Origin of the sequence: Marinobacter panjinensis, from assembly GCF_005298175.1 — a bacterium.
GTDB classification, from domain to species: domain Bacteria; phylum Pseudomonadota; class Gammaproteobacteria; order Pseudomonadales; family Oleiphilaceae; genus Marinobacter; species Marinobacter panjinensis.
The window spans coordinates 2,301,678-2,417,020 of the sequence record NZ_SZYH01000001.1; the positions used below are offsets into that span (position 1 = coordinate 2,301,678).

General features: G+C 58.8%; 107 protein-coding genes (2 of these 107 cut by a window edge). 54 read left to right on the forward strand and 53 right to left on the reverse strand.

Annotated elements, in window-relative coordinates; translation table 11 throughout:
- Positions 1-1,984, reverse strand: partial view of an LPS-assembly protein LptD gene (locus FDP08_RS10610; RefSeq protein ID WP_228263279.1) — the 5' portion only. Its footprint begins 356 nt before the window's first position; 1,984 of the gene's 2,340 nt are visible here — the first part of the coding sequence; the start codon lies at positions 1,982-1,984; the stop codon falls past the left edge of the window.
- Positions 1,985-2,266: 282 nt separating this feature from the next.
- On the opposite strand from FDP08_RS10610, the gene FDP08_RS10615 reads away from it, so the two are divergent.
- The 4 genes from FDP08_RS10615 to FDP08_RS10630 all read left to right on the forward strand — a co-directional run bounded on the left by FDP08_RS10615 (position 2,267) and on the right by FDP08_RS10630 (position 5,141).
- Positions 2,267-3,304, forward strand: coding sequence for an aminoglycoside phosphotransferase family protein (locus tag FDP08_RS10615; protein ID WP_137436135.1), 1,038 nt, complete (start codon positions 2,267-2,269; stop codon positions 3,302-3,304).
- Positions 3,301-3,981 carry an N-acetylmuramate alpha-1-phosphate uridylyltransferase MurU gene (gene murU / locus FDP08_RS10620; protein ID WP_137436136.1) on the forward strand — a complete coding sequence of 227 codons (681 nt, stop codon included), beginning with the start codon at positions 3,301-3,303 and terminating at the stop codon, positions 3,979-3,981. Before FDP08_RS10615 ends, murU begins: the two co-directional genes overlap by 4 nt.
- 3 nt (positions 3,982-3,984) lie before the next feature.
- Entirely contained in the window at positions 3,985-4,740 is a 756-nt protein-coding gene (locus FDP08_RS10625) for a DnaJ domain-containing protein (RefSeq protein WP_137436137.1), read from the forward strand.
- Positions 4,741-4,853: 113 nt separating this feature from the next.
- A complete protein-coding gene (locus tag FDP08_RS10630) occupies positions 4,854-5,141 on the forward strand; it encodes a type VI secretion system PAAR protein (RefSeq protein ID WP_137436138.1) in 288 nt (95 codons plus the stop codon).
- A 6-nt stretch (positions 5,142-5,147) separates the two neighbouring features.
- On the opposite strand, the gene FDP08_RS10635 is transcribed toward FDP08_RS10630, so the two are convergent.
- Positions 5,148-6,110 carry a DUF3530 family protein gene (locus FDP08_RS10635; RefSeq protein ID WP_137436139.1) on the reverse strand — a complete coding sequence of 321 codons (963 nt, stop codon included), beginning with the start codon at positions 6,108-6,110 and terminating at the stop codon, positions 5,148-5,150.
- Positions 6,111-6,230: 120 nt separating this feature from the next.
- On the opposite strand from FDP08_RS10635, the gene rpe reads away from it, so the two are divergent.
- The 6 genes from rpe (at position 6,231) to trpC (ending at position 11,732) form a co-directional block, all read left to right on the forward strand.
- Positions 6,231-6,917, forward strand: coding sequence for a ribulose-phosphate 3-epimerase (rpe, locus tag FDP08_RS10640; protein ID WP_137436140.1), 687 nt, complete (start codon positions 6,231-6,233; stop codon positions 6,915-6,917).
- On the forward strand, positions 6,914-7,603 hold the full coding sequence (locus FDP08_RS10645; RefSeq protein WP_137436141.1) for a phosphoglycolate phosphatase: 690 nt from the start codon (positions 6,914-6,916) through the stop codon (positions 7,601-7,603). Before rpe ends, FDP08_RS10645 begins: the two co-directional genes overlap by 4 nt.
- A 178-nt stretch (positions 7,604-7,781) precedes the next feature.
- Positions 7,782-9,269, forward strand: a complete 1,488-nt coding sequence (gene trpE / locus FDP08_RS10650) for an anthranilate synthase component I (protein WP_137436142.1) — start codon at positions 7,782-7,784, stop codon at positions 9,267-9,269.
- A gap of 16 nt (positions 9,270-9,285) precedes the next feature.
- A complete protein-coding gene (locus FDP08_RS10655) occupies positions 9,286-9,867 on the forward strand; it encodes an aminodeoxychorismate/anthranilate synthase component II (protein ID WP_137436143.1) in 582 nt (193 codons plus the stop codon).
- A gap of 11 nt (positions 9,868-9,878) precedes the next feature.
- Positions 9,879-10,907 (forward strand): anthranilate phosphoribosyltransferase, encoded by a 1,029-nt coding sequence (gene trpD, locus FDP08_RS10660; protein ID WP_137436144.1) that lies wholly within the window; start codon positions 9,879-9,881, stop codon positions 10,905-10,907.
- A 12-nt stretch (positions 10,908-10,919) separates the two neighbouring features.
- Positions 10,920-11,732 (forward strand): indole-3-glycerol phosphate synthase TrpC, encoded by an 813-nt coding sequence (gene trpC / locus FDP08_RS10665; RefSeq protein WP_137436145.1) that lies wholly within the window; start codon positions 10,920-10,922, stop codon positions 11,730-11,732.
- A gap of 59 nt (positions 11,733-11,791) precedes the next feature.
- On the opposite strand, the gene FDP08_RS10670 is transcribed toward trpC, so the two are convergent.
- Positions 11,792-12,406, reverse strand: a complete 615-nt coding sequence (locus tag FDP08_RS10670; RefSeq protein ID WP_137436146.1) for a DUF4202 domain-containing protein — start codon at positions 12,404-12,406, stop codon at positions 11,792-11,794.
- Positions 12,407-12,622: 216 nt separating this feature from the next.
- Between FDP08_RS10670 and FDP08_RS10675 the strand changes: the two genes are divergently transcribed.
- The gene (locus FDP08_RS10675) at positions 12,623-13,756 is read left to right on the forward strand and encodes a GGDEF domain-containing protein (RefSeq protein WP_137436147.1); all 1,134 of its coding nucleotides are present in this window, start codon (positions 12,623-12,625) and stop codon (positions 13,754-13,756) included.
- On the opposite strand, the gene FDP08_RS10680 is transcribed toward FDP08_RS10675, so the two are convergent.
- The 3 genes from FDP08_RS10680 to FDP08_RS10690 form a co-directional block, all read right to left on the reverse strand.
- Positions 13,753-14,370 (reverse strand): glutathione S-transferase family protein, encoded by a 618-nt coding sequence (locus FDP08_RS10680; protein WP_137436148.1) that lies wholly within the window; start codon positions 14,368-14,370, stop codon positions 13,753-13,755. The two genes, FDP08_RS10675 and FDP08_RS10680, sit on opposite strands and share 4 nt — an antisense overlap.
- A gap of 90 nt (positions 14,371-14,460) precedes the next feature.
- On the reverse strand, positions 14,461-15,195 hold the full coding sequence (locus FDP08_RS10685) for an alpha/beta fold hydrolase (RefSeq protein WP_137436149.1): 735 nt from the start codon (positions 15,193-15,195) through the stop codon (positions 14,461-14,463).
- 2 nt (positions 15,196-15,197) lie between these two features.
- On the reverse strand, positions 15,198-16,298 hold the full coding sequence (locus tag FDP08_RS10690; RefSeq protein ID WP_137436150.1) for a M14 family zinc carboxypeptidase: 1,101 nt from the start codon (positions 16,296-16,298) through the stop codon (positions 15,198-15,200).
- Between the two features lie 297 nt (positions 16,299-16,595).
- Here FDP08_RS10690 and FDP08_RS10695 point away from each other — a divergent pair, with 297 nt between their 5' ends.
- From FDP08_RS10695 to FDP08_RS10710, 4 genes are all read left to right on the forward strand, one after another.
- On the forward strand, positions 16,596-17,564 hold the full coding sequence (locus FDP08_RS10695; protein ID WP_137436151.1) for an ABC transporter substrate-binding protein: 969 nt from the start codon (positions 16,596-16,598) through the stop codon (positions 17,562-17,564).
- A 107-nt stretch (positions 17,565-17,671) separates the two neighbouring features.
- On the forward strand, positions 17,672-18,706 hold the full coding sequence (locus FDP08_RS10700; RefSeq protein WP_137436152.1) for an ABC transporter permease: 1,035 nt from the start codon (positions 17,672-17,674) through the stop codon (positions 18,704-18,706).
- 11 nt (positions 18,707-18,717) lie between these two features.
- A complete protein-coding gene (locus tag FDP08_RS10705; protein ID WP_137436153.1) occupies positions 18,718-19,776 on the forward strand; it encodes a betaine/proline/choline family ABC transporter ATP-binding protein in 1,059 nt (352 codons plus the stop codon).
- A 96-nt stretch (positions 19,777-19,872) separates the two neighbouring features.
- Complete coding sequence (locus FDP08_RS10710) at positions 19,873-20,742, forward strand: substrate-binding periplasmic protein (RefSeq protein ID WP_137436154.1); 870 nt, start codon at positions 19,873-19,875, stop codon at positions 20,740-20,742.
- Here FDP08_RS10710 and FDP08_RS10715 read toward each other — a convergent pair.
- Positions 20,717-21,466 (reverse strand): META domain-containing protein, encoded by a 750-nt coding sequence (locus FDP08_RS10715; protein WP_137436155.1) that lies wholly within the window; start codon positions 21,464-21,466, stop codon positions 20,717-20,719. The genes FDP08_RS10710 and FDP08_RS10715 overlap by 26 nt on opposite strands.
- Before the next feature lie 153 nt (positions 21,467-21,619).
- On the opposite strand from FDP08_RS10715, the gene FDP08_RS10720 reads away from it, so the two are divergent.
- Positions 21,620-22,357, forward strand: coding sequence for a glutathione S-transferase family protein (locus FDP08_RS10720; protein WP_137436156.1), 738 nt, complete (start codon positions 21,620-21,622; stop codon positions 22,355-22,357).
- Here FDP08_RS10720 and FDP08_RS10725 read toward each other — a convergent pair.
- Positions 22,347-23,360 (reverse strand): helix-turn-helix transcriptional regulator, encoded by a 1,014-nt coding sequence (locus tag FDP08_RS10725; protein WP_137436157.1) that lies wholly within the window; start codon positions 23,358-23,360, stop codon positions 22,347-22,349. The two genes, FDP08_RS10720 and FDP08_RS10725, sit on opposite strands and share 11 nt — an antisense overlap.
- 135 nt (positions 23,361-23,495) lie before the next feature.
- Between FDP08_RS10725 and FDP08_RS10730 the strand changes: the two genes are divergently transcribed.
- The 5 genes from FDP08_RS10730 (at position 23,496) to modC (ending at position 28,041) form a co-directional block, all read left to right on the forward strand.
- Positions 23,496-24,422 (forward strand): sterol desaturase family protein, encoded by a 927-nt coding sequence (locus tag FDP08_RS10730; protein ID WP_137436158.1) that lies wholly within the window; start codon positions 23,496-23,498, stop codon positions 24,420-24,422.
- A gap of 98 nt (positions 24,423-24,520) precedes the next feature.
- Positions 24,521-25,438, forward strand: a complete 918-nt coding sequence (locus FDP08_RS10735) for an alpha/beta fold hydrolase (RefSeq protein ID WP_137436159.1) — start codon at positions 24,521-24,523, stop codon at positions 25,436-25,438.
- A 70-nt stretch (positions 25,439-25,508) separates the two neighbouring features.
- Positions 25,509-26,270, forward strand: a complete 762-nt coding sequence (gene modA / locus FDP08_RS10740; protein WP_137436160.1) for a molybdate ABC transporter substrate-binding protein — start codon at positions 25,509-25,511, stop codon at positions 26,268-26,270.
- Positions 26,271-26,284: 14 nt separating this feature from the next.
- Positions 26,285-26,965 carry a molybdate ABC transporter permease subunit gene (gene modB / locus FDP08_RS10745; protein ID WP_137436161.1) on the forward strand — a complete coding sequence of 227 codons (681 nt, stop codon included), beginning with the start codon at positions 26,285-26,287 and terminating at the stop codon, positions 26,963-26,965.
- Positions 26,962-28,041: a molybdenum ABC transporter ATP-binding protein gene (gene modC / locus FDP08_RS10750; protein ID WP_137436162.1), complete on the forward strand. Its 1,080-nt coding sequence runs from the start codon at positions 26,962-26,964 to the stop codon at positions 28,039-28,041. The genes modB and modC overlap by 4 nt, the downstream gene beginning before the upstream one ends.
- A 12-nt stretch (positions 28,042-28,053) precedes the next feature.
- On the opposite strand, the gene crp is transcribed toward modC, so the two are convergent.
- Positions 28,054-28,695: a cAMP-activated global transcriptional regulator CRP gene (gene crp / locus FDP08_RS10755; RefSeq protein ID WP_007153756.1), complete on the reverse strand. Its 642-nt coding sequence runs from the start codon at positions 28,693-28,695 to the stop codon at positions 28,054-28,056.
- A 236-nt stretch (positions 28,696-28,931) separates the two neighbouring features.
- Here crp and FDP08_RS10760 point away from each other — a divergent pair, with 236 nt between their 5' ends.
- The 3 genes from FDP08_RS10760 (at position 28,932) to FDP08_RS10770 (ending at position 31,337) form a co-directional block, all read left to right on the forward strand.
- Positions 28,932-29,354, forward strand: a complete 423-nt coding sequence (locus FDP08_RS10760) for an OsmC family protein (protein ID WP_137436163.1) — start codon at positions 28,932-28,934, stop codon at positions 29,352-29,354.
- A gap of 196 nt (positions 29,355-29,550) precedes the next feature.
- Positions 29,551-30,342, forward strand: a complete 792-nt coding sequence (speD, locus tag FDP08_RS10765; RefSeq protein ID WP_137436164.1) for an adenosylmethionine decarboxylase — start codon at positions 29,551-29,553, stop codon at positions 30,340-30,342.
- 137 nt (positions 30,343-30,479) lie between these two features.
- Positions 30,480-31,337, forward strand: a complete 858-nt coding sequence (locus FDP08_RS10770) for a pirin family protein (protein WP_137436165.1) — start codon at positions 30,480-30,482, stop codon at positions 31,335-31,337.
- Here FDP08_RS10770 and FDP08_RS10775 read toward each other — a convergent pair whose 3' ends face one another.
- Complete coding sequence (locus FDP08_RS10775) at positions 31,338-32,204, reverse strand: phosphoribulokinase (RefSeq protein WP_137436166.1); 867 nt, start codon at positions 32,202-32,204, stop codon at positions 31,338-31,340.
- A gap of 18 nt (positions 32,205-32,222) precedes the next feature.
- The gene (locus FDP08_RS10780; RefSeq protein WP_137436167.1) at positions 32,223-35,981 is read right to left on the reverse strand and encodes a DUF1631 family protein; all 3,759 of its coding nucleotides are present in this window, start codon (positions 35,979-35,981) and stop codon (positions 32,223-32,225) included.
- A 198-nt stretch (positions 35,982-36,179) separates the two neighbouring features.
- Here FDP08_RS10780 and FDP08_RS10785 point away from each other — a divergent pair, with 198 nt between their 5' ends.
- Positions 36,180-37,220, forward strand: coding sequence for an aminopeptidase (locus FDP08_RS10785; protein WP_228263280.1), 1,041 nt, complete (start codon positions 36,180-36,182; stop codon positions 37,218-37,220).
- On the opposite strand, the gene argA is transcribed toward FDP08_RS10785, so the two are convergent.
- The 7 genes from argA to coaBC form a co-directional block, all read right to left on the reverse strand.
- On the reverse strand, positions 37,191-38,501 hold the full coding sequence (gene argA / locus FDP08_RS10790; RefSeq protein ID WP_137436169.1) for an amino-acid N-acetyltransferase: 1,311 nt from the start codon (positions 38,499-38,501) through the stop codon (positions 37,191-37,193). The two genes, FDP08_RS10785 and argA, sit on opposite strands and share 30 nt — an antisense overlap.
- A gap of 44 nt (positions 38,502-38,545) precedes the next feature.
- Positions 38,546-39,706 (reverse strand): acetylornithine deacetylase, encoded by a 1,161-nt coding sequence (argE, locus tag FDP08_RS10795; RefSeq protein ID WP_137436170.1) that lies wholly within the window; start codon positions 39,704-39,706, stop codon positions 38,546-38,548.
- A 26-nt stretch (positions 39,707-39,732) separates the two neighbouring features.
- The gene (locus tag FDP08_RS10800) at positions 39,733-40,986 is read right to left on the reverse strand and encodes an LSm family protein (RefSeq protein ID WP_137436171.1); all 1,254 of its coding nucleotides are present in this window, start codon (positions 40,984-40,986) and stop codon (positions 39,733-39,735) included.
- A 22-nt stretch (positions 40,987-41,008) separates the two neighbouring features.
- Positions 41,009-41,905, reverse strand: a complete 897-nt coding sequence (argB, locus tag FDP08_RS10805; protein WP_137436172.1) for an acetylglutamate kinase — start codon at positions 41,903-41,905, stop codon at positions 41,009-41,011.
- 58 nt (positions 41,906-41,963) lie between these two features.
- The gene (locus FDP08_RS20605; protein ID WP_137436173.1) at positions 41,964-44,594 is read right to left on the reverse strand and encodes a phosphomannomutase/phosphoglucomutase; all 2,631 of its coding nucleotides are present in this window, start codon (positions 44,592-44,594) and stop codon (positions 41,964-41,966) included.
- An 86-nt stretch (positions 44,595-44,680) separates the two neighbouring features.
- Complete coding sequence (gene dut / locus FDP08_RS10815) at positions 44,681-45,142, reverse strand: dUTP diphosphatase (RefSeq protein WP_137436174.1); 462 nt, start codon at positions 45,140-45,142, stop codon at positions 44,681-44,683.
- Between the two features lie 12 nt (positions 45,143-45,154).
- A complete protein-coding gene (coaBC, locus tag FDP08_RS10820) occupies positions 45,155-46,369 on the reverse strand; it encodes a bifunctional phosphopantothenoylcysteine decarboxylase/phosphopantothenate--cysteine ligase CoaBC (protein WP_137436175.1) in 1,215 nt (404 codons plus the stop codon).
- Positions 46,370-46,509: 140 nt separating this feature from the next.
- Here coaBC and radC point away from each other — a divergent pair, with 140 nt between their 5' ends.
- The 3 genes from radC (at position 46,510) to rpmG (ending at position 47,789) form a co-directional block, all read left to right on the forward strand.
- Complete coding sequence (gene radC / locus FDP08_RS10825) at positions 46,510-47,184, forward strand: RadC family protein (protein WP_137437298.1); 675 nt, start codon at positions 46,510-46,512, stop codon at positions 47,182-47,184.
- Between the two features lie 201 nt (positions 47,185-47,385).
- Positions 47,386-47,622 (forward strand): 50S ribosomal protein L28, encoded by a 237-nt coding sequence (rpmB, locus tag FDP08_RS10830; protein ID WP_027829915.1) that lies wholly within the window; start codon positions 47,386-47,388, stop codon positions 47,620-47,622.
- A gap of 11 nt (positions 47,623-47,633) precedes the next feature.
- Positions 47,634-47,789: a 50S ribosomal protein L33 gene (rpmG, locus tag FDP08_RS10835; protein WP_007153739.1), complete on the forward strand. Its 156-nt coding sequence runs from the start codon at positions 47,634-47,636 to the stop codon at positions 47,787-47,789.
- Between the two features lie 69 nt (positions 47,790-47,858).
- Here the strand turns inward: rpmG and FDP08_RS10840 are convergent, their stop codons facing one another.
- The 3 genes from FDP08_RS10840 to FDP08_RS10850 all read right to left on the reverse strand — a co-directional run bounded on the left by FDP08_RS10840 (position 47,859) and on the right by FDP08_RS10850 (position 50,164).
- Positions 47,859-48,719: an endonuclease/exonuclease/phosphatase family protein gene (locus tag FDP08_RS10840; protein WP_137436176.1), complete on the reverse strand. Its 861-nt coding sequence runs from the start codon at positions 48,717-48,719 to the stop codon at positions 47,859-47,861.
- A 56-nt stretch (positions 48,720-48,775) separates the two neighbouring features.
- On the reverse strand, positions 48,776-49,414 hold the full coding sequence (locus tag FDP08_RS10845; RefSeq protein WP_137436177.1) for a thiol:disulfide interchange protein DsbA/DsbL: 639 nt from the start codon (positions 49,412-49,414) through the stop codon (positions 48,776-48,778).
- A 141-nt stretch (positions 49,415-49,555) separates the two neighbouring features.
- Positions 49,556-50,164, reverse strand: a complete 609-nt coding sequence (locus tag FDP08_RS10850; RefSeq protein ID WP_137436178.1) for a c-type cytochrome — start codon at positions 50,162-50,164, stop codon at positions 49,556-49,558.
- A 174-nt stretch (positions 50,165-50,338) separates the two neighbouring features.
- On the opposite strand from FDP08_RS10850, the gene yihA reads away from it, so the two are divergent.
- Complete coding sequence (yihA, locus tag FDP08_RS10855) at positions 50,339-50,965, forward strand: ribosome biogenesis GTP-binding protein YihA/YsxC (protein WP_137436179.1); 627 nt, start codon at positions 50,339-50,341, stop codon at positions 50,963-50,965.
- A gap of 3 nt (positions 50,966-50,968) precedes the next feature.
- Here the strand turns inward: yihA and FDP08_RS10860 are convergent, their stop codons facing one another.
- The 6 genes from FDP08_RS10860 to FDP08_RS10885 all read right to left on the reverse strand — a co-directional run bounded on the left by FDP08_RS10860 (position 50,969) and on the right by FDP08_RS10885 (position 56,466).
- Positions 50,969-51,967 carry a substrate-binding domain-containing protein gene (locus FDP08_RS10860; RefSeq protein WP_137436180.1) on the reverse strand — a complete coding sequence of 333 codons (999 nt, stop codon included), beginning with the start codon at positions 51,965-51,967 and terminating at the stop codon, positions 50,969-50,971.
- Positions 51,968-51,984: 17 nt separating this feature from the next.
- Positions 51,985-52,530: a gluconokinase gene (locus FDP08_RS10865; protein ID WP_228263281.1), complete on the reverse strand. Its 546-nt coding sequence runs from the start codon at positions 52,528-52,530 to the stop codon at positions 51,985-51,987.
- 1 nt (position 52,531) lies between these two features.
- On the reverse strand, positions 52,532-53,848 hold the full coding sequence (locus FDP08_RS10870; RefSeq protein WP_137436181.1) for a TRAP transporter large permease: 1,317 nt from the start codon (positions 53,846-53,848) through the stop codon (positions 52,532-52,534).
- Positions 53,848-54,432 (reverse strand): TRAP transporter small permease subunit, encoded by a 585-nt coding sequence (locus FDP08_RS10875; protein WP_228263282.1) that lies wholly within the window; start codon positions 54,430-54,432, stop codon positions 53,848-53,850. The genes FDP08_RS10870 and FDP08_RS10875 overlap by 1 nt, the downstream gene beginning before the upstream one ends.
- A gap of 67 nt (positions 54,433-54,499) precedes the next feature.
- On the reverse strand, positions 54,500-55,510 hold the full coding sequence (locus tag FDP08_RS10880) for a TRAP transporter substrate-binding protein (protein ID WP_137436182.1): 1,011 nt from the start codon (positions 55,508-55,510) through the stop codon (positions 54,500-54,502).
- A 293-nt stretch (positions 55,511-55,803) separates the two neighbouring features.
- Complete coding sequence (locus tag FDP08_RS10885; RefSeq protein WP_137436183.1) at positions 55,804-56,466, reverse strand: TetR/AcrR family transcriptional regulator; 663 nt, start codon at positions 56,464-56,466, stop codon at positions 55,804-55,806.
- A gap of 204 nt (positions 56,467-56,670) precedes the next feature.
- Here FDP08_RS10885 and FDP08_RS10890 point away from each other — a divergent pair, with 204 nt between their 5' ends.
- From FDP08_RS10890 to coaD, 4 genes are all read left to right on the forward strand, one after another.
- Complete coding sequence (locus FDP08_RS10890) at positions 56,671-58,116, forward strand: coniferyl aldehyde dehydrogenase (protein WP_137436184.1); 1,446 nt, start codon at positions 56,671-56,673, stop codon at positions 58,114-58,116.
- A gap of 100 nt (positions 58,117-58,216) precedes the next feature.
- Complete coding sequence (locus FDP08_RS10895) at positions 58,217-58,858, forward strand: hypothetical protein (protein WP_137436185.1); 642 nt, start codon at positions 58,217-58,219, stop codon at positions 58,856-58,858.
- 29 nt (positions 58,859-58,887) lie between these two features.
- Positions 58,888-60,483 carry a GMC family oxidoreductase gene (locus FDP08_RS10900; protein ID WP_137436186.1) on the forward strand — a complete coding sequence of 532 codons (1,596 nt, stop codon included), beginning with the start codon at positions 58,888-58,890 and terminating at the stop codon, positions 60,481-60,483.
- Between the two features lie 47 nt (positions 60,484-60,530).
- Entirely contained in the window at positions 60,531-61,013 is a 483-nt protein-coding gene (gene coaD / locus FDP08_RS10905) for a pantetheine-phosphate adenylyltransferase (protein ID WP_137436187.1), read from the forward strand.
- Between the two features lie 49 nt (positions 61,014-61,062).
- Here the strand turns inward: coaD and FDP08_RS10910 are convergent, their stop codons facing one another.
- The 5 genes from FDP08_RS10910 to FDP08_RS10930 all read right to left on the reverse strand — a co-directional run bounded on the left by FDP08_RS10910 (position 61,063) and on the right by FDP08_RS10930 (position 67,151).
- A complete protein-coding gene (locus FDP08_RS10910) occupies positions 61,063-62,355 on the reverse strand; it encodes a DUF945 family protein (RefSeq protein WP_228263283.1) in 1,293 nt (430 codons plus the stop codon).
- Between the two features lie 64 nt (positions 62,356-62,419).
- Positions 62,420-64,558 (reverse strand): polyphosphate kinase 1, encoded by a 2,139-nt coding sequence (gene ppk1, locus FDP08_RS10915; protein ID WP_137436188.1) that lies wholly within the window; start codon positions 64,556-64,558, stop codon positions 62,420-62,422.
- A 59-nt stretch (positions 64,559-64,617) separates the two neighbouring features.
- Complete coding sequence (gene hemB, locus FDP08_RS10920) at positions 64,618-65,634, reverse strand: porphobilinogen synthase (protein ID WP_137436189.1); 1,017 nt, start codon at positions 65,632-65,634, stop codon at positions 64,618-64,620.
- Positions 65,635-65,755: 121 nt separating this feature from the next.
- Positions 65,756-66,784: a lipase secretion chaperone gene (locus FDP08_RS10925; RefSeq protein ID WP_228263284.1), complete on the reverse strand. Its 1,029-nt coding sequence runs from the start codon at positions 66,782-66,784 to the stop codon at positions 65,756-65,758.
- Positions 66,785-66,929: 145 nt separating this feature from the next.
- Complete coding sequence (locus FDP08_RS10930; protein ID WP_137436190.1) at positions 66,930-67,151, reverse strand: hypothetical protein; 222 nt, start codon at positions 67,149-67,151, stop codon at positions 66,930-66,932.
- A 269-nt stretch (positions 67,152-67,420) separates the two neighbouring features.
- On the opposite strand from FDP08_RS10930, the gene FDP08_RS10935 reads away from it, so the two are divergent.
- From FDP08_RS10935 to panP, 4 genes are all read left to right on the forward strand, one after another.
- Entirely contained in the window at positions 67,421-68,053 is a 633-nt protein-coding gene (locus FDP08_RS10935) for a TetR/AcrR family transcriptional regulator (RefSeq protein WP_137436191.1), read from the forward strand.
- Positions 68,054-68,055: 2 nt separating this feature from the next.
- Positions 68,056-69,759 carry an isovaleryl-CoA dehydrogenase gene (locus FDP08_RS10940; RefSeq protein WP_137436192.1) on the forward strand — a complete coding sequence of 568 codons (1,704 nt, stop codon included), beginning with the start codon at positions 68,056-68,058 and terminating at the stop codon, positions 69,757-69,759.
- 197 nt (positions 69,760-69,956) lie between these two features.
- Positions 69,957-70,298, forward strand: a complete 342-nt coding sequence (locus FDP08_RS10945) for a DUF503 domain-containing protein (RefSeq protein WP_137436193.1) — start codon at positions 69,957-69,959, stop codon at positions 70,296-70,298.
- Positions 70,299-70,424: 126 nt separating this feature from the next.
- Entirely contained in the window at positions 70,425-72,101 is a 1,677-nt protein-coding gene (gene panP / locus FDP08_RS10950) for a pyridoxal-dependent aspartate 1-decarboxylase PanP (RefSeq protein ID WP_137436194.1), read from the forward strand.
- Between the two features lie 156 nt (positions 72,102-72,257).
- On the opposite strand, the gene FDP08_RS10955 is transcribed toward panP, so the two are convergent.
- Both FDP08_RS10955 and FDP08_RS10960 read right to left on the reverse strand, forming a co-directional pair.
- On the reverse strand, positions 72,258-72,524 hold the full coding sequence (locus FDP08_RS10955; RefSeq protein WP_137436195.1) for a hypothetical protein: 267 nt from the start codon (positions 72,522-72,524) through the stop codon (positions 72,258-72,260).
- 104 nt (positions 72,525-72,628) lie between these two features.
- The gene (locus tag FDP08_RS10960; RefSeq protein WP_137436196.1) at positions 72,629-74,188 is read right to left on the reverse strand and encodes an inorganic phosphate transporter; all 1,560 of its coding nucleotides are present in this window, start codon (positions 74,186-74,188) and stop codon (positions 72,629-72,631) included.
- A 208-nt stretch (positions 74,189-74,396) separates the two neighbouring features.
- On the opposite strand from FDP08_RS10960, the gene FDP08_RS10965 reads away from it, so the two are divergent.
- From FDP08_RS10965 to FDP08_RS10975, 3 genes are all read left to right on the forward strand, one after another.
- Entirely contained in the window at positions 74,397-75,503 is a 1,107-nt protein-coding gene (locus FDP08_RS10965; protein ID WP_137436197.1) for a GGDEF domain-containing protein, read from the forward strand.
- A 55-nt stretch (positions 75,504-75,558) separates the two neighbouring features.
- Complete coding sequence (locus tag FDP08_RS10970) at positions 75,559-76,026, forward strand: flavodoxin (protein WP_137436198.1); 468 nt, start codon at positions 75,559-75,561, stop codon at positions 76,024-76,026.
- An 80-nt stretch (positions 76,027-76,106) separates the two neighbouring features.
- Positions 76,107-78,680, forward strand: coding sequence for an EAL domain-containing protein (locus FDP08_RS10975; RefSeq protein ID WP_137436199.1), 2,574 nt, complete (start codon positions 76,107-76,109; stop codon positions 78,678-78,680).
- On the opposite strand, the gene tesB is transcribed toward FDP08_RS10975, so the two are convergent.
- The 3 genes from tesB to FDP08_RS10990 all read right to left on the reverse strand — a co-directional run bounded on the left by tesB (position 78,677) and on the right by FDP08_RS10990 (position 80,974).
- Entirely contained in the window at positions 78,677-79,534 is an 858-nt protein-coding gene (gene tesB / locus FDP08_RS10980) for an acyl-CoA thioesterase II (protein ID WP_137436200.1), read from the reverse strand. The two genes, FDP08_RS10975 and tesB, sit on opposite strands and share 4 nt — an antisense overlap.
- Before the next feature lie 80 nt (positions 79,535-79,614).
- Positions 79,615-80,769 (reverse strand): NAD(P)/FAD-dependent oxidoreductase, encoded by a 1,155-nt coding sequence (locus FDP08_RS10985; RefSeq protein WP_137436201.1) that lies wholly within the window; start codon positions 80,767-80,769, stop codon positions 79,615-79,617.
- Between the two features lie 37 nt (positions 80,770-80,806).
- Complete coding sequence (locus FDP08_RS10990; RefSeq protein ID WP_135803992.1) at positions 80,807-80,974, reverse strand: rubredoxin; 168 nt, start codon at positions 80,972-80,974, stop codon at positions 80,807-80,809.
- A gap of 264 nt (positions 80,975-81,238) precedes the next feature.
- Between FDP08_RS10990 and FDP08_RS10995 the strand changes: the two genes are divergently transcribed.
- The 5 genes from FDP08_RS10995 (at position 81,239) to phoR (ending at position 85,476) form a co-directional block, all read left to right on the forward strand.
- On the forward strand, positions 81,239-81,796 hold the full coding sequence (locus FDP08_RS10995) for a hypoxanthine-guanine phosphoribosyltransferase (RefSeq protein ID WP_137436202.1): 558 nt from the start codon (positions 81,239-81,241) through the stop codon (positions 81,794-81,796).
- Positions 81,777-82,337: a chorismate--pyruvate lyase family protein gene (locus FDP08_RS11000; protein WP_137436203.1), complete on the forward strand. Its 561-nt coding sequence runs from the start codon at positions 81,777-81,779 to the stop codon at positions 82,335-82,337. The genes FDP08_RS10995 and FDP08_RS11000 overlap by 20 nt, the downstream gene beginning before the upstream one ends.
- Positions 82,338-82,421: 84 nt before the next feature.
- Positions 82,422-83,309 carry a 4-hydroxybenzoate octaprenyltransferase gene (ubiA, locus tag FDP08_RS11005; protein ID WP_137436204.1) on the forward strand — a complete coding sequence of 296 codons (888 nt, stop codon included), beginning with the start codon at positions 82,422-82,424 and terminating at the stop codon, positions 83,307-83,309.
- A 101-nt stretch (positions 83,310-83,410) separates the two neighbouring features.
- Complete coding sequence (gene phoB, locus FDP08_RS11010; protein WP_137436205.1) at positions 83,411-84,103, forward strand: phosphate regulon transcriptional regulator PhoB; 693 nt, start codon at positions 83,411-83,413, stop codon at positions 84,101-84,103.
- Positions 84,104-84,159: 56 nt separating this feature from the next.
- Positions 84,160-85,476, forward strand: coding sequence for a phosphate regulon sensor histidine kinase PhoR (phoR, locus tag FDP08_RS11015; protein WP_137436206.1), 1,317 nt, complete (start codon positions 84,160-84,162; stop codon positions 85,474-85,476).
- Positions 85,477-85,481: 5 nt separating this feature from the next.
- Here the strand turns inward: phoR and FDP08_RS11020 are convergent, their stop codons facing one another.
- Positions 85,482-86,333: a response regulator gene (locus FDP08_RS11020; protein WP_137436207.1), complete on the reverse strand. Its 852-nt coding sequence runs from the start codon at positions 86,331-86,333 to the stop codon at positions 85,482-85,484.
- A 304-nt stretch (positions 86,334-86,637) separates the two neighbouring features.
- On the opposite strand from FDP08_RS11020, the gene FDP08_RS11025 reads away from it, so the two are divergent.
- The 3 genes from FDP08_RS11025 to FDP08_RS11035 are packed head-to-tail and all read left to right on the forward strand — an operon-like array spanning position 86,638 to position 89,532.
- Positions 86,638-87,789, forward strand: coding sequence for a lytic murein transglycosylase (locus tag FDP08_RS11025; protein WP_282562571.1), 1,152 nt, complete (start codon positions 86,638-86,640; stop codon positions 87,787-87,789).
- A 16-nt stretch (positions 87,790-87,805) separates the two neighbouring features.
- Positions 87,806-88,837 (forward strand): metal-dependent hydrolase, encoded by a 1,032-nt coding sequence (locus tag FDP08_RS11030; protein WP_137436208.1) that lies wholly within the window; start codon positions 87,806-87,808, stop codon positions 88,835-88,837.
- A 2-nt stretch (positions 88,838-88,839) separates the two neighbouring features.
- Positions 88,840-89,532: a pseudouridine synthase gene (locus tag FDP08_RS11035; protein ID WP_137436209.1), complete on the forward strand. Its 693-nt coding sequence runs from the start codon at positions 88,840-88,842 to the stop codon at positions 89,530-89,532.
- Here the strand turns inward: FDP08_RS11035 and FDP08_RS11040 are convergent, their stop codons facing one another.
- Both FDP08_RS11040 and pbpG read right to left on the reverse strand, forming a co-directional pair.
- Complete coding sequence (locus FDP08_RS11040) at positions 89,533-90,012, reverse strand: asparaginase domain-containing protein (RefSeq protein WP_137436210.1); 480 nt, start codon at positions 90,010-90,012, stop codon at positions 89,533-89,535.
- A 27-nt stretch (positions 90,013-90,039) separates the two neighbouring features.
- Positions 90,040-90,957 (reverse strand): D-alanyl-D-alanine endopeptidase, encoded by a 918-nt coding sequence (pbpG, locus tag FDP08_RS11045; RefSeq protein ID WP_228263285.1) that lies wholly within the window; start codon positions 90,955-90,957, stop codon positions 90,040-90,042.
- A 300-nt stretch (positions 90,958-91,257) separates the two neighbouring features.
- Between pbpG and FDP08_RS11050 the strand changes: the two genes are divergently transcribed.
- Positions 91,258-92,886, forward strand: a complete 1,629-nt coding sequence (locus FDP08_RS11050) for a putative bifunctional diguanylate cyclase/phosphodiesterase (protein ID WP_228263286.1) — start codon at positions 91,258-91,260, stop codon at positions 92,884-92,886.
- 5 nt (positions 92,887-92,891) lie between these two features.
- Here FDP08_RS11050 and ilvD read toward each other — a convergent pair whose 3' ends face one another.
- Positions 92,892-94,568, reverse strand: a complete 1,677-nt coding sequence (ilvD, locus tag FDP08_RS11055; RefSeq protein WP_137436212.1) for a dihydroxy-acid dehydratase — start codon at positions 94,566-94,568, stop codon at positions 92,892-92,894.
- A 211-nt stretch (positions 94,569-94,779) separates the two neighbouring features.
- Between ilvD and FDP08_RS11060 the strand changes: the two genes are divergently transcribed.
- A complete protein-coding gene (locus FDP08_RS11060; protein ID WP_137436213.1) occupies positions 94,780-95,175 on the forward strand; it encodes a glutaredoxin family protein in 396 nt (131 codons plus the stop codon).
- A 126-nt stretch (positions 95,176-95,301) separates the two neighbouring features.
- Positions 95,302-97,710 carry a phosphoketolase family protein gene (locus FDP08_RS11065; RefSeq protein ID WP_137436214.1) on the forward strand — a complete coding sequence of 803 codons (2,409 nt, stop codon included), beginning with the start codon at positions 95,302-95,304 and terminating at the stop codon, positions 97,708-97,710.
- On the opposite strand, the gene FDP08_RS11070 is transcribed toward FDP08_RS11065, so the two are convergent.
- The 7 genes from FDP08_RS11070 to ald form a co-directional block, all read right to left on the reverse strand.
- Complete coding sequence (locus FDP08_RS11070; protein ID WP_137436215.1) at positions 97,691-100,447, reverse strand: cation-translocating P-type ATPase; 2,757 nt, start codon at positions 100,445-100,447, stop codon at positions 97,691-97,693. The genes FDP08_RS11065 and FDP08_RS11070 overlap by 20 nt on opposite strands.
- 136 nt (positions 100,448-100,583) lie before the next feature.
- A complete protein-coding gene (locus FDP08_RS11075) occupies positions 100,584-101,195 on the reverse strand; it encodes a Yip1 family protein (RefSeq protein WP_137436216.1) in 612 nt (203 codons plus the stop codon).
- 67 nt (positions 101,196-101,262) lie between these two features.
- Positions 101,263-101,541 (reverse strand): carbohydrate kinase family protein, encoded by a 279-nt coding sequence (locus FDP08_RS11080; RefSeq protein WP_170979014.1) that lies wholly within the window; start codon positions 101,539-101,541, stop codon positions 101,263-101,265.
- A gap of 70 nt (positions 101,542-101,611) precedes the next feature.
- Positions 101,612-101,896, reverse strand: a complete 285-nt coding sequence (locus FDP08_RS11085) for a substrate-binding domain-containing protein (RefSeq protein ID WP_137436218.1) — start codon at positions 101,894-101,896, stop codon at positions 101,612-101,614.
- Between the two features lie 109 nt (positions 101,897-102,005).
- Positions 102,006-103,622 (reverse strand): alpha-amylase family glycosyl hydrolase, encoded by a 1,617-nt coding sequence (locus FDP08_RS11090; RefSeq protein ID WP_137436219.1) that lies wholly within the window; start codon positions 103,620-103,622, stop codon positions 102,006-102,008.
- 208 nt (positions 103,623-103,830) lie between these two features.
- Positions 103,831-104,403 carry a glutathione S-transferase family protein gene (locus tag FDP08_RS11095; protein WP_137436220.1) on the reverse strand — a complete coding sequence of 191 codons (573 nt, stop codon included), beginning with the start codon at positions 104,401-104,403 and terminating at the stop codon, positions 103,831-103,833.
- A gap of 28 nt (positions 104,404-104,431) precedes the next feature.
- Positions 104,432-105,550, reverse strand: coding sequence for an alanine dehydrogenase (ald, locus tag FDP08_RS11100; protein WP_137436221.1), 1,119 nt, complete (start codon positions 105,548-105,550; stop codon positions 104,432-104,434).
- A 264-nt stretch (positions 105,551-105,814) separates the two neighbouring features.
- Between ald and FDP08_RS11105 the strand changes: the two genes are divergently transcribed.
- A complete protein-coding gene (locus FDP08_RS11105) occupies positions 105,815-106,543 on the forward strand; it encodes a dienelactone hydrolase family protein (RefSeq protein WP_228263359.1) in 729 nt (242 codons plus the stop codon).
- A 175-nt stretch (positions 106,544-106,718) separates the two neighbouring features.
- On the opposite strand, the gene FDP08_RS11110 is transcribed toward FDP08_RS11105, so the two are convergent.
- The 3 genes from FDP08_RS11110 to FDP08_RS11120 all read right to left on the reverse strand — a co-directional run bounded on the left by FDP08_RS11110 (position 106,719) and on the right by FDP08_RS11120 (position 108,638).
- A complete protein-coding gene (locus FDP08_RS11110) occupies positions 106,719-106,925 on the reverse strand; it encodes a cold-shock protein (RefSeq protein WP_007154967.1) in 207 nt (68 codons plus the stop codon).
- Positions 106,926-107,165: 240 nt separating this feature from the next.
- Complete coding sequence (gene crcB / locus FDP08_RS11115; protein WP_137436223.1) at positions 107,166-107,546, reverse strand: fluoride efflux transporter CrcB; 381 nt, start codon at positions 107,544-107,546, stop codon at positions 107,166-107,168.
- Between the two features lie 177 nt (positions 107,547-107,723).
- Positions 107,724-108,638, reverse strand: coding sequence for a LysR family transcriptional regulator (locus FDP08_RS11120; RefSeq protein WP_137436224.1), 915 nt, complete (start codon positions 108,636-108,638; stop codon positions 107,724-107,726).
- Between the two features lie 188 nt (positions 108,639-108,826).
- Between FDP08_RS11120 and FDP08_RS11125 the strand changes: the two genes are divergently transcribed.
- Together FDP08_RS11125 and FDP08_RS11130 are read left to right on the forward strand one after the other, a co-directional pair.
- Positions 108,827-110,338 (forward strand): CoA-acylating methylmalonate-semialdehyde dehydrogenase, encoded by a 1,512-nt coding sequence (locus FDP08_RS11125; protein ID WP_137436225.1) that lies wholly within the window; start codon positions 108,827-108,829, stop codon positions 110,336-110,338.
- Between the two features lie 28 nt (positions 110,339-110,366).
- Entirely contained in the window at positions 110,367-112,037 is a 1,671-nt protein-coding gene (locus tag FDP08_RS11130; protein ID WP_137436226.1) for a GMC family oxidoreductase, read from the forward strand.
- Positions 112,038-112,056: 19 nt separating this feature from the next.
- Here FDP08_RS11130 and FDP08_RS11135 read toward each other — a convergent pair whose 3' ends face one another.
- Positions 112,057-114,510, reverse strand: a complete 2,454-nt coding sequence (locus FDP08_RS11135) for an acyl-CoA dehydrogenase (protein ID WP_228263360.1) — start codon at positions 114,508-114,510, stop codon at positions 112,057-112,059.
- Positions 114,511-114,613: 103 nt separating this feature from the next.
- Positions 114,614-115,343: the end of an RNA polymerase-associated protein RapA gene (rapA, locus tag FDP08_RS11140; RefSeq protein ID WP_137436228.1), read on the reverse strand. Its footprint extends 2,135 nt past the window's final position; 730 of the gene's 2,865 nt are visible here — the last part of the coding sequence; its start codon lies off the right edge, out of view; it ends in the stop codon at positions 114,614-114,616.

Sequence of the window (115,343 nt, forward strand, 5' to 3'; positions counted from 1 at the left end):
CAGGTGAGTGAAATATCAGCTGGCTGCGGCCTTCCTCGGTTTTTTGGGTATCCGGCTCCCACAACCCGGCGGTCCGGATTTCCAGCCCATCAACCGGCCGCAGAATCATCTCACCGGCCAGTGGTGAATCGCTGGCGTCGGAACCACCCTGTCCGGCCAGGGTCACTTCCCGGTCATCATAATAGTGCACCTGCCCGATGCTGAACCGCACCCGCTCGGCGCCTGTCAACAGATCATTGAAGCGGCTGGTCAGTGCCACGGTAAGCTGGTTGGTGTCGCCAACACGGTCACCACCGCTGAAACGGTTGCGCTGGAACAGTTGGTCAAAGCTGAATGAACGGATGGTGGTATCAAAATCCGGGATAAACGTCTGGTCTGCGTCTGCATCCGCCCAGGCGTAATAGAGGCGGGGCTCCAGGGTCTGGTTATAGGGGATATCAAACAGGCTGGACTGTCGGTCAAAGTATAGACCGGAGTCCCATTCCGCCACCGGTACGGTGCGGTCAAACCCCGGCTCCCTCAGGTTGTAATCCTCCAGTTCGTAACGGGTATAGTCCACGCTGATTGATGGCCGCGCGTAGCCCCAGAGCGCCCGCACCGGAAGCGCCACCTCCGGGATGGCCCTGACGCGCTGGCCGTTGGCACGATCCAGACCGGTCAGGTCGGCATTGTCACGGTAAAAGTAGGTGTACTGGCTTTCCAGTGACAGTTCTGCAGGGCCGGCATCGAAGGCGGCACCGTATATAACTTCCGGCAATTGCGAATAGGGAATGTTTTCATCAGCAATGAAATCACTGATGGTCTGGTAACCGCTGAGATAGGTCTCGAAATACTGTGAAGAATCCCGGTAGCGCACACCACCACGCCGGAGCAGGTGGGTCGCGCGGTTGATCTGAAGAGTGCGGTTCAGGTCACTCAGATAGTCGTCATCACTGACCACGGAATAGTCACCGTAGCCATTCCAGCCGCCCCCAAAGGCGGCCCGGGTGCTGAAATCCAGGCCCCAGCGTTCGCCATCTTCACCGGGGAATTCACGCTCAAACTCGGAATCGTTACCGGCATAGCCCACCTGCAGCACAGACTCCCCCAGGCTGCTCAGATAACGCCCTTCGGCCTCGGTAAACAGACCGCGCCCATGGATATACTGGGGTGTCAGGGTCGCATCGTAATGGGGCGCCAGGTTCAGATAGTAAGGCACGGAGAGAAAGGCGCCGCTGCCAGTATTGGACGTACCGAAAGAGGGATAAAGGAAGCCGGTCTTGCGGCGGTCATCGATAGGAAAACTGGCGTAAGGCCAGTAAAACACCGGAATATCGCTGATTTCCAGGCGCACATGCTTCGCTGTACCTACCCCCTCGCCCTGGTCCAGTTGAATGTCAGAGGCCACAATGGCCCAGTCGTTGCTGTCAGGGGCGCACGTGGTCAGCGAGCCCTGGCGTATTTGCACCTGGTCTTCCGCTGTACGGGACAGCTGACCGGCAGAGCCTCGCATTTCCGGGCCATGCAAAAGGAAGGTGGCCGTGTTGATATCCACCCTGCCGCTGTTTACATCGTAGTTCGCGCGTTCACCGGTCAGCAGAAACCCTTCACCACGACTGGTCAGCGGCCCCTCAATAGCGACAGAGCCCGCAGCCTGGTTGTAACGTGCCTCTGACCCGGTGACCCTGAAGCCCGCCTGTTGCAGACGAACATCCCCACGAAGATAGAGCTCGTTGTCAATCTCGTACCTGGCATTGAGGCCACTGGCCCGCAGAGGGGCCTGCCTGCTGTCAGCCACTGCCTCTGCGTTCGCACCCGTCGGCGCGATCGACGGCACAACCGAAGGCAGGTAGCCTCCTTCACAGAAATCCGGCAGGGAGCGGCGAACCTCCTCAGGCAACTCCGATTTGGGCCGCCAGTCGATCTCTGCCGCAGACGGCGACGACTGAGCCACTACCGCTGGTGAAAGCGCCAACGCCAAACAGCCCGCCACAAAAACAGTCACACACCCTGACCAGTGCCGCATTCGGTGCGTCTGTGTTCGCAGCTTCCTTGGTAGGGCTGGCACGATGAGAAGGTTCCTGTCGTGAATGGGTTTGCAGATGTCAGAGACAATTCAACAGCGGCCTAGTTTACACGCCACCCTTTGCCTTGTTAACGGAAACCGGCCGAAACCAGCCATTGCTGCAAAACCGTTTTACCGCCTCTATACTGATCTGCTAACTTTCCGCAATGAACCGGAAGGTTCATACGTCACTCATTTCTGAGCCAGGAAACCAGCTAACCCATGGATACCCGCCTGACAATGCTCACCCAGTGGGTCAGAAGCCTTCCCGGTTTTGACCAGGCAACACCCCAGCCGGTATCCGGGGATGCGAGCTTCCGGCGTTATTTCAGGGTCAGCGGCGACCCCCATGGCACCGGATCGCAACATTACATTGTGATGGACGCGCCCCCTGAACATGAAGACTGCAAACCCTTTGTCGCCATTGCCCATCACTGGCGCAGCCTGGACATTGCGGTGCCGGACGTGGTTTATGAGGATCTGACCCGCGGCTTCCTGCTGCTGGAGGATTTCGGTGACCAACTGATGCTCAGCGCGCTGAATACCGGCAATGCCGACCGGCTTTACGGGGCTGCGATGGAGGAGCTGGTTCGCATCCAGGGCGCCGGCGACACACCGGATTATCCGTTGCCAGCCTACGACACCGCTCTGCTGGAGCGCGAGATGAACCTGTTCCCGGACTGGCTGCTGACCCGACAGCTGGGGCTGACACTTGGCAATGGAGAGCGGGCCCTGTTAGAGACCACCTTCGCTTTCCTGCGTGAAAGCGCCCTGGCCCAGCCAGAAGTGGCCGTGCACAGGGACTATCATTCCCGCAACCTGCTGGTCCGCACGGGTACCGACAGACCCGGCGTGATCGACTTCCAGGATGCTGTGCGCGGCCCGGTCACCTATGACCTGGTATCACTGCTGAAAGACTGCTACATCCGCTGGCCGGAGGAGCGCATCCGCCAATGGACAGAACAGTTTCGACTGCTCAGTAAGGATGCCGCCCTGCACAAGGCCGATCAGGCGACCTTCCGCCAATGGCTGGAGCTCATGGGAATGCAACGCCATCTCAAAGCCGCCGGCATCTTCGCCAGGCTGGCAATCCGTGATGGCAAGACCGGATTCCTGAAGGACGTTCCCCGTACCGTAGGCTACCTGGTGGAGGCCAGCAGCAGGCAGGCCGCCCTGCGCCACTTCCATGAGTGGCTGACCGACACCGTGGTGCCCGCCATCGAACAACAGATCGGCCCAGTGGAGACATCCGGCCAGTGAAAGCCATGATCCTCGCGGCCGGCAAGGGCGAGCGCATGCGGCCGCTGACTCTGACAACACCCAAACCGCTCCTTCCCGCCGGTGACAAGCCGCTGATCGTGCATCACCTGGAACGACTGAAAACGGCTGGCTTCCGGCAACTGGTGATCAACCACGCCTGGCTGGGCATGCAGATTGAGGACGAACTGGGCAATGGCGACGCGCTGGGAGTGTCCATCGAGTATTCAAGGGAACGCGAACCGCTGGAAACCGCCGGCGGCATCATCCAGGCCCTGCCCTTGCTGACCAGCGCCGGGGATGAATGGTTCGCGGTGATCAATGGCGACATCTGGTGCGACTTCGACCTCGCGCAGCTCACTCCGCCCGAAAATGCCGAGGTCCTGCTGGTGATGACCAACAACCCGGTTCACAACCCGGCCGGGGATTTCTGCCTGCACCAGGACGGCACAGTTACCGAAACCGGGCCAGAGATGCTGACCTTTACCGGCATCAGCCTGCTTAATCGCCGGCTGTTCGAAGGGCTTCTGCCCGGCGCCCGGAAGCTTGCTCCCCTATTGAGAAACGCTATGGCGCGAAAACAGGTCAGGGGCCTGCACCACACCGGACAGTGGATGGATATCGGCACGCCGGAACGGCTCCGCGAGCTGGACCGCAAACTCAAAGGAAGCGAGAGCTGAGCCATGACCTCCGACTCCAGGGATAGCAGCCTTCCGGCACGCATGGAAGCCGAGTTCAGCGAACTGCTCGGGGAGCTGGCAGCCTGCGGCCATCAGGCCAACGAGCTGCTGATCAGAACGCAATTACCGCGCTGGTGTCGCCGCAGCCTGTTCTTTTTCCTCGGCTACATCGCCAAGTCGCAAGGACGGGTGACAGAGAAAGACGTCGGCTTTGCCGAAGGGCTGATGAAAGCCCTGAAACTGTCCCCACGCCAGCGCCGAAAGGCGATTGGCCATTTTCGCAAAGGTAAGACAGCCGAACGCATCCCCACCCTGAAAGCCCTTGGCCTCAAGCTGACCCACCGGATCTGGCCGTCTCCCGCGTTGCGTGTCGCCATCTGCCTGTGCCATGCGGCACAACTGCAGGGGCGGCCGGAGAAATCCAGGCGCTATCGCTGCGAGGACGCCATCGACCAGATCGGATTGCCCATCCGGGTCAGTGACGACATCCTGGAGAGCTACGCCTGCAAGGTCTGGATCACCGAACCGGAAGCCCAGCCACGCCCTTCCACCTTTGAGCAGGCGTGCCAGCTTCTGGGGGTTACCCGCCGGGATTCGCGGGAGATCATCAAACGGGCCTACCGAAAAAAAGTATCGGAGTGCCATCCGGACAAGCTGGCGCAGCAGGATCTCAGCCCTGCGGAACTCGCCAAAGCCAAGGACCGGTTGTTGAGATACCAGCAGGCGTGGGAGCTGATCAGTAAGCGTCTGTCGGTTTGAACTCTGGGTTTTGAATTCAAAGCCAGGCTTGCTAGACTTCCGCCGTTGAACGTATATCTGGAACGGGCCCACGGAACAGCGGCCTGAGTGACCCATCGAAAAGGAGCATTCCCATGGGCAAGAAACTCGTCCTCCTCGGAGACATCGGAACCGACCACAACGGCTTCCCTCCCACCCCGGTCATTACCGGCAGCGCCACTGTCCTGATTGACGGCAAGCCCGTCGCGCGTCTTGGTGACCAGCTCGCCATGCACTCCAAGCCCAAACACCCGCCGCACCCGCGTGCGATTGCGGCCGGCAGCCCGACGGTGATGATTGAAGGCAAACCTGCGGCTTTGACCGGTGATGCCATCAGTTGTGGCGGGGTGGTTATCGGGTCGTCCAGTGCCGTCGGTGGCTGACCACCTTTATCGGTCTGACGCCAGCCAGGCGGATACCCGGTTGGCCAGCGCGGGTGCATCCCGGGGCTCCGGGCGCTCTGCCATCGCAACCGGTTGCCGGGTATAGGTAGTAATTCCTTCCCGCCGGAATGCTGCCTCACGCTGCTTCGGCGACCTGAACCCCGCGCCCGCCATTGTCTTCGGTGCACGGGAACTGTGAAGCTCCAGCACCCTGATTTGCCCGCCACCCGAAAGCCATTCCGTCAGGGCAGCCGAATCGTTGTGGTCAAACACCGGCGCAATCCAGATCAGCTCGGACACATCACCACCCTCGGTGCCTGTCATCCGCGCAACATGGCCCGCTGCCAGGCCAATGCCGGCGACAGCCACCCGCTCATACCCGCGGTCCTCAAGGTGTCCTACCGACATTGCCAGGGCTTTCTGGATCCGGGTTCGGTACTGATCTTCCAGAGCTTCCACGTCGACACTGTCCATCACGTCAATCATGACCGACCCGACGTCCTCGCCTTCCTGCGATTGCTCAGGGGCGGCTGCCGCTTGCTGCCTGTGGGCCTGCTGAAGCGCAAAAGGCGGTGGCTCCAGCCCCAGCGTCATTACCGCCCAGCCAGCTCGCGCCATGGGCTGGCGCAGGGCCCCCGCCAGCCCGGAGGCTGCAGACTGACCCTCATCGGCAAGAATCACCAGGGCGCCCTGCGCGGGGGTGTCTGCTTCCGGCGCAAACAGTGCCAGCACCCGCTCTTCTTCCGGTAGCCCCAGCCAGACGGCAGCGTCCGGCCACTTTGCCGCGATTGTGTCTGAGTCCAGCCCCGATGAGATCATCGCCCTTTCGCGGTTGGCAGCAGAGGCTTCCGCCTCTACGCCCTGCGGTTCCCCATCGTCCTGAGCCACCACTGCCGGTGCACCAGCGACAAAAACGCTGGCAAGGATTATCAAAGGAGGAATAACCAGTCTTTCAAACCATTTGCTCACAGGCTGTCACTCATTCCGTGCGAAAAATCACCATCGAACTGATAGACTAGCACGCTCTGAAGCAGGGACCGCTGCACACGCCATCGTCGATATTTTTATCAATAGTTCGAGAGAGCCGTCATGAACCCTTACCAGATTGCCCCGTCCATCCTGTCAGCCGATTTTGCCCGACTGGGCGAGGAAGTCGATAACGTACTGGCCGCCGGTGCCGATATTGTCCATTTCGATGTCATGGACAACCACTATGTGCCCAACCTGACCATCGGCCCCATGGTCTGTGAAGCCCTGCGCAAGCATGGCGTGACCGCACCCATCGATGTTCACCTGATGGTGTCCCCGGTGGACGATCTGATCCGCATGTTTATCGATGCGGGCGCCAGCTACATCACCTTCCATCCGGAAGCATCGAACCACATTGACCGCTCGCTGCAGCTGATTCGCGAGGGCGGCTGCAAGGCAGGCCTGGTGTTCAACCCGGCCACGCCGCTGCACTACATTGACCACGTCATGGACAAGCTGGACATGATCCTGCTGATGTCCGTGAACCCCGGCTTTGGTGGCCAGAAATTCATTCCCGGCACCCTCGACAAGCTGCGGGAAGCCCGCAAGCGCATTGATGCCAGTGGCCGCAATATCCGCCTGGAAATCGACGGTGGCGTGAAAACCGACAACATCCGCGAGATCGCCGAGGCTGGTGCCGATACTTTTGTCGCCGGCTCTGCCATCTTCAATACCGACGACTACAAAGCCACCATCGACAGAATGCGGGCGGAACTGGAACTGGCCAAACAGGGCTCGAACCAATGAGCCTCGCAGGACTGTTCAGCCAGCGCTGGCCAGGGGTTGCACTGTTCGACCTGGACGGCACGCTGGTGGACAGCGCCCCCGACCTGGCGGCGGCCATTGATTCCATGCTGGAACAGCTAGGTCGCCGCAAAGCCGGCATCGACAATGTTCGCCAGTGGGTCGGCAATGGCGCCGGTGTTCTGGTACGCCGCTCCCTTGCCGGACGGGCGGACTGGGAACCGGCCACTGAAAAGGACGATGCGCTGTTCAACGATGCCCTGGCCATGTTCTACCACGCCTACGGAAACCTGAACGGCCAGCATTCCGTGCTCTACGAAGGTGTGGAAGAATGCCTGACCAGGCTGGCTGACTACGGTTGCCGCATGGGCATTGTTACCAACAAGCCGGAACAGTTCGTGGCGCCGTTGCTTGAGCAGATGGGCATTGAGCACTGGTTCGACATCAGCGTTGGCGGTGACACCCTGCCGGTGCGCAAGCCGGACCCACAGCCACTGATCCACGCCATGACCGAACTCGGCGGCACCCGGGGCACCACGGTTATGGTAGGGGACTCGGTCACCGACATCAGCGCCGCCCTGGCGGCGGGCATACCCTCTGTAGCGGTACGTTATGGTTACAATTACGGGGCACCGGTGGATTCACTGGGGGCGGACGCAGTTGTTGATTCCCTGGCGCAGCTTTTGTAATCTCACAGGATATTGATTTTGAAACCTTCAATTCGGGAGATTCCTGCCGTGCAGGGACTGAGTCTGATGACAGCGCGAGGCATACTGACAACCCGCGCAACACGATGGTGGCGATGGCGTACCGGCTGAATGCCGCCCGAAAAACCACCATACCGATCAGATTTCAGGAATCGTTACCATGACACCCGAGCATTTTGCCGAGCTCGCCGAGGCCGGCTTTAACCGTATCCCTGTATACCGCGAAGTCCTCGCCGACCTGGATACGCCCCTTAGCACCTATTTCAAACTGGCCAGCGGCCCTTATTCCTACCTGTTCGAGTCCGTGCAGGGTGGCGAGAAGTGGGGCCGCTACTCCATCATCGGCTTGCCCAGTCGCGAAATCCTCAAGGTTTACGACCACGACATCACCATTACCCGCGACGGCAAGGTAGTGGAGGAGACGACGGCGGACGATCCACTCGCCTTTGTGGAAGACTACCAGGCCCGCTTCAACGCGCCGGACCTGGACGAGTTGCCGCGCTTCAATGGCGGTCTGGTGGGCTACTTCGGCTACGACACCGTGCGCTATATTGAAAAGCGACTGCGCAAGCGTTGCCCTCCGGACAAGATCGGTACGCCCGATATCCTGCTGATGGTATCCGACGAGGTGGTGGTGTTCGACAACCTGCGCGGCAAGCTGCATCTGATCGTCCATGCCGACCCCAGCCAGGAAGGCGCCTATGAACAGGCTATGCAACGCATTGATGAGTTGGAGTCGCGACTGCACCGCCAGACTGCCAACGCACCCCGTACCCCGGAGCACCTGCGCGGCAAGACGGTGGACGAGAGCGACTTCATCTCCGGCTTTAACCAGGAAAAGTTCGAAGCGGCTGTCGGCAAGATCAAGGAATACGTGCTGGACGGCGATGTGATGCAGACCGTCATCTCCCAGCGCATGTCGATTCCGTTCGAAGCGCCTCCGCTGAACCTTTATCGCTCACTGCGGGTGCTGAACCCTTCCCCCTACATGTATTTCCTGGACCTGGAGGACTTCCACATCGTCGGCTCCTCGCCGGAAATCCTGGCCCGGGTGGAAGACGAGGAAGTCACCGTGCGCCCCATCGCGGGCACCCGCAAACGCGGCGCCACCGATGCCGAGGACAAGGCCCTGGAAGCCGAGTTGCTGGCCGACCCCAAGGAAATTGCCGAGCACCTGATGCTGATCGACCTGGGCCGCAACGACGCCGGCCGGGTATCGGAAACCGGCACGGTGAAACTGACCGACAAGATGATCGTGGAACGTTACTCCCACGTGATGCACATCGTCTCCAACGTCACCGGCCGCCTGAAAGAGAACACCAGCTGCCTGGATGTCCTGCGTGCCACCCTGCCCGCCGGCACCCTGAGCGGCGCCCCGAAAATCCGCGCCATGGAAATCATTGATGAACTGGAGCCGGTGAAACGGGGTGTTTACGGCGGCGCCGTGGGCTACCTGTCGTTCAACGGCAACATGGATACCGCCATTGCCATCCGCACCGCCGTGATCAAGGACAACACCCTGCATATCCAGGCCGGCGCCGGCGTGGTGGCCGATTCGGTGCCCCGCCTCGAGTGGAAGGAAACCATGAACAAGGGCCGCGCGATCTTCCGTGCGGTGGCCATGACCTACAACGATTTCGACCACTGAGGCGGAGGGACAGATTATGTTGCTGATGATCGATAACTACGATTCCTTCACCTACAACGTGGTGCAGTACCTCGCGGAGCTGGGTGCAGATGTTCATGTGTACCGCAATGACGAAATTACGGTAGAGGAAATCGAGGCCCTGAAGCCGGAGCGCCTGGTGATCTCCCCGGGGCCCTGCACGCCCAACGAGGCGGGCATTTCCATGGCCGCCATCCGCCACTTTGCCGGCAAGCTGCCGATCCTGGGCGTGTGCCTGGGCCACCAGGCCATCGGGCAGGTGTATGGCGGCAAGGTGATCCGCGCCGGGCGGGTGATGCACGGCAAGGTGTCACCGGTGTATCACAACGACCAGGGCGTGTTCCGTGGCCTGAGCAATCCATTGCAGGCAACTCGCTATCACAGCCTGGTGATCGACAAGGAAAGCTTGCCGGATTGCCTGGAAGTGACTGCCTGGACTCGCAATGAGGATGGCTCCGTGGAAGAAATCATGGGCGTTCGACACAAGACTTTGCCCATTGAGGGGGTTCAATTCCACCCTGAGTCTATTATGACTGAGCAAGGGCACGAGCTACTGCGCAACTTTCTGAAGACAAAATAAGAGGCCAACACATGGACATGAAAGAAGCACTCAACCGCATTGCCTCGAATCTGGACCTGTCCACCGAGGAAATGAAGGACGTTATGCGCATCGTCATGAAAGGCGAAGCCACCGATGCGCAGATCGGGGCTTTTCTGATGGGCCTGCGCCTGAAAAGTGAAACCATCGACGAAATTACCGGTGCCACCGAAGTCATGCGTGAGTTGGCAACCAGAGTGACCGTCAACGCCGAGCCGCTGGTGGATATCGTGGGCACCGGTGGTGACGGAGCTAACCTGTTCAACGTTTCCACTGCCGCTTCTTTTGTGGTGGCTGCCGCTGGCGGGTTTGTGGCCAAGCATGGTAATCGTGCGGTCTCTTCCAAGAGCGGCAGCGCGGATCTGCTGGAAAATCTCGGGATCAACCTGCAGATGAAACCCGAAGAAGTCGCACGCTGTGTGGAAGAGATTGGCGTCGGCTTCATGTTCGCCCCGGCTCACCACGGCGCCATGAAACACGCCATTGGCCCGCGCAAGGAGCTGGGTTGCCGTACCATTTTCAATATCCTCGGCCCCATGACCAACCCGGCCAGCGTCAAGCGCCAGTTGATCGGTGTGTTCACGAAAGAGCTGTGCCGCCCCATGGCAGAGGTTCTGCAACGATTGGGCGCCGAACACATCATGGTTGTGCACTCGAAAGACGGGCTGGACGAAATCAGCCTGGCCAGTTCCACGTACGTTGCGGAGCTTAAAAACGGCGAGGTCACGGAGTACGAAATCACCCCGGAAGATCTTGGCATCAAGAGCCAGGCTCTTGTCGGACTGACCGTGGATACGGCCGAGGATTCACTGAAACTGATCCGGGCCGCCTTCGGCCGTGGTCACGATGAAACGGCCGAAAAAGCCCGCGACCTGATTGCCCTGAACTCTGGCGCAGCCATCTACGTTGCCGGGTTGGCCAGAACTCCCCGGGAAGGCGTGGAGATGGCCCTGGATGCCATGGGCTCCGGCCTGGCCGCCGGCAAGATGTCTGAGCTGGCTGACTTTTCCCAGTGTTTCTGAAACGGGCCTGATATGACTGACAGACATTTGGATAAGACTCCCACCATTCTGCGGAAAATCGTTGACCGGAAATGGGAGGAGATTGGTGAGCGGAAACCGAAAGTTTCCATTGCAGATCTGAAAGCCATGGCGGGCGACCAACCGCCTGCACGTGGTTTCGCTGACGCTCTGCGGACACGAATTAACGCAAGAACTCCCGCTGTGATTGCCGAGATTAAAAAGGCCTCCCCCAGCAAAGGCATTCTCCGCGATCCCTTTGTGCCTGAAGCTATCGCCGAAAGCTACGAAAAGGGCGGCGCGGCCTGCCTGTCCGTGCTCACTGACAAAGATTTCTTTCAGGGCCACGAAGACTACCTGAAAGCTGCCCGTGCCGCCTGCAGCCTGCCAGTGATCCGCAAGGACTTCATGGTAGCGCCGTATCAGGTCTATGAGAGCCGGGCTATTGGTGCGGATTGCATCCTGTTGATCGCCGCCTGCCTGACCAGAGATCAGATGCAGGAACTGGAAGGCATCGCCCACGAAATCGGGCTGGATGTGCTGGTGGAGGTTCACGACGGCGAGGAGATGGACGATGCCCTCACGCTGAAAACTCCGCTGGTGGGCATCAACAACCGCAACCTGCACACCTTCGACGTCTCTCTGGATACCACATTCGACCTGCACCAACGGATTTCCACAGATCGCCTGACGATCACAGAAAGTGGCATCATGACCCGTGACGATGTCGAGACCATGACCAGTCGCGGCATCTATGGCTTCCTGGTAGGCGAGTCCTTTATGCGGGCTGAGGAACCTGGCGACAAACTGCAAGAGCTGTTTTTTTAAGAGTGCTGACTCAGAAGCCGATTCAGGCCGGGCCTACCAGCTGGCCTGTGTACCCAGAGTCACTTACCAGATTCAGCCAAAGCCTCCTGCAACAGCGCCAACAAATGCGCTGGCATCCCTTCGGCCAGCTTCAGCGCAGCCTCATGCCCCCGCGCGGACATCTTGCTCCAGGTTCTGCGGACAATGCGTAGCCATTTTTCCCGGTCATAATCGGCATTCTGTTCGTAGAAATCCGCAAAGTAACGCTCCAGGAATACCATACAGGCCACGTCTTCCAGCAACTGGGTGTCCTCGTCCTTGCGCAACTCCCGCTTGGTCAGAATGGTTTCAACCCGCGCGCACTCCGCTTTCGGGTACCCGCACGCCAGCATGATCTCCGCTGCCCGCCGACCATGCATCCTGCCACAGGCTTGGCGCCATTCGTAATAGGCCTTGCGCCCTTCCGGGAAGTCACCGCGAGGCATGGTCCAGCGCTCGATATGCTGGGCCCGGCACGCAATCTGCATCCGTTCTGACGGCTCAGGCTCAAGATCGTACAGCCACCGGGTCATATGCAGGCTGTAGGCGTACTCTTTCGGGAGCAGATCCTTACCAACCTGCTCCTGGTTAGGGTCTGCCTGGTTGGCCTGGTCGATTGCCTCCAGGGCGCACTGTAATGGCGGGAGCTGTGTCATGGGCCAGTAACCTGTTCCTTAAGCGTGAATTGCCGGGTTGTTGAAAAGAAGGGCTTCATTCTAGCGTGCCGGAGACACCCTCTCTACCACCGATGATCATCCTCTGGCTTGTTATCCTACTCCATGTAGGTACACCCTTTACTGCATTGCTTTATGCAACCACTTCCTTAAAGATCGCGATAAAGAACAATCAAGAATCGAAAGAGTAGTTCCACTATGAAACTTTCAGGGCCAGCGATCCCGGAGAAGTGGCAACCTGCCTACGAAGCTCACCTGCAGGCCCTGGAAAGCAAAGTTGCCGTGGTGGCCGCCTGGCTGCTGCTGATTACCGTGTTCATTTACCAGTTTTCCCATCCTCTGCGTAACGTCCACAGCTCAGAATTACTGGGTATTGAGTTTCTGCTCCGATTACCCGTCATTCTGACATCATCGATGACTCTGGTCGGGCATTATCTGGGTGGCTTCCGTTGGCCCAGTCGGTATTTTCTAAGGTTGATGGGGCTGTCCGTTATGGCAATGATTCTGTCCATGCTACTGCTTTATCTGAAAACCGGTACCTCAGGGCTTTATCAGATCAGCAATGGCCTGGTGATCAGTTTCTTTGGTGTGTCAGTACTGGCCGTAAGGGGCATCAAAGAATGGGCGTTGCTGTTCCTGCTTCCCCTGGGGCTGTTTGCCGGTGCAGCCGCATCTCTGGGCATCGCCTTCACGGATATCCTGCCACTGTTTTTCGACCCTCTGATGATGATGCTCATCGGCATAATAGTGATGGAAGCCCTGCGAAGAGTGCTTACCAGTGAATTCGAAGCCCGCCAGACGCTCGGGGAAATGGCCGCAACGGACCAGTTAACCGGGCTACTGAACCGGCGGGCGATATGGCCACTGCTGAATCATGAGCTGCAACATGCACAGAGGGCCGGCACACCGTTCAGTCTGATCCTCGGTGACCTCGACCTGTTCAAAAAGGTGAATGATGTCTTTGGGCATGATGCCGGAGACCTGGTGCTCCAGGAGACCGCAAGACGACTTGAAGGTGCGCTAAGGCGGCAGGACGCACTCTGCCGCTGGGGCGGAGAGGAACTGCTGATATTGTTGCCGGACACCGACAGCGCTGGCGCCCAGGAAGCTGCGGAAAAGCTCCGGGCCTCCATGGCGGATTCAACCATTGCAGCAGGCGACAACCGTATTCATCAGACCATCAGCCTGGGTGTCGCCAGCTTTCAGAATGGCGATGACATCGACGCCGTTGTCAGCCGGGCTGATGAAGCCCTTTACCGTGCCAAGCACAAAGGGCGAAACCGGGTCGAAATCGCCGGATCGGCTGATGCAATGCCTGCTGTCAGTGATTAAACCTGGGCGGAAGGGCGCTGCTTGATGCGATCGTACCAGGCCTGGAGATTGGTCTGCTCAGGCTTGATGCGGATATCTACCACGCGGGCAAATGCCACTGACGTAAAGGCATTGATGTCGGCGGCCGTAAAACGGTCACAGCAGATGTATTCCCTTCCGTCCAGCTGCTTATCAAGGAAGTGCAGGAACTTTTCCACACTGGTTCGGCACTCCTCACCCCATTCCTTGATTGGGTTCATCCGGTCCTTGAAATAACCGGTGGTGTGCTGGAAACACATACCCGTAGGCATGGAGAGGGAGAACTCGATCCAGCGCAGCCACTGTTCCACCAACGCTTTTTCCAATGGCGTATCACCCAGCAGGCTCGGCGTGTCCGGGTAACTTTCCTCAAAGTAACGGCAGATGGCCATGGTTTCGGAGATACAGGTACCGTCATCCAGCTCCAATACCGGTACTTTCTTCATCGGGTTCCTGGCCGCGTACTCCGGTGTCAGGTTCTCGCCTTTCAGGAGATCGATCTCAACGAACTCCGCCTTGTCCAACAATCCCTTTTCAGACATGAACATACGTACCCTGCGCGGGTTCGGGGCGGTTTTGGTCTCAAGAATTTTCATTGTTCCGGGCTCCATACATCATCATGGGTAAACACCGATAAATCGTATAGGAGAGTGACGCGGAAGAACAGTTGCGTCAAGCAACCGCAATTATCGCGGCAACCAGCTTTTCATCTGGCGGATAATCCACTCCGGGTCATCCAGCGGAAGGTCGTGGCCGGCTGTGGGATGCACTTTCAGGGTCCACTGCCAGCGCTGCTCGAGCGCTTCACTGCATTTCCAGTGAACAACGCGATCGCCCTTGCTGGCCAGTAACAAAGCGTCTGGCAGGGGCCGTTCCGGTTGCAGCCTGAACCGGGCGGCGGCTTTCAGTTGGGCCCAGGCAGTGCGGAAATTGACCGGGCGCTGGCGTTGTATGCTGTACCAGTGCTTCATGGTGTCCAGGCCGACTGGCCGGTTGCAGCTCAGCCGCAGGATATCCGCCTCGCGATCAAACAGTTCACGCCGGCACAGCAAACGCGCAATGCGGGGCCATGCCCCCGGCCTCATCCTGTGCCAGGGCCTGCTGAACCCGGAGCTGGTGTTGATCAATACCAGGTTCTGGATTTCTCCCGCAGGTACATGCTGGGCCCAGTCCAGCGCGACCATTCCGCCCATGGAAAGTGCCAGCAAGCTGTAGGGGCCAGGAATATGTTCGACACTGTGTCGGACTTTCTCACGAATGGCCGCTATGCTCTCCGGACAGGGGTCATTGAAGTGCACGCCAGTACCGGGAAGGTCCACCAGATGAAACTGCTGTCCCGGAAAAGCATCTGCAAGCAGCCGTGGAAACGCTCCCCAGTGTGACTGCTCCCGGGTGAGTCCACGCAACAGAATCCAGTGCATTGTCAGTAATGGTCCCTGTACCAGTGTGCGATAGCGGCTTCCCTAAGCATGGACTCGGCTTCTCCGTGCGGCAACCAGTTTTCATGATTGGCTGCGGCACTGAGGAGGAAATCGATAAAGGTCAGGTGACTTCTCAATACCCGGCGATGCCGGTGAGGAACCAGGGGATTGAAGAATCCGTCCAGGCGCAGTAACTGTCTCGGACGTTTCTTGATCCAGCGCCAGGAGCCCAACTCGAGAGTGAGGGGAATAAACGCCCCTTCGCCGCTGCGGTTAATCTTTTTATAGAAGTAATCCCATAGATCACCGTGGGTCAGGTAGTGACGGGACTGGGGCTCGAAGCGATAGTTGTGTTCCGGCCACGCCTGTTCCCAGATCAACTTCAGGGCCATCACCGATGCAAGCCGTCGCATGGGCCGCCGGCGATAGGCATAGGGAAACCAGATCTGATCCTGCCAGCCAAAGCCTGAGTGGCAGTCCAGTGCAACACTGAAGGGACGGCCAGGCAAGAGTTCCGAGATCACGGATTCCAGGGCCTGGTTTTCTGCTTCCATGCCCTGCTCGGGATCCCCGATGAACCATGGCAGGCGCGGTGAAAACCGCTGCCCGCCCAACAGGAAGGCGCTGCGATCCTGGGCCGTGATGGGCGCGTTGCGCATCAGGTCGACCCCATTGGGATTGCTGCGCTGGTTCAGGTACATGCCACCCGGGTTCAGTATCGGTAGCAGAGTGACCCGGACTTTCTGCAGCAAAGCCTGAAGGTGGCTGTCCCAGGAAATCCGCGCGAGCAGGTTACGTAGCCAGGCCATCACCACTTCACTCCCGATACGCTCGAGGCCGTGCACGCCCCCAACCAGCAAGACCACCGGCGCGGCTGGCGAACCACTGCCGAGATCAACCCGATAGATCGGCAGGCCGAGCTCTTTCAGGCCAACCCGCGCGAGCGTGCTCACTGAAACCCCACCCGGCGCCTCTGCCAGTATACGTTCCAGGCGAACCATCTCCGGCAGAAAGGTTCTCAGCAGGTGTCGCTGGCGGCTATTGCGGCGGGACTGTTCCGTGGGAACCGCAGAATGGGGGGTCAATTCGCGTAATTCAGTCATGGGGTTCTCCGGTCTCGGACAACCCTTCAAGCTACTGCAGAATTGCTTCAGTTCGTTGACAGTGCAGCCAAAAAACCTGACGGCGTGTTCAGCTTGAGGCGACATTTTACATGAATGCCTTGTAACTCACGCTCAGGGCGTTACTCTTACATATACGTAGTAACCGGGGTCATAGCACTTGTCTTGTCCTTTGAAAGCGCTATATCAATCAGGCGTCTTCACTTCTCGAGAGGTCATCCGGACCACTCAAGCGGATGTATTTCCGCGTATTTTTAAAATCAACAAGGAGAACCAATCATGCGAAAGCTAACGCCAGTCGCGCTGCTTTGCGCGATGTCCGTTCCTGCACTTGCCCAGGCCGATTGCGGTGAAGTATCAATCACCGAGATGGGCTGGGCGTCAAACGCCGTTGTGACCGGTGTTGCCAAATTCATCATGGAGCAGGGTTACGGTTGCGATGTAACGGTGGTTCCTTCTGATACCGTTCCGGCCGTTACCTCAGTTGCGGAAAATGGAGAGCCGGACATTGTTACCGAACTATGGCTCAACTCCGCCGGTGAAGCCTATCTGGAACTGGAAGAACAGGGCAAAATCGAGCGCGTAGCCGAAGTACTGGACCCGGGTGGTGTTGAAGGCTGGTGGATTCCTACCTATCTGGCCGAGAAGCACCCGGAACTGACCACCATAGAAGGGGTCATGGAAAATCCGGACCTGGTGGGCAACCGCTTTAACAACTGCCCGACCGGCTGGGGCTGCCGCGTGGTCAGTGACAACCTGATCAGAGCGCTCGATCTGGAAAGCTCCGGCATTGAGGTGTTCAACCACGGTTCCGGCGAGACCCTGGCTTCATCCATGGCATCGGCGGTTCAGTCGGAAGAGCCCTGGTTTGGCTATTACTGGGGGCCCACCGTACCTCTCGGCAAGTACGATATGACTCGGGTTGAGCTCGGTGAGTACAAGCCCGAGGTCCACACTCGCAATCAGACCCAGAACGCAGAGAATCCGGGCGTATCTGAGTTCCCTGCGGCAACGATCCTCACCTCCATCACCACCGACTTCAAGGAGCGAGAGCCGGAAGTGGCGGAAATGCTCAGCCACATGACCTTCAAGACGTCCACCATGAGCGCACTGTTGGCCTGGATGGATTCCAACAATGCCTCTGCTGAAGAAGCAGCCGTCTATTACCTGAGTAACAACAGCGATGAGTGGTCATCCTGGCTGAACGATTCAGCGAGGGAACGCCTTGCTGAGGTGATGGGAGAGTAATCTCCTGCCTACCCTGACAGGGCCGGTCCTTCCGGCCCTGTCAACTCCGATACCGGGGAACTCGAAACGAGCCTTACCAATTGAATGTGACGGGGAACTGACCGCCGATGGCTACCTACGATTTTATATTTTCATCACTGGGACTGGAGAAGTGGTGTTCCGAAGGCCAGAGTGATGCCCCCATGTCGATGGCCGCGTTACTGCAGAAAACCAAGGGAACAACCGGCGAACCCGAGTCCCTCTGGGACACCCCCTTTCCGTCCATGGACGCGCTTAACGAATCCTGCGCGGCTTTTCCGCAGTCCCGTGATCTCACAAAGGGTCTTGAAGAGGGCTTTCTGTCCATAAAGGACAATCTGAGCGTTGTTCTGGATCCTTTAACCCAGCCCCTCAGCTGGGCTCTCGACGGTACACTCTACGGCATGCTGAACACACCCTGGTGGATCGTTATACCGTTGTTGCTCGCGGTGGTCTTCTTTGTTACCAAGTCCTGGAAGCTGGTCGGCTTTGTAGCAGGGAGCCTGTTCCTGCTGGCCTTTATCGACTACTACCGATACGCCATGGAAACGCTGTCGATCATCTTTGTCTGCGCTCTTATCTGCGTGCTGTTCGGTGTGCCCATAGGGATAGCCATGTCCCGCAGCAACATGATGCAGCGCCTGACGGTACCGGTGCTGGACATGCTGCAGACATTACCACCTTTTGTGTACCTGATCCCGCTGATCTTCCTGTTCAGCGTGACCGAATCCAAACTCTATGGCATCGCCATTATTCTCTACGCTATTGTGCCGGTCATCCGACTTACCAATCTGGGCATACGGCTGGTGGACAAGGACGTGATCGAAGCCGCTGACGCCTTTGGCATGACCAGCCAGCAAAAACTGTTCAAGGTCCAGATTCCGCTGGCATTGCCAAACATCATGGCGGGCGTGAACCAGACCATCATGATGAGCCTGGCCATGGTTGTTATCGCTTCCCTGGTGTCGGCACCCGGCCTCGGGGTTCTCGTGCTCCAGGGTATCCGCAACCTTGAGCTAGGCGTTGGCCTGGTTGCCGGCCTCGGCATCGTGATCCTGGCGGTCATCCTCGACCGGGTTACCAAGGCCTCGCTGGCGCGTATTAACGCCTCACAAAATCAGTAAGGGAGCGAATTGTGGACCGGAATATCAAGATTTCCATCCGGAACCTGTACAAGATCTTCGGCCCGGACCCTGTAGGTGCTCTGGAGCATGTGCGTGGTGGCATGGGCAAAGCCGAACTGCTGGAGAAACACAACCATGTGCTTGGTCTCAAGGACATCAATGTGGACATGCATGAGGGCGAAATCACCGTCATTATGGGGCTCTCCGGTTCCGGCAAGTCCACGTTGATACGTCATCTCAACCGGCTCATCGAGCCCACCGCAGGTGAGATCCAGGTGGATGGCGAAGACGTCCTGCAATTCGACGAGGATCAGCTGAGGAAACTCCGCCGGGAACGGATGTCGATGGTGTTCCAGAAGTTTGCGCTGCTGCCCCATAAAACGGTGCTGGAAAACGCCGGTATGGCGCTGTTGGTAAGGGGTTACTCCGTGGAGGAATTCGAGGCCGACGCGAAAAAATGGCTCGCCAGGGTAGGCCTGGAAGGCAATGAGTACCAGTACCCACACCAGCTCTCCGGTGGCATGCAGCAAAGGGTGGGTATTGCCCGGGCACTGGCATCGAACTCACCCATTATGCTGATGGACGAGGCCTTCTCGGCTCTAGACCCGCTGATTCGTTCCGACATGCAGGACCTGTTACTGGAGTTGCAGGACGAGTTGCAGAAAACCGTGGTGTTCATCACCCACGATCTGGACGAATCCCTGAAGCTGGCGGACCACCTGGTTATCCTCAAGGATGGACACATTGTTCAGCAGGGAGAGCCCCAGGAAATCCTGATGTCGCCCAACGACCCTTACATCACCGACTTCATCAGTGACATCAACCGGGCCCGGGTGCTGCGGGTACGCTCGATCATGAAGAAAACCACGGAAGCACCGGAAGACTGTGCCGGCGATATCTCCGACCGCGATAATCTGGAGTCGGTCATCGCCCGATCGGATGGCAACACCGATCTCACCTATCGTGTGGTGAAAAGAGGCAGACAGGTTGGCATTCTCGACATGAAGGAGCTCGTCAAGGCACTGGTGCCCACCGAAGCCTCTGAAGGCGACGCCAGGAGCCGTTACTGACACTGTTCGGGGCCCCGCACAGGCAGATGACAGGTTGATGATCCGGGAGCTATGATGGGGTGTTGCCGCAGCTTCGCGGCGCCCTGGACAATGATCATGTCCCGACTTGTCGTCTTGGCGTTTTTGTTCATCCTCTTCATGGGCTGTTCGCCTCAGGATAACGACATTTCCGAAGCGGTTGCGAAAACCGGCACGGATACCGCCGCCCGCAAAGCACCTGCTTCCGGCATTACCGAAAACCAGGGCAAGCCCGACACCATTGTCATTGCTGCAGACCCCTGGTGCCCCCACAATTGCGAGGCGGGAAGTGATCACGAAGGTTACATGGTCGACCTTGCCCGCGACATCCTTGGTGAGGCCGGTTACACCGTGGATTACGTCAACCTCAGTTGGGCAAGAGCGCTGCAGATGACCCGGGAAGGCCGACTGGACGCGGTGGTCGGCGCCTTCATTACCGATGCCCCGGACTTTGTTTTCCCCGATACCCCCCAGGGCCATTCATCCATTGCACTGTTCACCCACCCGGACAACACCTGGCATTACGGCGGCATTGAATCCCTGCATGACCAGCAACTGCTGGTGATCAACGGCTACTCCTACACCGAAGAGCTGGATCGCTACATCGAAGAGCATCTAGCCGACCAGGAAAAAGTCTTGGTGATCTCCGGCCCCTCCCCCCTGAACCGGGCCATCGGTCTGCTGGAGCAGAATCGTACGGACATTTTTGTTGAAGACGAGTACGTCATGGCCTGGTGGGCCAAGAGCACCGGAAAGGCCGTCAACCCGCCCCGTGATTCGGGGCTGATTGGGGTGACCGACGCCTTTGTAGCATTTTCCCCGGTGAGGGAAGACGCAAAGGAGCTGGCACAACTCCTTTCGGAGGGCACCCGCCAGCGTATCGCTGATGGCCGCGCCCAGCAGATCCTCGGCAAATACGGGCTCACTCTGTGGAAGGAAGCGCCGTGATCACCCGGCCATCCGACGATATCAGCAACAGTTCGCCATGCCGGCCGATATCAAACCGGGTAATGTCCGACAGCAATGACAGGAAGCGGCTTTCCTGATTCATCAGCGCGGGCGAGCAGGCCTTCCTGGTAGAGGCCATCCGATTAAACCCGAGCCCTTCGCCGGTCAGTTTCCAGCCACCAGTGAAGTTGTTGCAGGAGGCGCTTCCCGACACCCGGTTCTCCGCCATGAAGTTTATCGTTACCCGTGAACTGTCGATGATGCCGGCACCGGCGATATCTTCGATCACCCATTCGGCGCCCTGCAGCAACCGAGCCGGCTCTCCGCCACAACCACGAAATGCTTCACCGTTGATGTCCAGGCGAACCTGATTGGGATAGGGCATGCCGGTCATAGAGTCACGGCACAGCTGATGGGCGGCAACCAGAGTTATCCGGATACCTTCTCCTTCAGCACGGAAAGTGCGACTGGTGGCGCTGCTGTGGGTGGTGTCGTATCGAAGTTCGACCGGGCTTTCGCCCATCCGCTCGAGTACCAGCTGACCCGGCTCCACGATGGCGCGCCAGAAGGGCTCATTACCCGTGGCGGTAAAGGGCAGTTCAACGGCCCCGGAGGCCGGGCCGCTGGCGGGGGAGGGATGACTGTTTTCGGGCGTGGACGAGCAACCTGCCACCAGAGCGAGCGCAGCCAGTGCAGGCGCTATACAGCGAGTGAATCCATTCATTATCGGTTTCCTGTTCCTTTAGAGATGTTGCCAGAGGTGTTGCCATCACGGCGGCTTATGTCGAAAACCTCCCATTTTAATGCACAGTGGTTACCATTTCCTGCCTCAAAGCATTACGCTTATGCCATTTATAACGCTGGAGAACACTGCACCATGGCCATCAGACTTTACCAGTTTGCGATCTCCCATTACTGCGAAAAGGTTCGCTGGGCGCTGGATTACAAGGGGCTGAGCTACGAGGCGATCAGCCTGCTACCCGGCCAGCACGTGAAAACCATCCGTAAACTCACCGGCAAGGATTCATCAGTGCCGGTACTGGACCATGATGGCCACCGGGTTCAGGGCTCAAAGGAAATCATCGACTATCTGGATGAGACCTTCCCCGAGAACCCGTTGACACCAGCCGACCCGCAGGCCCGCGAGGAAGCACTGGCCTGGGAGCAGCGGCTGGATGAGGAAGCAGGTCCAGCAGTGCGCTGTTACTCCTACCACCATTTCCTGCAGCGCCCCAAAGTGGTGGTGCCCCTGTTGGCGGCGGGCACACCCTTTTACAACCGGATTCTGCTGAAGCTGGCCTTCAGCCGGGTCGATGAGATCATGCGCAAGTGGATGAAGATCAATGAGAAAACGGCGGAGCAGTCAAGGAAAACCATGGAAGCCTACCTAACGGAACTGGCCGAGGCATACCAGAAGAAACCTTATCTGGCCGGTGACAGTTTCTCTCGCGCTGACCTTACCGCTGCCGCGCTGTTCGCGCCCATGTTCCAGCCCGAGCAGTACCCGGTGCCCTGGCCCAAACCGGCAAAAATCCCCAAAGATATAAAGGTCTGGCTGGACCAGTGGCAACCGCAAATCCAGCCCCTGGAGACGGTCTACGCGGCTAATCGCTGAGCTGGTGCCGGCGCGCCTTGCCCGGGGACTTTCCGGTCCAGCGGCGGTAGGCGCGGGTAAAGGCACTCTGCTCGGAGAAGCCCAGCAACAGAGCTATGTCCGTCAGGGTCAGCGACGGGTCCGCCAGATACTGCCGGGCCAGTTGCTCGCGGCTTCGGTCCAGCCATTGTTGCCAGCTCAGCTGGTGCCGGGCCAGCCGCCGCTGCAGGGTGCGCGGTGCCATGTGCATGGCATTCGCTGCTCGCGCCAGGGTGGGCTCGCCGTCGGAAAGCAGCCTGAGCAGCACCTGCTGTAACTGGCGGTCAGTGTTGGAACTGCCCCTGGACTCTTCCGGCAGTGCCCGCACCAACGCCCTCGCCTGCCGGTCCAGCAACTCCCGCAAGGTGGGGTCACGCCGGGGCATGGGCAAACTCAGGTAATGCAGTGGAAACCGCACCCGCACGTGGCTGTCATTCCAGGTCACCGGGCAAGCAAAGAACGATTCGTAAGCCCTGGCCGTTTCGCCATCGACGCGCTCAAGGAAACTCACGGCCGAGGGTGGCGGCGGCTGATCAATCTGGCGACGCATGAACGTCACCAGCGCCGCAATGGCTGCGCCATCCGCCTGCTGGCCCAGTTCGTTGTCCGACGGTGGCCACCGCATCTCGGCCTGATCACCGACCACCTCTATCTCTGCAAGGCTGGCGCCGTAGAACAGGGTTTCATAGCGCTGATAGGCCAGCATGGCTTCCCCCAGAGTATCCGAGGCCAGCACCAGGTAACCCAGAACGCCGACATGACCGGGAAGCACGCAGGCGCCCACCCCCAACTCCGGCGCACTGCGGCCGGGCACCAAAGCCAGACCCTGCGACAGCAGATCGCGCCACACCGGTACCGGCACACTGTCCCGTGATGCCCACCGGGCCAGTGCCAACCGCAACGGGCCGGCATCCAGCCCCTCGCGGTCCAGCCAGTCAGAAAGCAGTCCGGTCCAGGCACCGGTTACCCGGATTACCCTGGCCACTGTTCATGTTCCATCATGCCGAAAGCCCCCACCACATTGGCGTCGATGATCCATTTTGTGGCGTGGATTGTCAATTTTTACCAGGGCAATGGGCGCAGAATTAATTCATACCAACAACTAAAATACGGATAGCGCATGGCTTTGATGGACATGATGGTGTCAGTACTGGAAGGTAGCGGGCTGCTGCCACTCTGGAACACCCTCACCCCCTGGCTGGCACTGGATGAACGACAACTGATCTTTGTGGTGGCCACACCGGTGTTCATAGCCGTCACCCTCTGGGAATACCTGCGCATTCGCCATGACCCTGCACGGATGGATGTGCCGGAAGCCCTTCGCAACTTTGCCCTGGGTGCCGGCTATCAGGTCACAGAACTGTTATTCGCAGGCCTGATCGCTTTTCCCGTTTACGCCTTTCTCTATCACCACCGGATTCTGGACCTGGAACTGAGCTGGATGACAGGGTTCCTGACCTTTGTGGGCGTGGACTTCTGCTTCTACTGGATGCATCGCTCCAGCCATCGCATACGCTGGTTCTGGGCCGCGCACGTGGTGCATCATTCCTCGGAGCGAATGAATTTCTCCACCGCCATGCGCCAGAATGCCACCAACATCTTCAACGGCATGTGGATCTTCTACCTGCCTCTGGCGCTTATTGGTTTCAATCCGGTGTGGATCGGCATTGCCTACGCCCTGTCACTGGTTTACCAGTTTTTCATCCACACCACCCTGGTCGGCAAACTGCCACGCTGGGTGGAACTGGTGTTCAACACCCCCAGCCATCATCGGGTTCACCACGGTCGCAACCCGGGCTATATTGATCGTAACTACGGTGGCACGCTGATCCTCTGGGACCGGCTGTTCGGCACTTTTGTGGCGGAGGATGAACAGGCACCGCCGGAATACGGCATTACCCGCCCGGTGCACTCCAACAACCTGCTGGTGTTGTGGACTCACGAATATGTCGACCTGTTCCGGGCCATGGCCCGGCCCGGCGGCAGCCTGTTCTTGCGCCTGAAGCACCTGTGGAAACCGCCGGAATGGGAAAGGGATGCGGAATAACTGCGCAGACCGCGGATTTTCAGGACCTGTCTCACTTTCAGACGCGTTTTACCGCTAGACTCCGGTTTACGCCAACAACAAGCCCGGATTCAGCTGACATGGACCTGCAGGAACGTTTTATCAACAGTCCGGATCACCACCGGATTCCGTTGCTGTCGTGGGTGCCAAAGAACCCCACAGCAGTGATGGTCATTGCTCACGGCATGGCCGAACACGCGGCCCGCTACCAGCCACTGGCCCAATGGCTCAACCAGCAAGGGGTGGCTGTAATGGCTATCCAGCACCGGGGCCATGGGCCACACTGCCCTGATACCGAACTTGGCCACTACGCTGACAACCGGGGCTGGCAAAAGGTGGTGGATGACCTGCAGCAAGTGGTGGTCCATGCCCGAAAGCAGTTTCCCGATCTTCCGCTGACCCTGTTCGGGCACAGCATGGGCTCGTTCATCGCCCAGGCGTTCACCCAGCAGTACGGTGACCAGATCGACAACCTGATACTCTGCGCCACCAATCGCATCGACAAACCGAAACTCCTGATCTCCCTGGCACTGGTAAGACTTATCAGGGCGCTGCGGGGGAAACGGCATCACAGCCCACTGGTCGACAACATGACGTTCGGTGCCTTCAACAAGGCCTTTGCCCCCAATCGCACCAGCCATGACTGGCTCAGCCGCGACCCACAGCAGGTCGACCGCTACCTGAAAGACCCGTTATGCGGCTTTTCCTGTACCGTAGGCCTGTGGTCAGACTTTATTGCCGGCATGCTGGACATCAACCCGGCTGCCTGGCGCAAAGACCTTCCGGTGCATCTGATTGCGGGAGACCGCGACCCGGTGGGAGAAATGGGGCGAGGTTTCGGCCGGCACGTGGCCAACCTGAAGGCAGCGGGGCTGAACGTCGCATCCGAGCGGCTGTTTGCCGGAGCCCGGCACGAGCTGGTCAACGAAACCAATGCCGACGAGGTCCGGGAGCATATACTCGGCTGTATTCCCCGGCAGACTGATTCCGACAACTGAGGCATGACGCTACCCGCTCAGGGACGGTATGATCACGACCAACTGTTGAATCACCGGAGTAAGCCCCTTCATGAAGGCCACCATCCGTTTATTGCTGACCCTGAGTCTGCTAATGGCAACCGGAGCTGCGCTGGCAGGAGAGGTCAGGCTGGCCGTTGCCACCAATTTTCACGAAGCCGCCGAGCGCCTTTCTGAGCAGTTTGCAGAGGCAACAGGCCACAGCAGCCGAATCAGTTACGGCTCCACCGGTAAGCTTTACGCCCAGATTCGTCACGGTGCGCCGTTTGATGTATTTCTTGCCGCTGACCAGGAGCGACCACACCTGATGGAGCAGAACGGTTCCGCAGTACCCGGCACCCGTTTCACCTATGCGGTGGGCAAGCTGGTGCTCTGGAGCCCCGACCCGGAAGCGTTCACGGATCCAGTGGCGTTCCTGCGCGAGGGTAACTTCCGCCGCCTTGCTATCGCCAACCCCAAAACAGCACCCTACGGGCTGGCTGCCCGGCAAACCCTTGAAAACCTGGGCCTCCGGGCAGCTCTGGAAGGCAAGCTGGTCAGGGGAGAATCCATTGCCCAGACCTTCCAGTTCGTGGCCACCGGCAATGCAAGAGCGGGATTTGTGGCACTGGCCCAGCTCCGCGATGACCATGACGGCGGTGCCCGCTGGGAAGTGCCCGACACCTACCACGACCCCATCGCACAACAGGCGATCCTGCTGGAGCGAGGCCGGGACAACGAGGCCGCCAGGGCATGGCTGGAGTTCCTCGCCAGCCGTGAAGCACAGGACATTATTCGCCAATACGGCTACGATATCCCGCAATCGCCCGAATAACCCATGGAGTATCAATGAGCCCGGAATGGCAGACCGTCTGGCTGACCCTGAAACTTGCCGGCATCACCACCGCCCTGTTGATGGTTATCGGAACCCCCATTGCCTGGTGGCTCGCCCGCAGTAACCACTGGCTCCGGCAACCCGTCGCCGCGATTGTGGCGCTGCCACTGGTACTCCCCCCTACCGTACTGGGTTTTTACCTGCTGTTACTGATGGGCCCGGAGGGCATAGTAGGCACGCTGACGAAGACCCTCGGGCTTGGCACCCTGCCCTTCACCTTTGCCGGGCTGGTGATTGCCTCTGTGATCTATTCCCTGCCCTTCACGGTGCAGCCATTGCAGAATGTGTTTTCCACCGTCAACGAACGGATGCTGGAGGTTGCAGCCACACTGCGGGCGTCTCCGCTGGACCGGTTCTTCTCAGTGGTGATTCCTCTGGCACGCCCCGGGTTCCTCACCGCAGCGGTGCTGACGTTCGCCCACACCCTGGGTGAATTCGGCGTGGTATTGATGATCGGCGGCAATATTCCCGGCGAAACCCGGGTGCTGTCTGTGGCTATCTACGACCATGTGGAAACCCTTGAATACGCCAAAGCCCACCTGCTGGCCGGGGGCATGCTGGTGTTTTCATTCCTCGTGTTGCTGACTCTCTACCTGATCAACGGGCGCCTGAATAACGGGAATCTGAAATCATGAATGAGCCCGGAATCCTTGCCCGCGTCGCAATTGGTTTTGACCGTTTCCGGCTGGATGTCGACCTGCAACTGCCGGGCAACGGTGTGACTGCCCTGTTCGGCCATTCCGGCTGCGGCAAAACCACGCTGCTACGATGCATTGCCGGCCTGCAGGAATGCGCTGGCCACCTGTACGTCAACGGAGATGTGTGGCAGGACGGCACCACCTGCCTGCCAGTCCATCAACGCCCGCTGGCCTACGTATTTCAGGAAACCAGCCTGTTCCCCCATCTGTCGGTCAACGGCAATCTGAATTTTGGCTACCGCCGAACTCCGGCAGCACAGCGCCGGATTCATCCACAGCAGGTTATTGACTGGCTGGGGCTCTCGCATTTACTGGACCGAAGGCCGGAACGGCTCTCCGGCGGCGAACGCCAGCGCGTGGCTATCGCCCGTGCCCTGCTGACCAGCCCCCGACTGTTGCTGATGGACGAACCCCTGTCGGCACTGGACCAGGCCAGCAAGCGGGACATCCTGCCCTACCTGGAAACCCTGCGGGACAGCCTGGACATCCCGATCATCTATGTATCCCATTCAGCCGCAGAGGTAGCCAGGCTTGCGGATAACATTGTGATGATGGATCAGGGCCGAGTGGTCGCCGAAGGTGGACTGCAAGAGACACTGGCCCGCCCTGACCAGCCATTTGCTCTTGAGCACGATGCAGCAGTGATCGTTCCTGCGATCATCCGGGAGCGGGACCTGCAGTGGCACCTCTGTCGCGCCGAATTCGAGGGGGGCAGCCTGTGGCTGCGGGATGACCGCCAGTCCGAAACCGGCACCCGGGTCAGACTGCAGATACTGGCGCGTGACGTGAGCATCGCCCTGGCCGCCAATCACGAACAGAGCATCCAGAACCTGCTTCCGGCCAGGGTGATGGATATGGCTGCGGAACACCGCCCCGGCATGACAACGGTGCGACTCCAGGCGGGCAAAACCTCGTTCCTGTCCCGGATCACCAGCCGCTCGGCGCATCAGCTGGGGCTCAGCCCCGGCATGGAAGTCTGCCTGCAGATCAAGAGCGTGGCCATTGTTGAGTAATACAAGGCCCGCCTAGCGGGTTCCGTAAACCACCATGGTCTTGCCCTTGACCCGGACCAGGCCCTGGTCTTCCAGAGTTTTGAGTACGCGGCCGACCATCTCGCGGGAACAGCCCACAATACGGCCGATCTCCTGGCGGGTGATCTTGATCTGCATGCCATCCGGGTGGGTCATGGCATCCGGTTCCTTGCACAGGTCCAGCAGGGTACGGGCAACACGTCCGGTCACGTCCAGGAAGGCCAGGTCGCCTACCTTGCGCGTAGTCTGGCGCAGGCGCGAGGCCATCTGCTCACCAATGAAATACAGCACCCTGGGGTCCTGCTGGGCGATTTCGCGGAACTTGGTGTAACTGATTTCGGCAACTTCACACTCGGTCTTGGCCTTTACCCAGGCACTGCGGGAGTCCATGTTGTCGAACAGCCCCATCTCACCGAAGAAGTCCCCGGCGTTCAGGTAAGCCATGATCATCTCGCGGCCATCGTCATCCTCGATAATGACGGTAACGGACCCCTTGACGATATAGAACAGGGAATCGCTTTTATCCCCCGCATAGATGATGGTGCTCTTGGCAGGGTAACGCCGGCGATGGCATTGCGAAAGAAAATAGTCGAGGTGTTTGGTTTTCTGCTCAACCGGCTTGACGATAGTGGCCATAGTGCGAGTCATGCCTCCTGATTACTGGCGGGATCCCAATGTTTTTATTCACCCTGCTTTCCGTGCGGGTTTATTCATTATGAACGCAACTTATAACAAGAAGGCACCCTTTCGGCAACCTGAAACAGTTTAGACCACATCAGTGGCACTGCCTTTTACGAGGCTGCCGGGCCAACCCGGATATGCTAGCATCCCTGCCAATTGTACGTTATATCCCATCCGGAGTACGAAAACAGATGAAAGCAACCATTGACTGGACCGGCGATGCCAGCTTCAGGGCAACCAGTGGCAGCGGCCACGCGATACAGATGGACGGGCCTCCTGACCATGGCGGCAAGGATCTGGGGCCAAGGCCGATGGAGATGATGCTGATGGGGCTGGGCGGTTGCTCCTCCTTTGACGTCATGAGCATCCTGCAGAAAAGCCGTCAGGATGTGACTGCCTGCCACGCCGAACTGGAAGCAGAACGCGCTGACGCGGTGCCAGCCGTGTTCACCCGCATTCATCTGCACTTTGTGGTCACCGGGCGCAAGCTGAAGGAAAACCTGGTGAAAAGAGCGGTCAGCCTTTCTGCGGAAAAATACTGTTCCGCTTCCATCATGCTGGAAAAAGCCGGAGTGGAAATCACCCACAGCCACGAGATCCGCGAGGCGCCCTGAACCGGGAAAATTCGGGTGCTACAATATTGCCCCGAACTCTACCAAAATCGAGGGTCGGTGTGCATAATACGCACCCTCTCCGCCGGTCTGCGCAAAAGGTAAACAACCCGGTCAGTTATCGGTGGCGGCCTTGGTGGCATGCGTTAAACAGGCATGACCACTGAAACTCATCTCCAGTCACTTGGGGGGGCTGAACATGGAAACCAAACTACAGCTGCACGGTTTCAATAACCTGACCAAATCGCTGAGCTTCAACATCTACGACATCTGTTATGCGCAGACCGAAGAGCAACGTGAAGCCTATATTGATTACATCGACGAGATGTACAACGCCGAGCGTCTGACCCAGATCCTCACGGATGTGGTCAAGATTATCGGGGCCAATGTGCTCAATATTGCACGCCAGGATTACGAGCCTCACGGCGCCTCTGTCACCATGCTGATTGCGGAGCACGAACTCAGTGATGGTGAGCCGGACAACGAGGAGTCTCCGGGCCCGCTGCCGGATGCCATCGTGGCACATCTCGACAAGAGCCACGTCACCGTCCACACCTATCCGGAGAGCCACCCCCACGATGGCGTGAGTACTTTCCGCGCTGACATCGACGTTTCCACCTGCGGTCTGATCTCGCCCCTGAAGGTATTGAACTACCTGATCCACAGCTTTGATTCCGACGTGGTTACCGTGGACTACCGTGTACGGGGCTTCACCCGCGATGTGGATGGCACCAAGCACTATATCGATCACGACATCAACTCGATCCAGAACTACCTGACCGAGGATACCCGGAACGCCTACCAGATGATTGACGTCAACGTGTACCAGGAAAACCTGTTTCACACCAAGATGATGCTCAAGAACTTCAAACTGGATAACTACGTGTTCGGAGTCAATGCCAGCGATCTGGACCCACGGGAAGCGCAGTCCATTGAAGACCGCCTGAGGCGGGAGATGCTGGAGATTTTCTACTCCCGCAACGTGGAATAGCCTCATCTGGTGCCGGTGATGGCCTGCCATCACCGGATCTTCAGTTTTTTTGATGTCTCCTTCCAGAATTCTCCGGTTTATTCCTGTGCCTTCGAGGGCGTTTAATAGACGCCATACCCCTTGAGGAGGAGCAAACCATGTCCCTGCGAGCTGTAAAACAAACCATCCCTGCCCTGGAAACCTCTGACGGTGCCGGTGTGCGCATCAAGCGTTCCATCGGACAACATCAGAACATCCGTCTTGACCCGTTCCTGATGCTGGATGAATTCGGTTCCGACCAGCCCCAGGACTACATTGCCGGCTTCCCGTCCCACCCTCACCGAGGGTTTGAGACGGTTACCTACATGATCGAGGGCCACATGCTCCACGAAGATCATTTGGGCAACCGTGGCAATCTCAAAAACGGAGGCGTGCAGTGGATGACCGCCGGGCGCGGCATTGTGCACTCGGAAATGCCCCAGCAGGAATCCGGGCAAATGCGCGGTTTCCAGCTATGGCTCAATTTGCCGGCTGCAGAAAAAATGAAACCGGCGGGCTACCGCGATATCCAGCCTGAGGACATACCGGCCATTACCGTTGACGGCGGCCTGGTAAAACTGATTGCCGGCACGGTCACCGTTGATGGGCAGGAGCATCAGGGAGCTGTCAGCGGAGGCAGTACCCGCCCCCTGTATGCGGATATTCACCTGGCTCCGGGGAAAGAAGCTCTGCTGCCGGTCAACCCGGAGCTGGATGGCATGTTGTATCTCTACGCCGGTGACGCGTCACTGGTATCGGACAAGGGCACGCAGGCTCTACAGGCCTCGGCCGCCAGCGTCCTGTCGGCGGGTGACAGCATCCGGATCGGCGCCGGTGAGAACGGCGCGCGTCTGCTGTTGATCGCCGGAAAACCGATTGGCGAACCCGTGGTCCAGTACGGCCCGTTCGTTATGAACAGCCGGGAAGAGATTGAGCAGACGCTGCGGGATTATCGTGACGGACGCCTGACCGCCTGATCACGCGAAGGGCTTGCGGGCCATCAACTCTGACACCAGCGGCCGCATGATCAGATCCATGGCCAGGGACAGCTTGGTCCCGGGAATGACCAGCGTGTCGTGACGGGACAGGCTGCTGCCGGCAATCATCTGCAGCAGATAGGGAAAGTCCACATCCGTCGGGTCACGGAAATGAATAACGATCAGGCTCTCATCTTCGGTGGGAACATCCCGGACAACAAAGGGGTTGGACGTATCCACCAGGGGGATGCGCTGGAAGTTCACATGGGTGTGGGTAAATTGTGGAACAATATCATGCACATAATCGTCCATGCGGTTGATGATGGTTTCCACCACCGCATCCTGTGAATACCCGCGCTTGTTGGTGTCGCGATGGATCTTCTGGATCCACTCCAGATTGACGATCGGCACCACGCCTACCAGCAGGTCCACATATTGGGCAATGTTATAGGCCTCGCTGACCACCCCGCCATGGAGTCCCTCGTAGAAGAGTAAATCCGTTTCCGGTGCAAGTGGTCCCCAGGGTGTGAACGTACCCGCCTTGTGGCCCGCCTCGATCAGCTTCCTGTCTTCGTCGTGAACGTACTGACGGAACTGGCCGCTGCCGGTGTGGCCATAGTCGTAGAACAGAGCTTCCAGCTTGTCGATATGATTTGCGGCCAGTGCAAAATGGTTGCGCTCACCAAATTGGCCCTTGGCGGCAAGACGAGCCATTTGCTCACGATTGTAGCGGTGAAAGCTGTCGCCACTGACCATGGCGGCCCGAAGCCCTTCGCTGGAAAACAGCCGGCTGAAGATCTCGCCCGTGGTGGTGGTTCCGGCACCTGAGGAGCCGGTAACCGCGATAATCGGATGGCGCTTTGACATAACAGGGGGTCCGGAAAGTCAGTCCAGGCTGGTGAGCAGCCGCGGCTTTTCGATGATGAAACCCTGAGCATAATCCACGCCCAGACTGGCCAGCATATCGAGAACCCCGCGGGTTTCAACCTGTGAGGCAATGACTTCCCGTTTCATGTAGTGAGCCATGTCTACCATCGACTTCACCATGGCCTGATCCGTTTCACTGGTATCCAGTTGATTGGTGAAGGCGCTGTCCAGCTTGATAAAGTCCACAGGAAGGCTGCGCATGAACTGGAACGACGTTGGCCCGCTACCGAAATCACCCAGACAGAACCGGCATCCAAGCTCCTTCATTTCCTCGATGAACTCGGAAATGCCCTGAAGATCGTTGATAGCCGATGCTTCGGTAATCTCGAACCAGATTCTTTCAATGGGGGCGTCTTTCTGGCTCAGCTTGTCGTAGATGAACTCCATCAACAGCTGATCGTTCAGCGAATGCCCGGACAGGTTTATGCAAATTCCACCCATGTGCTCCGGATCGGGCGCCTTGTCCCGCAGCCAGTCCAGCATCTGGCCCACCACCCAGCGATCAACGGCCTGCATACGGTCATAGCGCTCCGCCATACGGACAAAATCCTTGCCGGTAATCAGGTTGCCGGTGTCGTCATACATGCTGATAAGAATCTCATACTGTGGCGACATCGTGGTGCGTGGGTGAAGTGGAATAATCTTTTGGCATCGCAGCAGCATGCGCTCTTCATTCAGATCCCCCAGGTTGGCAACCTTGGCGGCAATCTGCTCCTGGCGTGCGTGGTCGTGGGCGTCGAGGGAATATTCCATCACCTTGCCATGGCCCCGTTTCTTGGCCGCTTTCATGGCTTCTTCGGATGCCTTCAGCCAGCGTTCGGCATTGGCCAGTGCAGGCATTTCCTGCGCCAGCCCGACACTGGCTGAAAGGTGATAACTGCCACTGTCAAAACGGAATTCCATGGCCTCGATGGCCGCCACGATCCCCCGGGAAGCTTCCAGGGCAGTTTCCGCCGCTAGCATCAGTGCAAATTCGTTACCGGACAGCCGTGCCAGTGGCATGCCATCCCCCACATGGCTGCGAAGCACATCGGCGACCATGCGCAAGGCTTCATCCCCGGCCTGATAGCCGGCGGTATCGTTGAGAAGGCGAAACTGGCGCAGATCAAGCCGGACCAGTGCGCGCTCATCCTCACGCCGTGCCAGCTGCTGCTCCAGCATACGCTCAAACTCACGGCGCCCCAGCAAGCCGGTCAGCTCATCGTGGGTGGACGCCCAGGACAGCTGGTCATAGACCTTGCGCACCATCCGGTCGATGCTTTCATCCACCAGTGGCCGCTCATACTGACTGTCGGGAACGATAATCCCTTTGCGCATATGCTGGGCCAGTGCCTCCAGCTCCAGCTCCACTACCCGCATGCCCTGGTGGTTAACAAACACAAAGCGGCTGAACCCCCTGGCCACCCACACCAGACGAATGTACTGGGGCTCGTCCGGCTTCTCCTGATCCTTGAGCCAGTCCCCGGTGCGCAATTGCTGGGCACGGTTGACCCAGCGCTGCAGGCTGCGCTGCTCGCGCTCGGAGAGGGCCTGTTTCTTGTCGTCTTCACTCTTCGCCGGCGGGATTTCCACCATGTCAGGCGGGCTGTCAGGACGGCGCACCAGGAACTGCTTGAGCTCGTCACGAATCTGGGAAGACGGCATATGGTTACTGGAGATTGAGGCCAGGCCGTCCTGGATCACCCGCAATAACTCCGGCAGGTTGATGGTATTCTCGGGGTCATCCGCAAAGGTCATCAGTGAATCAATGACGGAAAGATAGTCCTGCCACAGGGGGCTGTCCTGTCCCTGGCGAATCCAGGTCAGCGATAGCAGATCGCGCCAGCCACCGTCCAACAGGCTGACCACCGCCTTCGGTACTTTCCGGCCCGCCAGTTTCTGTTCCAGCACGGCCGCCACTGCCTTCTTGGATTCGGACACCTTCTGGGCGCCCTCGGCGGCGGCCGTCACGCGCTCCACGTTGCGTCGATACACCAGATTCTGGCGATCTATCAGGCCATCCAGTTCCTGTACCGCACTTTCGAAGACTCCGGTGTCCTGCTCAAAATCAGTGGCAATGCGCTGAATCAGTTCATCAATCCGCCGCTGCACTACCGGATTGATGCGGCCGCCCTTCACACCCAGTTGCGCCAGCCGGTTCATTACACCGCGTACCGGGCTGTCCTGATCGTTAAAAAACTCCGAATCCCTCATGACCACTTTCAGCACCGGCACTTCCAGCTGGCGCATCCGTGACTGGGCATATTCACTGAGTTTGGGGCTTTCCACCACACTGCTGAAGAATCGGTCGACCACGTCCAGGGTGCTTTGCTCCTCTTCCCCCAGTGCGTGCTCTCCACTCTCCCTGACCCGTTCCACAACACGTTCGCGAAGGGACAGCTGTTCAGGACTGGCGTTCGCTGCCTGCAACTGAAGCTCCTGCAGCTGCTTCTGCAATTCGCCGGCGGAAAGCTCCCTGGCCCCGGGGGAAAACTCCACCGGTGCCATATCGCCCCGGGCCAGGCGGCTGGCCGTCAGAGTACCAAGCAGATTCTTCACAGTTGCAAAGGCCGTCTGGGCGGCCGATGCATAACCACGAAATTCAGAGGACGCTTTCCGGCCCGGAAAGCGGGTCATTTTGCGCTCGGGGGTCGGCGCCTCGCTGGCGGTCGCGGTCGTCTCCTGCGCCGGAACCTCCTGTCTGGGCGGGACCGGCGACTTCTTTTTGCTATCCACGCTCTCCGCGGGTGCCTGTTCGCTCAGATACTTGCTCAGGTCCAGATCCGGTAACACGCCATGACGCACCAGAATATTATTCAGCTCCCGGTAGAGGGGGCCAAGATGCATCAGTACAGACTTTTCAAACGCCTTGAGACAGACCTTCTCCACGTCCCGGCCGGCCTTGAGCAGATTCAGGCCGGAATGGAAGGATTCGCAGATCAAAGACGGGCCCAGCGGGTTGTGGTGTCCGGTGGAATTGGCGATGCCAAGCTTGTCGAGGCGGAGCTTCAGCTGCAGCAGATCACCTCGATACTGGGTGTCCGCCTTGGTAACCATCACGCGGATCGTCAGCCAGTCTTCAAACTCGCCCTTGTCCACCACCGACAGTTCAGCCCCGGGAGCACCCCTGGGTGCCGGTTTGAGGGGCGATTCCAGGCTCCGCGACATCTGGTGCCAGATAACCCGTTGGCGCGCCTGAAGCTGGCCGGAAGCATCCATGAATTCATTCGCCTGCTGATCATTGCCCGCCTTCTGGGCCGCTTCACGCAGGGCGGTGACCATCTGCACAAAACACGCATCCATCAGCGGCTCAATGTACTGGATAACCGCCTTTGCTGATTGGTGCAGGACGAACTGGACCTTGTCACTGGGCGCCCGCAACGAGGCCCGCTCCTGATGACGATTGCCGCCACACTGCTCCAGCATGGCATTGACCGCCTCCGGATTCGAACGTGTAAACCCCACGCCCATGGCGCCTTCAATACGGCGCATGACATTGACATACAATTCGTGACGTTTACGGCCGTCAGGGCTGCGAAAACGGACCACCAGTTCCGGTGCGCCCCGCGCAAGCACCTGATCCAGTTTTCTGGAAGTCTCCCCGGAATACCGCACAAACAGGCCCTCAGCGCAGAAATCCGCGATCTGACAGGGCAGATTTTCACCACTGCCAACGTCCAGCTGTGCTGCAAGTTTGATCGGTTGGCGGGGACTAGAACGACGATCTTTCGGATCCATGAACTACCTGATATCTGGCGAAGCCTGGTGAACCGGTTATGCAAACTGTTCCGATTACCGGCCGGTATCCCTGAAAGGCAGCGACAGCCGCCTGCTACTTGGGGGAACATAGCTGTAATATAACCCCTGACCCACTCGCCAGCCAGCAACAAAATAACAGCCTGAACCATGACACAGCTTAGTCAGATATATCTTGTTATGCTACTGATAACGACACTTTCCGGGTGTACGACATTAGGCTATTACAGCCAGGCAGTCAGCGGTCACCTGTCACTGATGATGTCCACGCAACCGGTGTCGCAATTGCTCGACGCGCCATCAACGCCGCCAGCCCTGCAGCAGAAACTCAGCGTGGCACACGAGGCTCGCAGATTTGCCGCAAACCGGCTTGCGCTGCCTGTCGGCGATGCCTTTTCCAGCTATGCCGAACTTGGACGCCCGTGGGTTGTCGTCAACCTGGTGGCGGCGCCGGAATTTTCCCTCGAGGCCCACCGCTGGTGCTATCCGGTCGTTGGCTGCCAGGCCTACCGGGGGTATTACCAGTTGGAGAAGGCGAAAAAGGAAGAACAGTCATTCCTTGCCAGGGGCTACGATACCTTTATCGGCGGTGTCACTGCCTACTCTACCCTGGGCTGGTTTGATGACCCACTGCACACCGGTTTTACCTCTCTATCTGACAACCGCATGGTCGCCCTCATGTTCCACGAACTGGCCCACCGCGTGGTTTACATCAACGACGATACGGCCTTCAATGAGAGCTTTGCAACTGCAGTGGAACTGGAAGGCCTGCGATTGTGGCTGGAGCAGCAGGGTGACGATCAGGGCTTCCAGCGAGCCCTGGCGCGCCTGCGCCAACGCAACCAGACGCTCACCCTGGTCGAGACCGCTTCCGGGCAACTGGAGGCACTCTACAGGCAGCAGGACACACTGAGCACCGCCAGGCTGCGACAGCAAAAGGCGCGGATATTCCAGACACTCAGGGACAACTATCGGGCATTGTCAGCCGATTGGGATCAACCCGGCCCCTTCGGAGAGGATCCGGCGGAGCTGAACAACGCCAACCTCGCCCTGTTCAGCCAGTACAACCAGCATGTGCCGGCCTTCCGGCAACTACTCCGGGAGCAGGATGGTGATTTCAGAGCCTTCTATGCGGCGGTGGAGCGCCTCTCCGAACAGCCACAGAAGGAGCGTCTGACAATCCTGGCCCAGCTACGCCAGCACTTTCACGAAAACCTTTGAATTACGCTGGGCATTGTATGACGCCAGCTTGAGCCCGGGCAGCTCACGCACGGTCGATGGCTGAAAACCGCGCTCCCGGAACCAGTGTTCGGTCTGGGTGGTGAGTGCGAACAGCCGCTGGATACCCTGCCCCTTCGCCAGCTTCTCGATCATCGCCAGAATCTCGTCTCCGCGACCCGCACGGCGATAGGCCTGGTCCACCGCGAAACAGGACAGCTCACCGGCGCTTTCATCCGGGTAGTGATAAAGCGCCGCACACCCCACAATCGTGCCGTCCCGCTCGGCCACCACAAAGCTGCCAATTTCCGTCTCCAGCATTTCCCGTGAGCGACGAACCAGAATGCCCTGTTCCTCAAGCGGCTGGATCAGCTCCAGGATTCCGCCGATATCCTCCACCCGGGCCTGGCGGATCTGCTCATAGTTGTCACTGCTGACCAGGGTGCCGGAGCCATCACGGGTGAACAGCTCTTCCAGCAACGCGCCATCATCGGCATAGCTGATGATATGGGCCCTGCGCACGCCCCTCACACAGGCATCACAGGCCGCCCGCAACAGATCGCCGTCGTGTCCATGGACCATGCCGGCCGCCAGCCGGTCGGAGGCCTGCCGGGCAGACAGTTCCCGCATCAGCTGGCCGTCATCATCCAGCAACCCCTGATGCTCGGTATACATAATCAGCTTCTCGGCCTGCAATGCAGCGGCGACCTGGCCCCCGACATCTTCGTAGGACAGGTTGAACGCATCCCCCGTAGGCGAATAACCGAGCGGCGGCAACAGCACAATATGGCCCAGTTCCAGCAGCTTCTCGATACCCGCCACATCCACCCGACGCACCCGGCCTGTATGACCAAAATCGATGCCATCCAGCACACCCACAGGCCTGGCAGTAACATAATTACCACTACTTACCCGTATCCGGGCATTATGCATGGGCGAATTCACCAGCCCCATGGAGAGCCGGCTTTCCAGAAACGCCCGCAAACCACCGATTGCCTCCAGCACCAGCGGTAATTGCTGCTCTGGCGTTACCCGCAACCCACGGTGAAAGCTGGATTCCTCACTGGCGTCATCCAATCGCGTTTGAATCTGTGGCCTGGCACCAAAAGCTACCACCAGCTTGATACCTAAACTACTGAGCAATGCAATGTCATGAATGATATTGATCAGGTTGCCATGAACAATCGCATCGCCACCTATCGTCAGCACCACCGTGCGGCCACGGTGGGCATTGATGTAGGGCGATGAGTGGCGGAATCCATGCAACCATTCGTTCGATTTCAAACTCTTCTCCTGCGAGTCTTCAGCTTCTGGAGCCTTCCTACGGATTAAAGACAGAACTCTTTAATCAGTCCCTTGAGGATTCTTACAGCCGGGTCCAGTTGTGACAGCTCCAGAAACTCGTCCGGTTGGTGGGCCTGGTCAATATAGCCGGGGCCCATGACCAGGGTTTCCAGTCCCAGTTTCTGTAACCAGGGGGCTTCAGTGGCAAAAGCTACCGCCTCTGCCGTGTGGCCTGTGAGTTTTTCGCAGGCGCGAACCAGTTGGGCATCGGCCGGGGTTTCAAACGGCGGTACGCCGTCGAATAGCGGCTCGAATTCCATTGAAAGCTCACGTTTTTTCGCCAGAGGCTGCAACCTGTGGAGTATTTCCTGGCGCAGCGTGTTCATATCCATTCCCGGCAGCGGCCGCAGGTCGAAGTGCAGTTCACAACGGCCACAGATGCGGTTGGGGTTGTCGCCGCCGTGGATGCAGCCCAGGTTCATGGTGGGCACCTGGACCTTGAAATTGGGGTTGCTGTACTGTGCCTGCCAACCCGAACGCAAGGCCAGCAGTTCGCCGAGTGCCTCGTGCATGCCTTCCATGGCATTGCGGCCCAGGGAGGGGTCTGAGGAGTGGCCGGATTGGCCTTCGAATACCAGCCGCTCCATCATGATGCCCTTGTGCATGCGCACGGGTTTGAGGCCAGTAGGCTCGCCAATAACGGCATAGCGGGCCTTGGGGCGGCCGGCTTCGGCGAGCGCGCGGGCGCCGTTCATGGAGCTTTCTTCGTCGGCGGTGGCCAGGATGATCAGCGGCTGCTTCAGTTCCTCACCCACAAAGGCCCGCGCCGCTTCGATGGCCAGCGGGAAAAAGCCTTTCATGTCACAGGTGCCCAGACCGTACCAGCGGTCGTCCCGCTCGGTCAGGGTAAACGGGTCACTCTGCCAGCGTTTGTCGTCAAAGGGCACGGTATCCGTGTGACCGGAGAGCACCAGGCCACCGGGGCCGCTGCCGAGGGTGGCGATCATGTTGTATTTGCCGGGCATACCCGGAACTTCAAGCAGCTCGACGTTAAAGCCCATGGGCTCCAGCCATTCGGCCAGGGTGCGCACCACCGGCTCGTTGCTCTGGTCCCATTCTGCAGAGGCACTGCTGATCGAGGGCTGAGAGATCAGCTTCGTCAGCATCTCGCGAACGCCAGGCAAATGTTGTGTGGATCCGGACATAGATAAATCTCCGCCCCGTCTCCGGGCTAGCGGGTCTGGCCGCGACGCCAGACCTCAAAAGTTGCAATCAGTCTAATGGCAAGAGGATAGGCAACCTCGCCACCATCGGTCAGCCGCGCGATTTCCATCCGCGAGTCGCCGACACTCACCAGGCGGCCTTCTACAACGTTACCATTCTCCAGGGTGACTCTCACCGTCTGTCCGATCCAGGATTCAGCATCGTCTTTGTCCCTGGCGTTCCAACCGGCGACAATGTCGGCGCTGTCATCAATGCCACCACCGGTGACAACCGGCTCCAACATGGCGTCCGGCCGCTCCGGCAATTCCGGTTCCACGCGGGTCAGATAGACGTCCGGCACTTGCGAGCGGTTATAGCGGACATCCAGACTGGCGCCTTCCGCTTCCCCGCCGCCCCTCACGGGCACACCCCACACCGGGGCCGACGGATCCACTTCCAGAGTCAGCTCACCACCTTCGGTCAGCCACTGTCGATACAGTGCCAGCAGCTGGTCACTGGCACTGAAACCACGGGCCCTGAGCGCTTCGCTGAAGGCATCCATAACAATGCTGGTCCATTCGCCGGTCTCCACTCCGGATTCCCGGGAACAATAGGCTGCCACCCGGCGCATCAGGCCGCCGTCACGCAGCGTCACCGTCATTACCGAGGTGGTGGACTCTGCAATTCCGGGCAGGTCCAGCGGATTGAGCCTTGCCCCTGGCCAGTCCACGTCTACGCTGCCGGCATTGACGGTTGTCAGTTCACCGTAAACACCGTCCACACGCTGGATAACCAGCGCTTCACCAGACACCCCGGAGACCCCCAGCCGAAGCAGGTCACCGCTCCCCAGGTGCTGACGATGGTCGGGACCGCAAACCGGAGAAAACAGCGCCGGGGTCACATCACTGCCGGCAGTCACCCAGTTGCGGAACATGTTGGTATCCAGTTTCAGGCGCAGATTTTCCGCTTGCAGGGACCAGTGTCCTGGAAGATCTGCCGGATCCAGCAACGCGCTCAGCAGCGCCAGTGGGGAGCCGGCATCGAACATCAAACGGTCAAACTCAACGGGTTGGGTCAGGCGGAAATCCTGATAACCGCCGTTACCCAGCACCAGCCGACCCGCAATACCAGAACGGATCTCACCCCGGTCAATCACACCGGCGCCTTCCACTGCCTTGCGGGCCTCGGCAAGACGCTGATCCGCCAGCCACCAGACTGCACCCTTGAATGACAGGTAGCCGATCAGGGCCAGGACAACCAGAAAGGTGAACAGGCGCTTCATGAATCGTTCCTCTCGGGCGTCATCAGTTACGGGATATCAGCGTACCCACACCTTCATCCGTGAAGATCTCCAGCAACGTGGCATGGGCCACACGGCCATCAATGATATGGGAGGTACGAACGCCGTTCTCCACCGCACTCAGGGCGCAGCGAATCTTCGGCAGCATGCCACCGTGGATGGTGCCGTCTTCGATCAGTTCGTTGACCTGTTTCGCTGTCAATCCTGTCAGCACCTTGCCGTCCTTGCTCTTGAGGCCCGAGACGTTGGTCAGCAGGATCAGCTTTTCAGCCTTCATGGCTTCGGCCACCTTACCCGCCACCAGATCCGCGTTGATGTTGTAAGACGCGCCGTCAGGGCCAACACCGATAGGTGCAATCACCGGAATCACATTGCTGCGGGTGAGCATTTCAATAACGTCGACGTTGACGCTGTCCACTTCACCCACATGGCCAATATCGATGATTTCCGGGCGCTCGAGTTCGGGAGAGCGGTTCATGACTTCCAGCTTGCGGGCGCGAATCAGATTCGCATCCTTGCCCGTCAGGCCCACGGCGGTGCCGCCGTGTGAATTGATCAGGGAGACAATCTGCTTGTTCACCTGGCCGCCCAGCACCATTTCCACCACATCCATGGTCTGGCTGTCGGTGACCCGCATGCCGTTCACGAAGTTGGACTTGATGTTGAGGCGCTCCAGCAACTCACCTATCTGTGGCCCGCCGCCGTGGACCACAATGGGATTGATACCCACGAGTTTCATCAGCACCACATCCCGGGCGAAGCTGCTTTTCAGCTCCTCGTTTTCCATGGCGTTGCCGCCGTATTTGATCACGACTGTTTTGCCGGTAAACCGCTGAATATAGGGCAGGCCCTTACTCAGTACTGCCGACACCTGCATTGCTGTTTCACGATCCAGAGCCATTCATATTGCCTTGTTGGTCAGAAATCTCATCATGGGTTTTGCGATTATTCCAGAGCCGTCAGAAATCCGCGACAAGATCCGGCGCCACTTTCTGCAGCTGTTCCCGGAAAACGGCCTTGATGCGCTCCAGAGCTTGCTCCGTCTCCGCCTCAAAACGAAGTACCAGCGCCGGTGTGGTATTGGAAGCACGGCACAAGCCCCAGCCATCGGTATATTCCACACGAATACCGTCAATGGTGCTGATGTTCGCCTCACCAAAGTTGCCTTCCTTGCCCAGGCGCTCCATTAACGCGAACTTGGTGTCTTCTGATACAGCCACATTCAGCTCCGGCGTACTGATGTCCTCGGGAAAATCCTCAAAGACCTCATCACAATGACGGTCCTCGATACCCAGGATTTCCAGCAGCCTGGCGGCGGAGTACAGGCCATCGTCAAAGCCATACCAGCGCTCACCGAAGAAGATATGGCCACTCATCTCGCCGGCCAACAGGGCTCCCGTTTCCTTCATCTTCGCTTTCATCAGGGAGTGGCCGGATTTCCACATGATCGGCCGTCCACCCGCCTCGGAAATCACCCCGGCCAGACGGCGGCTGCATTTCACGTCGTAAAGCACGTCGGCACCGGGATTACGTGACACCACATCCCGGGCAAAGAGCATCAGCAGCCGGTCGGGCCAGATAATCTTGCCGGTGTTGGTCACCACACCCAGGCGGTCGCCATCGCCGTCGAAGGCAAGGCCGATGTCTGCGCCTTCGGCCTTCACACGCTCGATCAGATCTGCCAGGTTTTCCGGCTTGCCCGGGTCGGGATGATGATTGGGGAAGTTGCCATCCACGTCGCAGTAGAGTGGAATTACCTCGCAGCCCAGTTCTTCGATCAGCAGCGGCCCGAGTTCACCGGCAATGCCATTGCCGGCATCCAGCACCACCTTGAGGGGAGCGGCCACCGCAATATCACCAACGATGCGATCCAGGTACCCACGGCGCACATCTTCCGAAGACTGGCTGCCATGACCGCTGACGAAATCACCGGTACGGATTCGCTGCAACAGCTTCTGGATGGCGTCACCGGACAGGGTTTCGCCCCCCAGCATGATTTTGAGGCCGTTGTAGTTGGCCGGGTTGTGGCTGCCGGTGACCATGACGCCGGAACCGGTACCCAGTTCATGGGTGGCAAAATAGAGCACGGGGGTTGGCACCGCGCCTACGTGAACGACATTGCACCCGGTCGCCATGACCCCCCTGGCCAGGGCGTCGGCCAGTTCGGGGCTGGAATGACGGCCATCGTAGCCGATGCACAGGCTGTCCATGCCGCGTGCTATGGCCTCACTGCCAATGGCGCGCCCGATCACCGTTACGATATCGGGCGTCAGGGTTTCATCAACAATGCCGCGGATGTCGTAAGCCCGGAATATGGTGTCGGAAACCTCTGCTTCCGGTAATTGCACTTCTTCTACGTCCGGCGTGTCTTCCGCGCCACCGGAACCACCAAACCCCAGTACGTCGTCGTCACCGTCCAGCATATCGATATCGAGCATATCCTTGTCCTGGAACAGTGGCTCGTCGGCGGCGGGCTTTGTCGCCTGCCCGCCACTGCCCGGCTTCGGACGCGCCGATTCGCCGGCCTTGGCCACACGTTTTTCCACCACCTGGGAGAGCCGGTGAAGCACTTCAGCGGTCGAGGCCACCATGTCCCACTTCAGCGTGGGTGGTTTTATCCTTTCGCCACCAAATACCTTGTGGGCCCACTGGATCAGCACGGTAACATCCTGCCGCAGCCCTCTCTGGGCACTACCCAGGAGCAGCCAGACCACAATCGCTGCAATCACCGCAGGAACCAGTGCAAGGATTATCGCCAGCGTGCTGTTGAACAGCGGAGCCGGGGCTGAGGCGGGCCGGTACTGGAGCTCCCAGTCCGGGTTGGTGAGCTCACGGGCCTGGACCGGACCATTGCCGCTACCCTGACTCACAATGGTGCGGTTCGAACCGTTAACGGACTGTATCAGCGAGAACTGCCCGCCCAGTTCCTGGTTGATGCCCGTCATCAGTGGTTGCAACTGCGCGGTACTGAAAACCACCAGCACACTGCCGACAACAGCACGGCTCTGGGGGTTGCGAACCGGGGCGGCCATCTGCAGGTACCATTGCCCGTCCCGCGGGAAGGCATCCGGATAGAGCCTCTGGCCGGTTTCCGCCCGCCGGGCAAGATCCAGGCCGGCAAAACCCAGGGTAGGTTCGCTGGCACTGCGGGGAATCTCCCCATAAGGAAACAGGTACACCGCCTCGATCGCCGGCAAGGTCCCGACAAGATCCGCAGCCGTCTCTTCAGTGGATGCCTCACCACGCAGTGCAGCCCGCACATGATCCTGGGCGGCTATGCCCTCCACCGCAGACTGAAGCAGCGAAAGCTGTTGGTTAATCCTGACCGCAGCCGTGTCGGCCTCAAGAGCGGCCTGCATTTCATAGCGACGGGCCTCGGAAGGTGCGGCAAACAGAAAATAAAGCAGGGCAGCCGATATCACCCCCGCTAAGACAACAACCAGAGCCTGGCTGACAGAAACAGAACTTAGCCGCTTATGACGCGGGCCATTTGCCGATTTCTTGTCTTTGCTCTGTTTTTTTGCCGGTTTCCTGTCTGGGTTCTTGTCAGGTGTGGCCTCATCAGAGTTCTTCTTTTTGCCAAGCTTCATAGTCCATCCTGCTGGTGTCATTTTCGCCCGGATTCTTCATTTATCAGGGAAGTATAGCCCCTGAGTACGGTTCTGCGCGTGCAAGCTCAGCGGGTACCTGTTGAACCGAACCCGCCGTCCCCGCGCTGACTGGCATCAAAAACAGACACCACTTCAAAGTCTGCCTGCACCACAGGCACCAGCACCAATTGGGCAATGCGCTCGCCTACCTCAATGGTGAATTCGGTTTGCCCGCGATTCCAGCAGGACACCATCAGCTCGCCCTGATAGTCGGAGTCAATCAACCCCACCAGGTTGCCCAGGACAATGCCATGCTTGTGCCCCAACCCGCTGCGGGGAAGAATCATTGCCGCCAGCGACGGGTCGGCGATGTGTATAGAGAGGCCGGTTTTTATCAGTTCGGTCTGCCCCGGCTTCAGGGTAAGAGGCGCATCAAGGCAGGCACGCAGATCAAGACCGGCTGAGCCTTCTGTTGCGTAATGGGGAAAAGGCACCGTATTACCAATTCGGTCATCCAGAATGCGTACCTGAAATGTTTTGCGGGTCATCGATTTTCCTTGTCAGAAAGCGCCGGTCGGGCCAGCCTTTTCAGTGAGTTGGTCTGCAATCAGGGCAATCAGCCGCTGTGCAAGGACAGCCTTCGGGCCGGGGCCAATCGCCTCACGCCCCTGGGGCCAGAAGACGGTAACGGCATTGTTGTCACTATTGAATCCGATCCCCGGCGCCGAGACGTCGTTCGCCACGATCATATTGAGCTTTTTCCGTGTCAGTTTGTCGAGGGCGTAGTGCTCAACGTCGCGAGTTTCTGCCGCGAAGCCAACGGTAAACGGGGCATCGCCCCGGGCGGCTATGGTTGCGAGGGTATCAGGGTTGCGCACCAGTGACAGGCTCATATTTTCGTTCGATTTCTTGATCTTGTCACCGGCGCAGGTGTCCGGCCGATAGTCGGCTACCGCCGCGGTGGCAATAAACAGATCACAGCCTTCGTCGACTGCCCTGCCGGCCTCTTCCAGCATATCCTGTGCGGTCACCGCGCCGCGAACCTCCACACCGGCAGGTGCGACTAGGGACACCGGGCCACTGACCAGAATCACCTCTGCACCGGCTGCCCGGGCAGCGGCAGCGAGGGCATAACCCATTTTGCCGGAACTGTGATTGCTGATGTAACGCACCGGATCGATGGGCTCACGGGTGGGCCCCGCGGTAATGACCACACGCTTCCCGGTCAGCACGCCGAAGGCGGTGCCGGTAACCAGGTCATGCAGTGCCGAAGGCTCCAGCATTCTGCCCGGGCCTGTATCACCACAGGCCTGCGCGCCCTGATCCGGGCCCCAGAGGCTGACCTGCGGGTCCGATTCCAGCAAAGCAATATTGCGCTGGGTGCGGCCATTACCCCACATTGCCTGGTTCATTGCCGGGGCCACGGCAATCGGTGCTTCAGTGGCGCAACACAGGGTGGTCAGCAAATCATCCGCCATACCCTGGGCCAGGCGGGCGATGAAATCGGCAGAAGCAGGTGCAATCACAACCTGGTCTGCCCATTTCGCCAGCTCTATGTGCCCCATGCCGGACTCCGCTTCCGGATCCAGCAGAGACGTCCGGACCGGCTCGCCGCTGAGCGCCTGGAAGGTCAGCGGTGTGACAAAGGCCTCGGCACCCCGGGTCATTACCACCCGTACCTCATGGCCGGATTTTTTCAACAGCCGGACCAGCTCCGCACTCTTATAGGCAGCAATACCACCGGTCACACCCAACAGGATTCGTTTAGCGGCCATAACGGCTCCGTATCCATCACAAAATGAAAGGCTTATAAGATACCATGCCAGAGCGCTGCCGGCAGCCTGTCCGGCATGGTAGAATTCTGTTGAAGATGCAAGCGCAGGAAGCGCAAACAACCATGGAAAGGACTCAACTCATGCCCAATACCGACTGGCCATGCGACGAACGCCCAAGGGAACGACTGCTGGCCCACGGTGCCGGAAGCCTGTCCGATGCCGAACTGCTGGCGATTTTTCTACGCACCGGCACTCCCGGTATGCCGGTTATGGCACTGGCCCGTCATTTAACAGAGAATTTCGGCGGCCTGCGGGGTCTGATGACGGCCTCCAGGCGGCAATTCTGCGACGTGAAAGGGCTGGGTACGGCAAAATACGCCCAGGTACAGGCGGCGATGGAAATGGCCCGCCGGGTGATGGATGAGCCTCTGCGCCAGGGTGACCCGTTACGCTCGCCGGAGGACACCCGCCGCTTTCTGTGCAGCCGGCTTGGCACTTACCCCCATGAGGTATTCTCGGGGCTCTTCCTCGACAATCGTCACCGGGTAATTCAATACCGGGAACTGTTCCGGGGCACCATAGACGGCGCTGCGGTCTATCCCAGGGAGGTGGTCAGACAGGCCCTGGAGTTCAATGCGGCGGCAGTCATATTCGCCCATAATCATCCCTCCGGCGTGGCAGAACCCAGCCAGGCCGATATTTCCCTGACCAGACGGCTGAAGGAAGCGCTGGGCCTGGTGGATATCAGGGTTCTTGACCATATGGTTGTCGGCCATGGTGAGGTAATATCTCTGGCTGAACGGGGGCTGATGTAAGCCGGCCCGGATTTCACCGGAAAACTGGCCAAATTCCCAACAATTTTTTGCGTTGGGGCAGCAGTTCTGGTATAAAAGCGTCCCTTTACTGGCGGCGTCTGGCGGGCAGCGTGCAATTTTGCGGCGCAGGTAGCGACCAGAGACGCAATTAAACGAATCAAATACGCATTTTCAGGACCAAAGCTCAGGTCGGAGGCAAGTATGTCCAGAGTCTGTCAGGTTACCGGTAAGCGGCCGGTCACCGGTAACAACGTTTCTCACGCGATGAACCACTCACGTCGTCGCTTTCTGCCCAACCTGCAGAACCATCGCTTCTGGGTTGAATCAGAGAAGCGCTTCGTAAAGCTGCGCGTATCCACCAAGGGTATGCGTGTTATCGACAAAAAAGGCATTGACGCTGTGCTGGCCGATCTTCGTGCCCGCGGCGAGAAATTTTAAGGAGCCGCATCATGCGCGAGAAAATCAAGCTGGTTTCATCAGCAGGTACTGGTCACTTCTACACGACCAACAAGAACAAGCGTAACACCCCGGAAAAAATCGAGATCAAAAAGTACGATCCGGTTGTCCGCAAGCACGTTGCGTATAAGGAAGCCAAGATCAAGTAAGATCATGGCGACCACAAAAAACCCGGCCACGGCCGGGTTTTTTTATGCCTGTGGCCAGGACAAAAAATGCTAGAAGGTTTCCAGATAGCCCTTTGGCAGCTTGATGTCCATAGCGATCGGCAGGTGATCCGACACCGGGTAACTGACAACCTCAGAGCGCCGAATCTCCAGGCTCGGGCTCACCAGGATATGATCCAGCGCCCGCTCCGGGCGCCAGCTGGGGAAGCTGTGAGCAGTATTCGGCAGGGGTACCAGGTTGGAGTGCTTCAACGGGGTATTGTTCAGTAACTCTTCCGCGTGATTGTTGAGGTCACCCATCAGAACCACGTGCTGGTACTCGGAAATCAACTCCTGAATGTAGGCCAGTTGACGCTGCTGCGCCGCCTTGCTCAGGGACAGGTGCATCATCACCAGCACCAGAGGATCTTCCTTTACCCCGTATCGGGCCACGATAGCCCCCCGCCCCGGAATCAGCCCCGGCAACCGGTGCTCGGTAACATCCAGAGGTCGATAACGACTGAGCAGACCATTACTGTGTTGTGCCAGCTGCCCCAGGTTACGATTGAGCTGTTGATGCCAGTAGGGAATGCCCGATGCCTCGGCCAGGTACTGCACCTGATTGATATAACCACTACGCAGGCTGCCGCCGTCGCATTCCTGCAGCGCGATCACATCGTAGTTGCTGAGCAACGTGGCGATGCGATCCAGATTCTGGTTCCGCTTGCTGTGGGGAAGAAAGTGCTGCCAGCTGCGGGTTAGGTAGTGGCGGTAAGAGGAGGTATTGATGCCGACCTGGATATTAAACGTCAGCAGCCGGATATGGCGGTGGGCCTCGAATTCCGGAACATGAGCATCACCAGAACAGGTCCCGCGGGGGCCATTCGTCGTTTTAAGAATACCATTCAGCTGCTTGCGAATACGATTATACATTGTGATGGCAGCTCTGAATCAGGGCCCGGCTAAGGATAGTAACCGGGCCCGGGCATTTACTGGTCCTGGCCTTCACGTTCCTTTTCAACCAGGTAATCAACAACCTCCAGTACCGCTTCATGGCCACCGGCCATTGAGGCGGTGATCCGATACTTACCATTAACTATCATAGTCGGTGTACCGGTTACTCGCGCGCCGCGAATTTTGGCCTGAGCCTGCTGCATTTTGGCATTCACGCCAAAGCTGTTGTAATTCTTGAGGAATTCTTCGCCATCGACACCGTGATTAGCCACGAAGTCTGCCAGGGCTTCACCTGAGTTGAGCGGGCGACGCTCCCCCGCCAATGCCTCAAACAGGGCATCATGAACCTTGTCCAGCTCGCCCATCGTCTGCAAGGCGTAAAATGCCTTGGCATGGGGCTCCCAGGATTTACCCAGGGCAGCGGGTATGTTCACGTAATTGACGTATTCAGGGCTGTTTTCAACCCAGCTTTCAATCAGGGGCTTGAAGGTATAGCAATGAGGGCAGCCATACCAGAACACTTCAGCCACTTCGATACCACTGTCACTGGCCGTTCTGACCGGGTTATCCAGTTCCTGGTAATGCTTGCCCTCTTCCCAGGTGGCAGCGCTGGCCTGAACCACGAAAGACATGGCCAGAATGGACAATGCGGCGTTCCGGACTATTGTGATCATTCATTATCTCCGGTTATCAAGTTGAACGATTCAAGAGGATTATGACCCAGCAGACCTGAAAAGTTCCACCGGGCAGGGATTAAAGAGTGGCAACCAATAAAAAACCCCGCCAGAGCGGGGTTTCGGAATAACCGGAACCGATCAGTTAAGGCCGGAAACGTAACTGGCCACCGCTTCGATCTCGGCGTCGGTCAATTTGGCAGCAACGTCCATCATGATGGAGGCATTGCGGCCGCCATCGCGATCACCGTCACGGTAGGCCTTGAGCTGCTTGTCAACATATTCGGCAGTCTGACCGCTGAGCCTGGGGTAGCCCGCCGGTTCGTTACCAATGCCCCGGGGGCTGTGGCATCCGGCACAGGCCGGAACACCAGAGGCCATGTTGCCGCCGCGGTAGAGCGCCTGCCCTTGATCCACCAGATCAGGGTTAGCCTGGGCAATAGCAATGTCCTGCTCATTGAAGTACGCGGCAAGGTCCTGCAAGTCCTGATCGGACATGCTATCCAGCAGACCCGTCATCTCCGGAATTTCGCGCTCCTTGTCCTTGATCAGCACCAGCTGTTGGTGCAGATATTTTTCCCCGATGCCGGAAAGCTTCGGGTACACAGCCATCACCGGCTTTGCTCCGCCTTCGCCATGACACCCGGCACACACCGCTGCATTTGCTTCGCCTGCTTCAGGATCTCCTGCCCCGTGAGCCATCGCTGTGAGGCCAACACCGAGAACAACTCCTGCGATCAGTTTTTTCATGCTCGCTCCGCTTCTCTCATCCAAAAGTATTCTTCGTTATGCAGCCGGCAGGCACTGGCCCGAAAGGCACAAACCGGGGCTGATCAGCAGCAACGCGCAGCGTGCTGCCCGGATTTGGTGTAGCATTATACATTAATCCCTGACAACTGAAATCCAATAGGAATATCAACACCCGTGTCATCTGACCTGACTCAAAAAAGCATCTCTTTTAACAGCGCCCGCTTCCTGACCAGCGCATCGCGCCTGGAGGAATGCCCTCCTGACCATGGCGCTGAAGTCGCCTTTGCCGGCCGCTCCAACGCGGGCAAGTCCAGCGCCATCAATTGCATTACCACCAATGGCAAACTGGCCCGAACCAGCAAAACCCCAGGGCGCACCCGCCTGATCAACTTCTTTTCCCTCAACCGGGAAAACTGCCGGCTGGTGGACTTGCCCGGTTATGGCTATGCCAAGGTCTCACGGGACATGAAAGACGACTGGCAGAAGCACCTTGGGCACTACCTGAACGACCGCCGCTGCCTGCGGGGGCTGATTCTGGTCATGGATATCCGGCACCCGCTGACTGATTTCGACCAAATGATGGTGGAATGGTGCGAACATAACAAGCTTCCATTGATGATTCTGGCCACCAAGGCCGACAAACTGAAATTCGGGCAAGCCAAGACGGCGATGATGGGCATCGCCAAAAAGCTGGAAGAGTTTCAATGCCTGGAACACCTGGTCATGTTCTCGGCAACGTCAAAGCGGGGAGTTGAGGAGTGTCGTGAGGCGTTGACTGCCTGGCTGGAAACCGACGGCTAATAGCTAAAGGGTGCCTCCACGCTCAATCCGGTAACCCAGGTCGATACGCTGCTGGCTGATGCCGGCACCACCCAGGCGAGCAAGCAACTCTTCGGCGGCTCGCTGGCCCACCGCTTCCCGTGGCGTGATCACGCTTGCCAGTGGTGGCACCATGACACGACCAACATCGTGACCATGAAAGCCGGCGATGGCGATCCGCTCGGGCACCGGGATGCCCCGGCGCTGGCACTCGAAAAACGCACCGATGGCAACGTCGTCGTTGGTGCAGAAGATGCCATCGGTGTCGGGGTTCTCCTCCAGTATTCTCGCCATCAGGGTGGCGCCGACACTGAAAGACGAACGCTGTTCGCTGCGCAGGGTTACCGGTATCAGCCCTTCCTCTTCCATGGCCTGACTGTACCCTTCCTGGCGCTGCAGAGTTCGGGCATCCAGCCGCACCGCAAGATAGACCACCCGCCTTCGCCCGAGCCGGATCATTTCCCGCACCATGTCCCGGGCGGCGCTGACGTTGTCGAACCCGACAGCCTGCTCGAACGGCGCCGAATGCGTGTCCATGATTTCCACCGTTGGTACCCCGGCGGTCTGCAGCATCCGCAGCGTACGCTCGGTGTGCTGGCTTTCAGAGAGAATCACACCGTCCACGTTGTACGATAACAGGGAAGACAGGCTGCGCTCCTCGATCTCGGAGCTGTACCCGTAGTGGGACAGCATCAGGTGATAACCGGCAGGCTCGGTGACCGATTCCACGCCCTTGATGACATCCGCAAACACCTGGTTGGTCAGGGACGGAAGCAGGACACCGATGGCATGGCTGGTGGACCTGGAAAGCAGGTCCGGCGCACGGTTGGGGATGTACCCCAGCACTTCCGCCTCGGCAAAGATTCGCTCCCGCATGGGCTCGGAGACATTGTCGGCGCCACGCAGACAACGGCTGACCGTCATCTTGGTGGCACCAACCCGGTCTGCAATATCCTGCAATGTGGGGCGTTTATTCTTTACCATCTACTGCTCCAAAATGGTCAAAGGTGCCTATCATACCCGAGCCGGGCCAGGCAGTGGCCGATCACCTGTTCCGGCGTGCCGGATACATCGACGACAACGGCCTTTTCATCCGCCCCCGGCTCTTCCAATAGCTGAAACTGGCTCTCCAGCATCGCGCGGCCATTGAAGTAATGATCCGTGCGCCTGGAATGCCGCGCCCAGATGGTTTCAAAATCCCCCTTGAGATAGACAAAGCAAGCTTGTGGGTTGCCATTCCGCAAGCGCTCGCGGTAGGCACGTTTAAGGGCCGAACAGGCCAGAACCAGTCCGCCCTCTTCCCTTCGCATCAGCTTCGCCAGGTCATCCAGCCAGCCAAGGCGGTCCGCATCGGTCAGCGGAATACCGGCCGCCATTTTTTCAACGTTGGCGCGGCTGTGGTAATCGTCCGCATCGTAAAACGGAACCCCCAGTTCGCTGGCCAGCAGGGTCCCGGTGAGGCTCTTGCCGCACCCGGACACACCCATTACAACCACTTTGGGCACCCTTGTTTCCTGCGTCTCACGCACATTTTTTACGTCACTCATGTCACTGCCACCATAGAGCCAGCTGGGGGAAAGCGATCAGCAGACCCAGAGCCACCACCTGGAGCGCGATAAACGGCAACAGGGCGCGGAAAATCTCGCCCAGGGAAATGTCTTTTGGCGTCACGGTCTTGAGATAGAAGGCGGCAGGGCCAAAAGGAGGCGACAGGAAAGACACCTGCATGTTCATACAGAACACCACCCCGAACCAGATCGGACTGTAGCCCAGCTCCGTCACGATCGGTACGAAGATCGGCATGGTCAGCAGCGCAACACCAACCCAGTCCAGGAACATGCCCAGGATCAGCAGTATCAACATCATGAACAGGATTGTGGTCAGACCATGGCCACCACTGACAGCGAAGACCATGTCACGGACGAAATCGATACCGCCCATAAGGTTGTAGACGCCGACCAGCGCCGTAGCACCGATACCGATCCAGATGATCATGCCGCACACCCGCAGTGTGCTGATGGTCGCCTTACGCACCATGGCAAGGGACAGCTCACCGCGAATCCAGGTACTGATGGCAATCCCCATCACACCCAGGGCGGAGGCTTCCGTTACTGACGCCACGCCACCATAGATACTGCCCAGCACAACAACCACCGACAACAGGGGAAACAGCAGCGCCTTGAAGAAGTTCGGCATCGGCGTTTCGGGCGCGTCCTGATCTGAAGGTAGCGGTGCCATCTTCGGGTTCAGCCAGACCCGGATCAACACATACGCCATATAGAGCAGCGCCAGTATCAGCGCAGGCAGGAAGGCACCCTTGAACAGGTCACCAATGGAGACGTTGGCGGTCAACCCGTAAATAATCAGCACGATACTGGGTGGCAGCATGGTGCCAAGTGCGCCGCCGGCACAGGTGGTGCCAATGGCCAGTTTACGGTCGTACCCCAGGCGCAGCATCTGCGGCAGTGCTAGGATGCCCAGCAACACCGTTTCGCCGCCAATGACGCCGGACATGGACGCCAGGATGACGGCTACAACCAGCGTCTGGACGGCTACGCCACCGCGAAGTTTGCGCCCCAGGCGGGCCATGGCATCGAACAGATCTTTGGCAATACCGGAATGGTCCAGCAGCGACGCCATCAACACGAACATGGGCACAGCCAGGAACACATAGTTGCCGATAAAGCTGTAAAGGCGACTGCTGACAATCGGCAAGGCATCCGGGCCGAACCAGCCCAGTGCAAAAACAAGAGCAACCAGGCCGGTGGCAAATGCCAGCTGCATACCGGTCAGCAACAGGGCAATCAGCATGACCAGCATCAACAGGCTGCCGTAGCCGATGCCCATGGAGGCAAGTTCAAACATTAGTTATCTCCCTTGCCACGAAGATCGCGGATCAGGTGCAACACAAACTGGAGCGTCATGGTGGCCACCGCAACCAGGATGATCACCTTGAGCAGTGCGGGGAACGGCGGGTTCCAGGCCGAGCCGGAGGTTTCCAGGCGGATGTCACCCCAGGGAGCCAGAACCGCTCCCTTGGTCATCGACCAACTGGCAAACAGCAGCATGCCGGAAAAGGCGAGGCCCAACAGGTGGTGTACCACCCGCAGCCAACGCTGGACACGGGGCGAAACCGCGTCGTAAATCAGCACGATGCGGACATGTCGATCGGTGGCCAGCGCATAAAGCCCGCCGATAACGAACAGCGTGGCACCGGCAAAGGTGACGGTTTCATGTACCCAGAGTGTCGGCGCATCGAAAACGTAGCGCTGGATGATCTCGTAGAAAGACACCAGCACGATCACCGCAAACACCAGGCTCAGTTTCTTGCCCAGCCAGACGATAGCCCGGTCCAGCCAGGTAAAGCCTACATCTTCATCCTTGTCAGGCAGGACGACCCCACCCTCGGGGCCAGTGCCCTGAGCGGATGTATTTTCTTCAACAGACATAACGAACTCCTCGCTCCGGGCACCGCACTGGTACCCGAAGGCTGATATCGAGGGAAGCGGCTACTGGTTAGAGAAGGCCCTGGGACTCAAGGTAGTCGGTCACCGACTGGTACACCTTCTCGGCATTGGGCGACTGTTCGGCGTAGGCTTTCCACTGGTCGCGGGCAATGGCACGGAACTTACGGCGTTCTTCTGCGGACCAGTCGTGAATGGTGATGTCCGGATTGGCTCGTGCTTCATTCACTGCTTCCCTGTCCGCCATTGCCAGTTGCGTGCTGATGTCCTGGGCGAAGTCCCTGGCAGAAACCGTCATGATGGACTGGATGTCCTCCGGCAGTTTCTCCCATTCCTTGAGGTCCATGGCAATCTCGATGAGCGGCAGGGAATGGAACCCGGGATAGACCGGGTGGGCGGCGATGTCGTTGAGACCTGCTTCGTGGTTGGTGGAGAAGACCGTGTAATCAGCCGCATCAATCACGCCCTTGCTCAGAGCGGTGTAAACCTCGGAACCCGGCAGATTCACCGGCGAGGCCCCGGCAGCCGCAAATACTGACTGCACCAGCCCCTCCGGCGCACGCATTTTCAGCCCTTCAAGATCCTCCACGCCATCAAGCGGCTTCTTCGACACGAAGGACTCAAGGCCGGTGCCTCCGCCGCCGACAAACTTAACGCCGTACGGCTGATACAGCTCATTCATCAACTCATAGCCACCGCCATAGTTGATGTAATCAATAAGCTGGTCAGGACTGGACCAGGCACCGACCGTGTTGCCGATCAGTCCGAATGCCGGGTCCTTGCCGGAAAAATAGCCGGTGACCGAGATATGACCGTCCAGAACGCCCATTTTCATGGCACCGAGGGTTTCGGTGTGGCTGACCACACTGCCCACTGGCAACAGGTCAATTTCGACGCGGCCACCGGTCATTGCTTCCACACGGTCGGCCCAGGCCTGTTGAATCTCGAAGTTCTTGACACCGGAAGGATCTGACGACTGAAACTTGAAGTTGTAATCAGCAGCAAATGCATTGAAAGCCAGGGTGGCTGACAGCAAACCGGTTGCGAGCCTTGTCGGGAACATATTGGTATCTCCTGATTGTTTTTGTGCCGGCATATGTTACCGGTAACATATGCAAGTCTAGGGGAATTAAAATGCGTTGACAAGGATGCGATGACGAGCTTTTTCGAGAGATAAAGGCAATAAAAAAACCGGCCTGCATGACAGGCCGGTGAAACGTCAGGGTTTGCGACGTGCTAAAACCTGAGAACTCACTCAGGCGACACCGTGAATGTCCGAATTCCCGATGTCGTAATTAGTGACACGCCAGTTGATCAAAAGTTCCGCAATCTCTGATCCTTTTGAGAAATGTCATCTCAAGCGTCGGCCGATTCTGGCAGACAGGGGCGGTATTTTTCCCGCAACGCCATCACCTGCTCCCGATAATCCGCGGTCAGATAGGGAATTTCCAGCGTCAAAACCTGATAGATACCCTGCTTCAACTCCGTCAGGGTCAGGCTGGTGGACTCCTCAAGGGCATGGGCCGTTTTCAGGAACGCCATCCAGTTGGTGATGACCAGCCATACGTTCAGTGACATCGCCGAACGCAGCTCTTCAGGCTGGGGCTGGATAATCCCGGCGTCTGCCAGCTTCTCGAAAATCCGGCTGATCGCTACCAGGCAGCGATTGGTGAATTCGCGGTAGTCCTGCCGCAGGCGCCGGTCACTGTCGAGCAGGTATTCCAGGTCGCGGTGAAAGAAGCGGTAGCTCCAGAGCCCGTCAAACACCGACTCAAGATAGAACGTCAGGTCTTCCAGGGTGATAGGCCGGTCTTCCGGGATATCCAGGTAGAAGTCCACCAACTTTTCATACTCGAGAAATATCTCGTAGATGATGTCGGACTTGTTGCGAAAGTGGTAATAGAGGTTGCCTGGCGAGATCGCCAGGTGAGCGGCAATGTGATTGGTGGTGATATTGCGCTCTCCCCTTTCGTTAAAAAGCTCCAGGCTCGAAAGAAGAATCTTGTCTCGGGTTTTCATAGGCTCTGCAATGCGTTGTTGTATGTGGGATGGCCCGATTCGCCATCCGGTCGCCTTGACTCACTAGAGTATATACTCTAATAATACCCCCAAGCGCAAACTGAATACTTTTTCGCCAATGCTATTTCCGGCCCGACCAACAGGGCCGTTGACAATGAACAAGATGACCCGGCCACCAGCCCGGCGTCGCGAGGAGAGAGCGATATGGTTGCTACCGTTGTCCAGCTGACCGAAAGCAAGAAACAGATCCAGCATACCCACCGGGTGTTCGACGATCAGAAGAAGGCATTCCGCAACAACCCGATGCCGTCGTTGACCGAGCGCAAGGAGAATCTGAAACGGCTAAAGCGTGTGTTGATGACCAACCAGGACAAATTGCTGGACGCCATTGATCGGGATTTCAGCTGTCGCTCGAAGGATGAATCCCTGATTGCCGAGGTAATGCCATCGATTCAGGGCATCAACTACGCCCTGAAAAATCTTGAAGGCTGGATGAAGCCATCCAAGCGGCATGTGTCGGTATTGTTCCAACCGGCCAGCAATCGTGTGCACTACCAGCCCAAGGGCGTTGTGGGGGTGATCGTGCCCTGGAACTACCCGCTGTATCTGGCGGTCGGCCCGCTGGTGGCGTCATTGGCGGCAGGCAACCGCACCATGATCAAGATGTCCGAATACACCCCCCATACCTCTGCCCTGTTCCGGGAGATCATCGAGTCTGCGTTCCCGGAGGACCTGGTCAGTGTGATTAACGGTGAGGCCGACGTGGCGGCCGACTTCTCCAGCCGGCCCTTTGACCACCTGCTGTTTACCGGTTCAACGTCGGTGGGCAAGCTGGTGATGCGCGCGGCGGCGGAGAATCTGACACCGGTCACCCTGGAACTGGGTGGCAAGTCACCGGCCATCGTTTCCCCGGATGTGCCCATGGAGGATGCCGCTCAGCGCATTGCCTTCGGCAAGGCTCTGAATGCGGGCCAGACCTGTGTGGCACCGGACTATGTGCTGTGCCCGGCGGACCGTGTGCAGGCGTTTGTGGATGAGTACCGTAACCAGTTTGCCAAAATGTACCCGAGCCTGCGGGACAATGACGATTACACAGCGATTATCAATGAGCGCCAATACGGCCGGCTGCAAGGGTATCTTGACGATGCACGGGAGAAGGGCGCAGAGCTGATTGAGATCAATCCGGCCAGTGAGAACATGAAGGATGGCACGCGCAAGATGCCGATTACACTGGCACTGAATACCACGCCGGACATGAAGATCATGCAGGATGAGATTTTCGGGCCGATTCTGCCGGTGGTCAGTTATGGCAAGCTCGACGAGGCCATTCATTACATCAATGACCGACCGCGCCCGCTGGCGTTGTATTTCTTCGGTTATGACAAGTCGATGCAGGAGCATGTGGTCGACAATACCCATTCCGGTGGCATGTGCATCAATGATGCGCTGATGCATGTTGCCCAGGACGATTTGCCATTTGGTGGCGTGGGCGATTCCGGTATGGGCCATTATCACGGCAAGGAGGGTTTCCTGACCTTCTCCCATCATCGGGCGATTTTCAGCAAGCAGAAGTTCAACAGTGGCAAGTTTGTGTACGCGCCTCACGGTACGGCGGCGCACAGGATGGTATATAAGTTGTTTATTCGCTGATCTTTCTGGCCTATGTGCTCGGTGCCTACGACTTGGGTGCCGGGCGCCGGTGAGAAGGGAAGAAAACGCAACTAAAGACAATAAAAACAAGAGAGTGGTTATGTCTGATATGATTCCTCATTCCGTGCAAACGGAATCCCCCACTGCTATGGACCGCCGGAGCTTTCTTCGGACGGGGCTTGGCGGTGCGATGTTTCTGGGCACGGTGAGTGTAACGGCCGGTTTGTCCGGGTGTGCGACCGCGCCGGCAGGGCGGGACTATCCGATGCCGGGGGCGATGGACCAGAGCTATGAGTTCAGGTTCCTGACCCGCGACGACATTATTCTGTTTGAGGCCTTGCTGCCAGCCATAGTCGGACCGGGGCTGACCGAGGAGCCGGTTGTGCGTCGACAGCAGATCCAGTCCACTATTGAGCGTATCGATGCCGGTATTCATCAGTTCGGACCTGCCAACCAGAAGGAGCTGCGGGGGCTGTTTGATCTGCTCAATTTCGGGTTGACCCGCGTTACCGTCGCGCGGGTGTGGTCCAGTTGGGAGAACGCCAGTACGGAAACGGCTCAAGCATTTCTTGAGCGCTGGCGTACCAGTGGTATTGGCCTGTTCAACAACGGCTATATCGCTCTGACCAAGGTCACCAACGTGGCGTTTTATGGCCATCAGGACCATTGGCACCTTTCCGGGTATCCCGGGCCTCCCGCGTTTGCCGTGGATGCCCTACCCCAGTTCAAAAACAGCGCCTGAGCTAGCCACCCGCATATCGGAGCATTTCAATGTCATTAACGGATCGTATCGCCCGTGGGCTTGAGGCTGGCTGGAAGGTCACCGACGGCGCCACTCTGTCACAGAACCAGACCCACGAAGCGGATGTGGTGATTATCGGCACCGGCGCTGGTGGGGGCACTACGGCGGAGATACTGGCCAGGGCCGGGTTGTCAGTGATTCTTGTTGAGGAAGGCCGACTGTATTATCAGAAGGACTTCAAGATGAATGAGCTGGACGCCTATGCCTCCCTTTACCAGGAAGGTATGAGCCGGGTCACCAGTGACGGTGCCATTGCCATTCTGCAGGGCCGCTGCGTGGGGGGCTCCACTACGGTGAACTGGACTTCCAGCTTTCGAACGCCGGAGCCGACCCTGAACCATTGGGCCAGCCGCTTCGGGCTGGATGGCCTCAGCCCGGAGGCCATGAGGCCCTGGTTCGATGGCCGCGAGCAGCGGCACAATATCGAACCCTGGGTAACCGACCCCAACGTCAATAACGACATCCTGCGCCAGGGCTGTGAGGCCCTGGGCTGGTCCTGGGAGGTAATTCCCCGCAACGTCAAAGGCTGCTGGAACCTGGGCTATTGTGGCGTAGGCTGCCCCACCAACGCCAAGCAGGGGGCGTTGACCACCACTATCCCCGGTGCTCTGGACAACAACGCCCGCCTGTTCCATGGCCTGAGGGCAGACAAGCTGGTGATGAAACAGGACCGGATCGACCACTTGCAGGCCTCTGCCATGGCCGCGGACGGGGTAACGCCCTCCGGCATCACCGTGACACTGAAAGCGAAGCATTTCGTCGTCGCCGCCAGCGCCATCGGCTCCCCCGGCCTGCTGTTACGCTCCGATATCCCCGACCCCCACGACCGCATCGGCAAACGCACCTTTCTGCACCCGGTCAACGCCACAGTGGCGGAAATGCCGCACACCGTCGAGCCCTACTATGGCGCGCCCCAGTCGATCTACTCGGATGAATTCAATTTCTCCCAGGGGGTCGAAGGCCCCGCCGGGTTCAAGCTGGAAGTGCCACCCCTGCATCCGGCCATGTCCGCCGGCGTGGTCCCCGGCCATGGCAAACAGCAGGTCAATGATCTCTCGAAACTGCCCCGCATGAACTCCGTCATCGCCCTGCTGCGGGACGGTTTTCATCCCGACAGCCCCGGTGGCACCGTCAGCCTTCGCGACGATGGCAGCCCGATACTGGACTACCCGGTCACCGACTACCTCTGGCGTGGCCTGAAAGACGCTTTCTACAAAATGGCCGAAATCCAGTTCGCCGCCGGCGCCCGCAAAGTCCGCCTCATGCACCTGGACTCCCCCTGGTACAGCTCCTGGGCCGACGCCAAAGCCGGCATCGACAGGCTTCCCATGGAACCTCACCGCGTGCGCCTGTTCACTGCCCACCAGATGGGCGGCTGCGGCATGGGCGGCGACCCGGAAGAATCCGTGGTCAACGGCTTCGGCGAGCACCACCAGGTGCCCAACCTGAGCATCCACGACGCCTCGATTTTCCCCACCAGCATCGGCGCGAATCCGCAGTTGTCGGTGTATGCACTGGCGGCAAGGAACAGCACAAGGCTGGCCCACAGGTTGAGTTCATCATAGGCGGGAAGGCTGCTATCCTGTCCGCTTGTGGTGAAAAGGAGCTCCGAATGCCAAAAGTCATCTACCCGGGTACATTTGACCCGATCACCAACGGCCACACCGACCTCATCGAACGCGCCGGACGCCTCTTCGATGAAGTCGTCGTTGCCATCGCCTACAACCCCAAGAAGTCACCGCTGCTGACCCTGCAAGAGCGCTGCGACCTGGTCGCCCAGGCCACCGCCCACCTGCCCAATGTCAGCGTCACCGGCTTCAGCAACCTGCTGGCAGACTTCGTACGGGAACAGGGCGCCACCGTTATCCTTCGTGGCCTGAGAGCCGTCTCCGACTTCGAATACGAGTTCCAGCTTGCCGACATGAACCGCCGCCTGGCACCGGAAGTGGAGAGCGTGTTCCTGACACCGGCCAACCACCTGTCCTATATCTCCTCCACCCTTATCCGGGAAATCGCCTCCCTGGGCGGAGATGTATCGGAATTTGTCGATCCGGCTGTGGAAGCGGCACTGAAAGAGAAGTTTGGCAAGGACTGAAGAAGAGGCGGGGGAGACTGCTGCCTGCAGGCAGCAGTCCACAGCAAGATCAGAACAGGGGAGGTAACGGAATCAGATTTCCATTGATATCCAGGGCAAGGTCCTCCAGTTTGCCCTGAACCCTCACACGATCTCCCTCCTGCACTACCATTCCCTGCTTGATCAGCGGCGCTACCTGCATCCCCAGCTCGGGGTACTGCTCCACCAGTGCCAGTGGCATGCTCAGGTCCAGGTTGCCGGTCAGCCGCTGCATCACCATCATCATCTGATCCTTCTCCTCATCCGACAGCGACGGGTGTTGCACCATGATCTCACCATCAATCGGGCCATATGGCGTGGCAAAGGAAAGCTTCGGAAAACCGAATGAGAAACCTTCACCGGCCAGACCCAACAGTGCCTGATTGATCCGGCTCATGGATTCCATCTGTTGCTGCATTACCGCACGCGAGTCGCCACCGGGGGCCGTCAGGGCAGCCGTCTGCATCTCCGTCAGTGCCTCAGTGAGGTTATTCCAGTTTTGCACATCGAGGCCGCTGAATACGAATTCCATGCGATGCGGCCCAAAGCTCTCGTCGTCTGCAGTCAATGTCTCCAGGGTCATGAGGGTCTCTGAGCCAATGCTCTCGCCATCATCCTCAGTGAAGGTCTCGCTGCGAATCGCCAGATCGTCAAACCGGAGCGAGGGCTCGTCGCGGGCAGCCAACTCAAAGCCGCTCAACGACATATCGCCGTCACCCAGCCAGACACCCCCGGTGAGATGCTCCATGGTCTGCTCAAAACGAAAATCTTCGATACTGATGCGAAGATCTGGCGCCCGGATGACAGCCCCTGGCCAGAGCATGACAATATCGGCATGGGAGCCATTGTCACTGATTTCGGCGCGGCTGTAGCTTTCCGACATATCAAAGGATTCGCCGGTTTCCTCGTTGATCACGCTGATCGCCGGAACGGACAGCTCAACGATTGCCGTGCCCCAGAGGCGGGTTTCCAGAGTCAGTTTCGGCTTTTCATCCGGAAAGATTTTGTCAACGTCGGAGCCAAGCTCATCGGGTGGAGAAAAGTCCAGCAAACTGCCAGTAACGCCATGGCTCACCCGGGCCTGGTATTCGAACTCATGCTCTTCGCCGGTATCCGGGTTCTGAACCGAAATGGTGCCGGTAAAATCAGCACCCAGGTAGCCCCGGTTGTAATCCCGCGTTTCCAGCTGGAACAGAGGCTGGGCCTGATTCACTTCCGTGGTCACGCTCTGCCACTGCTGCTCGGTTACGTAACCCACAGCCCAGGGCGCAACCACACCAACCGCCAGCACTGCCGCACCGGCAACCATCCATTGTTTTTTCAACTGCCTGTTCTCCATTACTGCGCCCGCCCCCTGCACAAAAGCTGCAGGCAGGCACGGGTTATCATTATTTACCGGTCAGGCGTTCCAGCAGAACCAGTTGCGATGCCAGACGGTCTTCGCCTTCTGCGGGCTGATTCTGGATGTAACTGCCGTCCGGCTGCAACACCCACGACTGGCAGTTGTCCGCCAGGTAGGTATCCAGATCTTCACGCACCCGCGCGATCAGGGCCGGATCTTCGATAGGAAAAGCAGTTTCAACCCGACTCAGCAGGTTACGCTCCATGCCATCGGCACTGGAACCGTAGACTTCCGGCCGGCCGTTGTTGCCGAAGTAGTAAACCCGGGTATGCTCCAGGAACCGCCCAATGATGGACCGCACCCGAATGTTGTCCGACAGCCCCGGCACCTCCGGGCGCAGGCAGCATATGCCGCGAATGATCAAGTCTATTTTCACCCCCGCCCGCGACGCCCGGTACAGTGCCTTGATCAGCTCTCGCTCGGTCAGGGCGTTGAATTTGAGGATAATACGGCCTTTCTCACCCAGTTCCGCTTCCCGCTCTACCAGTCCCAGCAAACGGCTGTGCAGGGTGAACGGAGAGTGGAAGAGCTTCTTGATCTTCAGTGCCTTGCCCATGCCGGTCAGCTGCTGGAACAGTTTGTTAACGTCGTCACCAATGGACTCATCACAGGTCATGAAACTGTAATCGGTATACAGACGGGCGTTCCCGGCGTGGTAGTTACCCGTGCCCAGATGAACATAGCGCCGCAGCTTTCCTTCCTCCCGCCGCACAATCAGGATCATCTTGGCGTGGGTCTTGTAACCCACCACCCCATACACCACGATAACCCCGGCCTCCTGCAGGCGGCTGGCCAGCTCGAGGTTTTCCGCTTCGCTGAACCGGGCCCGCAGTTCGATGATGGCAGTCACTTCCTTGCCACGACGCGCCGCGTCCATCAGTGCCTCAACAACTTCCGAATCGGCGCCGGTGCGGTACAGGGTCTGGCGAATGGCCAGCACCTGGGGATCCTTGGCGGCCTGGCGTAGCAGGTCCACTACCGGACTGAAGTTTTCAAACGGATGCAACAGCAGCAGTGGCCGTTTACGGATGGCATCAAACATGGTCTCTTTGGTACGGATCTGGCGCGGAATCGACGGCGAAAACCCGGAATAGGTCAGATCCTGACGATCCACCAGGCCACCCACGGCCATCAGGCGGGTGAGGTTAACCGGCCCGTGTACCTGGTAAAGGTCCCGATCCGTAAGGCCAAACTCACGCAACAGGAAATGGACCAGTTCTTCCGGGCAATTGTCCGCCACTTCCAGCCGCACACCATCACCAAAGCGACGACTGAGCAGCTCACCACGCAGGGCAGAGGCCAGGTCTTCAAGGTCATCTTCCAGCTCAAGGTCGGCGTTGCGGGTCAGGCGGAACTGGTAACAGCCTTTCACTTCCATCCCCGGGAACAGCTCATCAGCGTGGGCGTGAATCATTGACGACAGGAACACCAGGTTATCGCCACCATTACAGACATCGTCCGGCAGACGCACCAGGCGCGGCAACGAGCGCGGTGCCGGCACGATGGCCATACCGGTTTCCCGGCCAAAGGCGTCCTTGCCGTCGAGCTCGACGATAAAGTTCAGGCTCTTGTTCACCAGCCGCGGGAACGGGTGTGACGGGTCGAGACCGATCGGGCTGACAACCGGCAGGATTTCCTCATCGAAATACCGGCGCACCCAGTCTGCCTGGGCTTCGGTCCACTCGCGGCGGCGGACAAAATGGATATTTTCCTGCTCCATCTCGGGAATCAGCACGTTATTGATGATGTCGTACTGTTCCCGGATGTATTCGTGTGCCACGCGGCTGATTTCGCCCAGCACCTGTTCCGGCATCATGCCATCGGAGCCCAGGGTTTCCCGGCCGTATTTGATCTGCTGGCGCAGGCCGGCCACCCGGATCTCGAAGAACTCGTCCATGTTGCTGCTGAAAATACAGCAGTACATCAGCCGGTTGATCAGTGGATGGGTCTTATCCAGGGCCTGCTTGAGCACACGATAGTTGAACTGAAGCTGGCTCAGTTCACGGTTGAAGTAGTTTTCCTGGGCGGCCACGTCAACGTCGGTGCCCGGGGCCGGCACTTCCACCGGAGCCGGAACATTCGTGGCATCAACAGCCTTCAGGTTTTTTGCAGATTCGGTACTCATTGCTGACTGCTTCCATTGCCAGGGTGCCGGTACAGCACCCTGATTGTGACTGTGGCCTGTCAGGTACGGCTGCTGCGCATCAGCCGGGCCGCCCTGACGGCAAAATAGGTGAGGATGGCATCGGCACCCGCACGGCGCATGGCCATCAGGCTTTCCATCATCACGGCATCGCCATCGAGCCAGCCGTTTTCCGCGGCGGCCATGTGCATGGCGTATTCACCACTGACCTGGTAAACGAACGTTGGCACTTGCAACTCGTGCTTTACCCGGTGGACGATATCCAGATACGGCATACCCGGCTTTATCATCACCATGTCCGCACCCTCGGCAATATCCATGGCCACTTCGTGCAGCGCTTCGTCACTGTTGGCCGGGTCCATCTGATAGGTGGCCTTGTTGCCCTTGCCCAGATTACCGGCCGAGCCGACGGCATCCCGGAAAGGTCCGTAATAGCTGGAGGCATATTTTGCAGAATAGGCCAGAATCCTGGTGTTCACATAACCGGCAGACTCCAGGGCCTCCCGGATGGCGGCAACCCGACCATCCATCATGTCAGACGGAGCCACAATATCGGCACCGGCATCCGCATGGGACAACGCCTGGTTCACCAGCGCCTCTACGGTCACATCATTCAACACGTAACCATCGTTGTCGATGATGCCGTCCTGGCCGTGTGTGGTGAACGGGTCCAGCGCTACGTCGGTAATGACACCCAGCTCTGGCCGGGCTTTTTTCAGTGCTCGCACGGCACGCTGGGCCAGGCCATCGGAATCCCAGGCACCGGAGCCGGAGAGATTCTTGTGCTCGGCCGGCACAACCGGAAACAGCGCTACCGCCGGAATACCCAGGTCAACCAGTTCCGCCGCCTGTTCTACCAGCAAATCAATGCTCAGGCGCTCGACACCGGGCATGGAAGGCACAGCTTCACGCTGGCCCTCACCCTCCAGCACAAACACCGGAAAAATCAGGTTATCGGCACTGAGCTGATGCTCCCGTACCAGCCGGCGGGAAAAACTGTCAACCCGATTACGACGCAGACGGGTGGCAGGGAAAACACGGTTGACCGAAGAGCTCACGGAACACCTCCTGTGGAAAATGGCGCAAAACACTGCCCCATCATACACGCCCGCAAGCAGCGGTGGCAGGACCCGCCACGGATCCGCAGGCTCAGACTACCAGCACCAGATGAATGGAATGTTACCGGATTGAGTCGAGGGCTTCCGCGCGCAACTTTTCAGCACCTTCGAAATACTCATCCCTGAGGGAATCGACAGCGGCTTCACGCTCAGGGCCGGCAAGCCCCAGGCCATCAAGCTCCCTGAGTGCCGAGCTATACGATTGCCACTTGTTGTCCCAGGCTCGCTGCTCTGCTTCCACCTTTTCCAGTTGCCGGGCGGCCTCGTCACCAAAACGCTCCTCCCTCCAGGCACGCAGCGCCTCTGGGTCGTCTGCAAATTGCGAACGGGCCTTCTGGTAATCGGTGAACTTCCGGGTTTCCCGGCGGGCTTCGCGTATAGGCGCCGGCAGTGCCTGTTCGGCCCGTTCCAGTGCCTGCTCACGCTCCCCGTCGGAAAGTGATTCGTCAGTCCGTATGCGCAATTGTTCTATCTGGAACTGATCCACAGCCTCGTCGCTCGCAAAAAAAGCATCGGCGGTCTGCGCATCCATCCAGGTGCGCCGTAAGGCGCGGATTTCTGCCATACGCTGCTGCATTTCATTGGCATCCAGGGACGTGGCATTGCCATAGGTGACTTCGAGATCCCCTAACGCCAGCTTGTAATCCAGGTAATTCCCCAGAGTGGCCATGGCTTCAGAACGGGCCGGCTCCTCCAGCCGTGCAAGCGCCTGCTCTATGCGCGCGACCAACTGGGGCAGGGTCTCCTCCCCCAGCGCGGCGAGGTAATACTCAAACAACTGCCGCAACTGGGGCGTGGGAACCAAAGAACCATTGCTATCGGTTTTGGCCCAGCCGCCAGGGAGGCTGGTTCCTTCCAGCGAGGCTGGCAACCCATCCGGTACCGGGACACGGGCATTGCCAACCAGCTTTGACGGCGCCTCGCTCTCCTGCCCGGGGCTTTCCGTCTGTTCCGCAGAGCTGCCGGCATCAACAGCAACTGCAGTATCCACAGCGGTTGTCGGCTCATCACTGAGGAATATGATCGTGCCAGCAAAGAGTGCCACCATGACAAGCAGTGCCATAGTCGCAAAACGAAGGAAGCCTCTCATTAATGCGGCCTGTTCATGGATTAAGAACTATTCTGCTGAAGACAGCATAGAGGATCGAAGGGCACTGCGGTGAGACCAGCGTCAAAACAACCAAAAAACAACATAACCGAACAGGCCGCAGCCCCGGAGGCTGCGGCCTGGAAATTCAGAGGGAGCGATTATTAAAACCGACATCCACCTTTCGGGGGGAATCCGAACGGAACGCCGTATCCACTTCCTGAATTCTGCCACCCTGGTTCAGAAACGATTCAATATCCTGCTGGAGCTGGGCACGAATGCGTGCTCGGCCGGCAATGGAATGTGTATCATCACTGTCATGTGTCCAGCTACCGGATTGCTCCAGATTGCTTTCGTCGAATTCACTCATAATCTTCTCCATCAACGAAAACACCACAATGAGCGTACCAAACCTGTTCCGGCGGGCCGCCCCGTCTCGACGGATACGCCTTGCGACCCGCCTTGGCGTCTTTATAATCCGCTTTCGGCTGCAACGCTATTTCTTCACAACGACTTTTTTGTAAATTTTTGTAACAAATTTCAAGACACTGTTTTAGAACAATAATATGCATCAAACTGTGCAAGCTAATTGATTGACACAAAGAATGAATAATGATTCACTACTTATAAGGAACCCGCATGGCATACCGGGAAACGGAGAAAATGCGCAACCGCAAGGCCGAGGCCCGCAAGCGCATCATCGAATGTACCTACGAATGTGTCGCCGGTGGCGGCTTCCGCAGCGCTCAGATCACTCGCATTGCAGCCTGCGCCGGTGTCGCCACAGGAACCATCTACCGGCACTTCGAGTCCAAGGAAGACCTGTTTGCAGAGATATTCAGGATTGCAACACAGCGGGAAGTGGACAAGGTCGCCGAAGCGCTGGCTATAGAAGGCAACGCGGTAGCCCGGCTGGAAGCGGCCCTGCGCCAGTTTGCAGAACGTGCCCTGAGAGGTCCGGTGATGGCGTGGTCACTGATCGCCGAACCGGTGGACCCGAAAGTAGAAGAAGAACGTCTGAAGTTTCGCAGGGCCTACGCCGAACTGTTTGAGCAGGCGATAAAAGAAGGTATCGGAGAAGACAGCCTTCCTGATCAGAACGCCAGACAAAGCAGTACCTGCCTTGTAGGCGCCATTGCCGAAAGCCTGGTGGGACCACTTTCACCGGCCCAGACAGGCGGCGCAGACCAGGCCGACAACAACGACCATGATCCGCTGGTCGACTCCATCATTTGCTTTTGCATGCAGGGGTTGACCGGCGCCAGGAGATAAACATGAACGCCCGCCAGCCCCTACCACAGGACAACACAAGCCCCTCCGGTGACGACCGTTACCTGGCCGTAACCCACGAGGTTGTCAACCAGCCCCCGGCCCTGGAGAACTACAACCTGTTCGAGCAGGACAGGGCCCTGCAGGAAGCCGTGGCCCGGGAAGGTGCGGCGGCAGCCACCAGTGACCTGAAGCAGTTCGGCGCCCTGGCCGGCGCAGCGGAAACCATCGAACTGGGATTCCGGGCCAACGAGAACAAACCGGTGTTCAACACCCACGACCGTTTCGGTCACCGGATTGACCAGGTGGACTTCCACCCCGCCTACCACCAGCTCATGACGACCGCCATGGAAAACGGCCTCCATAGCAGCCCCTGGACCAGTCCCGGAGCAGGCGCCCATGTTGCGAGGACAGCCAGGTACTACATGCATTCCCAGGTCGAAGCAGCCCATTGCTGTCCCATTACCATGACCTTTGCCGCCATCCCGTCGATTCGCAAGCAGCCGGAACTGGCCGCTATCTGGGAAAACAAGATCCTCGCCAACAGCTACGACCCCCGCAACCTGCCGGACAGCGAAAAACAGTCCGTCACCATCGGCATGGCGATGACCGAAAAACAGGGCGGCAGTGATGTCAGGGCCAACTCCACACGTGCCTACGCCATCGGCGCCGAAGGCCCCGGCCAGGCCTATGAACTGGTCGGCCACAAATGGTTCGTGTCGGCTCCCATGTGCGACGCCTTCCTGGTATTGGCCCAGACCAAAAGCGGGCTGTCATGCTTCCTGATGCCACGCTGGCGCCCCGATGGCAGCAAGAATCCCTGGCAGATCCAGCGGCTGAAAAACAAGATGGGCAACATTGCCAATGCGTCCAGTGAAGCCGAGCTTCGCGGCGCCCTGGCCTGGATGGTCGGTGAAGAAGGCCGTGGCGTCCCTACCATTATCGAGATGGTCGCCATGACCCGCTTCGACTGCATGATCGGCAGCTCCGCCGGCATGCGCCAGGCCCTCGCCCAGGCCAGCCACCACTGCCATCACCGCAGCGCCTTCGGCAACCGCCTCAGCGACCAGCCCCTGATGCAGAATGTACTGGCCGACCTGGCCCTGGAAAGCGAAGCCGCGCTGGCCTACACCATGCGCATCGCCCGCTCACTGGACAACCAGCACCTGGAACACGAACGCCTGCTGGCCAGGCTGGCCACACCCGTTGGCAAATACTGGATCTGCAAACGCACACCCAACCACGCCTACGAGGCCATGGAATGCATCGGCGGCAGCGGCGTCATGGAAGACTGCATCATGCCCCGCCTACTGCGAGAATCCCCGGTCAACGCCATCTGGGAAGGCAGTGGCAACGTCCAGTGCCTGGACACCCTCCGCGCCCTGCAGAAAGAACCGGACACCCTCGACGCCTTCTTCAGCGAAGCCGCCGAAGCCCGCGGCAGCGACGCCCGTTTCGACCGCTTCCTGGCGCAACTGCAGAACGACTTCGCCGACATCAGCGATTTCGAATACCGCGCCCGCAACCTGGTGGACCGACTGGCCCTGCTGATGCAGGCCTCCCTGTTGATCAGAAACTCCGACCCGGCGGTAGCCGACGCCTTCTGCGCCTCCCGGCTGGAACACAATGGCGGCCTGAACTACGGCAACCTCCCCTCCGGCACCGACCCGGTGGCCATTATCAAACGGGCGACGCCTGTAGTAGGCTGATTTGGACGTCCACCAGCCTGTCATGATGGTAGACTTGGTGGACTTCACCTGAATAGTTCGAGAACCGGTGGGGGAGGACTCTCCAAAACTGTGCGGAGCCATGGATGGCGGAGCTCAAGCGTCACATGGACGTGCCGAAGGAGCGTGTTTTGGAGAGTCCTCCCCCATCGGTTCCAGCACCAAAGCCGGAAGCAAACATGTCCGAAGCCCTGAGAAAGCTCCTTAACCAAGGCAACCCCCAGCAGCCAGTCATTACGCCCCACGTGGGCATCCTGACCCTGCACTTCCAGCTCTATGGCTGCGAAGATCTGAAAGGCAAACGCAAAGCCTTCACCGCCATGAAAGCCGTCTGGGGCAAAGAACCCGACCTGGCCGTTGCCGAAACCGCCGACCAGGACGCCCTGGACTGCGCCACCTGGACCATCGCCGCCCTTGGTGGGTCCTCCCAACAGATATCCCAGCGTCTGGACCAGATCGAAAAAGCCATACAGGATCGCATAGACGCTGCCATACTGGACGTACACCGGGAGATACTTTGACCCTCCTGCCGAGCAGGGGCCATGCTGTAGCGTATGGTTTCACGACACCGTATACTACGCCCCCTCAGGGAGAACGGAACGCCCGGGACAGGCTTTGCGAATGACCACTGAAAGTGTGTGGCACCTATGACCGGAAAGAAGAAATCCGCCCAGGCCTCGGTTGAGGCCATGTATCGTGTATTCACCGTGCCCGAGGCACCTGAGTCCACCCTGAGCCGGATTGACCAGAACATATCCCGTAACCTTGCCGGATTCCTGCAGGAACACATCGTTGCGGTCGAACGGGATCTTTCCGACGTTGAGAAAGATTTCTCGGACTACGCCATTCCCGAAAAGCCCATTTTCGTCTCGGAGCAGGCCCAGTTCCTGCTCGACAAACTGGTGGCCAACTCCGTACACACCGCTTCTCCCAGCTTTATCGGCCATATGACATCGGCGCTGCCCTACTTCATGCTGCCGCTGTCCAAGATCATGATTGCCCTCAACCAGAACCTGGTCAAAACCGAAACCTCCAAGGCCTTCACCCCCATGGAGCGCCAGGTGCTGGGCATGATCCACCGGCTGGTCTACGAACAGGATGGCGCCTTCTACCGCAAGTGGATGCACGATCCCCGTTATGCCCTGGGTGCCATGTGCTCAGGCGGCACTGTCGCCAACCTCACGGCACTCTGGGTGGCACGCAACAACGCCTTCCCCGCTGAAGGCAGCTTCCGTGGCATTCACCAGGAAGGACTGTTCCGCGCCCTGCGTTATTACGGCTGCGAAGGGGCGGCCATACTGGTCTCCCGCCGCGGCCACTATTCCCTGCGTAAAGCCGCCGATGTACTGGGCCTGGGCCGCGACTTCCTGGTGCCCGTCGACACCGATGACGACAACCGCATCAACACCGATGCCCTGCGGGAAAAATGCCTGGAACTGCACCGCCAGAAAATCCGGGTAATGGCCATTTGCGGTATTGCCGGCACCACCGAAACCGGCAACGTCGACCCCCTGGACGCAATGGCAGACATCGCCCGGGAATTTGGCGCCCACTTCCACGTCGACGCCGCCTGGGGCGGACCAACCCTGTTCTCCCGCACCCACCGGCACCTGATGAGGGGCATCGAAAAGGCGGATTCGGTCACCTTCGACGCCCACAAACAGCTCTACGTGCCCATGGGCGTAGGCCTGGTAGTATTCCGCGACCCGGGCCTGGCAAGCGCCGTTGAGCACCACGCCCAGTATATTATCCGCAAGGGCTCGCGGGATCTGGGCAGCACCACCCTGGAAGGCTCAAGGCCCGGCATGTCCATGCTGATCCAGTCAGGATTGAAAATTCTGGCACGGGAAGGCTATGAAATCCTTATCGACCAGGGCATCGACAAGGCCAAAACCTTCGCTGAAATGATCAATGCAGAGTCGGATTTCGAACTGATCACCAGGCCGGAACTCAATATCCTGACTTACCGCTATTGCCCGGAGAAGGTACAACAAGCGCTCTCAGTGGCTGACCCCCTGCAGGTCGAACGGCTGAACACGTCCCTGAACCGCATTACCAAGTTCCTGCAGAAAACCCAGCGTGAGCGGGGCAAGGCGTTCGTCTCCCGGACCCGACTGGAACCGTCACGATACTTCAACTTCCCGTGTATCGTTTTCCGGGTAGTGCTGGCCAACCCGTTAACCACGAAGGAAATCCTGGCAGACATTCTGAAGGAACAACGGGAATTGTCAGCGGATGAAGGAATTCAGGACGAAATAGAAATCCTGGATCAGATGGCAGATGCGGTACTGAAGCTGCATCAGGCTGGCGCTCAGCAGGCCTGACTTCATCTATCTGGTCAGAAACCGCGAGGGTCGGGGGCACTCTTCCAAAACACGCTGTGAATACATCCCTGTACGCTCGGCTCCGACATCCATGGCTCCGCACGGTTTTGGAAGAGTGCCCCCGACCCTCGCTCAGTGCAATCCTGGGCTCAAGACCTAGTAAAGCGCCTCTTCATCATCAAGCACTTCGTCCAGAATCTCCAGAAACATATGGTCCGCGCTGCTCCAGTTCTCCGGAATGCGGATGGTGGTGTTGGCGCTTATTTCCCGAGCGATGAGCTCGTTGGCATTGGGCTCATTGCGGTACTTACGCGCAATTTCCACCGATTTTACGGCGATCGTAGGATCACTGAGGACCTTCTTGATAAACACCCTGAGCTCGCCAATGACCTTTGACTGACGGCTTTCTTCTGCTGAACTCATGACTCAATCCCCGGACAGGTTGGCAATAATGGAGGGGACAAACGCCCCCGCATAAGGAATAGTATGGGCCAAACCGGCAGCTGACAACCAGCGTGGGCGCCCCCTTACATCAGAAAGCCGCGCAGGGTGAAGAACAGAATGGCTGCCAGGCATGCAGACACAGGAACGGTGATGATCCAGGCGGCGATGATCCGGGTCAGGTGAGAACGCTTGACCATCTCCTCGCGGTAGATTTTCTTCAGGCGCTTGCGCTCTTTCTTGGACAGGGGGACCTGCTTCTTCTTCTTGGCCTGCTTGAGCAGGTTTTCCATTTCCTCAACCGATGCATTGCGGAAGTCCTCAAGGAACGGACGCAGACGCTCGCGTTCCTCTTCCTCATGGCTGTCCATGATGTTGTGGAGCTGGGTTGCGTAGTTGGACTTCAGGTATTCCCGGAGGAAGCCCACGCCAAACACGCCACCTACGGCAATGTGGGTTGAACTGACGGGCAGCCCCAGCTGTGAGGCAATGATGACCGTCAGCGCCGCAGACAGGGCAATACAGAAGGCCCGAGTTTTATCCAGTTCGGTAATTTCGCTGCCAACGGTCTTGATCAGCCGCGGGCCGAACAGCATCAGGCCCACCGCCAGACCGACGGCGCCCACCAGCATCACCCAGAGAGGAATGGCAGCAGAAGTGACCACTGCATCGGAAGAAAGCGCATCGTTGATCGCAGCCAGGGGGCCGATGGCGTTGGCCACGTCGTTGGCGCCGTGGGCAAAGCTGAGCAGTGCCGCAGCAAAAATCATGGGCCAGACAAAGAGCTCGTTCACGCCGGCAGAGCTGTTTTCCATGGTGGCTGCGCGGCGCCCGACCAGAACCCTCATGGCGATGAAAACGACGATCGCCAGTCCCAGTCCAACCAGGGAGGCCCCCAGAAAGTCGACGCTGACAATCTTCTTGACCCCTTTGACCATCAGGTAGGTACCGAACGCCCACGCCATGATGGCCACCAGCCAGGGCACGAAGGTTCGGGCGGCCGGCACGACGTCCTGCCGGTACAGCACGGTCTTCTTGATGGCATACAGGAACAGGGCCGCCAGCACGCCGCCCATCACTGGAGAAATCACCCAGCTCGCTACAATCTTGCTCATCACGGCCCAGTCAGCAATGCCCCAGCCGCCAGCGGCGACACCGGCACCCAGAACGCCACCGACGATGGAATGGGTAGTGGAGACCGGTGCACCCATCCATGTGGCCAGGTTGAGCCAAAGGGCACCGGCCAGCAGTGCCGCTGTCATCAGCCAGACAAAGGTGCTCACATCCTCCAGCCGGTCAGCGGCAATAATGCCACCCTTGATGGTGGAAACCACGTCACCGCCAGCAATAATGGCACCCGCAGCCTCGAACACAGCGGCAATAACAACCGCACCCCCCAGGGACATTGCCCCCGAGCCTACAGCGGGCCCGACATTGTTAGCCACGTCGTTGGCGCCAATATTGATGGCCATATAACCGCCAATGACCGCTGCCGCCATCAACAGCATGCTGTTGGGCATACCACTGCTGATCTGGCCTACCGCAAGGAAGACAACAAACAGGAACAGGAAACTGATGCCAACGCGATAGCGCTCGGTGGAGGGGCTGGTCAGGAGATTATCAAGGTATCCGTTTTTGCTCGCCATAACACATCAGGTCTCGCAACAGGGAACACGGGGGCGCTGTGATTCAGCATTGGTACGGCGGCAACTATAAATTTTTTGCCATAAAAATGAAACTAAACCGTCATAATCTCGATTGCTTGACCCAAGTCGCTGTACAGATTGCCACGTTTGACTAATCTGACGCCTAATTGTGCAGATAGCGCACATCACCAAAAACAACAAGAGCGCCATGACCCGACTCCCGGACCCGAGCCAGACGATCGCCGACGAAAGTGAAGAAGAGCGGGTTTCCCGCCTGCTGACTGGCCTTTCGGCCATGGCTATCCTGTTCCTGTTGGGGATTGGCGCCAAGGCCTGGTTCGCAACCCATACCACCCACGCCGGTGCTCTGGTTATTTTTGCATCACTGGTGGCACTGAACATGCTGGTCTTCGCCCGCACCGGCCATCGCCAGCGGCAGAAAGGCGGCATGATATTCATCGTGGGGCTGCTTTTCGGATACCTGATTGTCACGGGTGGTGAGAGCAACACCGGACCGCTCTGGTTCTATGTCTTCCCGCCCTTGCTGTTCTATCTCACCGACCTGAAGACCGGGACTGCGGTGCTGCTGTTCTGCTGCCTGCTGGCGGTGGTGGTATTCCAGTTTCCGCAACTGCCATTGGTCACCGCCGAATACACCACCGACTTCAAGATTCGCTTTTTCGCCACGCTGACGTTCGAATCCATTTTCTGTTATGTGCTGGAAGCCAGCCGGCTGAAGGCTCGCAATGAACTGATGGACCTGGCCCGGGCCCACGCCTATGCTGCCCAGACCGACGAGCTGACGGGATTGTCCAACCGGAGGGAGATGCAACATCGTTTGAACGCGGAATACTCCCGGTATCAGCGCTCAGGCCACCACTTTTCGATCGTCCTTATAGACCTGGACCTGTTCAAACACATTAATGACGATCACGGCCATGACGCTGGTGACGAGGTCCTTCGCAAATTCTCGGAACTTATGCAGGCTGTTATCCGCCAGACTGACGTGGCGGCGCGCTGGGGTGGCGAGGAATTCCTGATACTGCTGCCCGACACATCTCTACTCCAGGCTCTGACCCTCGCCGAGCGTTTACGTTTCGAAGTAGCCAACACCGAGTTCACTTTTGCCGGAAAGCGCCTTCCTATTACCATCAGTGCCGGTATCTGCTCCATTGCCAAGGCCGGCTCCGTGAACGAACTGCTGAAACAGGCCGACATCCATCTATACAACGCAAAGGAAGACGGCCGCAACCGCATTGCCCCGCGGGTACGCACCACCTCCAACGGGCACACTCCACCCGGCGCCCGTGCTTGAGGCACAGGCACGCACTCGCTATGATCGTGCCGCAATTCAACGAACAGGACGAGTTATGGCATCAATCCGGATTCTGGTTGGCAGCGTCTACGGTGGCGCATTACTGACCGCGCGCGCACTGAAAAAAGACCTGGAACAGCAAGGGCACCAGATTACTGTTCTGGAAGATCCGCAGCTGGAGGATATATCCGGTAACACCGATCCAGTGTTGATCTGTACATCCACCACGGGACAGGGCGAGGTTCCGCCAAACCTGCTGCCATTCTACCTGAGGCTCCGCGAGGAGCTGCCCCAGCAGCCGGGGCGTCCTTTTGGTCTCATCGTACTGGGTGACAGCTCGTACGGGGATACGTTCTGCGGTGCCGGCGAGCTGATGGAGGAAGCCTTTTACGAAACCTCGGCGCGAAAAGTCGGCGACACGCTGCAGATCGACGCCCTGGAAACCACGGAACCGGAAGTGGAAGCGGGGCCCTGGGCACGACAGTGGGTGGAAAACCTGGAAAGTACGTTGTGCAGGAACTGAAAAACCCGTTATTTCTCCCTTGAGCACATCAGTGGTTGAAGCCATACTGACCTGCACAATCACAACACGATTGGAACTACGTGCGCCATATTGCTCAGATTTTCGCCCTTGTGGGCGCATTGATCATAATGGCTTTCGGAACCCAGGCGAACCCCCCGGCATCCGGGTTTGCAGAGCCGGATATGGACTACATCCGGGTGACTCCTTCAGAAGAGTTGGATCTCAGGGAAGCACTTGCTTCCGATAGCTGGCAGTCACTGGAAGGCGAAAGTCCGAACTTCGGCTACATCCGCGATACCGTGTGGCTCCGTATTCCTGTATCGGCGATTCCGGCTCAACTTGGCAGCCGGCAGCTGCTTGAAATACGCTACCCGCAACTGGACCAGATTACCTTCTACCTCCTCGAAAACGGCGTTGTCCGCCAGCGCATTCTGACCGGCGATCATTACCCGTTTGACCAGCGCCCGATAAAGCACCGCAACTTCCTGTTTGCATTCGACGTCGATCCGGACAGCGACTACCAGATACTTCTGAGGGTGCGAACCCAGGGGGCGATGCAGATACCTGTACGGCTATGGAATCCCGCCGCTTTTTTTGAAGCGGCTTCGGTCGAGGATCAGATGCACGCGATTTATTACGGCATCCTGATCATGGTGATCTTCTTCAACCTGTTCATCTTCCTGGCCCTGCGCGAGCGCATGTATTTGCTGTATGTGCTTTCCACCCTGGGGTATCTGCTGCTGGTCGGTAGCCTGAACGGCAGCACCTACCAGTTACTCTGGCCAGGGCTGCCCTGGCTTCACAACCAGGCGATGATGCTGACGGTGCCGGTTGCCCTGGTCTTCACCCTGCTGTTCTCCCGTGCGTTTCTTGACCTCAAGTCCACCAGCCCGAAAATGGACAAGCTGGTCTGGTATACCGTGGTCATCAATCTGGCGGTTGCCGTGGTCACCTTTATTACCGACTACAGTATTGCCAGCCGACTCACCGTGGCCCTGGCCATTCCCAGCTGTCTTCTGTTGACCGTGATCGGCCCGCTGCAATGGATCCGGGGAAACCCCCAGGCCAGCTATTACACCATTGCATGGGTATTGCTGACGGTGGGTAGCGCAATGACCGCAGCCAATAAGTACGGGCTTATCCCCACCAATTTTGTAACGGTTTACGGCATGGAAATCGGCTCGGCCCTGGAAGCCATCCTGTTGACCATTGCCCTCGCCGCCAGGCTTTACCAGGAGCGGGAAGACAAGGTGCGGGCACGGGAGGCGGAAATTGCAGCCATGGCGGCAAGGCGGTCGGCAGAATTGAGGCTGATCGATCAGGCGTTGCACAACCCGCTGACCGGATTGCCCAATCGCGCCTGCCTGGAAATGATGATCAACGAACTGATAACCCGGGAAGCGGGCAAACGGTTTTCCATATCGGTGATCCATCTCACCAATCTTCCGTCCATCACCAAAACCCTGGGGCACCGCAATACCGATCGCCTGATCGAGCTGGCCGCCCGACGTTTCAACAGCATCGTGGCAGACCTGCCCGGCATCTGCCCGGTGGAGACCACAGAACAACAGTCGTTCTATCTCGCCTCACTGGAGTCGTCCACCTTTGGCTTTGTGGTAGAGACCGACCTGTTGGCAGAGGTTCCACGGGCCGCGGCCCATGCCCTGCAAGAACTCCGCGAACCGCTGGATTACCTGGGTATGCAACTGCCCCTGGACCCGCGCACCGGCACCGCCATCTGTCCTGATCACGCCACAGACGCCAACACATTGATCCGCCGGGCCTTCATTGCCCAGGGTTCGGAAGATGCCAGAGACCGGGGCCTGGCCTTTTACCACCCAGCGCGGGATTCCTACAGTGCCGACCGCCTGACACTGGCTTCTGACCTGAGGCACGCCCTGAAGAACGACAGGCTTGCACTCTATCTGCAGCCAAAGCTGTTACTGAAAACCGGGGAGGTGGTCGGGCTTGAGGCGCTGATTCGCTGGCCGGATCATAAAAATCCGGTTCCCGCAGATGAAATCATTGCCCTGGCGGAACAGACAGGACTGATCAAACCGCTGACTCGCTGGGTGCTGGAACAGTCGCTGGCGGTGAGAAGCCGGCTGCTTGAGCAGGGCTACACGCTTGGCCTGTCGGTAAATATCTCGCCCAACAACCTGAGGGAAAAAGATTTCCCGCTGTATGTGCAACGCTTGATGAGCAGTTACCACTCCCATCATGGCGCCATTACTCTGGAGGTTACGGAAACCTCCATGATGCAGGACCCGGTCAACTCCCTGGCGGCACTCAAATCATTGCACGCCACCGGCATTCCCCTGTCCATTGACGACTTCGGCTCAGGCTACTCGTCGCTGTCCTATATCAAGCAGTTGCCCGCCAGCGAAATCAAGATCGACCGGTCCCTGGTCACTGATCTGGCCACTGAAGCCGGTGACCGTGTCATTGTCAAAACCACCATCGACATGTGTCACAGCCTTGGCTACAGCGTGGTCGCCGAAGGTGTGGAGAAGCAGGAAACACTGGACCTGCTGGAGCAAATGGGCTGCGATATGATTCAGGGCTATTTCCTGACCCCACCACTGCCATTCGACGATATGACAGCGTGGCTGGATGAACGGGCCCGCCAGGACAATAGCCGCAAGATCGGCTAGCCCCGGTGACGAATCAACGCTTCCTGCGTTGTCGACGCCACCAGCCTTCCCTGCTGATCAAAGAAGTTGCCACGATTGAAGCCGCGCCCGCCGGACGCACTGGGGCTGTCCTTGTCGTACAGCAGCCAATCGTCCATACGGAACTCACGATGGAACCAGATGGAATGGTCCAGGCTGGCTATCTGCATCTTCTTGCTCATGAAAGTCACACCATGGGGATTGAGTGCGGTTCCCAGGAACGAGAAGTCCGAGGCGTAGGTCAGCAGGCACCGGTGAAGTACCGGGTCGTCTGGCAGATGCCCCTGGGTGCGGAACCAGCTTTGTTTATAGGGAGGGCGGGGCTCCGGCTTTAACGGGTTGACCGGATCCACCGGCCGGATTTCGATGGGGCGATCCCGGACCAGGGTATCTCGCAGGTGCTCCGGCACGTGGGGCGCAAGCATCTTGCCATAGTCCTGTTCTGACTTGAGGCTGTCAGGATCCGGGGCAGACGGCATGTCCAACTGATGCTCGAAACCGTCCTCGGCGACCTGAAACGACATGGAACCGGTCAGGATTTCCTTGCCATCCTGGCGCGCAATCACCCGGCGGACGGAAAAACTGCTGCCGTCACGAACCCGCTGGACTTCATAGTCGATGGGCATGCTGTGATTGCCCGGCCGCAGGAAGTAGGCATGCAGGGAGTGAGGCAGCCGCCCTTCGACAGTGCGGCTGGCGGCCATCAGTGCCTGGCCCAGGACCTGGCCACCAAACACGTTGGGAAAGCCAAGATCTTCGCTGTCACCCTGGAAGTGGTCGTCACCCATCGGGGAAAGATCCAGCAGATCCACCAGTTTTCTGGTTACTTCCAGCATGCCCGCTCCTGTCAACTTAGTTAGCTCACGAATCACTTTCTACCGCAAGCCGTCGATTTTCGCAATCCCGATGCCACCGATCAATTGTGGATTGGTGGCACTTCTTTTGACAGGGCCTGTTTCTCCACGGCGTAACGGCCAGTGACGGCAAACCCGAGGACTTCGCCGGAATCGCTCTTGAACAGGGCCCGGACATCCTGGCCGTCTGCATCCACATCCCAGTTGCCCGAGGCATCGGGTGGTGGCGGACAGACCGCTGTCGGGCAACAGGGTGTCTTGATCATCACCGGCATGGTGCCGTATTTCACTTCGGTTCTTTCACCCGCCAGGGTTTTCGCCAGCGCACGGGCACAGGCCATCAACGGCATCACATAGAGCAACACGTGGCCGTCCACCTCCGCGCAGTCACCCAGGGCATAGATATCCGCTGCGGATGTTTCCAGGGCACGGTTCACCATAATTCCCCGGTTGGTGTCCAGCCCGGCTGCAGCAGCAAGCTCTGTGCGGGGCCTCAACCCTACGGCGGAAATCACCAGATCCGCATCCAGCGTTTCGCCATTGCCCAGCGTCAGGTTCACGCCATTACCCCTGGCAGAAACATGTTCCACCACCGTTTCCAGGTGAAACCGGACACCCAGCTTTTCCAGACTGCTGCGCACCGCTTCTGCGGCGGGCAGTGGCAACAGCCCCGGCATTACGGTATCGGAGGGGGCGATCACGTCCACCTCGTAGTCACCATTGCGCAGGTCATTGGCGAACTCGCAGCCGATCAGGCCGGCACCCATGATGGCTACCCGTTTTTTTCCCTGCAGGGCATTGCGAAAGGCGCGGTAGTCCACCAGATCGTTAATCGAGTACACGTGTTCCTGACCATCGCCAGCAATGGACAGACGAATCACATCAGCACCCCAGGCCAGCACCAGCTTGCTGTAAACCAGCCGTTCATCCCCCAGCACCAGTTCATGGGCGTGCGGATCAATACCGGTGACAGTGGTGTAGGTGCGTAACTCCAGGTTCAGCTGCTCGACCATGGCGTTGGCTGATGCCTGGGCCAGCTCATCGGCCTCCTTGCCCTTGGTAAAGCCGGTAGAGAGCATGGGCTTGGAATAACTGAAGCCGTCATCCGCCGTGACCATGACGATGGGTGTACTTTCGTCCTGTTTACGGATCTCCTTTGCCAGGGTGTAACCCGACAGCCCGGTTCCCACAATCACGATGGGTGCATCTGTGCTCATTACCTGCTCTCCGACTCTGTTTTCCGTACCGGCATCATCAGCCGATTTCGATCATCTCAAAATCTTCCTTACCCACACCGCAGTCAGGGCATTCCCAGTCCTCGGGCACATCTTCCCAGGCGGTTCCAGGCGCGATACCGTCGTCCGGCCAGCCTTCCGCTTCATCGTAAATAAAACCGCACACAACGCATTGCCACTTCTTCATGCCATTCCTCCGAAACTCATCAGGGCGCGATAATAATTGTCAGACAATCATGCACGCAAGTCTTTCTTATGCCTTTCTGACACCATTCAAACGGTCAACCATCATACCCACCGCTGCCGCATTGACCAATGCCGGTGCCGACGGGCGTTTAACCGCTTTTGTGCCAATAGCCACAAATACCGACCTGCCGCAACCCGAAGGCCCCCTCCCTTCGACGCCCCTCCTCCGGTATAATCCCCCGTTTTACGACAGGACCCGACCTTTATGACCGATACCGTCGCCGAACTTAACCAGGTAATGGCCGAAGCCGACTGCCTGGTAAGCGAGCAGCAGGTTCAGGCTGCCGTTCAGTCCCTCGCGGACACTATTACCGGGCGCCTGAAAGACACCAATCCGCTGCTGTTCTGCGTCATGAACGGCGGCCTGATTCTTACCGGCCAGCTGTTACCGCGGCTGAAGTTCCCGGTTCAGGCGGAATACCTCCACGCTACCCGCTACCGTCAGGAAACCACCGGCGGCATACTGGAATGGAAACTGCGACCCGATGCCGACATGAATGGCCGCACGGTACTGATTGTCGACGATATCCTCGACGAAGGTACGACCCTCTGTGCCATTGCGGATTACTGCCTCGCCCACGGTGCCAAAGAGGTTCTGACGGCGGTGCTGGTGGATAAACAGCACGACCGCAAGGCAAGGCCGGATCTGAAGGCCGATTTCACCGGGCTGGAGGTGGAAGACCGCTTCCTGTTTGGCTATGGCATGGACTACAAAGGCTACTGGCGCAACGCCCCGGGAATTTATGCCGTCAAGGGACTGTAACCCTGTTCGCATCCCCCCAACGGACTGGTACCGCTCGTTTTCGGCAGCCGGGCTGAGACACCCGGCGGTTCATGGTCCCCTTGGCCACTGGCTGAAGCTGGAAGGCTCACTGACCCGTGCACTGCAGCTCAAGTGCCGTGAAAGCTTCCGTGTCGACATTCTCCAGGAAGGCTTTGCGCGCCCTACCCTGGAAGAAGCCCGCACCTTGAGCATCCCGGTGCGCCAGAATGCCTGGGTGCGCGAGGTCTGCCTCAAAGGCGATGACACGCCCTGGGTGCTTGCCCGCACCATCATTCCCCTGGTCACTCTGGCAGGGCGTGGCCGGCGCCTGCGCAACCTGGGCCGCAGACCGCTGGGCGCTTACCTGTTCAGCAACCCGGAATGGCAAAGGGGGCCGTTCGAGACAGGTCTTTGCCACCGCAGCTGCAACGCCCAGCCTGTGGCAGCGCGCCGGTCCCGGTTCTTCAGTGGCAGCCACTCACTGCTGGTCGGCGAATACTTCCTGCCCACACTGACCGCCGGTGACCCCGGCACCCTTTAACCCGGGCCCCTTTAATCCGGGCACCACGGCTGGCTATAATCCCCCGCTCAGTTCCCCGAACTTCATCCGATACGGACCAAGCCCATGCTGCCCAATGCCGTGCCCGCACATGTTCAGGCCCGCCTGACAGATTACGCCCGCCTGTTGCGACTCGATCGCCCGATCGGCAGCCTGCTTCTGCTATGGCCGACCTACTGGGCACTATGGCTGGCGGCGGACGGCTTTCCCGGCATCGGCAACTTTATCGTGTTCACCCTGGGTGTTTTCCTGATGCGGGCTGCCGGCTGTGCCATCAACGATTTTGCCGACCGCAAGGTGGATCGCCACGTCAAACGCACCAAGGACCGCCCGCTGACCTCCGGCCGGATCGAAGCCTGGGAGGCTGTTGCGCTGTTTGCCGGCATTTGCCTGGTGGCCTTCCTGATGGTGATTCTTTTCACCAACACTTTGACGCTGTACCTCTCGTTTGGCGGCGTGGTACTGGCGTTTATTTATCCGTTCATGAAGCGCTACACCCACCTGCCACAGCTGTTTCTCGGTGCCGCCTTCTCCTGGGCCATTCCCATGGCCTGGGCTGCTGAAGCCGGTGAGGTCACCCGCATGGCATGGCTGCTGTTCACCGCCAACGTGCTCTGGACCGTCGCCTACGACACCCTTTACGCCATGGTCGACCGCGACGACGACATAAAGATTGGTATCAAGTCCACGGCCATTCTTTTCGGCGAGGCAGACCGGGCGGTTATTGCCATTCTTCAGGCATTGGTGGTGCTGATCCTTATAATGGTAGGCCAGCAGGCCGAGCTGAGTGTTTTCTACTACCTGGGACTCGTGGCTATGGCCTGCCTGTTCGTCTTCCAGCAACACCTTGCCCGTTACCGGGAAAGGGCTGGCTGCTTCAAGGCATTCCTCAACAATAACTGGGCGGGTTTTGCGGTCTTCACTGGCTTACTGTTGGACTTGATCATTCATTAACCCGACAAATTCCGACACAGGCGGATCCTGTCATATACTTGTAACACTACCCGGTTGTAATAAGGCAGCAACAATACAAGGTCTGACACAGGTTAATGCTCATGACTGGAAAAACTGTCCTGATCGTCGATGACGAGGCACCGATCCGCGAGATGATTGCTGTTGCCCTCGAAATGGCCGACTACGACTACCTCGAGGCAGCGGATGCCCGCGAAGCACATGCCCTGATTGTCGATAAACAGCCCGACCTCATCCTGCTGGACTGGATGCTTCCCGGCACCAGCGGTGTTGAACTGGCCCGTCGCCTCAAGAAAGAAGAGGCCACGGCTGAAATCCCCATCATCATGCTCACCGCCAAGGTCGAGGAAGACAACAAGATCCAGGGCCTGGAAGTGGGCGCGGACGATTACATCACCAAGCCTTTCTCGCCCAGGGAGCTGGTAGCCCGGCTCAAGGCCGTGCTGCGCCGTGCTACGCCGCCCGGTGTGGAAACCCCCATTGAAGTGGATGGCCTGACTCTGGACCCGATCGGCCACCGGGTAACAACGGCAACCGCCGAGCTGAACATCGGCCCAACTGAATATCGGCTGCTTCAGTTCTTCATGACACACCAGGAACGGGTTTATACTCGCTCCCAACTGTTGGACCAGGTGTGGGGTGGAAACGTCTACGTTGAGGAGCGAACGGTCGACGTGCACATACGCCGCCTGCGCAAAGCTCTTGGCGACCAGTATGATCACCTGATCCAGACAGTACGTGGCACCGGCTACCGGTTCTCTACCAGGGCGGCATAACCACAGCGGCGCCCTAAACCCCGCAAGGGCCCGGAACTGACTCAGGGGCAGCACCAATGCAACATAACTGGTCAAGGTACGTGCGATGGATCATCGCATTCCTGATCGCCTGCACCGCGGTCGGGCTGTTCTTTGGCGAGCCGCTATACGGGCTGACGGTGGGGCTTCTGGCCTACCTCTGGTGGACCCTCGCCCAGGCCAGGCGCCTTTACCACTGGCTCGGCAATCCCGGTGCCAGTGATGAAGCTCCGCAGAGCGTCGGCCTCTGGGGCGATATCTTCGACGGCCTCCACAAGCTCCACCAGACTCACCTCCGAACCCAGGACAAACTTCGCGCCCAGATCAACCGGGTCCAGGAATCCACCAACGCCATGCGTGATGGCGTCATCATGACCGACTCGCGGGGCGCCATGGAGTGGTGGAACGGTTCGGCGGAACACCTGCTTGGTTTTCGCCGCAGCTCGGACCAGGGCCAGTTCATCCATAACCTTATCCGCAACCCGGCCTTCAAGGCCTATTTTGACTCCAGGGACTACCGTGAACCTCTGGACCTTAACTCGCCGGCACGGCCCCATATACATTTGCAGATACAGATCAGCCTGTTTGGCGAAGACGACCGCCTGATTGTGGCCAAGGACGTTACCCGTCTCTATCAGTTGGAGCAGATGCGGCGTGATTTTGTCGGCAACGTCTCCCACGAAATGCGAACGCCACTGACGGTGATCAGCGGCTATCTGGAGACCCTGGTGGACAACGCGGATGATTTGCCGCCCAAATGGCGCCGGGCCATCAATACCATGGCCCAGCAGTCATCCCGCATGGAAGCACTGATTACCGACCTGATACTGTTGTCAAAGATTGAAACCGGCGAACAGACCGTCAGCGATGCGGTGACAGATGTGAAGGGAATGATCAACCAGATCTGCCACGACGCCAGGGCCCTCAGTGGTGAAAAGGGTCACGAGTTCACCGTCAACATCTCGGAACGCCATCTTCTCCGAGGCGACGAAAGCCAGCTGCGAAGCGCCTTCTCCAACCTGATTTTCAATGCGGTAAAATACACCCCGGCGGGTGGACAGATTACCGTTACCTGGAATACGGATCGTGAAGGCGCGCACCTGTCAGTGAAAGATACCGGGATCGGTATTGATCCGGTCCACATCCCGCGGCTCACCGAGCGTTTCTACCGCGCCGATCCGAGCCGGCACAAGGAAACCGGCGGCACCGGCCTGGGACTGGCAATCGTAAAGCATGTTCTGCTGAACCATGACGGTAAGCTGGACATACGCAGCCGTATTGGCGATGGCAGCGAGTTCATCTGCCACTTTCCGCGGGAGCGACTGGCGGAACAGCTCCCTGAAACCGCCTCCTGAGGGCACTAACCTCCGATTCGAAAGCGGGCAATAAAACGGGAAAGGTCTTCCAGTTTCTGGGGATCTTCGTCAACGAAGCGAATCGTTACACTGACAAAATCCGTATCCTGCCGCTTTTCAACGGCCTGCAACTGGTGAACGTAGCCGTTTAACCGTGCCACCTGGTCCTCCGCCACCTCGATATCCACCACTGCCTGATCAAGGATGCCCGGAAACTGCTGGTCCCGCTTGGCGATTACCCGGACTTCGGTGAGAGTAATATCCTTGACCACCGAACGCAGCGTGCTGTCTGCGAAGCGCACCGAAGCCACACTCATCGCTGGCCTGCCTGAAGCAGCTGGCCCGGTGCGTGGTTTGCCCGGAGCAGGCGACGCCGGTGCCGCCGGTTCCCGTTTCTGCGTCAACAGGGTGGCAGACTCCTTGAAGGCATCGGCGGGGCCGCCCATGGACTTGCCACTGCGGTCCATGGCGTCCTTGAGCCGCCGGCCCATAACCTTGATAATCTTGTTGCTCAGCCCTTCGGGGCTGAAGGGTTTGCCCAGGTACTCGGACACCCCACCCTTGACGGCTTCCACCACATGATCCTTGTCGCCACGACTGGTAATCATGATAAACGGTACTTTCTCGTACTGGGGCTGCTGACGCATCCATTGCAACAGCTCCAGGCCCGACATCTCCGGCATCTCCCAGTCACACAGGATCAGGTCGAACACCGTTCGCGACATCAAGGACTGGGCCCTGCGCCCGTTCTGGGCGTCGGTGGTTTCGATGACCGGGAAGCGCTGGCGTACTGTCCGCTTGACCAGATCCCTGACAAAACTGGCATCATCCACCACCAGCGCCTTCAGCGTTGCCATGATTCAGACCTTTTCATTCAGAATGTTGTTGGTTATCCGCCCAAACTATAGAACATGCCGTAACCCGGGAATAGCCGAACTACAAAAAGACGACACACCCATGGCCGCAGGAAACCCCAGGTTAAAGAATTGTCACCGAAAGCGGCCAACAACGGTATTTAAGGGTAGTGAAAACAGGCTACCATGAGCCTGAAACATCCACTCCAGACCGAGGTTCAGCGTGCCGATCATTTTCACAGGGACTTTTGCAGGCAAACGGACGATTCGCCATCTGTCACTCGCAGGGGCGTTGGCATTGGGAAGCTTGCCCGGCATCGCCTACAGCGATGCTGCAGAAGACTTCCCACTGTGCATCGAAAGGCTGGAAAGCCAGGCGATTGAGGCTGGCGTGTCATCGCAGACCGCCAAAGACGTGCTGGCCAGTGCCGAGTACCTGGAGCGGGTTATCGAGCTGGACCGGCGCCAGCCGGAATTCACCACCACCTTTGCCGACTACCTGAACCGCCGGGTCAATGACCAGCGCGTCAGCAAGGGGCGGGAGCTGCTTCAGGAGCACCGGGAACTGCTCGACCGTGTCACCCGTGAAACCGGTGTACCTGCCCCCTATCTGGTGTCCTTCTGGGGCCTGGAAACCAACTTTGGTACTTATTTTGGCAAGATGCCGGTACCCAGTTCCCTGGCCACGCTGGCCTGTGACCCGCGCCGCAGTAATTTCTTTACCGAGCAGTTGATCGCAGCACTGCGGATCATTGACGAGGGCGCGATACCCGCCGAACAGATGGAAGGCTCCTGGGCGGGAGCCATGGGCCACGTCCAGTTCATGCCAACCGTCTTCCTCCGTCACGCCGTGGATGGTGACGGGGATGGCAAGCGGGACCTCTGGAACAGTCTGCCGGATGCCATGATGTCCGCCGGTAAGTTCCTGGAAGACCTTGGCTGGAACGGCGACTACCGTTGGGGGCGGGAGGTCCTGCTGCCAGAAAACTTCGATTATGAACTGGCAGATGGCCGCAAACTTGCACTCGAGGAATGGCGAAAACTGGGCGTCACCGACGCTTTCGGCAATGCCCTGGCCAATGAGCCCATCAAGGCCTCTGTGGTAGTTCCCTCCGGCCACCGCGGACCAGCCTTCCTGGCCTACCACAACTTTGGCGTGATCATGGGCTGGAATCGCTCTGAATTCTATGCCATTGCCGTGGGACACCTGGCAGACCGTATTGCCGGTGCCGGAGAACTGCAGAATCCGCCCCCGGAAGATCTGCCGGCCCTGTCCCGGGACAACATTCTGGCTATCCAGGAGGCACTGAATGAAAAGGGCTTCGACACCGGCGAACCGGACGGTATCATGGGCCCTGATACCCGCTCTGCCATTCGAACCTATCAGGCCAAAAATGGCCTTGTGGCCGATGGGTATCCTGGCGATGCGGTTCTGGAATCGCTTGGCGTAGTGCTCTGACAAGGCTTCAATACCGATGGACTCGATAACCCAGGCTGCACTGGGCGCCTCGCTCGCCGGCGCGGTTGCCGGAAAAACCCTTGGCCGCTCGGCACTGCTGATTGGCGCGGCCCTTGGCACCCTGCCGGACCTGGATGTGGTTATCGATTACGGCACCGCCGTGGCCAACTTTACCCAGCACCGGGGGTTCAGCCACTCCCTGTTTATCCTGTTTCCATTGTCGTTTCTTATTGCCTGTGCACTGAACCGCTGGCGCCCGGTTCTCAGTTACAGGCGCTGGCTCGCGGTCACAGCCCTTATATTGCTGACACACCCCTTGCTGGACGCTTTCACCACCTACGGCACCCAGTTGTTCTGGCCCTTCGGCCCGCCGATTGCGATCAGCAGTATCTTTATTATCGACCCCCTCTACACCTTGCCCTTGCTGGCGGGGATATTGGCGTTCCTGTTCCGTGGGCCGGATACCAGGGCTGTCATGGCAGGGCTGGTGTTATCGACGCTGTATCTTGGCTGGAGCGTCACCGCCCAGCAGATCATTTCAGACCGCGTGCAGCCCGCCCTGGCACAGGAAGGTCTTCAAGATGCGCCGAGAATGGTTCAGCCCATGCCCTTCAACACCGTATTGTGGCGTGTGACCGTAATGGGTGAGGGCCGGCGGGTGGAAATCGTCACCGGGTTTCTGGATGGCGATAGACCGGTCACCCTGGAAAGCTTCCCACGCGATCCGCAACTGGCGGAAGTTGCAGCGACGCTGGCCGAGGGCCGGCGCCTGGAGTGGTTTACGAATGGCTTTCTGCATTATGAAAGAGCCAATGGCAGGCTGACAGCCACGGACATACGCCTCGGCATTCCCGGTGCCCATCCGTTCACTTTCGTTCTGGCAACGGACAATGGCGACGGCCTGAAGCCCCTGCCCAGTTCCCGTACGGAACGCCCGGCTGTGGCCGGTGAGCTGCTGGGCGTATTATGGAACCGGATGACCGGCTCGGCCGAAGTTCTATGCCTTGCCAGCCTGACCTTGCCACCGCCGGGAGAAGGCTGTACCTGAACATGCGTCTGGATTATTTCATAGCCAATGCCACGACCCTGTCGCGCCGGGATACAAAAAAGGCCATCAGCGCTGGCCTGGTGAAGGTGGACAATCAAACCTGCCGCAAAGCCGGCACACTGGTAGCTCCCGAGTCCAGAATCACCCTTGAGGGGCAAACCCTGGCACTGCCGGGCGAGCGCTACCTCATGCTGCACAAGCCCGAAGGTGTCATCAGTGCCACCACGGACAGCCAGCAACCAACCGCGCTGGACCTGCTGCCTGCGGATGTAAGGCGGGGGCTGCACATCGCAGGGCGGCTGGATGCGGCTACCACCGGGCTGTTACTACTGACCACGGACGGCCAGTGGTCCCACAGGATAACCTCACCCCGGGTGAGTTGCCCCAAGACCTACCGCGTAACCCTCAGTGAGCCCATCGATCCCACTGCCATCCTGCGGCTGGAACAGGGGGTAGCACTGCATAACGAGCCCACGCCAACCTCCCCTGCCCGGGTGCACAAACTGGATGACCGGCTGGTTGACCTGACCATTTCTGAGGGGCGTTACCACCAGGTCCGGCGAATGCTGGCTGCGGTGGGCAATCACGTGGTCGGCCTGCACCGATGGCGGATTGGAGACATCGTTCTGGACCCCGAACTGGCCCCAGGACAATACCGTGAGCTTACCGCTGATGAAGTAGGCTGCCTGGCGTGATCAGGTTCGCTCGAAGCGCTGGGCCTTCAGGTTCTTGCGCACGGAGCCCGCTTCGAACACCTCTCCGTTCATGGCGATATAGACCCCGTGAGGCAGTAGTTTCACCGCGGCCCAGGCAAAACCGATGTTGAACACAGCATCACTGCGGCGCATGCGGGCAGGCTGCATGGCACCGGTAAGCACGATGGTTTTGTCCCTGACCGACAATAGCGCTCTTGCCGTGTCCGGCATGGTGTCAGTGCCGTGGGTGATCAGAACCCGTTCTGCGGAACAACGGCTGACCGCGGCCCTGACCGCCTCGCGATCCTCGTCTTTCATCTCCAGGCTATCCTTGCGCATCAGGCCGGTGACCGAGAACCCGTCGCGAATATTGGATTCCGCAAGCAGTTCTGCAACCGGACTGTCCCCGATTTCAAACTCGCTGTTGGCGTCGAAGTACACTTTGTCGATAGTGCCACCGGTGGTGAAGATCTCGATCATTGGCCAAGGATCCTGATAGATTCGACGTCAGTTCACACTGGCAGAGGTGCTGGCAGAGGACGCATAGGCAGCGTTCTTTTTCCGCTCATAGGCCCGTGCCGCTGCGGCTACACTGCCGCCCACTCCGGTGGTCAGCCAGCGCTTGATACGCCCGGCATCGCCCATTGGCGACCGGGTGCCCAGGGAGTCCAGCAGTACGGTAACCACTGGCCTGCCGTCCATCTCGGACAGCATAACCAGGCAGCGCCCTGCCTCGGAGAGATAACCGGTTTTGCTGATACCCACACCCCAGCTCTCACGATGCACAAGGACATTGGTGTTTCCGTAGGCAAGGCGGTAGCGGGGCTGCCGAAAGCGCCCAGTGAAGTAGCGGGTGGTGGAGTATTCCCGGATCTGCGGATACTTGCTGGCGGCCCTGACCAGGCGCACCAGATCTGCCGCAGTCGAACGGTTTTTTACCGACAGCCCGGTCGGGTCCACAAACGTGGTATTGACCATGCCCAGCTCGCTGGCACGGGTATTCATGGCTTTGACAAAGGCGTCATAGCCGCCCGGATGATGACGGGCAAGGGTATAGGCGGCAAAGTTCTCCGACGACATCAATGCAATCCTCAGCACATCGGCCCGCCGCAGTTCGGAGCCTTCGCGAATACGGGTATAGGCATTTGCGGGCGCCGGGATATGGCGTTCTCTGAACTCCAGCCATTCCGTCAGCGGTTCCCCGGACTCCATCACTACCAGGGCTGTCATCAGTTTGGTAATGGAAGCAATGGGCACTGGGCGATGGGCATTCTTGCCATAGACCAGCCCATCTGCATCGGCATAAGCGACCGCTGCGTTGACCGAAGCCAGCTGCAACTCTGCCCTGTCCGCTGCGCTGGCATGAGAAAACGTCACTACCAGCAGCACTGTCAACGCCAGTAAAACGGCCGATCGGATCATCATTTCAACCCTTCTTGTATTTGCCTGCACACGCTTGCCTTACCTGTTCAGCTTACAACTATACCAGTCAAAATGCCCGCTGGCTCCGGCCCGGGGCGGTAAAAGCGTTACCAGTTTGTCAGTTCTACCCTTATCTGCGTCATTGATCCGCCTCGGCCCGGCACTGCCAAGGTGTTTAAAACAGTAAATGCAAAATTTCTTTAAATCCCGTAAAATTACATATAAATCATAATGTTACTTAATGATTCACAAAGTAACCAGTTTGTAACAGACGTGCCGACAAACCGGCAGGACACAGACAGAATGGAATCTCCCACAACTTCGTCAAACAGAACTCCAATACGGAAAGATGCCAACCCTGGCGTGACCAGTGTGTTCTGGCGATGTTTGCCCCTGATCCTGCTCCTGCTTGCCATCGCCTACGCCGTACTGCTCATTGGCTTATTGCCGCAAGTCCTTCAGGGCCAGGCCTTTGAAGCGAACCACGAACTGATCCACAAAGCGTTTATCGGCGGCGTCCTGGTGTTCACACTGCTGCTTCTGGCCGGGGGCAGTTATGTCCTCCGGTCCGTCAGGCGGCGGGAACGCCGTAAACGCCTGAGCGCTGACAGGCAGGTTCGCCACGAACAACAGGTTCGCTCACAGATCGAGCAGGATTATGACCGCCTGCTGAAATCCCACCGGGTCACCGGTAAGCCCAACCGGGCCATACTGGAAGAAACCCTCGACATCATCGACACCGGTCAGACTCCCTACACCCTGTGTATGATCCGGCTCAGCCGGTTCAACGAGATTGAACAGGCATTGGGGTACCGCGCCGCCGAGGAGCTACTAAGGAGTTATCTGCGTCAGTTGAACAGTTATCTCAAACGCCGCGCCGGCGCCCGGCTGGTGATGATCAATGGTTATGGGCTGGCCACTGTAGACACCATCAACCACGCCTTCGCACTGTACCGCGAAGATCATACTGATCAGATTCAGGATCTGCTCTTGGAGATACGGGACTGGCTGGCCGACAACTTCCGGGAGGGCCGGTTTTCCTTCTCCTGGGGCCCTTCACTGGGCATCGCCCATGCGCCGGAGCACGGAGCGGATGCAGCCGGAATCCTTTCCTCAGCCGGTGTGGCGTCACTGAGTGCCGGGCAGCTACTCACCGTCTACGATCCCGCCATTGCCGAGTGGCAGTACCGCCAGCAGGTTCTGATGCTGGACGTGGAAGATGGATTAGCCAGCAACGCCATGTGGCTGGAATACCAGCCCAAGGTAAGCATTCGCGACTCGAAAGTTTGCTCTGTGGAGGCGCTGATCCGCTGGCGTCACCCGGAGTTCGGCATCGTCGCACCTGACCAATGGATACCGCTGGCCGAACAGGTGGGTGTGATTCACCCGGTAACACTCTGGGTCATCGAGAGGGCCTGCAGCGAATACCGTCATCTGGTCTCCCGCTATGGCACTGGTCTGTCCGTGGCCGTCAATATTTCCGCCGTTGACCTGATTCACGCCGGTTTCGAAGACGAGATTGCCGACATCATTGCCCGCCACGGCATGAAGACCGGGGATCTGATCCTGGAAATAACAGAAACCGCGATGATGACCGACCCGGAAGATTCCGGAAAAATTATCCACGCCCTCAGCCGCAAAGGATTCAGGATAGCAATGGATGATTTCGGCACCGGACATTCCTCCCTGGGGACGCTGGCAAGCTTTGATCTGGACGAGCTCAAGATCGACCGCAGTTTCCTCAAGGACATCCTCGCCCATCCGACTCGCCAACGTATCTTTCGCGCTGCCCTGGAGCTGGGCGAGGCACTGGACCTGGATGTGGTGGTCGAGGGCGTGGAGGACGAGGCCGTGGTTTGCTGGTTACAGCAATTCCCCGGCCTTTTTGGACAGGGCTATTTCTGGGGCCGGCCGGAGCCGGCCTGCCCCTGAAACGATCAGGGTTTGTCCGTCACCGCGCCTTCCGAGGCCGAACCTACCGTTCGCGCATACTTGGCCAGCACCCCACGGGTAAACCTCGGGGCCGGCTCTGACCAGGCTTTACGGCGGCGCTCCATCTCGCCGTCGGAAACATCCAGCTCGATACGGTTGTCGACAGCGTCGATGGTGATGGTGTCACCGTTCTCGACCAGTGCAAGCGGCCCGCCCTCGGCGGCTTCCGGCGTGATATGGCCAACCACAAACCCGTGGCTGCCACCGGAGAAGCGCCCATCGGTAATCAGCGCCACATCGCTACCCAGGCCCTTACCCATGATGGCCGAGGTGGGTGTCAGCATCTCTCGCATGCCAGGACCACCTTTCGGCCCCTCATAACGGATCACCAGGACATCCCCGGCGACTACGGTGCCATCCATGATCCGCTCCTGGGCCTCTTCCTCGGAGTGGAACACCCGGGCCTGACCGGTGAAGTGGGTACCCTCCTTGCCGGTAATCTTGGCCACAGCGCCGGTGGGTGCAAGGTTGCCATAGAGGATACGCAGGTGGCTGTCCGCCTTGATCGGGTTATCAAAGGCATGAATGATGTCCTGGCTTTCCGGGTAGGGCGCCACATCCCTCAGGTTTTCGGCCAGACTCTGCCCCGTTACGGTCATGCAGTCCCCGTGCAGCATGCCCTTGTCCAGCAGCATTTTCATCAGCGGCTGGATACCACCGATGGCCACCAGCTCCGACATCATGTAATGGCCGCTGGGACGCAGATCCGCAAGCACAGGTACCCGCTTGCCGATGTCCACGAAATCATCCAGAGACAGCTCGACCCCGACGGTACTGGCCATGGCCAGCAAGTGAAGCACCGCATTGGTGGAGCCACCCAGGGCAATCACCACCGTAATGGCGTTTTCAAAGGCTTCCCGGGTCATGATATCGGAAGGTTTGATGTCCCTGTCCAGCAGATTGAGCACAGCCGCACCTGCGGCCCGGCAGTCTGCGGCCTTGGTATCGGAAATGGCGTTCTGGGCAGAGCTGCCCGGCAAGCTCATCCCCATGGCTTCAATGGCCGAGGCCATGGTATTGGCGGTGTACATGCCGCCACAGGACCCGGGGCCGGGGATGGCGGTTTCCTCAATCTGCTTCACCTGGATCAGGTCGAGATCGCCACGGGCATGGGCTCCCACCGCCTCGAATACCGAGATAATATCGGTATGGTTCTTACCAGGCATGATGGTGCCGCCGTAGACAAACACCGAGGGCCGGTTCAACCGCGCAAGGCCCATCATGCAGCCAGGCATGTTCTTGTCGCAGCCGCCAATGGCTACCAGGCCGTCAAAGCCTTCACATCCGGCCACGGTTTCTATGGAGTCTGCAATCACTTCCCGCGATACCAGCGAGTACTTCATGCCCTCGGTGCCGTTGGCGATGCCATCGGACACGGTAATGGTATTGAACGTCAGGCTCTTGCCACCGGCTTCATCGGCTCCCGCGGCGGATTCTTCCGCAAGCTGGTTGATGTGCATGTTGCAGGGCGTCAGGTTGCTCCAGGTGGAAGCGATACCGATCTGGGGCTTGCGGAAATCCTCATCGGTAAAGCCCACGGCCCGCAACATGGCGCGGCTTGCCGATTTACCCAGACCATCCACAACCGGGGACGAATAGCGGCGGCGCTTGTCTTCTGTCATCGCGTTGTTCTCCTGTTGAACCACCGGTAAACCCGGCCTTGTTCCTGTTTTGAACATGAGATTGGCAGAAACACCCACGCACAGCAACATACCAGCGCCCCAGCGTACGCCGAGCCTGGCTCCGCCTCCTGCTGAATGATACTGTACGCGCTCCCGTATCTGGTGAGGTGCTTTATCGGCCCACCCCTCTAATCGGAGCCTTATCCTGTCCATGAGAGTTATTATTCGTTATTTCTTCCGCACCCTTCGCCTGATCCTGACACCGTTCATGTTGATCAGTGAAAAGCTCAGCACCCCCACGGGCGTCGAGCGGCCCCCTGAAGAACAAGGCCGTGTGGACGATGCCTGCAAGAACCTGGCACTCTACCAATTCAGTGCCTGCCCGTTCTGCATCAAGGTCCGCAAGGAAATCGCTCGCCTGGGACTGAATATCGAAACCCGTGATGCCCAACATGACGATAGTCACCGTGAAGCCCTTGCCGCCGGCGGCGGGCGCGTCAAGGTGCCCTGCCTGTTGATTCGGGAAAACGGCAACGACCAATGGCTGTACGAATCTGACGACATCAAGTCCTGGCTGCAGCAGCGGTTTCAACCCGCCAGTACTTGATTCTCCCCTCCACTACCAGGTGAATAAACGGTAAAACAAGATGCAGGTCCGACTGATCTGCATCAACGGTATACCGGGTTCTGGCCCCTATAATCGCTTCATATATTGAAGCCGAGGAGGCCGGTCATGTCATCCCCCAGAAATCCGGACTCAGCCGAGCAGCCCGTTTCCGAATACGAGCGCTGGCGGCGGGGTTATGGCGTAATCCAGCACAGCGAAACCACGTGCGCCCAGGCCCGGCAAATGGCCGGCGATCTGGTGGCCGAAGGGTTTCAACCCGACACAGACTCCGTCTATCGCAAGCTGGCCAGCCTGGACCGTCTGGCCAGTGCCGGCCTGTGGCTGGTAGCGCACATGACCTACACCAAACGAGTAGACACCAGCGGCACGCCCCTGCAGCCCACAGACTTCAAAACCAATCCCGAGGGCCATACGGGTGGGGCGCTGAACATGGTTCCTGCCTATGCCGCCTACCTGGCGCTGAACAACCTGACCGGCCAGACCAGAAGCTGGCTGATGGGCCAGGGGCATTGCGTCGCCGCGATTGACGCGCTGAACGTGCTGACGGGCAACCTGCACCTGGAACAGCAGGACCGCTACCAGGGCAAGGACGGGCTCTCCCGCCTTGTTTCCGATTTCTATAGCTACCGCCAAAGGCCGGACGGTGGCATGGAGGCCCCCCTGGGAAGTCACGTCAGCCCCCACACAGCCGGCGGTGTCATCGAAGGTGGCTATCTCGGTTTCGCAGAACTCCAGTACGCCCACATGCCACTGCCGGGTGAGTCACTGGTAGCCTTCCTGTCTGATGGCGCCGCAGAAGAACAGCGCGGCAGTGACTGGGTGCCACGCTGGTGGCGGGCAGAAGATTGCGGCTCGGTACTGCCCATCATGATTGCCAATGGCCGACGGATAGAGCAACGCACGGAACTGGGAACCCGCGCGGGCCTGGAACGATTTGGCGAACACCTGGCGCATTGCGGTTTCGAGCCGCTGCGTTTTGATGGCCGCGATCCGGCCGCCTTCGTTTGTGCCCTGTTCAATATGGAGCGAAAGCTGGGTGACTACCGCCAGCAGGCCCTGAACGGGGTGCGGCCCTACCCGGTCCCGATTCCCTATGGCATCGCCGAAACCACCAAGGGTTTTGGCTTTTATGGCGCCGGCAGCAATCCCGCCCATAACCTGCCACTACCCGGGAACCCCAAAATGGATACCAGAGCCAGGGAGCTGTTCCATCATCATGCCGGTTTGCTATGGGTACCACCCGAGCAACTGGCCAATGCGGTCTGCGAACTCAACCAGCATTGGCAACAGGAACGTCCCTTGGAACGGGACCATGCGCTGGCGACACGCAATCCGCCAGATCCGGTTATACCAACACTGCCTCCCTCCAATGATTCGGGCTCACCAATGTTGGCAGTGGACGATTTCTTCAAGGCGCTGGTCGAGGCAAACCCGGAGTTAAGGGCGCGCGTAGGCAACCCGGATGAACTGGCCAGTAATCGCCTGGAGGGTGTACTCAATGGCCTCAAGCACCGGGTAAATGACCCGGAAAGCGAACAGGAGTCTGTTCACGGGAAGATCATCACCGCGCTCAATGAGGAAGCCGTAGTGTCGGCCTGTCTGGCCAACAAGGCAGGGTTGAACCTGGTGGCCAGCTACGAGGCATTCTGCGTAAAAATGCTGGGGGCAATCCGCCAGGCGCTGATCTTTGCCCGCCAGCAGAAGGAAGTCGGCAGGCCCGCCCGCTGGCTCGGTTTCCCGGTGATTGCCACCTCCCACACCTGGGAAAATGGCAAGAACCAGCAATCCCATCAGGACACCACTTTTTGCGAAAGCCTGTTAGGGGAAATGAGCGATGTCAGCCGCGTCCTCTTTCCTGCCGACTATAACAGCACCCTGGAGGCGCTGCCCGGCGTCTACCTGGGGCGGGGGCAACTGACCTGCATGGTGATACCGAAACGTGGTCGACCGGTGGTGTTCGATCGGGATGAGGCACAGTTGCTGGCAAAAAACGGCGCCCTGGTGGTGGATGAGGATACCTCCCCCGGCGAACCTGTCATGCTGATCGCCAATGGCGCTTACCAGCTTTCCGAAATGATCCGTGCCAGCGAGCGGCTGCGGGAAACCGGCACACCCTTCCGGCTGGTGTATGTGCAGGAGCCCGGCCGCTTCCGCGAACCCAGGGATACCCTGGAAGCGGCGCAGTGTATTCCTGGTCTGGAGCAGGAGCGCCTGTTCCCCAGGAGGATGACACGTCGTGTTGCTCTCACCCACATGCGCCCGGAGGTCTTCCGGGGCCATCTTTCGCCGCTGTTCCCTCAGCCGTCGAAATCCCGTGTCCTCGGGTACATCAACCGCGGTGGCACCCTGAACGAGGCAGGCATGCTGTTTACTAACCGCAGCTCCTGGGCCCACGTCCTGGCCGCCTGCGCAGATGTCCTGGAACGGCCGCCCGGGGAGTGGCTCTCCAGTGCGGAGCTGGCTGCCGTCGAGGGACGCGGCGATGCCGCCATCGTCACCCGGAGCCAGAACTGAGGGCGCCTCCGGCGCCCTTGTCCCATCGACGCCTGAGCCAGGTTTCCAGCTCCAGCACCACCAGCACGATCACTCCGGCACTCGCCGCAAAGGCCAGAGCACCAGGGGTAAGAGGGGCACTGGCAAAAGTCTGGTGAAACAATGGCAAGTAGGTAAATAGCAATTGCAGCAGAATCACCGCCCCCACCGCCATCAATACAATGGGGGTGCCCAGAACCCCCTTCAGGGTAATGGACGCGCTATCCAGGTAGCGTACGGCGAACAGGTAAAAAACCTCCATCGCCACAAGGGTGTTCACCGCCAGTGTGCGGGCAACCGATTCATCGTCAAACCGGTACATGGCCCAATACCAGGCGGCGAAGATACCGATCAGGAACAACAGGGACACAAAAGCGACCCGCCAGACCACAAACCCTGCCAGCAGTGACTCGTCTCTTGGCCGCGGAGGCCGTTTCATGACATCCGGTTCGGTAGGCTCGAACGCCAGGGTCATTGCCAGGATCACCGAACTGACCATGTTGACCCAGAGAATCTGCAGCGCTGAAATCGGCAACGCCAGCCCCAGCAACAGAGCCGTGATCAGGCTGACGGACTCGCCACCATTAATTGGCAACATGAAGGCAATGCCCTTCTTGAGATTGGTATAGACCGTGCGCCCCTCCCGCACGGCGGCAGCAATACTGGCGAAGTTATCGTCCAGCAGTACCACCGAAGCTGCCTCCCGGGCGGCCTCGGAGCCTTTGACTCCCATGGCGATGCCAACATCGGCACGCTTGAGGGCAGGTGCATCGTTCACGCCGTCACCCGTCATGGCCACCACGCCATGCAACGCCTGTAATGCCTCTACCAGTCGCAGTTTGTGTTCAGGACTCGTGCGGGCAAAAATATCCACCTCGCTGGCAACCTGCTTCAATTCGTTCTCGTCCAGCCGATCCAACTCACGGCCGGTGATCACCCGGGAGGTATTCTTCAGCCCCAGCCGTGCGCCAATGGCACTGGCAGTCATGGCGTGATCGCCGGTAATCATCTTTACCCGGATACCCGCGTCGTGGCAGTCCTGAATAGCGCGGATAGCTTCCTGCCGCGGCGGGTCCAGAAGACCCACGAGACCCAACAGTTCCAGCCCGTCCTCAACGTCCTCGACGGCAAGAGTATTCTGCGACGCCTCGGCCGGCCTGCGTGCCAGGGCCAGCACTCTCAGCCCTTCGGAGGCCAGCTCGGAAACTGCACTGCTCCACTCTTCCCGGCCCAGTGACGCGGTTTCGCCATTATCGGTCACCATGCTGGCGCACATTTCCAGGATCCGTTCAGGGGCACCCTTTACGTAGACCACGCCATGGCGATGATGATCATGGTTGAGTGTCGCCATGAAGCGGTACTCAGCGTCAAAGGGCACTTCATCAGCCCGTGGCCACTGCCTGCCATCTGTCTCCGGATCGAACCCCGCCTTCTGGGCAAAAACCTTCAGGGCTCCCTCCATGGGGTCACCGGCAACCCGGATCGTTCCCTCATGGCGTTCCAGGTGGGCGTCGTTGCATAGCGCGGCGGCTCTCGCCAATTCATCCAGCAGCGGATTGTCGGAGACTACATCATTGCCGTGGCGAATATCCCCCTCCGGCTCGTAACCTTCGCCCTCTATATCCAGACGCTTTCCGGCCACCACCGCGGCAGTCACCATCATTTCATTGCGGGTCAGGGTTCCGGTTTTGTCGGAGCAGATCACTGATACCGCACCCAGGGTTTCGATCACCGGCATTCTGCGCACAACCGCGTGACGGGTTGCCATCCGTCGAACGCCGATGGCCAGGGTTATGGTGAGAATCGCCGGGAGCCCCTCGGGAATCGCCGCCACGGTCAGGCCCACAACCGCCATGAACAGATCCCGAACCGGAAGCCCGCTCAGGGCGAGGCCACCACCGAATATCGCGATACCGGCAACAATGATGACCATTGACAGGTAACGGGCAAAGCGGTCGATCTGCTCAAGCAGGGGCGTTTTGAGGGTAGTGGTATCCTGCAGCAAGCCGGAAATCCGGCCGATTTCAGTGCTTTCTCCTGTCCTGACGACCACCCCGCGGCCGGTACCTGTGGCCACCATCGTGCCCGAAAAGGCCATATTGAGCTGGTCACCGAGGACTGCATCTGCTGGCTGCACATCGGTTGTTTTGTTTACCGGTTCGGACTCTCCGGTCAGCACTGCCTCTTCGATTTTGAGGTTATGGCAGCGTTCCAGCCGGAGATCGGCTGGCACCCGGTCACCGGGTTCCAGGACTACCGTATCACCGGGCACCAGGTCGGCGGCGTCTATCTTCTGCTGCCCTCCTTCGCGAACCACCACGGCCTTGGGTGCGAGCATGTGCCGAATCGCCGAGAGTGCCTGTTCGGCCTTGCCTTCCTGTATAAACCCCACCAGGGTCTGGACAACCACCACTGCCATAATCACCGTGGTATCCACCCAATGGCCCAGCAGGGCGGTAATCACCGCTGCCGTAATCAGAACATAAATCAGGAAGTTTTTAAGCTGATTGCCAAGGCGGGCAAGAGGACCGCGGCGACGTGCTTCCGGCAGCCGATTGTGACCATATTCATTCAGTCTCTCGGCCACTTTCTGTGCCGACAATGGCCCTGCAACAGACAGCTCCGAACGGGCTTTATCGATTTCAATGGCGTGCCAGTGCACGTCATCGAAACCTGCAGGTTCACCAGCTTTCAATGGCGTGGATTCAGAAGATGACATTGCCGGACTCCCTGGCCATATACCTGCCGATATTGAAACCGGAGGCAGGCCCGGAAGGGTTGCTTCAGGTCAAGAGTTGCCCGGAAAGGCCGGGATCGCCGGCCTTTGATTCGCCTTTTCAGCAAACATTCGCGCTCTAGCCTTGCACAAACACCGGGCCAAAACCGTAGTTCCAGAGGATAACGGAGCCCACACGAGTGGAAACCAGAATCACCAGTGCCACCGTCAGCAGTGCACCGACATACATTACCGCCTGGTCCTTTGGGATGCGCATGACAATGGGCAGACCTTCGTACATCAGCCAGGCACCATAGCCGGCCGCTGCCAGAAAAACGAGTGCATTGAACCAGGGCACCGGATACAGCAGAGCGAACCCGGCCAGGAACAGCGGCGTGCACGAGTACGCTGCCAGTGCAATCGCGTTGGAAGGCACCGGCTCCTCATCAGCGCCGTAGGTCCTGGCCATCCAGTTGATCGCATACCCCAGAGCAAACACACCCACCAGCATGGCCAGGTAGGTGAGTACACTCATCTGGAATGCGCTGATTTCTGTCAGTTTGATCAGTCGGTCACTACCGACTGTCCAGCCAAAGTGCGCCGTGGAGATGTAGGCACAAATCGGCGCTATGGCTGCAAGTACCAGTACATAGGCAACATAGAGTCTTCTGGGGGGCGCATGTTCCTTGCGGATTTCTGCCCACTCACTATCGGGATGGGTAAACAGACCAAATGCGTGATTCAGGAGCATAGCTCGACCCCCCTTGGGTTGAGATTGTTATTGGTCTGGATAATTACGTTCTGCGGGTCTCAACAGATCAGACCCGGCCTGTTTCCGGCACGAGATGCTGCAAACGGTCAATCGTTGGCAAAGCATCAAATGCACCGAAGTGCATGGCCGTGTAGGCGCCGCAACGAGCGGCAAATGCCAGTGCCGCCTCGAGGTTTCCCGGCACTGCCAGCCAGTCACTGAAGGCTGCGCTTCCAATGGCTTGCGTACCAAGCCCAAACAACAGGCCGGCAACAAAGGAATCACCGGCGCTTTCCCCGAACAGCGCCTCCAGCTCCTCGCGGCTGAACTTAACGATGTCCGCCATACCGGCAGCTTTCAGGATATGAGGTGCCGGCCTTTCATCGGCCGGCCAGAGCAGCTGCCGACAGTTCACGTCAAAGCTGACCAGACAGCCGTGCGCTCTGGCGCGCCGCATCATTGTAAAGGTAGTCTCCCGGATAGCCGGCGCCGTGAACGTCTTCCGGCACCCTCAGGCCCATTTGCAAAGCTGCCTGAATAGCCGCCAGGGCAATCCGGTCACTCATACACAGCATGATCTGCGGTTCCCGGGCCATGGCGCGGCTGATGGCCACTCGCTGGCGCTGGCCGCCGGACAATTCACGGGGTTTGCGTTGCGCAGGCTGGTGAGCTGGAGTACCTCTGCAGTCTTCTCCACCCACTCCCGGACCTTACCCCTGTTGGCCTTGTCCAGTTTCAGCCCGCAGTTCCACACAAGCCATGGTGGAGACTCCTCTGTTGAACCCGGTTCACCGACCGGGCCCGGATGTTTTATGTTTCAGCAAAAAAAGCCTGGTACGGTGGCAGCACGAGTTCATGACCATCCAGATACCCGTCAAAACCATGACCTTCCTGCGGCCCGGATATCGCGCAGGGTAACGGCAGCCGCAGTTCCTCGCCGGTGAGGTTCAGTGCCACCAGCAGGGACTGCTCGCTGGCTTCGCGGATCCAGCACAAGGCATCACCGGTGTTGTCAAGCACCGTTATATCGCCCCGAACCAGCGCAGGCTGCTGCTGGCGCCAGTGGATCAGCTTGCGCACCGCATTAAGCGTGGAGGCCGGGTCCGCTTCCTGTTGGCTGACAGCGAACTCCAGGTGATCACGGTCCACCGGCAACCAGGGTTTTCCGGAGGTAAATCCGCCCTTGGGTACCGGCTCCCACACGATCGGCGTACGACATCCATCGCGGCCGCGGAATTCCGGCCAGAAGCTGATTCCGTAGGGGTCCTGCAGTTCTTCATAGGGTACCGACGCTTCAGGCAGGCCGAGCTCTTCACCCTGATACATGGACACACTACCCCGCAAGGACAGCAACAGCGCCATCAGTACCCGCGGGTATAGCCGCAGATCCTCCCCGCCATCAGCCCAGCGCGACACCACCCGCACCACGTCATGGTTGCTCAGGGCCCAGCAGGGCCACCCATCTCCCAGACCTTCCTGATAACGGCGCACCACATCACGCACATACTCCGGGCCATGACGGTCAGACAGCAAGTCAAAAGAATAGGCCATGTGCAGGCGGTCATTGCCTGCGGTGTATTCGGCCATTCGCTCCAAGGGCTTGTCGTCGCCAATCTCACCCACCAGCGTGGTTTCCGGATACTCATCCATCAGCGCTCTCAGGTCGTTGAGGAAGCCGATGTTTTCCGGCTGGCTCAGGTCGTTTACATGGCGCTGGTAGGTATACGGGTTCATGCCCTGGGCAACAAAGGTCTTGTTCTCCCCTGCCGGTACCGCCGGGTTATCCGCCAGGCTCTGGTTATGGAAGTAGAAGTTGACCGTATCCAGCCGAAAACCGTCCGCTCCCAGATCCAGCCAGAAGCGCATGTTATCCAACTGGGCCTGGCGCACCTCAGGATTATGAAAGTTGAGATCCGGCTGACTCGCCAGGAAATTGTGCAGGTAATACTGCCCCCGCCGGGTATCCCAGGCCCAGGCACTGCCGCCGAAGATGGACAACCAGTTGTTGGGTGGCGTGCCATCCGGCTTGGGGTCGGCCCAGACAAACCAGTCCGCTTTGGGATTATCGCGGCTGCGGCGGCTTTCCTCGAACCAGGGATGGGCATCGGAGGTGTGGCTGATAACCTGGTCAATGATGACTTTCAGATTCAGCCGGTGAGCCTTGCTGACCAGGGCCCGGAAATCCACCATGGTGCCAAAAAGAGGATCAACGCCCCGGTAATCGGACACATCGTAGCCAAAGTCCTTCATCGGCGAGGTAAAGAAGGGCGACAGCCAGATGGCGTCGACACCCAGTGATGCCACATAGGGCAGCTTTTCGGTTGCCCCCTTGAGGTCACCAATGCCATCCCCGTTGCTGTCCATGAAGCTGCGGGGATAGATCTGATAAATAATGCAACCCTTCCACCAGGGCTGTGACTGGCTCATACACATAACTCCTCGGTTAACCTTTGACCGCACCCACCGAGTCGGCCAGTGTCAAATACGGGCCGCCGGGTGCACTTTTGCCCTCGTTGTTGAGCAAAAGTCCGGAACGGGCGTAGGTGTTGTTCGATAGATAGGTTCTGCAACCTTGAGGAAAGCTTAACTTTTCAGGTGGGAAAGCCGGCCAGGCGGGGCCCGGCCGGCCAGAACGTTACACTTTTCTCGGGTCTGTGGCACCAACCAGTTCATCGTTGCGATGGTGGTCCCGGAAGCTGAGCAGGCTTTCAACGCCGGTAAAATCCACCAGGTCCCGGAAATCCACCCAATCCACCAGGCTGTACAGGCACATGGCCGGGTAGTTCCACTGGGTGAACTGGCCATCATCAACCATGGCTGCCAGGGTTCGCATCGTTGTCATGATGCGTTCACGCTGGAGGTTGAAAAACATCAGGTTCTCGCTGGTGTCGATGCCCGACCGGGACGACAGCAGCAGGATAACGGCCGAATCGTTGGCGGCATCGATCAGCGTCAGCTGGTTTTCCTGATCCCAGCTCAACGGGGCAAGGCCCTGTTTCTCACTGATGTAGCGGGCAATCACTCTGGAATCGTAAACCTCCTGGTCACCGTCAATCAGCATGGGAATTTTCAGCGCCGGGTTGTTGCGCCTGAGCTCGTCCCTGCCCTCGCCATAAATGTCGAGATTCACGAACTCATAGTCATTGTCAGCCAGCAGCAGCCGGATACGACGGACGTAGGGGGATGTGGTAGAGCCAATCAGTTTCATGAAATCTCCTCGTTGGATTGGAATGGAGTTACTGACCGAGCAGCGCTTCGGGGTCGGCAAACTCGTAGCCGGTGGCCTCCGCAACCTCGCGATAGGTCACCCTGCCCTGATAGACATTCAGGCCATTGCGCAAGTGGTGGTCGTCTTTTATCGCCTGCTCGGGGCCCTTGTTAGCCAGGGCGGCAATAAACGGCAAGGTTACATTATTCAACGCCAGTGTAGAGGTTCTGGCAACGGCGCCCGGCATATTGGCTACGCAATAGTGCACTACACCATCCACCACATAGGTCGGGGCATCGTGTGTCGTGGGCCTGGAGGTTTCGGTACAACCGCCCTGATCAATGGCCACATCCACGATAACACTGCCCTCCGGCATGCGGCTGACCATATCACGACTGACCAGTTTGGGCGCAGACGCCCCCGGAATCAGCACACCGCCAATCACCAGGTCCGATTCGGTCACTGCCTCATCCAGGGTTGCGGCCGTGGAAAACAGGGTGCTGATGCGGTTGCCGTAAAGATGGTCGAGGTTTCTCAGTACGTCCATGTTCCGGTCCAGCACTGTTACGTGGGCCCCCAGCCCGATAGCCATGGCCACCGCATTCTGCCCGACCACGCCGCCGCCAATCACCGTCACCCGTGCCGGGCTGACTCCGGGCACACCACCCAGCAGCACACCGCGGCCCCCCATGGATTTCTCCAGGCAGTGGGCACCGGCCTGAATCGACATTCGCCCCGCCACTTCCGACATAGGCGCCAGCAACGGCAGTCGGCCATGGCTGTCTGTCACTGTTTCATAGGCGATGCAGGTGGCACCGGACTTCACCAGGTCGTCCGTCTGGGCCTGGTCCGGCGCCAGGTGCAGATAGGTAAACAGGGTGTGGCCCGGCGTCAGCAACGCTCTTTCAGTGGCCTGGGGCTCCTTGACCTTGACGATCATCTCTGCAGCGCCAAACACGGCCGGACCATCCTCCAGTATCTCCGCACCCGCTTTCTGATAATCCTCGTTGCTGAACCCGATCGCCGAACCTGCGCCAGCCTGAACATAAACGCTGTGCCCATGTTCGCAAAGCTCGTGCACGGCCGCAGGCGTCATTCCTACCCGGTATTCATGATTCTTGATTTCCTTCGGTACACCGATTTTCATCCGCTGCCCCTTGAATCCATGGAGTAAACAATGTGTCATCCGCTAGAGTGTAGTAAAAAGATCTGACACCGGCAGTAGCAATTGAATGCATCGGTTCAATGGATTCCGGCGTAAAACACCGGACCAGCCAGACAATCGACCCAAATGGAGCAGGAACCTATGAACATACACAAGCATGCACGAGCGGCATCTTCCTTTTCGAAGCCCGCGGCGCTTTCCCTGGCCGTAGCACTCACCCTGACCAGTGGGCAGGTATCAGCAGAAATGCAGACAGAAACCGTGGAATATGAAATCAATGGTGAGACCTTCACCGGCTACATGGCTTACGACGACGAAGCCGACGGCAAGCGCCCCGGTGTTCTCGTGGTCCATGAATGGTGGGGACATAACGAATTTGCCAGGGAGCAGGCTGAGAAGCTTGCCGCGGCTGGCTACACCGCTTTCGCCCTGGACATGTACGGTTCGGGCAAGCTGGCGGAACATCCTGAGGATGCCCAGCAATTCATGAAGGAAGCCACCAAAGACATGGATCAGGTGAAGGCCCGATTTATGGCCGCCATGGAGCTGCTGCAACAGCACGACAGCGTCGACAGCAGCAAGATTGCGGCCCAGGGATACTGTTTCGGCGGGGCCGTCGTGCTGAATATGGCCCGCCTGGGCGTGGACCTGGACGCCGTGGTCAGCTACCACGGCCCCCTGGCCAGCCCGATAAAGGCTGAAGCCGGCAAGGTCCAGCCCCGGATTCACGTCTACACCGGTGGCGCGGACCAGATGGTGCCATCAGACCAGGTGTCTGGCCTGGTGAAGGAAATGCAGGACGCTGAAACCGACCTGACCCTGGTCAGCTTCCCGGGCGTAATGCACTCCTTCACTAACCCCGGCGCGGACAAGGTCGCCGAGGAGTTCGATATGCCCATTGCCTATGATGAGGATGCTGCCAACCGGTCCTGGAACGGCACAATGCGGCTCTACGACGAAGTCTTCAAAGACTGAGGAGTCAGAGGGCACCAGCTATGGTGCCCTTTACTTCTTCCCGCACCTCTTCTACCTCACGCCCGGTAGCTACTGCCGGTCAGTGCGGCAATCACTATGGGCAGGGGCAGAATCACAAAAGCCGGGCACAAAAAAAGGCAGCCGAAGCTGCCTTTCTGGCGATAACGACTATCAGTTAGATAGCAGTTACGTTTTCCGCCTGAGGACCTTTCTGGCCCTGGGTAACGGTGAACTCAACCTGCTGGCCTTCTGCCAGAGTCTTGAAACCGCTGCCCTGAATTGCGCTGTAGTGAACGAATACGTCCGGGCCGCCTTCACGAGTGATAAAGCCAAAGCCTTTAGCTTCGTTGAAGAACTTAACAGTGCCGGTAGTAGTAGACATACTTAAACATTCCTGAAATCAATCATTTTATCTTGCCGCCAGGCCATCGTCATGATGCCCGATCAGCGTTTACGGAAATACAGAACTCGCGGAATCAAAAACAGGACGGTCACTACTAACTGCGGAGATACGTTCTATTCATGAAAGCTTTGCTGAATCTTTCCTACGAAAATAACTTTACTCTTTGTTACCGGAATTGCCAACCCTATTTTTAATTTATTGCATAAGTAGTGATACCCATCATCCTCGGACCAGGCCAAAGGTGTAAATTCCCAATGCAGTCATGAGGATAGAGCCAACAACATGGGCCAATATGCCGGCCAGGGCCATGCTCCATTTGCCTTCCTGGATGGCGGAGAACATTTCCAGGGAGAAGGTGGAGAAGGTGGTAAGGGCGCCACAAAGACCGGTAATGGCGAACAATCGCCATTCGGGTGCGAGGGAGCTGCCGTGTACGAAATAGCCGATCAGCAGGCCGACGAGCCAGCCGCCCGAGAGGTTTGCCACCAGGGTGCCGTAGGGGATAGCGTGATAACTGCTGTTGAGCCAGAGGCCCAGGGCCCATCTCAGGTTAGCGCCTATAACAGCTCCGGCGCTTACGGCCAGGATTGATAGCCACATGCTTCTGATTTACCTCATATTTGGGTGCTCGCCGGGCGTTGCCATCCCTTCCCGGGATGCGCTACGAGCACATCCATGTGCGCTTGAGTGAAGCCGTCCTTGGCTTCACACAATCCCGGGAAGGGATGGCAACACCCGGCGCCAGTCCTCGGAGTATGCCGTCAAACACTCCTCAAGTTAAGGTGTTGTTTCAGCAAGACCCCAGACCCCGGTCAAAGTCTCCAACGCCTCGGCAATCAGCGGTTCATCCTGCCGGTCACGATGCCAGATGAAACTCAGGGCACAGGGCAACTGGACCCCTTCCACGACCACCAGCCCCCTTTCCTGGCGCTCGGCCATGGCCAGTGCGTCCCTGGCGAGGCTGAGGCCTACTCCGGCCCGGACCAGGTCCAGCATGCAGGCCTCCTGATCGACCTGGGCGACGCCGCGGGGCGCCAGGCCCAGCGGGTCCAGGATGCCCTTGAGCAACCGGTGATGAACGGAGTTCTCGGGTGTGACAATCCAGGGCATGGCGGCCAGCTCGGGCCATTCGTTCGACACAATCCGTTGCCCCCAGCCTGCCGGAGCAATGACATAATAGTGAAAGCCGGTCAGCTCCCGATGGGCCACTTCAGGCGCCAGCACACCCGGGCCGGCTCCGGGCGGGGCCAGGAAAAAACCAACGTCCAGGCGGCCATCCCGGACCTGCTCCAGAACACTGCCACTCATCCCCTGCCGCAGTTCCGTTTCCAGTTGGGGCGCGCGCTCCACCAGCCGGTGCAGGAACGCGCCCAGGCGAATGAACTCGGGGTCGACAATAGTGCCGATCCTGAGTCGTCCTCGCAGGGTGCTGTGCAATGCCCGGGCGCTCTGTTCGAACGCCGACATGGTCGCCAGTGCTTTTTCTGCCGAAGGCAGCAGGGCCTGGCCGTCTGGTGTGAGGACCAGGCCCTGGGGTTTGCGCAGGAACAACTTCAGGTCCAGCTCATCCTGCAGTTGCTTGAGCTTCAAGCTTACCGCCGGCTGTGTCAGGTGAAGGCGGGCCGCAGCGCGGGAGACACTTCCTTCCCGAGCAACCATAACGAAAGCCCGCAGGCTCTGGAGGGGATGCATAGAACGCCTCATTGGCACCAAATTGATATAAGAATAACTTATATCGTGCTTTTAGAAATCTCAATTGCTTTAGCCTCTGATCCACTCTAGCCTTATGGTTAAAATTCCACCAATATCGACAAGAATCCGGACCGAACCCATTTCCTGGCACTTCCAAAAGGTTTCACGCGAAAAATACAGAGGCAACCATGACCACGGCAACCATCCAGCATTATATCAATGGCGAAATATCTGCAGGCACGTCCAGCCAGTCCCAGGACGTGTCCAATCCGGCCACTGGCCAGATCACCGGTCAGGTTGCCCTTGCCAATCGTGCGGATGTGAATGCCGCCGTCGCGGCAGCCGATGCGGCCTTCCCGGCGTGGGCCGATACCCCGCCGATCCGTCGCGCGCGGGTGATGTTCAGGTTCCTGGAACTGCTGAACCAGCACAAGGACGACCTGGCCCGGGCCATCACTGCCGAGCATGGCAAGGTCTTCACCGATGCCCAGGGCGAAGTGGCCCGCGGCATCGACATCGTGGAATTCGCCTGCGGCATTCCTCAGTTGCTGAAAGGGGATTACACCGAGCAGGTCAGCACCGGCATCGACAACTGGACCATGCGCCAGCCCCTGGGCGTGGTGGCCGGGGTCACGCCGTTCAACTTCCCGGTCATGGTGCCCATGTGGATGTTCCCGGTCGCCATCGCGGCGGGCAACACCTTTGTACTGAAGCCGAGCCCGCTGGACCCCAGCGCCTCACTGATGATTGCCGACCTGCTCCGCCAGGCGGGGCTGCCCGACGGCGTGTTCAACGTTGTCCAGGGCGACAAGGAAGCGGTGGAAGCGCTGATTGAGCACCCCGATGTGCAGGCGCTGAGCTTTGTCGGCTCCACCCCGATAGCCAACCTGCTCTACGAAAAAGGCGCGAAACACGGCAAGCGCATCCAGGCCCTTGGTGGCGCCAAGAACCACATGGTGGTGATGCCCGATGCTGACCTGGACAAGGCCGTGGACGCCCTGATCGGCGCTGCCTACGGCAGTGCCGGTGAGCGCTGCATGGCCATCAGCGTGGCTGTGCTGGTTGGCGATGTGGCCGACAAGATCATGCCGCAGTTGGCTGAACGGGCCCGCACACTGAAAGTGAAAAACGGCGAGCAGCTCGACGCCGAGATGGGCCCCATCGTTACGGCCGCTGCACATCAGCGCATTACCGGCTACATTGACAAGGGTGTGGCCGAGGGTGCTGAACTGGTGGTTGATGGCCGTGAGTTTGACGCCTCAGGCACCGGCGAAGGCTGTGAAGAGGGTTTCTGGATGGGCGGCTCGCTGTTCGATCACGTAACCCCGGAGATGACCATTTACCGGGAAGAAATTTTTGGTCCGGTGCTTGCCTGTGTGCGGGTTCCGGATATCGCCACCGCCATCCGACTGATCAATGACCATGAATTCGGCAACGGCGTCAGCTGCTTCACCGAAAGCGGCACCGTGGCGCGGGAATTCGGCCGTCGTATCCAGGTGGGCATGGTGGGCATTAACGTTCCGATTCCGGTTCCCATGGCCTGGCACGGTTTCGGTGGCTGGAAGCGCTCGCTGTTCGGCGATACCCACGCCTATGGTGAAGAAGGCGTGAAGTTCTACACACGCCAGAAATCCATCATGCAGCGCTGGTCCGACTCCATTGACGCCGGCGCAGAATTTGTCATGCCGACTGCCAAATAACGGCTGAACCAGCTGCGGGGAAAGCGCCATGTCCGACAACAACAAAGCACAGGGACATCACGAGTTTGACTACATCGTGATAGGCGCCGGCACTGCCGGCTGCCTGCTGGCCAACCGGCTGAGTGCAGATCCGGCCAACCGGGTATTGCTGATCGAAGCCGGCGGCCGGGACAACTATCACTGGATTCACATTCCGGTGGGCTACCTGTACTGCATCAACAACCCCCGTACGGACTGGTGCTTCCGCACGGATCCGGACCCCGGACTTAACGGGCGCACGCTGATCTATCCCCGGGGTAAAACCCTGGGCGGCTGTTCCAGCATCAACGGCATGCTCTACATTCGCGGCCAGGCCCGGGATTACAACCAATGGGCGGAGATCACCGACGAAGAAGACTGGAGCTGGGACAACTGCCTGCCCGACTTCATGCGCCACGAGGACCACTACCGTCTGGATGACGGCGGCGACGCCGACCCGGAACACGACAAATACCACGGCCACGGCGGCGAATGGCGCGTGGAACACCAGCGCCTGAAATGGAAAGTGCTGGAAGACTTTGCCACGGCCTGTGTTGAGGCTGGAATACCCCGAACCCGGGATTTCAACCGGGGGGACAATGAAGGTGTCGATTATTTCGAAGTGAACCAGCGCTCGGGCTGGCGCTGGAATACCGCCAAGGCCTTCCTCCGCGGCGCCCAGAAACGCCCCAATCTCACCCTCTGGCATTCCACCCACGTGCTCGGCCTGGAAACGGAAACCTCCGATTCCGGGCCCCGTTGCACGGGCGTGCGTGTTGAGCGGCCGGATAGCGGTGAGGTCGTTGCCAGGGCGAAACGGGAGGTCATCCTCTCAGCCGGCGCCATTGGCTCACCGCAGCTGCTGCAGCTTTCCGGCATCGGCCCGGCTGACCTGTTGAAAGAGCATGGCATCGAAGTGGTGAAAGACCTGCCCGGGGTTGGCGAGAACTTGCAGGATCATCTTCAGATCCGCTCTGTGTACAAGGTAAAGGGGGTCACTACCCTGAACACCATGGTCCATTCACTGGTCGGCAAGGCCCGCATCGGGCTGGAATATCTGCTCACCCGCTCCGGCCCCATGAGCATGGCACCGTCTCAGTTGTGCCTGTTTACCCGCAGCTCCGCCGAGTACGACTACGCCAACATCGAGTATCACGTCCAGCCCCTGAGCCTGGACGCCTTCGGCCAGCCGCTGCATGACTTCCCGGCCATTACCGCCAGTGTCTGTAACCTGAATCCGACCAGCCGTGGCACGGTACGTATTCGCAGCAAAGATCCGAAACAGGCACCGGCCATTGCCCCCAATTACCTGAGCACACCGGAAGACCGGAAAGTGGCCGCGGATTCACTGCGGGTGACCCGACGCATCGCAGAACAGCCTGCTTTCATGCAGTACCAGCCTGAAGAGTACAAACCGGGCCTGCAGTACCAGACCGACGAGGAACTCACCAAACTGGCGGGAGATATCGGTACCACCATTTTCCATCCGGTAGGCACCACCCGAATGGGCCGCGCCGACGATGAGCTTGCGGTGGTGGACCCCCACCTGCGGGTGAGGGGTGTGGCAGGTCTGCGGGTGGTCGATGCCGGCGTGATGCCCACCATTACCAGTGGCAACACCAACTCGCCCACCCTGATGATTGCGGAAAAAGCCGCCCGCTGGATCCTGGGCGGCGATTAATCTCGCTTCTGGCCTCTGATCAGGCCGGGTTATGGTCGATCAGCGTGTCCTTGTTGCGGGCAAACTCGTCGAACGGGAAGTCGTCAACGGTCAGCATTTCCAGGACTGTGGCTTCATACTGGCGCATGAAGTCTGCCTCTTCCTTGGTAAAGATATCCGCTTCCAGGGCAGCCTCGAAACGCTCTTCAGGATGCAGGGCTTCCATTGGCAACTGTCCTTTGGCATAAGCTTTGGTTGCCTTGCGATAGAGCTGTTCGGCCTTGTCGTAGTCTTTCAGCAATCCATTATATTGGGCGACCGGGTTTTCAACCGCGCCCTTGCCTTCTCCTGCAGTGGTCCAGGCGCCCGCCAGCAGTTTTTCACGCACCGGGCTGTCGGTGGAGATAGCCCGGGCCAGTTTGCGGGACAGGTCGTCGTGGGGCTTGTCCCAGCGGCGGCCCAGGGGCATGGTGATGGCACGCAGGGCCAGGGCCACCGGACGGTTGGGCAGGTTCTGGAGGAATTCGTCCATGGCGTTTTCCGCGCGGTACAGCAACAGCGCCATGCTGTATTCCATCAGGTCCCGTTCGCCGTCGACCGGCTGGGATTCGTGCCAGTTCTTGAGCACCATGGAGGCCAGGTAAAGGTTTGCCAACACATCGCCAAGGCGGGCCGAGATGAGTTCGCGCATTTTCAGCTCGGAGCCCAGCGTGGTCATGGCGGCGTCTGCGCACAGGCCAAAGGCGGCGCTGAAGCGGGCCACGCCCTGGGCGTATTTGCGGGCATGATGATCGAACGGCACATCGGCCTTGCCAATGCCCAGCGCCTGGGTGAAGGCACGGGCTGCGTTGCCGAAAATCAGGCCGGCGTGGCTGAAGAAGGCATCGTCGAAGGCGTCGATGTCGTCGTTGTCTTTGGCCGCCAGCTCCTTGAGCACATAGGGATGACACCGAATGGCGCCCTGCCCGAAGATCATCAGGCTGCGGGTCATGATGTTGGCACCCTCAACGGTAATGGATACCGCCGCACCGCTGAAACCGATGCCCAGGTAGTTACGTGGGCCGAGGGTGACGGTCTTACCGCCGTGGACGTCCATGGCGTCGGTAAGCACTGCACGCTGCATTTCGGTCAGGTGGTATTTCAGAATCGCCGAAGGTACGGCCGGCTTCTCGCCTTTATCGATCATGTTGGCGGTCTGGTTCACCGCTGACTGGGCGATGTAGGTTTGCGCGGCGATGCGAGCCAGGGGCTCCTGAACGCCTTCCATATCTGCCACCGGCGTATTGAACTGGCGGCGAATGCGGGTAAAGCCACCGGCGGTGCCGACGGCATAGGCTGCAGTGCCCGCCGCACCGGAAGGCAGGGTAATACAACGGCCAACAGAGAGGCACTCAACCAGCATGCGCCAGCCCTGACCTGCCATTTCCTGACCACCGATGATGTAGTCCAGCGGAATGAACACGTCGTTACCCTTGATGGGGCCGTTCATGAACGGTGTGCCAATGGGGCAGTGACGGCGGCCGATTTCCATCCCCTTGGTGTTGCGGGGAATCAGCGCGCAGGTAATGCCATAGTCCTTGGTGTCGCCCAGCAGTCCGTCCGGGTCGAACATGCGGAAGGCCAGGCCCACCACAGTGGCAATCGGTGCCAGGGTAATCCAGCGCTTCTCGAAGTTCAGTCGCAGGCCGAGCACTTCCTTGCCTTCGAATTCGCCCTTGCAGACGATACCGGTATCCGGCAGCGAGGTGGCGTCGGAACCGGCGCGGGGACCAGTGAGGCCGAAGCAGGGAATTTCTCGACCATCCGCCAGGCGCGGCAGATAGTGGTTCTTCTGCTCTTCGGTACCGTATTTGACCAGCAACTCACCGGGGCCGAGGGAGTTGGGCACGCCGACGGAGATCATCAGCATTTCGTTGCCTGCCAGTTTCTGCAACACGGCTGTCTGTGCTTTGGCGGAGAAGTGCAGGCCGCCATATTCCTCGGGAATGATCATGCCGAAAAACTTTTCTTTCTTGAGGAAGTCCCACAGTTCTTCCGGCAGGTCGGCCCGCTCCACCGCTACGTCCCAGGAGTTACACATGGAGATGGCCTGGGTGCACTGGTTATCGACAAATGCCTGTTCCTTTTCAGACAGGCCGGTGTTGCGATTGATCAGCAGGTTGTGCCAGTCCGGACGACCGGTGAAAAGTTCACCGTCCCAGTTGACGGTGCCCGCTTCCAGGGCCACTTTTTCGGTATCGGAAACCTTGGGCGCCACCTTCTTGAACATGGCGAACACCCTTGGTGTCAGCCAGCTCTGGCGGAACCCAGGCAGGCCGGCGGCCGCTGTGATGGCCGCTCCTATAAACAGGATCAACGCCAACAGGCCCGACGCGAAGAACAGCGAAAGCAGGCCTGTCACTACCATCACCCCGATAGCGGACCTGGCACCGGATTCGTTGCGCATTACAGCAAGGAGCCCGGCAACAGCAACAAGAAACAGTATGAAAGTCATCATGGATACTCTCTGTCGTCCGTGGTTTTGAATGTCAAAAACTACAATTCGTTACGTTCAACCTACCTGATCAGATGAATTCTGACCAGCAACTGGTTCACCATCAGGCAGTTACAATCACCCGAATACCTTCCAGTGACAGGCTGGCCTGGCCCAGCGCCGTCTCCGCTGCCGCCAGCTGTTCCCGGAAAAACCCGATTTCGTCGTCACGGATGGCCGGATTCACCTTTTTCATTGCCTCCAGGCGGCGGATTTCCGGGCCAAACACTTCCCTGACCCGGGCCAGAGCAGACGTTCGCAGGGGCTCCAGTTGCGGCTCGGCCAGTGCTTCCGCATGATCAACCATGGTTTCCACCTGCGGGCGGATCTGGGGCACGATGGCCTGGGCAGTGCGCCGGCGAATGTTGGAGCACATGTCGTTGAGCCGGTCGTGAGGCAGGGTTGCCGACAGATTCCGTCCGTTCACATCCACCAATAGCCGTAACGGTGAGACCGGCAGATAGCGGGACAGTTGCAGTGACTCCGGGGCCGGGCAATGCACCGTGAAAAGGGCCTCCAGCAACAGCGTACCTGGAGGCAGGGCCTTGACCGTCATACTGGCCAGGGCCGCCTTGCCCAGCCCGGAACTGGTGACCGATTCCATCACCCCGGTCACCAGCGGATGTTCCCAGCTCATGAACGCCATGTCTTCGCGCTCAAGGGCCTGCTGGCGGCTCCAGGTAACGGTCATGCCGTCTTCCGGCAGTTCGGTCACGTGCCCGGCCTGGTATTGCTCCCCCGGGCGCAGCACATCGGCATGTTCGGAGTGGTCTTCCACGTCCACTCCAAGGATG

Coding starts and splice junctions, on each gene's coding strand:
- FDP08_RS10680 (WP_137436148.1), bottom strand. CDS start 14,370: ATGAAAATTCTTGAGACCAAAACCGCCCCGAACCCGCGCAGGGTACGT.
- FDP08_RS10710 (WP_137436154.1), top strand. CDS start 19,873: ATGTCCCGACTTGTCGTCTTGGCGTTTTTGTTCATCCTCTTCATGGGC.
- FDP08_RS11040 (WP_137436210.1), bottom strand. CDS start 90,012: ATGATCGAGATCTTCACCACCGGTGGCACTATCGACAAAGTGTACTTC.
- FDP08_RS10695 (WP_137436151.1), top strand. CDS start 16,596: ATGCGAAAGCTAACGCCAGTCGCGCTGCTTTGCGCGATGTCCGTTCCT.
- FDP08_RS10690 (WP_137436150.1), bottom strand. CDS start 16,298: ATGACTGAATTACGCGAATTGACCCCCCATTCTGCGGTTCCCACGGAA.
- FDP08_RS11130 (WP_137436226.1), top strand. CDS start 110,367: ATGTCCGACAACAACAAAGCACAGGGACATCACGAGTTTGACTACATC.
- rpmG (WP_007153739.1), top strand. CDS start 47,634: ATGCGCGAGAAAATCAAGCTGGTTTCATCAGCAGGTACTGGTCACTTC.
- ald (WP_137436221.1), bottom strand. CDS start 105,550: ATGAAAATCGGTGTACCGAAGGAAATCAAGAATCATGAATACCGGGTA.
- modA (WP_137436160.1), top strand. CDS start 25,509: ATGAAGGCCACCATCCGTTTATTGCTGACCCTGAGTCTGCTAATGGCA.
- FDP08_RS10960 (WP_137436196.1), bottom strand. CDS start 74,188: ATGGCGAGCAAAAACGGATACCTTGATAATCTCCTGACCAGCCCCTCC.
- FDP08_RS10890 (WP_137436184.1), top strand. CDS start 56,671: ATGGTTGCTACCGTTGTCCAGCTGACCGAAAGCAAGAAACAGATCCAG.
- FDP08_RS10955 (WP_137436195.1), bottom strand. CDS start 72,524: ATGAGTTCAGCAGAAGAAAGCCGTCAGTCAAAGGTCATTGGCGAGCTC.
- coaD (WP_137436187.1), top strand. CDS start 60,531: ATGCCAAAAGTCATCTACCCGGGTACATTTGACCCGATCACCAACGGC.
- FDP08_RS10615 (WP_137436135.1), top strand. CDS start 2,267: ATGGATACCCGCCTGACAATGCTCACCCAGTGGGTCAGAAGCCTTCCC.
- FDP08_RS10645 (WP_137436141.1), top strand. CDS start 6,914: ATGAGCCTCGCAGGACTGTTCAGCCAGCGCTGGCCAGGGGTTGCACTG.
- FDP08_RS11020 (WP_137436207.1), bottom strand. CDS start 86,333: ATGGCAACGCTGAAGGCGCTGGTGGTGGATGATGCCAGTTTTGTCAGG.
- FDP08_RS10895 (WP_137436185.1), top strand. CDS start 58,217: ATGTCTGATATGATTCCTCATTCCGTGCAAACGGAATCCCCCACTGCT.
- FDP08_RS10995 (WP_137436202.1), top strand. CDS start 81,239: ATGACCGATACCGTCGCCGAACTTAACCAGGTAATGGCCGAAGCCGAC.
- modC (WP_137436162.1), top strand. CDS start 26,962: ATGAATGAGCCCGGAATCCTTGCCCGCGTCGCAATTGGTTTTGACCGT.
- FDP08_RS10715 (WP_137436155.1), bottom strand. CDS start 21,466: ATGAATGGATTCACTCGCTGTATAGCGCCTGCACTGGCTGCGCTCGCT.
- FDP08_RS10670 (WP_137436146.1), bottom strand. CDS start 12,406: ATGACACAGCTCCCGCCATTACAGTGCGCCCTGGAGGCAATCGACCAG.
- FDP08_RS10925 (WP_228263284.1), bottom strand. CDS start 66,784: ATGAGAGGCTTCCTTCGTTTTGCGACTATGGCACTGCTTGTCATGGTG.
- FDP08_RS10990 (WP_135803992.1), bottom strand. CDS start 80,974: ATGAAGAAGTGGCAATGCGTTGTGTGCGGTTTTATTTACGATGAAGCG.
- FDP08_RS11095 (WP_137436220.1), bottom strand. CDS start 104,403: ATGAAACTGATTGGCTCTACCACATCCCCCTACGTCCGTCGTATCCGG.
- radC (WP_137437298.1), top strand. CDS start 46,510: ATGCCCAATACCGACTGGCCATGCGACGAACGCCCAAGGGAACGACTG.
- FDP08_RS10675 (WP_137436147.1), top strand. CDS start 12,623: ATGAAACTTTCAGGGCCAGCGATCCCGGAGAAGTGGCAACCTGCCTAC.
- dut (WP_137436174.1), bottom strand. CDS start 45,142: ATGACCCGCAAAACATTTCAGGTACGCATTCTGGATGACCGAATTGGT.
- FDP08_RS11070 (WP_137436215.1), bottom strand. CDS start 100,447: ATGTCATCTTCTGAATCCACGCCATTGAAAGCTGGTGAACCTGCAGGT.
- FDP08_RS10930 (WP_137436190.1), bottom strand. CDS start 67,151: ATGAGTGAATTCGACGAAAGCAATCTGGAGCAATCCGGTAGCTGGACA.
- FDP08_RS10870 (WP_137436181.1), bottom strand. CDS start 53,848: ATGTTTGAACTTGCCTCCATGGGCATCGGCTACGGCAGCCTGTTGATG.
- FDP08_RS10900 (WP_137436186.1), top strand. CDS start 58,888: ATGTCATTAACGGATCGTATCGCCCGTGGGCTTGAGGCTGGCTGGAAG.
- FDP08_RS11030 (WP_137436208.1), top strand. CDS start 87,806: ATGGACTCGATAACCCAGGCTGCACTGGGCGCCTCGCTCGCCGGCGCG.
- FDP08_RS10845 (WP_137436177.1), bottom strand. CDS start 49,414: ATGATCACAATAGTCCGGAACGCCGCATTGTCCATTCTGGCCATGTCT.
- FDP08_RS11080 (WP_170979014.1), bottom strand. CDS start 101,541: ATGGCGGACATCGTTAAGTTCAGCCGCGAGGAGCTGGAGGCGCTGTTC.
- FDP08_RS10940 (WP_137436192.1), top strand. CDS start 68,056: ATGAACGCCCGCCAGCCCCTACCACAGGACAACACAAGCCCCTCCGGT.
- crp (WP_007153756.1), bottom strand. CDS start 28,695: ATGGCCACTATCGTCAAGCCGGTTGAGCAGAAAACCAAACACCTCGAC.
- tesB (WP_137436200.1), bottom strand. CDS start 79,534: ATGCTGGAAGTAACCAGAAAACTGGTGGATCTGCTGGATCTTTCCCCG.
- FDP08_RS10985 (WP_137436201.1), bottom strand. CDS start 80,769: ATGAGCACAGATGCACCCATCGTGATTGTGGGAACCGGGCTGTCGGGT.
- FDP08_RS10625 (WP_137436137.1), top strand. CDS start 3,985: ATGACCTCCGACTCCAGGGATAGCAGCCTTCCGGCACGCATGGAAGCC.
- FDP08_RS11120 (WP_137436224.1), bottom strand. CDS start 108,638: ATGCATCCCCTCCAGAGCCTGCGGGCTTTCGTTATGGTTGCTCGGGAA.
- phoB (WP_137436205.1), top strand. CDS start 83,411: ATGACTGGAAAAACTGTCCTGATCGTCGATGACGAGGCACCGATCCGC.
- trpE (WP_137436142.1), top strand. CDS start 7,782: ATGACACCCGAGCATTTTGCCGAGCTCGCCGAGGCCGGCTTTAACCGT.
- FDP08_RS10945 (WP_137436193.1), top strand. CDS start 69,957: ATGTCCGAAGCCCTGAGAAAGCTCCTTAACCAAGGCAACCCCCAGCAG.
- pbpG (WP_228263285.1), bottom strand. CDS start 90,957: ATGATGATCCGATCGGCCGTTTTACTGGCGTTGACAGTGCTGCTGGTA.
- FDP08_RS10700 (WP_137436152.1), top strand. CDS start 17,672: ATGGCTACCTACGATTTTATATTTTCATCACTGGGACTGGAGAAGTGG.
- trpD (WP_137436144.1), top strand. CDS start 9,879: ATGGACATGAAAGAAGCACTCAACCGCATTGCCTCGAATCTGGACCTG.
- FDP08_RS10720 (WP_137436156.1), top strand. CDS start 21,620: ATGGCCATCAGACTTTACCAGTTTGCGATCTCCCATTACTGCGAAAAG.
- FDP08_RS10785 (WP_228263280.1), top strand. CDS start 36,180: ATGCTACTGATAACGACACTTTCCGGGTGTACGACATTAGGCTATTAC.
- FDP08_RS11110 (WP_007154967.1), bottom strand. CDS start 106,925: ATGTCTACTACTACCGGCACTGTTAAGTTCTTCAACGAAGCTAAAGGC.
- FDP08_RS10840 (WP_137436176.1), bottom strand. CDS start 48,719: ATGTATAATCGTATTCGCAAGCAGCTGAATGGTATTCTTAAAACGACG.
- FDP08_RS11060 (WP_137436213.1), top strand. CDS start 94,780: ATGAGAGTTATTATTCGTTATTTCTTCCGCACCCTTCGCCTGATCCTG.
- trpC (WP_137436145.1), top strand. CDS start 10,920: ATGACTGACAGACATTTGGATAAGACTCCCACCATTCTGCGGAAAATC.
- FDP08_RS10760 (WP_137436163.1), top strand. CDS start 28,932: ATGAAAGCAACCATTGACTGGACCGGCGATGCCAGCTTCAGGGCAACC.
- FDP08_RS10880 (WP_137436182.1), bottom strand. CDS start 55,510: ATGTTCCCGACAAGGCTCGCAACCGGTTTGCTGTCAGCCACCCTGGCT.
- FDP08_RS11035 (WP_137436209.1), top strand. CDS start 88,840: ATGCGTCTGGATTATTTCATAGCCAATGCCACGACCCTGTCGCGCCGG.
- FDP08_RS11000 (WP_137436203.1), top strand. CDS start 81,777: ATGCCGTCAAGGGACTGTAACCCTGTTCGCATCCCCCCAACGGACTGG.
- FDP08_RS10730 (WP_137436158.1), top strand. CDS start 23,496: ATGGCTTTGATGGACATGATGGTGTCAGTACTGGAAGGTAGCGGGCTG.
- FDP08_RS11065 (WP_137436214.1), top strand. CDS start 95,302: ATGTCATCCCCCAGAAATCCGGACTCAGCCGAGCAGCCCGTTTCCGAA.
- FDP08_RS11050 (WP_228263286.1), top strand. CDS start 91,258: ATGGAATCTCCCACAACTTCGTCAAACAGAACTCCAATACGGAAAGAT.
- phoR (WP_137436206.1), top strand. CDS start 84,160: ATGCAACATAACTGGTCAAGGTACGTGCGATGGATCATCGCATTCCTG.
- FDP08_RS10775 (WP_137436166.1), bottom strand. CDS start 32,204: ATGTCAAAGCGCCATCCGATTATCGCGGTTACCGGCTCCTCAGGTGCC.
- FDP08_RS10630 (WP_137436138.1), top strand. CDS start 4,854: ATGGGCAAGAAACTCGTCCTCCTCGGAGACATCGGAACCGACCACAAC.
- FDP08_RS10885 (WP_137436183.1), bottom strand. CDS start 56,466: ATGAAAACCCGAGACAAGATTCTTCTTTCGAGCCTGGAGCTTTTTAAC.
- FDP08_RS11135 (WP_228263360.1), bottom strand. CDS start 114,510: ATGACTTTCATACTGTTTCTTGTTGCTGTTGCCGGGCTCCTTGCTGTA.
- rpmB (WP_027829915.1), top strand. CDS start 47,386: ATGTCCAGAGTCTGTCAGGTTACCGGTAAGCGGCCGGTCACCGGTAAC.
- FDP08_RS10655 (WP_137436143.1), top strand. CDS start 9,286: ATGTTGCTGATGATCGATAACTACGATTCCTTCACCTACAACGTGGTG.
- FDP08_RS10875 (WP_228263282.1), bottom strand. CDS start 54,432: ATGTCTGTTGAAGAAAATACATCCGCTCAGGGCACTGGCCCCGAGGGT.
- ilvD (WP_137436212.1), bottom strand. CDS start 94,568: ATGACAGAAGACAAGCGCCGCCGCTATTCGTCCCCGGTTGTGGATGGT.
- FDP08_RS11125 (WP_137436225.1), top strand. CDS start 108,827: ATGACCACGGCAACCATCCAGCATTATATCAATGGCGAAATATCTGCA.
- rpe (WP_137436140.1), top strand. CDS start 6,231: ATGAACCCTTACCAGATTGCCCCGTCCATCCTGTCAGCCGATTTTGCC.
- FDP08_RS10860 (WP_137436180.1), bottom strand. CDS start 51,967: ATGGTAAAGAATAAACGCCCCACATTGCAGGATATTGCAGACCGGGTT.
- FDP08_RS10850 (WP_137436178.1), bottom strand. CDS start 50,164: ATGAAAAAACTGATCGCAGGAGTTGTTCTCGGTGTTGGCCTCACAGCG.
- coaBC (WP_137436175.1), bottom strand. CDS start 46,369: ATGGCCGCTAAACGAATCCTGTTGGGTGTGACCGGTGGTATTGCTGCC.
- FDP08_RS20605 (WP_137436173.1), bottom strand. CDS start 44,594: ATGAAGCTTGGCAAAAAGAAGAACTCTGATGAGGCCACACCTGACAAG.
- FDP08_RS11090 (WP_137436219.1), bottom strand. CDS start 103,622: ATGAGCCAGTCACAGCCCTGGTGGAAGGGTTGCATTATTTATCAGATC.
- argB (WP_137436172.1), bottom strand. CDS start 41,905: ATGGCTCTGGATCGTGAAACAGCAATGCAGGTGTCGGCAGTACTGAGT.
- FDP08_RS10800 (WP_137436171.1), bottom strand. CDS start 40,986: ATGAAGCGCCTGTTCACCTTTCTGGTTGTCCTGGCCCTGATCGGCTAC.
- FDP08_RS11105 (WP_228263359.1), top strand. CDS start 105,815: ATGCAGACAGAAACCGTGGAATATGAAATCAATGGTGAGACCTTCACC.
- FDP08_RS10685 (WP_137436149.1), bottom strand. CDS start 15,195: ATGCACTGGATTCTGTTGCGTGGACTCACCCGGGAGCAGTCACACTGG.
- ubiA (WP_137436204.1), top strand. CDS start 82,422: ATGCTGCCCAATGCCGTGCCCGCACATGTTCAGGCCCGCCTGACAGAT.
- panP (WP_137436194.1), top strand. CDS start 70,425: ATGACCGGAAAGAAGAAATCCGCCCAGGCCTCGGTTGAGGCCATGTAT.
- modB (WP_137436161.1), top strand. CDS start 26,285: ATGAGCCCGGAATGGCAGACCGTCTGGCTGACCCTGAAACTTGCCGGC.
- crcB (WP_137436223.1), bottom strand. CDS start 107,546: ATGTGGCTATCAATCCTGGCCGTAAGCGCCGGAGCTGTTATAGGCGCT.
- FDP08_RS10935 (WP_137436191.1), top strand. CDS start 67,421: ATGGCATACCGGGAAACGGAGAAAATGCGCAACCGCAAGGCCGAGGCC.
- FDP08_RS10770 (WP_137436165.1), top strand. CDS start 30,480: ATGTCCCTGCGAGCTGTAAAACAAACCATCCCTGCCCTGGAAACCTCT.
- FDP08_RS10970 (WP_137436198.1), top strand. CDS start 75,559: ATGGCATCAATCCGGATTCTGGTTGGCAGCGTCTACGGTGGCGCATTA.
- argE (WP_137436170.1), bottom strand. CDS start 39,706: ATGTCCGGATCCACACAACATTTGCCTGGCGTTCGCGAGATGCTGACG.
- FDP08_RS10965 (WP_137436197.1), top strand. CDS start 74,397: ATGACCCGACTCCCGGACCCGAGCCAGACGATCGCCGACGAAAGTGAA.
- ppk1 (WP_137436188.1), bottom strand. CDS start 64,558: ATGAGTACCGAATCTGCAAAAAACCTGAAGGCTGTTGATGCCACGAAT.
- FDP08_RS10865 (WP_228263281.1), bottom strand. CDS start 52,530: ATGAGTGACGTAAAAAATGTGCGTGAGACGCAGGAAACAAGGGTGCCC.
- FDP08_RS10735 (WP_137436159.1), top strand. CDS start 24,521: ATGGACCTGCAGGAACGTTTTATCAACAGTCCGGATCACCACCGGATT.
- speD (WP_137436164.1), top strand. CDS start 29,551: ATGGAAACCAAACTACAGCTGCACGGTTTCAATAACCTGACCAAATCG.
- FDP08_RS10780 (WP_137436167.1), bottom strand. CDS start 35,981: ATGGATCCGAAAGATCGTCGTTCTAGTCCCCGCCAACCGATCAAACTT.
- FDP08_RS11075 (WP_137436216.1), bottom strand. CDS start 101,195: ATGCTCCTGAATCACGCATTTGGTCTGTTTACCCATCCCGATAGTGAG.